A 115343-nucleotide genomic window follows, 5' to 3' on the forward strand; every position below is an offset into this window, starting at 1 on the left:
TTCCTTTCGCCAACTTTTCTAATTTCGGTACAATGAATTTAGCTAATGTTGGTGCTGTTCAGGCTACATTCAACGTCTACAATGACGGTACCGGTGACCAAATAAGTTCGGTAGATCTTGGTATTGGTAGAGCAGTTGCTGTGCCCGAGCCCGTCAGCATAGCCCTGTTTGGTATGGGCTTATTAATGCTTGGTGGTGTAGCAAACCGTCGTCGCAAGCAGCAACAGTAAAAACCGTATAAATTTATTTTTACTACCATTAGCCCCCTTAATATAAGGGGGCTAATTTTATGTCCTCTCAAAAACATCCAAAAACAACAGTACATTCCCCTAACCATACCCTATAGCGATTTAGTCATGTAGCGATTTAGTCATGGCTTGTTGTGGTTAGCTCTAGCTTTAAATAACATGAAAATCTTTATGAAAGCCTTTCCAGCTAAGAAAAATGACACAAAATATAATATACACTACCTAATAGACGCAGTGAGCAACTGTTCAGTGAGTTAACCAGTCTTATTGCCACTAAAACTTATGTTTAAGCACTTTGACTAAATACAACGACTAATACTTTGACTACTACGTAGTGAGATTACATTTGCAAAGATGATTACCACTAGCTAAACCCAAAGGTATGAACGTATAAGGAATTAAATGAAATTAAAACGCAGCTAAAAAACTAAGAAAACGCGACTAAGAATCAAACGACTTTACCCATCGCCCCACCAACCTGAGAATCACTACCGACCTAGCAATCGCTAACAACAGTAGTGGAATTAGTAGAGCGCAGAGTCATAAAGTAAACACGGTCAACTAAAACTTAGCACCAACCCAAAGCCAAAGTTTATCTGTGTCAACTTTACCAGCAAGCGTATCACCGGCATTATACTTTGCATACTTAATACCGGCGCTGTAATGCGTGGCAAAATTTTGCGAATACGATAGGTTGATTTCATCACCAAGATCGTCAATATCATTTAAAGACTCATCGGCTTGATAATCATGGTAAATAAAGGCCATATTGCCGTGCCATACCGGTGCCGATACCGACAGATAAATATCTTCTAGGCCGTTGCTGGGGGTTGTCAGAAACTGATCGCTCCAACCATTAAATTTATGTAGTGTCGCAAGTGGGGTTGCAAACCCGTACATACCGTCATCGCTGCCAAGGAGTTCATAACCAAGCTTCACAGTGGCCATAGCCAGCTTAGCGCCGAGTTCAAGGTTGACGTACTCAGCGTCATAATCACTGGTTGGATTTTCCGAAGATTGCGTCGCATACTCAGCTCGATAGCTAACAGGGATATCGTTAACGTTTGCCTTACCATCGAAGCTCAAACCGAAGGTATCCAAATCGTTACTGATGCCATTATCCACCTCCAGTAAATAGCCGTAGGCAACAAACTTGCCATAACGGGCTTGATAGCCAACATTAATTAGGTGATCTCGTGAGTCGACATCTCGCTCGTCAGCAAAGATTCGATTGCGCTGGGTGATATAAGCGTAGGTTGCCGAAATGCCACTGTTTACATAGTTGACACTAAACGCATCAAACGTTTGTCTATCTTGTCGCCAACCTACATGACCAACAAAACGCTGGCCATCTAAAGCAATCACTTGTCGCCCCAATTTGGCGGTTAAACCTTTGCCTTTATATTGTAAAAAGCCTTGGTCAAGCTCGGTGGTATTAGGGTCGGCAACCACCGAGTAAGCAGGGTTACTGCCCAGCGCATCGTTATAATTATCAACGGATAAAACATCGCGAGAGTCTTCAAATTCAATCACCGCATTAAAGCCGTGGTACGTTGCTGTTTGAAAATTTAATTGCGTACGTAACGTCAAGGCATCCGCATCTTTAAGCGCGTTATCTTGTTCAACGCGCTCATAGCGCAGTCTAAAATCGACAAACGCCTTGTGTTCATTGTCGCTGGCAATCACAGGCTGACTTAAGAAAATCGGCAGTAAACCAATACTAGAAACATATAAGGTGAGGTTTTTACATGTTAAATGACGTGATGGTTGGGTCGTATATTTCGAATTAGAAGTATTCATCGGTGACGTTCTCCTGGACTTCGCACAAATGCGTAGAATTACTCACACAGCCTGTCAGAACGATCAAATGAAGCTTTTACGATAAACGTATTTTCGCCCATTGAACAAGGCTTTGTCGCAATTTATAAGGAAAACTTAGTACAAGAATTGGAAAACAACCACATTAAGCAGCTATAACTCTCGACGCACATCATTACCTGAGGATAATAAAAATGCCGGTTAGCAATAACGTGAAGCTAATGACCGCATGATTTAGCAAATTATCGGATCTGCACAGTTACGTATTGCTCTCCTGATCAACCTGCTCTACTGACTTGGCTTGTTCGCTTTCAGCGGCCATTTTTGCCCGCTCCGCTTTAGAAATATATTTGGGCTTATTGCTTTTATGCAGTTTGGCATTGGCCTTTTTCTGTTTCGCTAATAACGTCGACTTTATCTTTTTCTTTCGGTTCATAATGAATCCCTCAACATGGTGCATTGTGAAGATTTGCCACCATGCAAATAATAAAAAACGCGCTACTGTTACCAGAAGCGCGTTTGATTATACACTTTATACGTAGCTAATGCGTAAGCAATTAGATATCAAGCAATAAGCGAGCTGGATCTTCTAGAAGTTCTTTAATCGTTACTAGGAAGCCTACCGACTCTTTACCATCGATTAGACGGTGATCATAAGACAGCGCTAGGTACATCATAGGACGAATTTCAACTTTACCATCGATTGCAACTGGGCGGTCTTGGATTTTGTGCATACCAAGAATAGCCGTTTGCGGTAGATTGATAATTGGCGTTGAAATCAATGAGCCAAACACACCACCGTTCGTGATAGTGAAGTTACCACCTTGCATGTCGTCCATGGTTAGCTTGCCATCACGACCTTTAATCGCTAGGTCTTTAATGCCCTTCTCAATACCGGCCATGCTAAGTGTGTCAGCATCACGAAGTACTGGTGTTACCAAACCGCGTGGTGTAGAAACAGCAATAGAGATATCAAAGAAGTTGTGGTAAACGATGTCATCACCATCGATTGACGCGTTTACTGAAGGGAAGCGTTTTAATGCTTCTGTTACCGCTTTAACGTAGAACGACATAAAGCCTAAACGAGTATCGTGAGTCTTCTCGAATAAGTCTTTGTATTGCTTACGAAGTTCCATAATAGGCTTCATATCAACTTCGTTAAACGTGGTTAACATGGCCGTTGAGTTCTTCGCTTCTAGTAAGCGGTTAGCAATGGTCTTACGTAAACGTGTCATCGGTACACGTTTTTGGCTACGCTCGCCTGATGCAACAACTGGCGCTGTTGCAGGTGCTTTAGGTGCTGCCGCTGGTGCTTTCGCTGCAGCAAGGTGTGCTTCAACGTCTTCCTTGCTGATGCGACCGCCTTTGCCCGTGCCTTTTACTTGGCTCGCTGATAAACCATTCTCGGTTAATAGACGACGTACTGACGGTGACGCGATCTCATCGCCTGACTCTTCTTGCGCTGACTCTGCTGCTGCCGCAGGAGCCGACACTGCACCGGCGTTCATTTGACCGATTACTTGCTCACCTAGTACGGTTTCGCCTTCAGCGAATAAGATCTTACCAATAACGCCGTCTTCTTGTGCTGGTACTTCTAACACAACCTTGTCCGTTTCAATATCAACAAGATTTTGATCGCGAGTAACCACTTCACCTTCCGCTACGTGCCAGGTAGAAATCGTTGCATCAGCAACTGACTCTGGCAATACCGGTACGATGATATCAATCACTTTCGCGGATGCGGTATTCGCAGGTGCTGCAGCTGGCTTTTCAGTTGCTGGCGCTGCTGCCGCATCACCTTCAGATAGCATACCAATTACTTGCTCACCTAATACGGTTGCACCTTCGTCTTCATTGATTGCCGTGATAACACCGGCAGTTGGTGCAGGTACTTCTAAAACCACTTTATCGGTTTCGATATCAACCAAGATTTGGTCACGTTCAACTTTATCACCGACTTTTACGTGCCATGTTGCAACACTGGCGTCTGCTACCGACTCAGGTAAAACAGGAACTTTAATTTCAGTTGTCATTTTTATTCCTTAACTAAAACTTTTTATAACGTTAACGCATCATGAACTAATGCTTGTTGTTCTTTCACATGCAAAGACGCATAACCACATGCCGGAGCTGCGGATGGCTTACGACCAGCGTAGATCAGAGGCGCACTATCGCCAATGGCATTACGGAAATTGTGTTGTGAACAATACCATGCGCCTTGGTTTTGTGGCTCTTCCTGGCACCAAACGTAATCTTTGGCGTTTGGATACTGAGCGATAACGTCTTTTAATTCTGCTTCAGGGAATGGGTAAAGCTGTTCGATACGAACAATCGCCACATTCGTCTGTTCATTTTTACGACGTTGATCAAGTAATTCGTAGTAAACTTTACCCGAACACATCACAACGCGTTCAACATTTTCAGGCTTGATATCATCAATCTCGCCGATAACATTGTGGTAAGTGCCTTCCGCTAGCTCTTCTAATGAAGAAACCGCTAACGGGTGACGCAATAATGATTTAGGTGACATGACGATCAGTGGACGACGCATTGGGCGCACCACTTGACGACGCAACATGTTAAATACCTGTGCTGGCGTAGAAGGAACACAAACTTGCATATTGTGATCTGCACAAAGTTGCAAGAATCGCTCTAGACGAGCCGATGAATGCTCCGGACCTTGACCTTCGTAACCGTGTGGCAACAATACCGTTAAGCCACATAAACGGCCCCACTTTTGCTCACCTGATGATAAGAACTGATCAAACACCACTTGTGCACCGTTGGCAAAATCACCGAACTGCGCTTCCCAAATGGTTAAACCACGAGGCTCTGCTGTTGCGTAACCGTATTCAAACGCTAATACCGCAACTTCCGACAGTACCGAGTCATAAACCTCAAATGGGCCTTGTTGCTCGTTTAAGTTTTGCAGTGGCAAATACGTCGATGCGTCATTTTGATTATGCAATACCGCATGACGGTGGAAGAAGGTACCACGACCAGCATCTTGACCGGTAATACGCACACGCTCACCACCATCAACAATCGTCGCGTACGCTAGGTTTTCGGCAAACCCCCAATCAAGCAGCTTTTCACCGGTAGCCATCTTTAAGCGATCGTCATAAATCTTCTTAACACGAGAATGAACTTTATGATCTTCTGGGTACTCAGTGATGGCCTTAGCAAGTGATTTTAACTTATCTAGGTTGATTTCTTTGTCGTAAGCATCATCCCAGTTGTGACCTAAATATGGAGTCCAATCTACCGAATGCTCGGTCATTGGGCGCCACTGCTCTACCGTACACTGACCTTCGTCAAGTAACTTACGGTAGTAGTTCACAAAGTCTTTATTTTCAGCTTCAGAAACCACGTTTTCTGCTACTAACTTGTCAGCATACAGTTGACGAGGCGTCGGGTGCTTCTTAATTTTTTGATACATCAACGGCTGAGTTGCATTCGGCTCATCCGCTTCGTTATGGCCGTGACGACGGTAACAAACCAAATCAATGACTACGTCGCGCTTAAACTTATTGCGATAATCAACCGCAATTTGTGACGCTAAGATAACGGCTTCTGGATCATCGGCATTCACGTGCAGGATTGGCGCCTGAACCATTTTGGCGATATCAGTACAGTATTCCGTTGAACGCGTGTCTTCTTGTTTCGATGTGGTAAAACCAACTTGGTTATTCACCACGATACGAATCGTACCGCCTACCTTATAAGCACGTGCTTGTGACATGTTAAAGGTTTCTTGTACCACACCTTGACCCGCAATGGCTGAGTCACCGTGAATGGTGATCGGTAAGACTAAATCGCCTTTATCACAGTCACGGCGATCAAGACGCGCACGTACCGAACCAATAACGACCGGATTAACGATTTCTAAGTGTGACGGGTTAAACGCTAGCGCTAAATGGACATTACCACCTGGGGTAACAAAATCAGACGAGTAACCTTGGTGGTACTTAACATCACCAGAGCCAATTTGATCGACTTTACCAGCGAACTCATCAAACAACTTGCTTGGGTTTTTACCCATCACATTGATCAATACGTTCAAACGACCACGGTGTGCCATACCTAGCACGACCTCTTTGGTGCCGTGCTCACCTGCGCGAGTAACGATTTGCTTAAGCATTGGAATTAAGCTGTCACCGCCTTCTAGTGAGAAACGTTTTGCACCAGGGAATTTTGCACCTAAGTATTTTTCTAGGCCATCGGCTGCAATCAAGTCTTTTAAGATGTCTTTTTTCAACTCAGTTGAAAAGCTTGCGGTTGAACGCACACTTTCAAGACGTTGCTGTAACCAACGCTTTTCGGTCGTTGAGGTGATGTGCATGTACTCTGCGCCAATTGAACCACAGTAGGTTTGTTTTAGCGTGTTGTAGATATCACCTAACTTCATCGACTCTTGGCCTACTGCCAAAGAACCAACATTAAACTCTTTATCAAACTCTGACTTTGATAAGTCGTGATGTGATAATTCCAAATCACGTACGCGTTCTCGCTGCCATAAACCCAACGGGTCTAAGTTAGCGTTTTGGTGACCGCGGTAACGATAAGAGTTAATCAACTGCAATACACGTACTTGCTTAGCATCAGCTTCAGAGCTTACTGCTACTTGCTTAACGTTTTGTTTTGCCAATTGACGAAACTCATCACGGATAACCGAGTGATTGGTTTCTACATCAACACCATCTACTTTGGGAAGCTCGTCAAAAATCTTGCGCCACTCATCAGAGACTGAGTGAGCGTTTTCAAGATACGCTTCGTATAGCTCTTCAATATAAGCAGCGTTATTACCACTTAAATGGGAAGACTCTAACCAAGCCTTCATTGCACCTTCTGGCATTGCCTAATCCTATGTATTGGTAGACTAAATTGTTTCAAGCATGATCTCTATCATGCTCACATGAATTGACTGAAGATAACACAGTGTTAGCCAAAAGCTAACGGGATGTTATTCGCCAACTCAGAAAAACGAAAATGCCAGGCCCACTTACGCGGGCCCGGCGATATACCTTTTCACCACAAGCTTAGCTTGCAGGCTGAGTGGTGTCGTTATACCGCTCTTTGTAGCAACATCGATTTAATTGAACCGATGGCTTTTGTTGGGTTTAAACCCTTAGGACATACATCAACACAGTTCATGATACCGTGACAACGGAACACACTGTATGCGTCTTGTAAGTCATCTAAACGCTCATCCGTTGCGGTATCACGGCTATCGATTAAGAAACGATACGCATGTAATAAACCCGCTGGACCGATGAACTTGTCTGGGTTCCACCAGAATGATGGACAAGACGTTGAGCAACACGCACATAAGATACATTCATATAAGCCGTCTAACTTATCGCGATCTTCTAGCGATTGCAGATGCTCACGTGCTGGTTGCTCTTTACCGTCATTAATTAAGTACGGCTTGATCTTTTCATATTGATTGTAGAACTGAGTCATATCAATGATCAGATCGCGCACTACTGGTAAGCCTGGTAATGGACGCAACACAATCTTATTGGCTTTCAGTTCAGATAACGGTGTGATACATGCCAAACCGTTCTTACCGTTCATATTCAAACCGTCTGAGCCACATACACCTTCACGACATGAACGACGGAAAGATAATGTTGGGTCTTGCTCTTTTAATAGCATAAGAGCGTCTAGCACCATCATATCTGAGCCTTCTTGAATTTCTAGCTCATAGTCTTTCATGTAAGGCGCATTATCTACGTCTGGGTTGTAGCGATAAATCGAAAAAACTTGTTTCATCGTCAATGCTCCTTATTAGTATGTACGTACTTTCGGTGGGAAAGCGTCACGGTGGACTGGCTTCATGTTCACGTCACGTTTTGACATTTCTTCATTGCTTGGCGTGTAGATGGTGTGGCATAACCAGTTTTCATCATCACGGTCAAGGAAGTCTTCACGAGAGTGAGCACCACGAGATTCGGTACGGAAGTTCGCAGCTTTTGCCGTACAGTACGCAGTTTCCATTAAGTTATCTAGCTCTAAACACTCGATACGCTGGGTGTTGAACTCAGATGACTTATCAGCAAGGTGAGCATTTTGTAGACGCTCACGGATTTCCGTTAGCTCTTTCATGCCTTGTGCCATTGCTTCACCTTCACGGAATACCGAGAAGTTCAGCTGCATACATTGCTGTAGGTCTTTACGAATTTGTACTGGATCTTCACCACCGGTTGAGTTTTCCCAACGGTTGTAACGTGCAAGCGCTTCATCTAGGTTGCTTGCATTCGCTTCACGTGATGTGTCCGTTTCAGCAAGGTATTTACCAAGGAAGTTACCAGCAGCACGGCCAAATACAACAAGGTCAAGTAGTGAGTTACCACCAAGACGGTTAGCACCGTGAACCGATACGTTAGCAATTTCACCAACAGCAAATAGGCCTTCAATGATTTTGTCTTCGCCAGTCTCTGGGTTAAATTCAATCGCCTGACCGTTAACGTTACAAGGTACACCACCCATTTGGTAGTGACAGGTAGGAATAACTGGAATTGGCTCTTCCGCAGGATCGACGTGTGCGAATGTTTTCGACAAGTCACAAACACCTGGTAGACGCAAGTTCAACGTCTCACGACCTAAGTGGTCAAGTTTCAATTTAATGTGTTTACCAAATTGTGGGTGATCACAACCACGACCTTCACGAATTTCGGTCATCATTGAACGAGCAACAACATCACGACCAGCAAGATCTTTGGCATTTGGCGCGTAACGCTCCATGAAGCGCTCGCCGTCTTTATTCAGAAGGTAACCACCTTCACCACGACAGCCTTCAGTCACAAGAACACCTGCACCTGCGATACCGGTCGGGTGGAACTGCCACATTTCCATGTCTTGCATTTGCACGCCAGCGCGCAATGACATACCAACACCGTCACCGGTATTGATGTGGGCATTGGTTGTTGATGCGTAGATACGACCCGCACCACCGGTTGCTAGAACCGTAGCACGCGCTTTAAAGTAAACAACTTCACCTGTTTCGATACAGATTGCGGTACAACCAACAACATGACCTTCATCATTTTTAACTAAGTCTAATGCGTACCATTCAGAATAAACGTTGGTTTTGTTTTTAACGTTTTGCTGATATAAACAGTGCAAGAGAGCATGACCTGTACGGTCCGCAGCTGCTGCTGTACGCGCCGCTTGCTCACCGCCGAAATTTTTCGACTGACCACCGAAAGGACGCTGATACACTTTACCGTTTTCAAAACGAGAAAAAGGTAGGCCCATGTTTTCTAGTTCGATGATCGCTTCAGGACCGGTTTTACACATGTATTCGATCGCGTCTTGGTCACCGATAAAGTCAGACCCTTTAACGGTATCGTACATGTGGTATTCCCAGTTATCTTCGTGGGCGTTACCTAGTGCAACGGTAATACCACCTTGGGCCGATACCGTGTGCGAACGCGTTGGAAATACTTTTGAAATCAAAGCACAGCTTTGACCTGATTCAGAGATTGCTAAGGCAGCGCGCATACCTGCGCCACCAGCGCCAATTACAATGGCATCAAATTCACGAACTGGAACGCTCACTTATACACCCCACACAGACAACAATACCGCTGCTACGTACGCGAACAGGGTAATGGTAAATAAAAATTGTAAAACGCCACGCAAAAACGCTGGCTTAACATAATCGGTAAGAACTTGCCAAATACCAATCCATGCATGAAATAGCACGGCAAGAACGGCTAGGATAGTGAAGATTTTCATACCCATGTTGGCAAAAAGGCCGGTCCACGCCTGATACGTCACTTCAGACGTCGTTAGGAACCAACCCATCATAAATAGACTGTATAGTGCTAAGATAACCGCACTCGCGCGTAAAAGAATAAAATCATGTACGCCGCTACGGCCTAGAGTTGCTGCATTGTTTACCATACCCAAACTCCTGCTAATACTGCTAATACAACCCAAAGAGCAATAGTGATACGAGCGCTTGTTTGGCCCGAGCCTTTCTCTTCAAGATGACCTAAATCCATAATTAAGTGGCGAATACCACCAACAAAATGGTATGCCAGTGCGGTCATAATACCCCACACAATGAATTTACCCAGAGGACCAGTGACACACTCTTTTACTGAGTCGAAACCTTCTGGTGATGAAAGTGACACTGAAAGTGCCCAGATTAGGATACCAACACCGAAAAACATCACCACACCGCTTACACGATGCAAAATCGACGCTTTTGCCGCTGCCGGTAACTTGATTGTTGTCAAATCAAGATTTACAGGTCTTTGTTTTTTCACAGTTATCTTGCCTAATACGTTATTTTTCTAACTTGACTACTACAAGGTCAATATACGCCACCATATCGCGGTGAACAGACATTAAACCGAGTTCTCTGCTCTATATTAGAGCAACTAAACTACCCAAACGCGATAAATTTGGCGTAGTTAGTAAACATGATAAATTGGTCGTTACCCACAATTGGATCGTTGGGATTATAAAGGCGCATACTTTAAATTACAATTTAATCGACTGTTTTCTTATTCTTTGTTAGAGTATTTGCGCAATTATTATCCAACAGTATAATTTTCTATCATTTTGTAAACTTTTAAATTGACTTTTCACCCCACATTTGGAGTAGAATAGCCAACAATTTTAGTCGCCGATCGTCGACGCGAAATGCATAACTTTTGCATAACAATTGATACACATCATATCAAAGACGGCTAATTGCTGGTGTCGAGCTGCATATTTATGAGCGTAATTATTGATTAAATATAATCAGTTTCTGCCGGATCGGAATATAGACAAAATAATGAAAACTAAAGAATATAGAGGAACAATTATGGCTGACAACAAAGCCACTCTGAGCGTTAATGGTAAAGAGGTTGCTGAACTACCGATTTTATCAGGTTCAGCTGGTAACGACGTAATCGATATTCGTACACTTGGTGGCGCAGGCTACTTCACTTACGACCCTGGCTTTCTAGCTACAGCTTCTTGTGAATCAGAAATAACCTTCATCGACGGCGGTAAAGGTATTTTGCAACATCGTGGTTATGCCATTGATGATTTAGCGAAAAATGCAGATTACCTAGAAACCTGTTACATCTTGCTTCACGGTAAAGCACCGTCGCAAGAAGAGTACGATGACTTTGTTAATATCATCACTAACCATACTATGGTTAATGAAAAAATCGCCAACTTTTTCCAAGGTTTCATGCACGATGCGCACCCGATGGCAATGCTTTGTGGTGTTGTTGGTGCCCTATCGTCGTTCTACCACGATGATTTAGATATCACGGATCCGGCGCAGCGCAAACGTTGTGCACATCGCTTAGTGGCAAAAATTCCAACCATCGCAGCGATGGCGTATAAATACAGCATTGGTCAACCATTTGTATACCCACGCAATGACCTATCATACGCCGAAAACTTCTTACACATGATGTTCTCTGTACCTGCTGAAGAATACAAAGTGAACCCAGTGCTAGCAAAAGCCATGGATCGCATTTTCATTCTTCATGCAGATCATGAACAAAACGCGTCAACGTCAACCGTGCGTTTAGCGGGCTCTTCAGGTGCTAACCCATACGCATGTATTGCTGCCGGTGTTGCATCATTATGGGGTCCAGCTCACGGTGGTGCTAACGAAGCTTGTTTGCGTATGCTAGAAGAGATCGGTGATGTAAGCCGTGTTGACGAGTTTGTTGCACGTGCAAAAGACAAGAACGATCCGTTCCGTCTAATGGGCTTTGGCCACCGTGTCTATAAGAACTTCGATCCACGTGCCACGGTTATGCGTGAAACGTGTCACGAAGTACTTAGCGAGCTAGGTATTAAAGATCCACTATTAGATGTGGCTATGGCATTAGAAAAAGTAGCTCTTGAAGATCCGTACTTCATCGAGAAGAAACTTTACCCTAATGTTGATTTCTACTCTGGTATTATCTTGAAGGCGATCGGTATCCCAACCAGCATGTTCACTGTGATTTTTGCATTAAGCCGCACCGTTGGCTGGTGTTCACACTGGGATGAAATGTTGAGCCAACCGGGTCAAAAGATTGGTCGTCCTCGTCAAAACTACACGGGTGAATTAAACAAAGAGTTTACACCGTTACAACGTCATAAGTAACGCTAATCACCGTAGTTCAACGAATTAAGGCCAGCATTAAGCTGGCCTTTTTATGTTCAGTAAACACTGATGAATAGCCTATTCATACCAATCACATTAAGTTATTGCTCACTCAGAGTTGGCCACAAACTTAATGTAATTGGTATAACTTCAGCGATTTATCATACTGGGCAAGTCATTGTCTGATCGAGACGATTTGCGCCATCCGGCAGATAACACTTACCCCAAGCAGCTTACGCAACCAACTATCACAAACACTTACGGATAATCGCCTATACTTGGCTATTATATTAAGCTAAACAGCGAGTAAGCTATCGGTGGGTTCTGGTACCCCTAATTGATATGGTGAGCACTAACGAAGACAAGCCTCATACTATTCTCGTCGTTGATGACGAACCAAGTAATCTTGACTTGGCGGTTGGCTTATTAAAAGACCAATTTAAAGTAAAAGCCGCAACCAGTGGCCAAGTTGCTCTTAAAATAGCCGACAGCGGAGACAGCATTAGCCTTATTCTGCTTGATGTGATGATGCCTGATCTCGATGGTTTTGACGTATGCGCGGCATTAAAAAACAACCCCGAGACGCAACATATTCCTATTATCTTTCTTACAGCAAAATCAGAAGTCGCCGATGTCACTAAAGGCTTTTCTCTTGGCGCCGTGGACTATATTACCAAGCCATTGCAACCGGATATATTAAAGGCTCGTGTCAACACTCACATTAGTTTGCGAGAAAGTCAACGTGCTTTAGAGCAACAAGTTGCCACGTTAAATGAAAATATTCGACTACGTGAAGATATAGAAAACTTAACCCATCACGACTTAAAAGGACCGCTAGGCGTTATTTTGTTCGAAACGGCCAAACTTGCCGACAAAGACGCGGCGGCTTCCATTGAGGAATCAGCAAATAATATCCTGAACATGGTCAATAACACCTTGGATGTATTCAAAATTGAACGGGGAACCTACCCTCTCAAGCCTGATATGGTCGACTTAAACAGGTTGATACGCAAGGCCATTAAAGCCAGCAGTCGTCTAGCGGAAAAGAAACAGCTCAGCTTTAATGTCAGCTATCATCGCGATGCCAACTATATCGATGCAGAAGAGCTACTGTGCTTATCCATTTTTAACAACTTAGTCAAAAATGCGGTTGAAGCATCACCCGATAATGAGCGCATTGACATCAGCGTCGTCGATGATGGTGAGTTCATCGAATTTCGGCAAAAAAATCGTGGCGCGATCCCTAAACGCCTGCGCGATAATTTATTTGAAAAATACGCGTCATCCAATCACAGTCGAGGCTCAGGGCTTGGTGCCTACTCGGCTAAATTGATGACCGAAGCACAAAATGGCCAAATTTCGTTTCGAGTGATTGACGAGACGTTCACTGAGTTTATGGTGCGCCTACCTGCGTATGGCTAGGTCAATCGATATAACAAAAATCAAGATACAAAAAAGGCGCTATAACGCGCCTTATTTCATCTGGGTATGAGCGGTTCATTAATTACGAAACGACAAGGCAGACTCAAGCAATGGCAGGTTTTCATCAAACTTTGCCTGCTCAATAGGCTGATTTTTTGCATCCATTATACGTAACACACTTTTATCGCCTTGGCTTTCAACTTTAAAGCGATACACGCCATTGGCCAAAGAAAGTACGCTGATTTCATCCGCCCACATTTTGCTCCAAATAGATGGCTCAACGTAGGTGTACTCGACCTCGTAAACGCGATTATCTTCATTTAAATCAACAATGGTAAAGTTATTGTCTTCAAAAAATCCTGGTAAATATGACCACACGTCATCGGCTGGATATTCAATCAACAAAGCGGGTTCACCTGATTCGGTCAAGGTCTTTTTAACCAATTGCATATTCGCACGACCTAACCGATCATCGCGATTATTTACGCGGTAGAGGTAATCCATTTGCGCGCTGATTTCATTAACCATAGCAATTTCTACACGCTCCTTCTCCAGAGGCGATATTTGCTTTGTCGTTGAGTTTTGGTCCGTTAGCATATAATCAATTAACTCAACATTTAAACCAACACTGCGACCATGTGGCTTGGTGACTAATGAATAACGAAAACGCCAGCTTTCTGATGATTCAATCGTTTGCCAAAATAACGCACCACTTTCCTCATTACGCTGGAACCAATCAGATTCCCAGACATTGTTTTCTTCGTCGCCACGTTTTAAACCAACATTTTTTTCTTCAAGGTAACCGGTAATCGCGCGCACCACGTACTGGCGTAGATCGCGTGAATCATCGACTTTATCAAACCAAATCGCGGCACTGTTATCAAATTCATCAACACGGCTGCCTGCTGCCAAAGGTAACACTTGCGACGGTGCTCGCACGTCAATTTTTTCACCCACAGCGCCGTCTGTACGAGTCAATTGTGGAATCGCATACAATTGGTTATTTTGGGGCGCTTCTAACCCTGTAGGTACCTGCAGCTGTTGGCTACTATTAATTTTCACGTAGTCAAAGCCACCTTTGGCTTGATGACGAGTTTCCGAGCTCGAGCACGCAGCTAAAGACAAGGCAATAAAGGGTAAGCAAATAAGTCGGCGATCCATGAAAACTCCTGAGGAATAAAGCCTTTTGTGTTGGCTTGTGGTATTTCGCAAAAAGAAATGCAACAAGCACTGTCATTATCATTTGCTATTCGATTGATATTGTTATCAATAGTTCCCGTGTTAGGTCGCTTATTATGCCGCCTTAACACCCACTTAATAGCAAATATTTATAGCGTTTAATGGTACTTGCCCTATGCATTAAACACAAGGCTTGTTGTTGAGAATGTTATTAAAAAATATTTACGCTTTATTATCATTTTTATCGGCTTCTCATGTGGTTATAGGGATCATCACATCAGTGCAAATCAATACCGCAATATTGACAATGACCGCTCCAGCATTGAAGACTCCATCGGTTGCAACGATAAGTCACCTTGATCGATTTCGCGCTAGCGCTCGTTTGTTAAGCCAAGTCGTTGTATAGTTACAGCGTGATACGTTATTGTTGCTGGTCATGACCTAATGCAATTACTGAATACAACATCAAAGTAACACGATAAGGAGTTATATGAATACGTTACAAGTAGGTGATAAAGCGCCGATTTTCTCTCTTGCTAATCAACATGGCGATGTTATCAACTTGGCTGATTATATCGGCAAGCATAAAGTATTGGTTTACTTTTACCCAAAAGCGATGACCCCAGGATGTACGGTACAAGCACAAGGGTTACGAGACAGTAAGAATGACTTAGATGAGCTAAACACCGTCGTGTTTGGCATTAGCCCAGACGAAGTAAAACGTCTTGATAAATTCTGCGTCCGCGATGAACTTAATTTCACTTTACTGTCTGATGTTGACCATAAAGTTGCCGATGATTTTGGGGTTTGGGGACTGAAAAAATTCATGGGCCGCGAATATGACGGCATTCATCGCTTAAGTTTTTTAATTGGCCTTGATGGCAACATCGAGCATGTTTTTACTAAGTTTAAAACCAAAGATCACCATGATGTGGTACTTGCTTATCTTGCTCAGGCGAGCAACTAAGCCCGTCACGAAAGGCGATGTCACCTGCATCGCCTTAACTAATACACGTTAACTTTACCTTACCCCCCCGAATGTTGCCTTGTCAGTATTGCCGTCCTAGTATTGCTTTCTGTTAGCAAGTTACCTAGCAAAGCCAAGCACATCTCAATACCGCTGAGGGCTCGTTGCTTGGGATAAGCAGTTTTGGTTCGACTCGCCTAATTATTTGTTCTGCTGTGCTTGCTCTGTCTCATTCTCGGTTACCGAGGTAGGCCAAGCATTAATCACCGCTTTTACCAACGTCGCTAATGGGATAGCGAAAAACACTCCCCAAAAGCCCCAAAGCCCACCAAAAATAATCACTGCGATAATGATAGATACTGGATGTAGATTCACGGCTTCTGAAAAGAGCAATGGCACAAGTATGTTGCCATCGATGATCTGAATAATAAAATACGCCAGCATCACATAACCAAACTCTGGACTTATGCCCCACTGAAATAGCGCAACAAGGGCCACAGGTATGGTGACCACCGTTGCGCCGACATAAGGTACGAGTACCGATAAGCCAACCGCCGCGCCTAATAAAAACGCATAGCGTAAATCAAGAAACCAAAATGCAATTATCGACGCGATACCGATGATCATGATTTCAACCACCTTACCGCGAATATAATTATGAATTTGTTGATGCATCTCCTTACCCACTTGCGATGTTAAGCGGCTTTCTCTTGGCAAAAATTTCGTCGCTGACGATAACATCATGGCTTTATCTTTTAAAAAGAAAAACACCATAATGGGTACCAAAATCAAATACACCAACAAGGCAACAATATCGGTAATCGAGTTTAGTGATGCTTCCAGTATTTTTTGACCGATAATAACCAATTCGCCACGCAGGGTATCAATGACACTTTCGATTTGCTCAGCTTTGATCAGCTCTGGATATCTTCCTGGCAAAGTAAGTAAGTACTCATCACCACGTTGCAGCATATCGGGAACTTCGGCAACTAAGTTGGTGGTTTGCTGCCATAACAAAGGCACCGCCCCCAATAACATTGCCAATGCCAAGCCACTGAACACCAGCATAACGATCATCACCGACTGACTGCGCCCCAAACCAAACCGCCCTAGCCCCCGCACGGATGGCTCAAGCAAAAATGCCAAAACAATAGAGACGATAACCGGCATTAATAAATTGCCAAAAAAGGTCAGTAACAAAAAGCTAAGAAGAATGATCAAAATAAGACTAACCACATGCGGATCTTCGAACTTTTCTTTGTACCAGCGAATAATGTAATTAATCATTAAGGCTTACTCTTTCGTTATTGTTATGGTTATTGATTGATCATGATTGGCGTGAACCACGTAATTAAGGTTTTGCCTAGACAACCAAGCGGGTATATCAGATTTCGAGCCAGAATCAGCAAGGTGTATGTGAGCCTGCTGACCATGCAGCAACTGTTTGATCAACAATTTTGTTTTAATGAGGGGTAGCGGGCACTTATCTGCTCTACCATCGTATGTCTGTGCTATCAAACTGAATCATTTAACCGCTGTAATATAGCAAAATAATAGCAAGCTGTGGGCTTGAATGAAATAGCGTTATACGCCATTTATTCGCAACCAACGGCAGCCTTTAACGCGCTCTAGCCTTGTCAAAGCGGTGCATTTACTTCAATATAGCCAGACAATGACTGAAATCTGACGTTAACGTATGACTCGGAGGCCCCTTCATTATTTTTGTCGGAAACTTTCCGTGAAAAACACCCTCTAAGCGAGAAAACACCGGCGAAAACCGAGTTACAAGGAATACATGAACAAATTTTTTAGCCTCAAACCGCTTACTTTAGCGTGTTTATGTGTGGCAACAACGGCCAGCGCAATAGGCCTTGATGATGATAAAAACGCCTTACCTGAAATAGGTACTGCAGCGGTAAGCACACTCTCATTAGACAAAGAGCGTCTTTACGGTGATGCCATGATGCGTTCAATTCGCGCCTCGCAACCGGTGATTTATGATCCTGTTTTAGACGAATACATCAATGACTTAGGTAACCGCTTAGTACAGCAAGCTGATGATGCATATTATCAATTCAACTTTTTTATGCTCAATCAAAAAGACATCAATGCGTTTGCGTTTTTTGGCGGCAACGTAGGCATTCATTCTAGTTTGATGCTGTTAGCCGATGATGAAAGTGAACTTGCTGCGGTTATTGCCCATGAAATAGCTCACGTCACCCAACGCCACTTAGCTCGTCGTATTGAAGCACAAAGCCGTAATTCACCGATGACCATTGCCGGGGTTGTCTCCGGTGTCTTACTCGCTTTAATTAATCCGCAAATGGGGATGGCTGCGCTATCAACGACATTGGCAGCCACCCAACAAATGGGCATCAATTATACCCGTTCCAATGAGAAAGAAGCAGATCGGGTTGGTATGGATATCCTCGTTGCAAGTGATTTTGATCCCAATGGTGCGCCTAATTTTTTCCGAAAGATGGCAGGAAAGTCTCGCTATTCGTCAAAACCACCAGCGTTTTTGCTCACCCATCCACTACCTGAATCTCGAATAGCCGATTCCCGTACCCGCGCAAACCGATATCCAGATAGAGCCGTGCCCGCAAGCCTTAAGTTTGAGCTTGCCAAAGCGCGGCTAAAAGTTCGTTATAGTGGCACCAATGCCCGTGATAACATTACGTCGTTTCAGGACATACTCTATAGAGAGAAATATCAAGTAAAACAAGCCGCTGAATATGGTCTGGCATTGAGCTATTTTGAAAATAAAGACTACCAAAAAGCTTATGAAATTGTTGCAACGCTGATGAAGCAGCAGCCACATAACTTATTCTATGTCGATACCATGAGTGACATATTGCTCGCTCAAGAGAAATATTCGCAAGCATTAGCGATGCTACAAGATTTGGCGCTTATTATGCCGTATAATCAGGTCGTTACTCTGAATTACGCCAATATCGCGTACAAAGCGAAACAATATAAATTAGCTGAAAACCTACTACAGGACTTCCTTATGCTAAATAAGGAACACTTTTTAGCGCACGACTTGCTTAGTAGCGTCTACCAAGAACAGCAAAAGTCTGCGCAAATGCATATGCAAAAAGCCGAATTGATGGCGTTAATGGCGCAGTATCCTAGAGCCGTTGATGAATTGCATACAGCCTATAATTTCGCAAGTGACGATTCGTTAACGCAAAAGCGAATAAAAGCACGTATTTTACAATTTCAAGAAAAAGAAAATGAGCTAAAACGCTTCTAATATCAACCCAGAGAGTGTTATGTCTAAACTAACTATTTTTCACAACCCACGTTGTTCAAAGAGCCGTCAAACCCTGCAATTGATCCAAGATGCGGGCAAAGAAGTCGACATCGTCGAATATTTAAAAACGCCACCGACGGCAACGACACTCACCAACATTTTAGCGCTACTAAACGTTGATGTACGCCAAATGATGCGAGTGAAGGAGAGCGAATATAAAGAACAAGGCCTATCGGCTCCTGAGTTGACAACCGAGCAACTTATCGAGGCGATGGTCGCGACACCTAAACTGATTGAGCGCCCTATTGTTTTATCCGCCAATAAAGATAAAGCCATTATCGGTCGCCCACCAGAAAACGTCGAGCAGTTATTCTAACCATTATGAGTACTCAACGCTTTAGCACCGAAACCTTACGCAAAATAGCAACATATAGCTACGTCGCTTTATTGGCTTACATGCTGGCTTGGTTATATTGGCTAGCACCAAGTCAAAGCATGTCGCCAACATTGACCTTTGTCATGTTTATTTTGCCATTATTATTGCCATTAAAAGGCATCATCCAAGGTAAACCATACACATTTGCCTGGGCTAATTTCATCATTATTTTTTATATGATGTACGGCTTGACGACACTTTGGGTTGCCGCGGACGAGCGATGGATAGCGGTTGGGCAATTACTGCTAACCACAATTACCTTCTTTGCCAGCGCCTATTATTCAAAATATCGAGGCCAAGAGTTAGGGTTAAAAATTCCCAAACTCAAAGATGACTTGCAGCAAGAAGCTGAACGGCATCGCGATGATAAGTAACACACAAAAAAGCGCTTGGAGTAAATAACCAAGCGCTTTTTTTTCATTCTCATTTGATAGCAACTGATAAACCTGTAATATAAACCCTGCTGACGTTAACAACGTATTCACAATAGCAACATAAAAGGCTGACGACAGACGACTTATATTGGATACGTCATCGCTTTGGGGTTATGTTTGCATCGTGACATGTAACAAAGGAATAGAATAATAATGAACAAACACACGTTCGCCCTGGCATTACTTGCCACTGTACTCGGTGGCTGCGGCGGCTCGAATAACACCAGCAGTTTAGGAAGTGGTGGCGTCGTTAGCTCAGGTGACATCATCGCCGACGGTGGCTTTTTGCAAAATCAAAACGTCGATTTAGTGCTACTCAGTGAGCAATCCAGCATTAGCGATATTCAATGGCAACAGACCTTAGGGCCTAGCGTTAATCTGCTCGCGGATAAGAGCAAAGCGATTTCATTTAAAGCGACTAATACCGGCAATTACGCATTTACTGTAACGTACAGTATCGCTGGTGAACAAAAGAGCGATGACATTGAATTTACTGTCGAACAAGCCTCTCCGAAGCTTAGATTATCGCGAGGCCATAGTGTGGTTGAAGGGGGGAATGTCTCGTTAAGAGTCTTTGCCAGTGATGGTATCGATCAAAACAGCATTCGCTTTGAGCAAGTTTCCGGCCCGAGCATTCAATTTGACGACGAAAATGTTGACTCACAACTCGCCATATTTACCGCCCCGTCAGTATCGCGTGATGCGGTTATTGAAATTGAGGTAAGCGCAGAGGCTGATAATGGCGAGGTACACAGAGATAATGTCATCATTTTAGTTGAAAACACGCCAACATTCGCCAATGACCCGTATTTTGATGAACCTCTAGCCAATGTTTATGTGTATAACCCGACATCGCCTTACCGTAATGCCTTAATCGATTGTGTTTATTCAAATGCCCTTAATGAATCATGTCCATTAGGCAACTTACCCATTTTAGCCAGTGACAGTAACGGCGCGACTCCGACCATTGAACAAATAATGGATCGGCTAGTTGTTTCTCACGACTGGATGGCCGAAAATTTCCGCCTGTTTCTCGAAACATATGATGACCACGACGATTTTAAGAATCTGCTGCGCGCCACGACAGCCATTGTCTTGTCCTATGACATTCGACCATCATTTTATTGGGCGGCCACTGGCGCGATTTATCTCGATCCTGAAAATCTGTGGTTAACCTCAGCACAACGTGAAACCATTAATGAGGCGCCAGATTATCGAGCAAACTTCGGCAGTGATTTACAATTTGTCATACCTTGGCGCTACGTCATCAATAATGAGTATGCAACGCTTTACTATCCACCTGAATATGAGCTTTCGCGTAACCTCAATGATTTACATTTTGAGCTCTCAGATCTTTTGTATCACGAACTTGCTCATGCCAATGACTACTTACCGCCAAATGAATGGAATACCTATTCGGACAATACATCATTCTTGGCTGCCGCGCTCGACAAGCGTGAAATTTCGGAAAACTTAACCGCCGTTTACCCAACCACAAGTAACGAGATGAAACAACTTGCGGCGGTGCGATTTCGTGGTGAAACGGCAACCTCAACGCAGCGCAACTACCGACCCGAAGACGTCGCTAGCTTTTATGAGCCCGACAACTCAAATGGTTTTTATAACTACACCAGTGAGCGTGAAGATTTAGCGATTTTATTTGAAGAGCTGATGATGGCACTTCGATTTGGCGTACAACGAGATACCGCAGTTACCAGTCCCGCTGTTTACGACAGCGAAGGTAATTTACTTCGCGAGCAAAGCTATATTGTTGCATGGGGACAACGTGGCCGTATCAGCGAGCGAAAAGTGAGCGTACGAGCAAATTACGTCACCGAACGATTATTACCGGAGGTCGATTTGTCATTAGTCGACGATTTACCTTCTCCTGTACCTATGGCCGCCGGAAAAAACTGGTGGGATAATTTGCAAATCAGCAATGCGATACCAGCGCCATTGCAATCATTGCGTGGTCAACCAAACTCACACCTACGTCCACTCGAAGGTAAAGTGCGCTATCATCGTCCACACTTACCAGCGTTACCGTCACAATAAGTGACCAAGCTGTATTGGCGCTCGACACAATCGCACTCATAGGAGAAAAACGTAAAAACCCGGCAATGCCGGGTTTTATTTGGATAGATGCTTGAGCTGATATTAAAACAACACGTCCTTGATAAACGGAATCGTTATTTTTCGCTGTGCTTTAATTGAGGCTTTATCTAAGATGTCTAAGCTTTGCAGCAATGATTGCATATCCCGTGACAAGCGGTTTAATAAAAACTTAACGGTTTCATCTTGCATCTCAATACCGCGCAGTCGCGCACGTTGCTGAAACGCTTGAATTTTGTGCTCATCATCGAGAGGTTTCACTTGCTCAGTGAAGCCCCAACTAATACGGGACACTAAATCGGGTAATGTTATCGCTAACTTATTGGCTGCATCGTTACCGGCCAATATGATTTTTTTGTTATTTTCAATCACACGATTGTATAAGTCGAAGACACCTTGTTGCCAAGCCTCATTACCTGCAATCAAGTGCAAATCATCGAGGCAGATAACGTCAACACGCTCAAGATCGGTAAGTACATCAACAGATAAATGCTGTAATTCACTAAAACTCAAACATAAGCTGGTTTTATTGAGACTGGCAGCATGAGCGCAGCTCGCATGTAATAAATGCGACTTACCAACGCCTTGCTGGCCAAACAGGTAAAAACCGTTAATGTTGACATGGTCATTGGCGATAAATTCGCGTAATTGACCCACAATGCTCTGCCCGGCAAGTGTGTAATAACTTGCAAAGGTTTCATCGTCAGGCAGGTGCACTGCCAAAGGTAATTGTCCTGTTAACGCCATTAGCCTTTCCAAAAGAAACTTACCGGTTGTTGCTTATCCAACTCGGCAAGGGGGTCGTGATTTAGTAGCAGATTCGATTCAAGGCTTAACGCTTGCATAATGGCTTTATTATCTGCCATGGTTTGGAGGCGAAACAACATAGTGTCGCCCTCGGCTCTAATTAATGTCACATCACTGACCAAATTTAAGCTTGCAAATAATTGGCGAACCGCAACAAAGGTTTTCATTGAGCTCACATTAACAATTTCAATATCCACATAAAAACGATTTTGGCTATTTACGATAACACCGAATTTTTGATGTAATGCCTCAGCGACATCATCAACAACTTGGTCTAGCAACGCCAGCTTATCATTACCCGCTCGCTTGTTTTGCAATAATAGCTCATCGCCCCACAGTAACCAATCTGAAGCGACACTTTGTTGGGCGCATAGTTGACCACACACAGCGATATCTGGTTCTTCAACCAAGGTGCTATCGGAAACACGTAACACCATAACCGCTTCGGCCATATAACGCGCTGAAGCGCGTTGAATATTATCAGCAAAACGTCCCCAAACATCATCGACACTGACATCCATCGCATCGGTTAAATCCATCAGCGGAAAGTTGACTTTGATACCGCGTTGCGCGAATGCCTGTTTGATCTGCTGGCTAAATAGCGGGTGGGAATCAGCAATCATTTGTCGATCATTGCCTTGTTCATCGATCATCCAAATGGTGATAAGCGGTCGATACTTTCCCCAAATAGAGGCTTGGCTTTGCTGCAATAGGGTATCGACTTTTGCTGATTCAAACGTTGCAAAGAGGTAATTTTGTCCATCAACACTGCTAAATCGATAGCCACTTAAATAATTTTGGGCATCACTAACGGCTCGCTTAAGGCTATTGTTCGATTCAACCGACTCTCGTCCAGCCAATTTAATCAACACTTGCCTCAAGGCTTGTTGGTAAGCAATATTTTGATCTGCCGCATCAACGTCTAAGGCTACTTTTCCCTCATATAAGTCTGCTATTTCAATCGCATGCAACGGCTGCAATACAGCGCAGAGCGCAAAAACATAGCCAATAATCAACGGACGCAGTGTTTTTTTCAGTTTCATAAGCGAATATTATCATAAAGATTAGCCCTTTAGGCGAGAAAAAAAATATTTTCTCACAAACATTTTATATCGGCGTAAGCACTGGTAGAATACGCGCCATTAAAATACCGTGACACACCTGAATTTGTTGGGTTAGTGTCAGATCTAAAAAATCATTTAAGGGTTCATCGTGAGCGAGCAAAAACAATCATTAAGCTATAAAGACGCTGGTGTCGATATTGATGCGGGTAATGCATTGGTTGAAAACATTAAGGGTGCTGTGAAAAAAACCAATCGTCCTGAAGTTATGGGCGGTTTAGGCGGTTTTGGTGCCGTATGTCAGATACCTGCAGGTTATAAAGAACCTGTACTTATTTCTGGCACTGACGGTGTGGGTACCAAGTTGCGTTTGGCGATTGATCTGAAAAAACATGACACTGTTGGTATCGACTTGGTCGCGATGTGTGTAAATGATTTGCTTGTACTGGGCGCTGAACCGCTTTATTTCCTAGATTACTATGCTACTGGCAAACTTGATGTTGATGTAGCATCAGACGTAGTGAAGGGCATCGCAGAAGGTTGTATCCAATCAGGTTGTGCCCTAGTTGGTGGTGAGACTGCTGAAATGCCAGGCATGTACCATGCGGGTGATTATGACATCGCCGGTTTCTGTACAGGCGTTGCAGAAAAGTCAGAATTGATCACTGGTGATAACGTACAAGCTGGCGATCAACTCATCGCACTGGCGTCATCAGGTCCACACTCGAACGGTTTTTCGTTGATCCGTAAAGTGTTAGAGGTAAACAACACTGATTGTAACGAGATGCTAGGTGATAAAACCATCGGTGAGCACTTACTAGAGCCTACCCGCATTTATGTTAAGTCTGTATTAGCTATGCTAAAAGACGTGAAAGCAACAGCGTTATCACACATCACGGGTGGCGGCTTCTGGGAAAACATTCCACGTGTATTACCTGAAGGTGCTAAGGCCGTTATCGATGGTAACAGCTGGCAGTGGCCTGAAATTTTCAACTGGTTACAAGAAAACGGCAACATCACCACTCATGAGATGTATCGTACCTTTAACTGTGGTGTCGGCATGATCATTGCCGTACCTGCAGATCAGGTTGACAGCGCATTAGCGACATTAAAAGCTCACGGTGAGAATGCATGGCATATTGGTCAAATCGAAACGGCTAATGCTGGCGATGAGCAAGTGGAAATCAAATAATCATGCCACAAAATAAACGCATTGTTGTTTTAATCTCTGGCAGTGGCAGTAATTTGCAGGCTCTTATCGATGCCTGCAATAGCCGTCAAATTGCTGGCGATATCGTCGGTGTGTTATCCAACAAGGCCGACGTGTTCGGCCTTGAACGAGCACAACAAGCCGGCATTGAAAATTGCGTATTAAAACACACTCAGTTCGAATCTCGTGAACAGTACGATGCTGCGCTTGTTGAACAAATCGATGCGTGGCAACCAGATTTGGTGGTATTAGCCGGTTTTATGCGTATCCTTACGGCTGACTTTGTTCAGCACTATAAAGGACGTTTGCTTAATATTCACCCGTCATTATTGCCGAAGTACCAAGGTTTAAATACTCATCAACGCGCTTTAGACGCGGGTGATAAAGAACATGGTGTGAGCGTCCACTTTGTGACTGAAGAGCTAGATGGTGGCCCGGTTATCTTGCAAGCAAAAGTGCCAATTTTTGCCGGCGATCAAGCCGCTGATCTGCAAGCGAGAGTGCATGAGCAAGAGCATCGCATTTACCCGCTAGTCGTCAACTGGTTTTGTACCGACCGCTTAACAATGGGTGAAAACTGTGCCACACTGGACGGAGCTATACTTCCAGCCAGTGGTTACGCAAGCGACGAGTAGTGTCTTCAGCCTGACATGGCGACAGAAATTGAACTTCCTTGCTGCCTGCAGACTCCAACTGGCAATACTATGTCAGACAGGGATCATTATGGGCAGCAATTACCTTCTCAAAGGCATCTTATTGATGCTTACCTTTCCTCTCGTAGCGCTTGCGCAGCAAGAAACCGTTTCATCTCTCGCCAATTTTGAAGCCAAATACAATATAGTCCACGAAGGTGATGTGTTAGGAAAAGCCAAACGCAGCCTTATAAACCACGACGATGGAAGCGTGGAGTTTAACTATCAAACCAATATCAAACGGTTAATTTTTTCCGATCACCGACAAGAGCAAACACAAAATATTATCCGTGATGGTGAAGTGATTCCACTACTCTATCAGTCGAGTCGTGAAGGAACGGGTAAGGATAAGTTTTATAAATGGGCGTTCGATAAAGACAATCAACAAGTCACTAACTTAGTCACTAACCAGAGCAAACAAATTGACTGGCCAGATGGTTTGCAAAGCAAGCTGAGTTTTCATTTACAAACGCGGTTAAACCTCATCAACGGTAAGAAAGAGTTTAACTTTAAAACGTTAACCACCTCCGGTGGCATCAAAGATTACAATTACCAACTTGTTGGCAACGAGCAAATCGACCTACCATATGGTACATTAGATACCGTAAAGCTGATGCGACAAAAACCAGGTAGCGATCGTGTTACCTACGTTTGGTTTGCCCCCGAACTGGATTATTTGATGGTAAAGCTTCATCAAAAGGAAAACAGCTTTAACGACTTTGAAGCACAATTGGTGAGTGTCGACCTCGCTAAAAAATAACCGGTTTTACGGTGTTCAAGTTGCGGAAGCAAATTTTGCAGGATACGTTGTGTTGTTCGATGTAAATCATTCATAGGCGATATGCAGTGCTTGCCCTACGAGCATTGAGCAAATCATTGACATCGCCGCCCGTGTATCAGCAGCATCGTCACCCAAATAACCGACGAATAGTAAAGCTATTGGCTTTGGGCATGTGAGATCACTTTCGGTGGCTTGTGTTGTCCTTGGGCGACTACCTCACCACCAATAAATGCAAGCCATTGCCCTGCATTCATCTTATGCCATTTTTCATCTGAGGTCAGAGGCTGGGTCGCAATCACCGTGACCACATCGTGATCGGTCGTTTCTTTGGTAAAATCGATTGTTACGTCGGCATCGATAAGCCTAGCCGGACCAAATGGGGCTCTGCGCGTGATCCAATGCAAGTTGTTGTAACAATAAGCAAATACAAACTCGCCATCGGATAATATCAAATTAAATACACCGTAGTGGTTTATTTGTAAACACAGCTCACTCATAAAAGCGAATAATGTTGCATTATCTGGGCGAGTATCTGCAAACTGTTGATGCAACCGCTCTAACAACCAAACAAACGCCTGCTCTGAGTCGGTACTGCCAACAGCCTTGCGTTGTTGTGTCGCCAACTCGTGTCGATAGTCCGCTAGCTGGCCATTATGAGCATAGGTAAAATAGCGCCCCCACAACTCAGCAGTAAAAGGATGTGTATTTTCTAAACTGACTTGGCCAACATTGGCTTGACGTACATGACCTATCACCGCTTCACTTTTTATGGGTAACTGGCTTACTAAAGCCGCAATTTCCGATTCATAGCTAGGCTTTGGATCTTTAAAGGTGCGGCAGCCCTTACCGTCGTAAAAGGTAATACCCCAGCCATCTTTGTGTGGACCGGTATTACCACCACGCTGCATTAAACCAGAAAAACTGAAGCAAATGTCTGTTGGCACATTTGCACTCATCGCCAATAATTCGCACATAGCTCACCTTAAAACCGCAATACATATAACAAAAACAACTAACCGGATACAAAGCTAAACCGATTAACTATAACGATAGCAAAAATATCAACCAAATATCGGCTTTATTCGTAATACCTTATGAATAAATTATACTTTGGTTAGGACATGTTGATCTTTGTTTGAACTTTATCCAATCAGCTAATTTTTGTGATAGCAAAGCAGAATGAACGACGCTTGGTTATTCCAAATGAGCGACGTCTGATGCCGCTAGCGCGAAAATTAGCCACAGCCCTGAGGGCTGAGGCTAAAATCGTTTTACTCGGCGTTAAAACTGATGAGTTGAGATGACTAAACAACATAACTTTTGCCTTGATTAATACGATTTTATCTCTCTGTAGGATTATTAAACAAAGGACAGCACACCCTGGCCCCTTGATATTTTATGAATAAAACAATTGAATTTGTTTTGTTTTAATTTTATCCTAACTTAACTGGTACGACCTCCAACCATTAACAACATTTAAAAACAAGGTAAATGGTCCAAGCCATATTGGATCAGATTAAAAATCAACAGGAGTTAACGTGGAATTTTTATTTGGATTAATCGTGTTTATAGCCGTGACTTCGTACTTGGCTTACGCACGTGCGTCGTTGACGTTATTTACCGCTTCGTATGCGGTACTCATGGTTATCGCGAGTGCGTTTTCACTCGTTGGTGTCATCGGCTGGCTAGTCTTTATTGCCGTTGCCGCCATCTTTAATATCACCAGCTTACGTCGAGCCGTTATTAGCAACACCTTACTGGGTGCCTTTAAAAAGGTTATGCCGGAAATGTCTTCTACAGAGCGAGAAGCATTAAATGCGGGTACCACATGGTTCGAAGCCGAATTATTTAAAGGTGATCCTAGCTGGGATAAATTACACAGTTTTCCACAACCTCGACTGACTCAAGAAGAGCAAGCGTTCCTTGACGGCCCGGTAGAAGAAGTGTGTCGTATGGTTGATGATTGGGAAGTCACTCATGAGCTAGCCGATTTACCACCGGAGATTTGGCAATACCTTAAAGACCACAAATTCTTTGCGATGATCATCAAAAAGCAATACGGCGGTCTAGAATTTAGCGCCTACGCTCAATCTCGCGTATTACAAAAGCTCAGCGGTGCGTCTATTGTTTTGGCATCAACGGTTGGTGTGCCAAACTCCCTTGGCCCTGGCGAACTGTTGCAGCACTATGGTACCAAAGAGCAACAAGATCACTACTTACCTCGACTGGCAACGGGTGAAGAAATTCCATGTTTCGCCTTAACAAGTCCTGAAGCGGGTTCTGATGCCGGTGCAATTCCTGATTTTGGTATCGTATGTAAGGGTACCTTTGAGGGCAAAGACGTACTTGGTATGCGCCTAACCTGGAACAAGCGTTACATTACACTTGCGCCTGTATCCACCATCTTAGGCTTAGCATTCAAACTTTACGATCCAGACAAGTTACTAGGTGAACAAACCGATCTCGGTATCACTTGTGCGTTGATCCCAACCGATATTGAAGGCGTTATTACCGGTCGTCGCCATTTTCCATTAAACGTGCCATTCCAAAATGGCCCAACGCAAGGTACCGATGTATTTGTACCGCTAGACTTTATCATTGGTGGTGCAACCATGGCTGGCCAAGGTTGGCGTATGTTGGTTGAATGCCTATCGGTTGGCCGTGCTATCACCTTGCCATCAAACTCTGCAGGTGGGGTAAAACAAGCTGCCATGGCATCGGGTGCGTATAGCCGTATTCGTCGCCAATTCAAATTACCGATTGGTAAAATGGAAGGTATTGAAGAAGCACTTGCACGCATCGGTGGTAACGCTTATTTAATGGACGCCGTCACAACGATGTCGACCGGTGCTGTTGATTTAGGTGAAAAGCCATCGGTTATTTCCGCTATTTGTAAGTACCACCTTACTGAAAAAATGCGTGATTGTGTTATTGATGCCATGGATATCCACGGTGGTAAAGGCATCTGTATGGGGCCAGGTAACTACCTAGCACGTGGTTACCAAGGTGCGCCTATCGCCATTACCGTCGAAGGGGCAAACATCCTTACCCGCAATATGATCATTTACGGTCAAGGTGCGATTCGTTGTCATCCATACGTGTTAGCTGAAATGGAAGCGGCGGCCAATACGGATGTTATCCAAGGTCAAGTAGACTTTGATCAGGCATTGTTCGGCCACATGGGCTTCACCATTTCCAACTTAGTCCGCTCAAAACTGTTTGCCTGGTTCGGTACTCGTTTTGTTTCTTCGCCATTTAAAGACGAAACCAAGCGCTATTACCGTCAAATGACCAAATTCAGTGCCAATTTAGCCTTGCTATCAGACTTGTCGATGGCGGTATTAGGGGGCGACTTAAAACGTCGTGAACGTATGTCGGCTCGCCTTGGTGATGTATTGAGTTACCTATACCTTGCATCGGCAACCTTAAAACGTTTTGATGACGAAGGTCGTCAACAAGAAGATAAAGCGTTAATGATGTGGGCGGTTGAAGACTGTCTATACAAATGTGAGCAAGCACTTAAAGAGATTTGCGAGAACTTCCCGAACAAGGCTGTTGGTAAAATGTTCAAGCTGATGGTGATGCCATTTGGCCCGTCACTGCGCAAGCCATCAGATAAACTTGATCACAAAATCGCCCGCATTATGCAAACGCCAAGTGCCGCGCGTGATCGTATAGGTCAAGGCCAGTACTTGAACAAGGCCGATGGCAACGTATTTGGTCAGCTTGAAATAGCTCTTGAGAACATGATTGCCTGTGAAGCCATTGTCGATAAGATCAATGCAGCAACCGGTAAGCGCAACCCTATGGTTAAACTTGATGAGCTAGCAGCATCAGCGCTTGAGCAAGCCATCATCACCGATGCTGAAGCAGAAATCATGACGACCACAGAAACGCAACGTAAAGCTGTCATCAATGTTGATGATTTCGATCCATACGAGTTAATCGCTAATAAAGAAAAGCATTTGGCCAATCTAAAAGCCAATAGCGATGAACAGGCTGCTTAAGCAAGCCTTATAGCGAACTCTGATAAGACAAAGCCGAGTCACATGACTCGGCTTTTTTATGCGTGTGATGATCTGTTTATTGATGGTTTGCGGTCTTAATTAGCAAATTTGAGAAGCAAGTGTGCAATATCAATGCCGTTACTCAACGATCTCTTGTTAACCGGGTTAATCGTGCCCTATAAGATAGCTATATGGCTCTCGCGTAGATAAACATATCTGTGGTTGGTTTTGCTGATGTGCATGGAAATGCCTTTCGTAAAACGCGTAGTATTTCAAAACCGTTTAACTCCAAATGCTTTTTAATATGCTCAAATTGATGGTAGTAAATATAGACTTGGTCGCCAGCACTCGATGTTTCTAACCCTGAACGAGTATCTGCGTCTTCCATCGCGCTAAGGTGAAAAATACCACCGGCATGCAGCAGTTTTCGGGCATTGCTAATCAATATTTCCACATCCCGTTTCGATAAGTAAGGTGCGCAAAAACCACAAAGGATGGCATCATATTTACGATTAACTTGCCCTACCTCTCTGCAGTCCATAACAGCAAAGGTCGCCGTTGGGTTATTCGCTTTTGCTAAGTCGACCATATTCGGTGCAATATCAATACCAAACCATTGATAATCGGCACGTTTGTTCAGCATGTAACGCGATATATTGCCTGGACCACAGCCTAGTTCAAATATCTTCGCATGTGGTGTGTCAACTAAATCACAAAAGGCATCATAAGTATCTAAGTAGAAATCAAAATCCATATACTTAGCCTGATATCTATTAGCTAACTTATTAAAGGTACTTGCGGTGATTTGGTAACTGTCCATTTATTATTGCTTCCATAACGATAGCGTGCGTATTCAATCTTGCTGATATACTCGCATGGTTATTTAGCGGAGGTAAATATAATTTGGGGGTGCATATCAGCACTAAAGAAAATGACTGGTTAAGATAGTGAAGAAAAGCTGACCTAGCCGAAGTGAGCCAACCGCATATTGTAGCGAACCTGAAATTAGTGACTCTTCGCTGCGCTTAGTTCAACTAATGCAGCTCAGCTTATTTTGATTGCGACTCAACAAACGCTTTAAATTGTTGCTGATTGCGCTCAGATTGCTTTTTAAATATCGATGGCATTAACATCGCCATCAGACGAACAAAGCCACTGCATTTAAATTCGTTTTTACAAATCCAACGGGTTTTATCGTCTCCCAAATCAATAAATTGATTTTCCATCAAGTTCCACACATTGTCTGTTTCATATACCGCACAATATTTATCTGGCAATTGATTAACCGTTATCACTTCGGTCATCACTACCTCTTTATTTCCCATGTTATAGAGCAAGCGTGATTCGGTACCAACCTTGCCCGGTTCACCATTGATCACCTCAACACCAAGCAAGTTATGTTGCCATGACAACAAATTATCGCTGTCAATAAACAACGTGATGACCTCGTTGATAGGACGATTGATGTCGATTTCTACGCTGTAATTCATTTATGAGCCTAATAAAGAGTTAGCTAGGACGCGTTAAGCTTTGTTTGTTTTTTTACAATCAGCCATTTTTTGTGATCGCAAAGTAGAATGAGCGAAGTTTGATTATTCCAAATGAGAGAATTCTTATGCTGATAGCGCGAAAAATAGCGATTTCCCTAGGGCTCGCTGAAATCGCCTTACTCTGCGTTCAAATTGATGACGTTAGCAGACTAGTTTACATGCCTAAACACCATAATTTTCGCCTTAATTCACTCGATTTAAGCTCTCAATAAAATAATGAAACAAAGGTCAACACGCCCTAGACTATAATCGCTAGTTTTGCCTTTAGCCAATTATCTCACTGAATACAGCAAGCAAATTGCGATTGAGTAATCGTTAATCCCTGCTAATCACGTCATAACGCACCAACAAAATCAGAATCGACAATCGCTAAAATTGATCGTTAACACCACCACACTGGCGTAATTATTTCAAATATAACCAAATGATTAGGGGTAAATAGTTGAATCGTGATGCAGCCGCGATTGAACGGCAAAGGACTTTAACTTTAGTAAGAGCAAAGGTTTCTGCTACGGCAAACGCCAAAAACAAAAAAACAGCCTTGAGGCTGTTGATGCTAGCTTGCTTGATATCGCAAGAGAATGTTGGCGGAGTGGACGGGACTCGAACCCGCGACCCCCGGCGTGACAGGCCGGTATTCTAACCAACTGAACTACCACTCCGCACAGGAATCTGCATTTTACGTTGTTATCACATAGATGTATTGGCGGAGTGGACGGGACTCGAACCCGCGACCCCCGGCGTGACAGGCCGGTATTCTAACCAACTGAACTACCACTCCACACTGGAATCTACATAACAATCAATTTATTGCTTATCAAAATATTGGCGGAGTGGACGGGACTCGAACCCGCGACCCCCGGCGTGACAGGCCGGTATTCTAACCAACTGAACTACCACTCCGCAGCAATCTGCATTTTGATATGTGTTTGTATTTTGCCTCAAATCGTTGGCGGAGTGGACGGGACTCGAACCCGCGACCCCCGGCGTGACAGGCCGGTATTCTAACCAACTGAACTACCACTCCGCATAGGATTTGATGTTTATATCGTTGGCGGAGTGGACGGGACTCGAACCCGCGACCCCCGGCGTGACAGGCCGGTATTCTAACCAACTGAACTACCACTCCGCATCGATATAAATGCAAGCAACACAAACATGAAGAAAAGTAATTGGCGGAGTGGACGGGACTCGAACCCGCGACCCCCGGCGTGACAGGCCGGTATTCTAACCAACTGAACTACCACTCCGCAGCACTTTCTTCAACAACGTGTCGTTGAATGCGGAGCGAATAATACGGGTATGCCAGTAATGAGTCAACAATTTTTTTAATAAAAATATTCAAGTGAACAAATGTCATACAAAGCGCTAAATTTATCGACAATCTGTCGGCATTTTACCCGTTTAATCCGCTTGCTTTACGCTCTCTGAGCGCCAAACACTTTGCCCTGACTTCTCTTCTATAATTGCCAAACGCGTATCATGAGCATCGAGTTCGGCTTGGGTTGCGCGAATTATCGTCAATGGCGGACGATTCGGATCTAATCGACGGATACCTGATGCATCACTATCGCCATGTTCGTCTTGGTTTAATGATAACGTGTTTTGGTAACGCGTCATTTCAATGTAGACATACGCTAACAACTGAGCATCAATTAATGCGCCATGGTAGGTACGGTCAACCAGTTTCTCTACACCATAATGGCGAGCCAAGAAATCAAGGGTTTTAGGTGAACCAAATTCATCTCGCGAGGTTTTCAAGGTATCGGTAACACCGCAGATATCATGGGTCCTTGGTAAACCGCGACGGGTCATGGCAAATTCGTGATCCATAAAGCCGACATCGAATCGGGCATTGTGAATAACTAACTCTGAACCTTTGATGAAATCAATAAACTCATCTGCTACCTGATTGAATAACGGTTTATCCGCTAAAAACTCATTGGTTAAGCCATGGACGTTGATAACCTCTTGCTCCATGTGCATCTGTGGATTAACGTACGCATGAAAAGTACGACCGGTGAACTTTCGATTAACCAGCTCAACACAACCGATTTCAACAATTCGGTGCCCCTGCTTAGGGTCGATACCCGTGGTTTCGGTATCGAGCACGACTAAGCGCTCTGATTCAGTATGCATAACAATAAATCCTGCTGTGCCATTGCAAACAACGTTTACTCTGGTCTTTAAAAACTAACGCTACCTTGTGCCTATGTTAACTGATAAACTGCCGATTAAAAACAACGGCAGTGTAATGATATGAGCAAACACGTAGAAATTTATACCGATGGTTCTTGTTTGGGGAACCCTGGACCTGGCGGATACGGTGCCATACTGATCTATAAAGGTAGTGACAAGGTGCATCGAAAAGAAATCAGCCAAGGTTACCAAAGAACCACCAATAATCGGATGGAGATGTTAGCTTGCGTCAAAGCCCTATCGGCATTAACTGAACCTTGCCACATTGCTTTGACCACCGATAGTCAATACGTGCGCCAAGGCATCACGAGCTGGATCCACAACTGGGTAAAAAATAACTGGCGGACAGCAAGCAAACAGCCCGTTAAAAATGTCGACCTTTGGCAAGCATTGCACGCGCAAACACAAAAACATAAAGTCGACTGGCATTGGGTTAAAGGTCACAGTGGTCACCCAGAAAATGAACGTTGTGATGAATTGGCACGAACGGCTGCCGAAGGCAATGACTTACAGGTTGATGTAGGTTACAAAGAATAACGTACTGCCATATTACTTTGACCACACACAAACAGCTAAGTGGGTTAATTAAGAGAGTTAATAAAATCTTACTGACGTCAACTTAATTTTACTAAAAGGCATGCTTACCAGCATGCCTTTTGTTTTACCGTGCCATTCGCTCTTGCTCTTACCGGCACAATCAGACAAAATCTTTGGTATATATTATTCCATTACGTAATAACAAAAAGTAACGCACAAAATAAGAGCATCGTTATGGCCATTCAAATACAACACTTTTTTCATCAGCCTACTTTCACCTTAAGTTACATCGTTTTTGATGATGTAAGCGGCGACGCTGCGATTATCGATCCTGCTCTCGACTTCGACCCTGTCGCGAGTGCCGTCGATGTTAGTTTTAGTCAAACGCTCATTCACTTTATCGAAAGTAGACAATTAACGTTACGATACATCTTAGAAACTCACGCCCATGCCGATCACATTTCGAGTGCATTTTATATAAAACAGCATCTTGGCGGTAAAATAGCGATTGGTCGTCACATTACCGATATTCAAAAGACCTTTAAAACAGTATTCAACTTAATCAAAGACTTCAATACCGATGGTGTTCAGTTTGATTTACTGTTAGACGAAGGCGATTGTTTGCCGCTTGGTCAGCACACAGTCAAGGTATTAGAAACCCCAGGTCACACACCAGACAGTCTAACGTATGTGATAAATGATAACGCCTTTGTGGGTGATACATTGTTTATGCCTGATTCTGGTTCTGCACGTTGCGACTTCCCAGGGGGTGATGCCCGTTTACTTTATCAGTCAATTCATAAAATCTATGCGTTGGGCGATGAGACTAAGTTATATATGTGCCATGATTACCAGCCTGGTGGGCGCGAATTGCGTTTTGTTACAACGGTTGCCGAGCAAAAAGCCGATAATATTCAAATCAATGATGGTGTGAGTGAAGCGCAATATGTCCAAGTACGCGAAGCCCGCGATGCCACATTGGCAAATCCCAAGCTAATATACCCATCTCTGCAATGTAATATTCAAGCGGGTAATCTACCAGCTCCTGAAGAAGATAATCAACGTTACTTTAAAACCCCTATTCAAGGTGTTGAGAAACTGGCTCCGTAACGCTGTTAAGAGAGCATTCCTAAACGGGAAAGATCAGGCAATCAATACTTCATGGTCTTTCACAACGTCATAAAAGGAATGCTCGCCCCCTTCATGTTGTTGGATGCTATCTCGTAACGTTAAAAAGAGGCTCTGAACTGCCAAGTTGTGCCATTTTGAGTCATTCAGCGACATATTCACACAACGAATAGACCCACAATAACAGACGTTTAACTAATTCGCTTTGGAACAGGAATACGTTACCAGAGCAGTGGTAATTAAACCACAATTGCAGGCGTTTTTAACCAAAGTAAAGATATTTCCGTGCCTTGTTGATCAGATGAAATATCAATCTTCATATTGGTTTTTTCACACAGTCGTTTTACCAATGACAAGCCAATACCAAAACCTGTGCTGCTTTCCCCTTTACTGCCTGATTGATAGACATTCGATAATAACTCTGGGGCAATCCCTTCACCGGAATCTTTAATCGTGAGTTTACCTGATTGATATTGAATGCGAATAATCCCTTGCTCGGTATGTTGAAAGGCATTAGAAATTAAATTTCCAATAACAATTTGCATCGCTAATTTGCTGCCGAAAACGTTCTCATTAGGCTCGACATCAAGGTCTAGCTCAATATCTTTATCTTCTATTGCCTTATGATGCTCTAATATAGATTGTTCGATGATCGGTAAAATCGCAACATCGTCATATTGAAAACTCTCTTCTCTAGCTAGCGCTAATAGGCCTTCAATACATTGCTGCATTTGTATTTGGGCATCTGTTAATCGCTTAGCTAATATGCGTTGCTCTTTCGTTAACTCAGTTGCCTGTAATAACGTTAACGCACCTTGGTTTATCGCAATAGGGGTGCGTAACTCGTGAGAGACGTCACGAGTAAAATGCTGCTCTCTCTCAATAAACTGACTAATTCTCACCATGGCTTGATCTAATTCTTTAGCAAACAAACCTATTTCATCATTGGCAAAATCTTTAGAAAACCCTTTTGGTAACTCTTGCTCTTGAATTTTCGATAAGATGCTAACCAATTTGCCCATAGGTCTAACAATTCGCTTAGCTAACGACCATGACATTAACCCGACAACAACACCAATGATTAATAGCAGCACCAGTTGGGTTTTCACCATACTTCCTTTGATGCTGCGCACAACTAAATAGTCACTGACTTCTGCGAGTAAAAATCCGTCTGGTAATTTCTTCAAATGATAGTGTTTCTGGTTTTGTCCAGGAAACTCAATTCGTTCCGGCTCTTCATTCAGTAATGTTTGAACAGAGATAGGTAACTGTTCAATCGATTGATAATATTTTACAAAAGATAAGCTAGGGCTTGGTGACAAGCCTTTATTCAACTGCTGTTGCACATGGCTCATTTCATTATTTAATAATTTGTAAAACAACGAATCTTCAACATGGTAGCTAAAAAGCAATGATAAACCGGAGAAAAGTAAACTAATAAAGGTCGCGCTGGTAATAAAATAGACCAGAATACGAGTACGAATTTGGTTAGAGAACATAATAGCCTTCATGTCACATTAAGACTCTAAAGATAAACTAAAACCTATGCCATGCATGGTTTTAATAATCGCGTGAGCATAAGGCTTATCAAGCGCTTTTCTGAGCTGATATAAATGCGAACGTAAAGCATCCGATGACGTTTGTTCATCTCCCCAAATTCGTTCACACAGCTCGCTACGGGTGATCGCTCTTGGATAGGCCTCCATCAAGATTTGTAAAATCATCAAAGGAATAGGCTGCAAATGCACATGTTGATGATTTCTTGTCACCGTTTTTCTCGATATATCGAGGGATAAAAGCTGCTCTCCTTGACCTAGGGTTATCACTTTCGGCTGATTTAATGTATGACGTTGAGCAAGCGCAAGACATCGAACATAAAGCTCTTCAAGTGCAAAAGGTTTGGTTAAGTAATCATCCGCACCTTGAGCAAAACCCGTTAGCTTATCATCTAAAGTATCTCTAGCCGTTAACATGATGATAGGGATATGACGATCTGACTTTTCACGTAAAATTTTACAGACCGTTAAACCATCCATTTTCGGCATTGCAATATCTAAAACGACGACATGATAATATTGACTTAATGCCAATTGACAAGCTTGTTCACCGTCATAGGCAAAGTCTAATAAAATATGTTTAGCTTCGAAGAACGTTGCAATGTTTTGACTAATTGCAACATTATCTTCGACCACCAGAACTTTTAATTCTGTCGGCTTCACTGATACCACCCTGAAAGTTGTTGATAATAGCCTTTTGGTAAAAGATGACCACCATCAAAGGTAATGTGCTTTTTATCTTCCGTTAAAAATACAGAGAATAAATCGCTATTTTGTTCACTCGATGCATATTCATCATCATTGGCTGTCACTAACCATACTTTATCAATATCTAAACCATTTGCGATATTTTTTGGCGCGACAATCGCAACTTTATCATCAAGGTATGGTGGCACAATCGATAAAACGTGTTCGATTCGCTCATCAATGCCGGCAAGAAGTAGCGCAACATGACCTCCCATGCTGTAACCGGCAACACGAGTTTGTCTTTGATCGAATTGAGGTTGCTGATCTAGCCAATCTAATAACACGCGATGATCTTTAACGGTATCAATGATCATTTGCTCATAAGGCTCTCGCTCTCCCCAAATATGCATATTATCTATAATATCGATAACGCTGTTGTCTAACTCTTTACGTTTACCATGGTTGCGACTATCAATAGCAATCACAGCAAAGCCATTAGCTAGTGCCTGCTCGGTAATTTTATGCGTTTGCTCTAATGTCGGACGCTCTTTGAAGCTATCCATCCACCAGCGATTCTCACTTCGCCCCATCGCATGTACGCCCAACAAAACAGGTATTTTTTTGGCGCTTAAGTCTTTTGGATAAGCAATTCGACCATTAACTTTAGCGCCATCAAAACTGGTGTAGGTAAACTCAAACTGATCATCATCAATTTTGACCATATCCATATCAATCGACCTGTGTTGATAGCTATATCTTTTTTCAATCATTTCAGGTGTTACTTGATAATCTTTTAGCCCCCAAATGCCATACCAAATTCCACCTAATACAATAAATATGCCTGCTAATGTTGTCATAATTTTCTTCCAATTATTTTTGAACCCATTCATGAGTTAATAACCTTATTAAGCAGCTCTGAAACTTGTTCGTTATCAGGAAAGTTTTTGCGTGCTTGCTTTAATAATTGCGTTGCGGTGGATAAATCACTTTTATCAAGGTAGGTTTGCGCAATTGCAAGGGCTAACATCGGATGATTAATCTCAGGCTGAGTTAATTCCATTAGCATCAAAGCAACATTGCGCTGCATTTCTGTACTGGCATATTGACTTTGATAAAAACCAAACATGGCAAGTAACATCGGGTTATAGTTTTGTTTGTTGGTGATAAACTCCTGTTTAGCTCCCACTCTATCTAAATAAAACCGTTCAACCAGTTTAATGGTGTTGTCATCTTTAAACGTTGGCAAACCTTGCGTTGGTAAGCCGAGTTTTTCAACGACGGCGATAGCACTATCTGCTGTTGAAAATGGATTTTGGCCAGTGATCAAGCGACCATCAACACTCACTTGATTAAGCATTAAACCATCTTTAATCACCTTTGCGCCTTGAGCGATAAGATCATCTTCTAACGAAAAAGGTAATTGCCATTTCTTAGTAAACGCCCCTTCTTCTAAATTGGTAAAGGCAGAAATTCGTTTATCCGCCACTAAATAACTGCCATCGTTTAATTTGATGTCAAGTAACGCCGCAGGGCCATGACAAACAGCGGCGACCACACCTTGTTGCTGATATATTTCCTTGATGATACTTTTAACCTCTTGGTTAACCGCTAAATCATACATAGGGCCTTTACCCCCAACAACGTAAACAGCATCATAGTTAGCAGGCTTAATTTTGCTAAGCTCAATGGAATTGTCGAGTTTTTTAACCGCAGCTTTATCTTCTAAAAAGGTTTTGTTGTAAGGCTTTTCTTTATCAAAGTTGTCGGTAATTAACGCGCCGCCATTAGGGGAAGTAAAGGTGACATTGATACCAGCCGCTTTAAACACAAGGTAAGATTTACTCATTTCATCAAACTCGTAGCCCGGTTTGATCAATTCACCTTGTTCGTCTTTCTCGCCATAGCTACTTAGCACCATCAATACGTTTTTATCATCAGCAATAGCGGCTAAGCTAGCAAAGGTAGTTAAAACACTAAAACATACAGGTAGTAATTTTTTCATTATTTCTCTCCAACAAATTGACTGTTCGCTAAATTAGCAAAGCCATCGTGAATAAAATGTGAAGAAAAATATAAAAATGCTTACCGAGAAAAATTAAAGAATGCGGTTGATACCTAACCGCAGAGTCGAGCTTGCAACGTACGCTATATCGCCGACCGACGCAAACGTGCCCGTGCCCGTGCCATGAACAGCCTTGTAGTAATTACTCATATATGTGCATTTTGAAGCCCAAGCTAAGCCGCGTTAGGCTTATTCATCAAACGATTACGCGTTAACAATCTATTCCGTTACTGTGGCTCGGATGTGAATCCAAACCGTGGTTACGTTTTAACTGCAAAGTAACACTGAAGTGGTCTAATATTTAATTCACTTAGTATTGGTTATCGACAACGGTCAGGTGTACAGTGGATCTTCAACAAAAAGATAAAGGCGTTATTGCCGTGATATTAAAGCGCTTTGAAACAGAGCGCTTACCAAAAGTGAAAAAGCTGCAAGCGAAAGTCGATGCTGGTGGCGTGTTAGATGAATACGATATCGCCTTTTTGCAGCAAGTTTTTGACGATGCGCATCAAGTGATGGATGTGGTTAAGCGCCATCCAGAATACGGTAAATTAGCCAAAGGTGTATTACATATGTACAACGACATCATGTCTAAATCGCAGGTCAATAGCAAATAACATCACTGATCTTCAATCACCAACCGTCACTCTCACGACATTTATTCATCAGTAACTGACGCTATTTGTTCAGTAGGCGAAAATGTCGGTGACTTAGAAGTGCCGATTGTTTTATGGCGATTATTGTGCTGAAAGTAATGCGAGCATTTTTTGGATGTACGGTTTATTAATCTCTGCTAACAGTAATGGGTTAGCCAGAGCATAAAGGTAATCTTCAACGTCACTGCCATCAATGTCATCACGACTCTCAATAAACTCAGCCCACATTTCCAGTTCATCTGCGCTGAATTTGTCATCAAGATACATCGTTAGCACATCCACTAATACCGTTACCGTAACCTCCAAGTAAACCGTGTCGCTATGGTGAGGATATGTTAGTAAGTCTCTATAGGCTTGCTCTTTATTATCACCAACGGTGACAATTTGTTTTAGAGCTTCAGCTCTGCTCATGCTCATAGTTGTTCGCTACCCCTGACTATTCGGCTTTGGCTCGTTTTACCGACGACTTTTCAGTGTCGATAGCAACGGGAAACTCAGTTAGGTTATAGCGTGCACGGTGATCAAAACGGCACGCTACCAACAATATAGATGCAACAATGAACTGAGCTACTAATACATTTAAAGTGATCATTTGCCACCAAAAACACAATGCCGCTTGGACAAAAAAGTCTCCACATACCGCCACCACGAGCACCCCATAATAGCGCGGCCAAAGCTTTTTAAGCCATTCGCCGGCACTCGGTCGACGGGCCATTAATAAAATAAACAATATGAGTCCGGGAATACCCGTTACCAGTGCCATATAGAGAGCCTGCGGATCGGGGTAAACATACTTAATCAATGCCAACTTATCGCGCATATTGCTGAAACTGAGCAATGCCACAGCATAGCCTTTGATAAGGTAAAGTAAGATAGCATAGTAAAACCACGATAACTTCAAGCAATCAAAGTTATCAAAGTCTTTTACAGAATAGCGAGCTAATGGGTGTTGCATAAAAGTATCAGGGAATTATTTATCAAGGTGCGCTAACTTTTCAGCGTGTTGCGACCAATTCTGTCCATCAAAATGATCGACTGGCCATGTTTGCCAATTGGTATCATCGAGACAACGCGCGTTAACACTGTAGCCATTAGGGTTAGAGCGAGGAACGTAAAACGATTTTATGCCGCAGTGTTTGCAAAAATAATGCTTCGCTACTTGGCTATTGAATTGATAAAGACTCAGCGCTTGCTCACCTTGGATCAAACGGAAATTATCGCGACTTACAATAAGATGGACAAACCCCGTTTTTGCACAAATAGAGCAATTACAATCCGTTAAATAGGGAACCTGTTCAACCTGAATTTCAAATCGTACGGCTTGGCAATGGCAACCGCCAGTTAAGGTTTTCATCTTGTGTGTTTATCCAAATCAATGATACCACGCTGTATCGCCCGCAGTGATTTTGAGCGAAATTCACGATAGTACAAGGTATAAACGACGGCAATACTGGCAACGATAAATAATATCGGATGAAAAAACCACCCCAAAGCCGCCAGTGAAAAATAATACGAGCGCAAGCCATAATTATATGAGTGACCAGCTTGATCTTGCACCGTGCCCATTTGTTTGGCGTAATCAAGCAAATGCGGCTTGGTGGTATTGGCGTCGACTGGCGCCGCACCAATCATAATATTGACAAAGCCATATTGGCGCATTGACCAAGTAAACTGGAAAAACGCCAACACGAAAATCATCACCAACAAACTGAGTTTAATTTGGATGGTGACCGATGATTGCACCGGTGTTAATGGTACCGTTTCTAATACCGTGATAACTTTTTCGACTTGGGTAAATAAAGTCAATACACCGGCAATAACCAGCAAGGTGCTGGAGGCGAAAAAGGCCACATGCCGCTCTAGGTTAGCTAATAGGGCCGCATGGGAAACGCGAGCGTCATTATCAAAAATATTTCGCATCCAATGAATACGGGTATGCTGCAAAACTCGTGCTAAACATGCCGTATTTTTTGCTTTATACCGAGAAAATTGCGTGTAACCTGTCCAACATACAAAAAACACCACCACCGCAACGATATCTATAAAACTTAAAACCACCCTTTTCTCCAGCTGACTGTCTCGTCCGCGTATACCGATATTTTATACCGTAATAACCAATTACTAAACAACAATTTACATTGAAGTTTTGAGCACACTGCGTTATAAAAACCAACCGTGTTCTCTTGATAGTGACAGTTCACGGCAACAAACAGTCGAGCGATTCAACAATAATAACAATAAAAAGCAATCATAGGGTGTAGTCATGACTTTGCTATTTCGTCGCCATTTGATGCCTAAACTTTTGGCATCAAGTCTTTTATCGCGTGCTCATAGCACAGCAACAGCGTTAGTACTTTGCGCTTCTACCTTGGTGCCAACATCCGCGATTGCTGAGCAAAGCGATAGCAAACAAAAGCAGCAATTTAGTATTCCTTACATTCAACAAGCACCCGTGCTCGATGGCGATGTAAGCGACAAGCTATGGCAACAAGCCGCTCACATTCCAGTAAACATTGTCAATTACCCTTATGATAATACCCCCAGTCCTGTACAAACGGATGCTTATATTTATGAAGATGGTGAAAATCTTTACTTAGCATTCATCGCGAAAGATCCCGAGCCGGAAAAAATTCAAGGCTTTATCAAAGCGCGTGACGCAGCATTTGCCGATGATATTGTGGGTATCAAGCTCGACCCGTTTAATGATCATCGTCTTGCCTATAAGTTTTTTGTTAACCCTAATGGCGTACAAAACGACGGCATCAGCAATGAAATGACGGGTGATGAGAATAATTTATGGGATGGCCTTTGGGACGCCTATGCCAAAGTCAGTGAAGATGGCTACCGAGTTGAAATGGCGATCCCCTATCGAGAGCTCAATTTTGATGAAAGCGTCGACATAAAAACGTGGGGGTTTGAGCTGATTCGTATCTACCCGCGAGATACCATTTTGCGTATTTCCAACATGCCAATCGATAAGAACAACAATTGTTGGGCGTGTCAAATGCAAGAAATGGTTGGCTTTGAACAAGCCAAGTTAGGGGACAATGTACTTCTTACCCCAAGCTTAGTTTATGGCCATGAATCAACGCGTGATATTTACCAAGAGCAAGATTGGCAAACCAATAAAGACGTTGATCTTGGTCTTAATCTGCGCTGGGGCATTACCCCAGACATTCTGCTTAACGCTACCATTAATCCCGACTTTTCAACGGTAGAAGCCGATGCGGGACAATTAACCGTAAATAAAACCAGTGCGTTATTTTTTTCCGAAAAGAGGCCGTTCTTTTTAGATAACGCTGAGTACTTCGCCACACCGTTCGACTTAGTACATACCCGCAACATCGTTGACCCAGACTGGGGCGCAAAACTCACCGGCCGAAACGGTCAACATGCCTTTGCCGCATTTGTAAGTAATGACCATAGCACCAGCTTTATTTTGCCGGGCAATTTATTTTCGACGGTCGGTAATGTCAACGAGCAAAGCTTTGCTGGCGCAGTACGTTATCGTTATGACGTCAATGATGATTTATCGTTTGGTGCCTTATCGACAGTGCGCGACTCCGACAGCTACCATAACAGCGTCATGTCATTTGATAGCAAGTACAAGTTATCACCAAGTAACACCATTAAAGCGCAATTTAGCGGCTCGCAAACCAAGTACCCAGAGGAGATACTCGCTGATTATTGCCCAAATGGTCAATGTTACCTAGCGTCATTGGTGGACGTAACTAACGAAACATTTACCGATAAAGCCTATTTGTTAGAGTTTGATCATCAAAGCGAGTTTTGGCGATTTAGTAGCGTATACCAGCACATAGGCCAGAAATTTAGAGCCGATTTAGGCTTTCAGCCTTACTCTGACTTCAATCGCTTTTCGACCAAAGTCAATCGCATGTTCTTTAGTGAGAATGCCTGGTGGTCACAAGCCATACTCGGTGCAAAATATGACATTAATCATAACGATAACGGCGAACTGATCAGCAAAGCCTCTGCCGTCAGCGGCACCATATGGGGTCCATGGCAATCGTTGTTTGATATTGTAATCACTCAAGAAGATAAAGTCGGTCTGCGCTTTGACAGCAATGTTCAAGCCATAGACGGCAATACCAACTTATACCATTTATATTACGCCGACGTTTACGGTGAACTACAGCCTTTACCTAACTTGTATGCTGGTGTATCACTGCGTATTGGCGATGGCGTTGATAATTTTAACGACCGCCAAGGGGATATTGTTGAGCTGGCACCAAACATCCGCTGGAATATATCTACTCACCTTGAAGCTAATGTCACCTATGTCTATGCCGACCTAAGCGTCGATGGTGATTACGTTTACAAGCAAAATATCGCCGATTTACGCATGACTTATGCCTTTGATGTAAACAACCTACTGCGTTTGACCTTGGTATACGATAGTGTGCAATTAAATCCGGATAACAACCCCAATCTTTACGGCTCGCTCGATAAAGAGCATAACCTGTCTACTGAGTTGGTTTATTCATATAAGCTCAACCCACAAACGGTCTTTTTCTTAGGTTATGCGGATAACGCCCGCAAAGATGGCGAGATATCTTCGCTAACAAGAAATCAGCGCAACGTGTTTATGAAACTCAGCTACGCTTGGCTGTAAGCGCCGTTGATATCAAGGAGGTGAGCTCTAACAACACTCTCACCTCCCTAATCATTATCATTTCCTCATCATTAACAATGAGCTACCAAGCAGTCCCCCTGATGGCTCATAACAAGGTCAAACGGCGCTTGCCTTTTAGCCCGTCATTAACACGCTTGTTATTAATCTACTGCGAAGGTAGTGGCGTTTGAGCGTCAGCTTGCTTTGCTTGTTGCTGTTTTTGCCGCGCGATTTCAATAATTTGTGGGTCGACTTTTTTGCGTTCATCAATCACCACCGTGGCAGAAATTTTATCTTGAATGGCTTGTCGATTTGCGTCCCAGTAGATTTGTAAAAAGCCTAACAATCCAGTCGCTAAGCCCGCGCCGTAACCACCGTAGCGACCAAAGCTTTCCCACAAGGTTAACGGCGACGCATCAAGTTGCAATACGCGAATGCCCATCAACCGTTTACCCGGTGTCTGCCCCTGCCACCAGGCCGTAAACACGGTAAAATAAAACGCAGCCCAACCAAAACCAAGCCCCAAATCATCAATGATTGCTTTAATGTACTCAACAAAGGAGTATATCGGTTTAGATGATTGCGGTTGATTTTCTCCTTGAGACGACGGTTGCCCCTGCTCTGCCCGCTGTTGACGAAGTTTACCGAGCTCGGTGTTATCGATGTGTTTTTGCACCTTGCCTTCAATAACCGTACCAATCGCTGCGTTAGGTTTTGCCTCGTTTAACGCTGCAGCTTGCTGCTCGCTAGCTTGAACACTAGGCGTATTAACCATATCAACCTTAGGACGTTCTTGGCTTAAGTCGTGATTGGACGCCTGATTCAGCGCCTTAAAGTCCTTGATATAAGCCTCAATTAAGTCGCTCTCCCAAGACTTTTCAACATCCAAACTGTCGATGATGGTTGTCATAAAGTTTCGTGCCTGCTCTTCGTTTAATTTCAAGTTCGACGCTTGCAGGGGAAGATCTTCAAGTCGTTTATACCAACACTCGTAGTTGCTACAGGGGGAGTCTTTTACTTGTTTACCAATCTTTATCATGTAGCCCGCGAGCGAGATACTGTCACCAATACCTAGCTCCTCAAAGCCCATATTGTCTTTACCTATATTGCTTGGCTTGTCATAAAACGGCTCTGTATCGGTGAAATGATAGGGTTGATCGTCAGATAAATACGTATTTATTAGGGGGGCAACTGTATCAAGCATGATCAGCAATAAAATCAAACAACCAATAAAGCGCAGTACCGCGCGTCGCTTTCGTCCTTTGACTTTACCAAGTTTTGCTGCTCGTTTTTTACTGCCTAATCGAAATACGAATATTGCGAGGCCAATAGCCAAGAACTCACCACCGGCGCTACTTAACATGGCAATTAATAACAGATCAAAAAGAATGGCAATTAACCGCTTATAAGGACTGGCAATCGCGGTGCCAAATAACTCCTCATTAACCGTAAAAGCAAACGGGGTGATCACTTCTTGCGTTTCATCGAACGATAATGTTTTCTTATTTTTTATAAACAATGCTTTCATCAGCGCTTGCCTTTGTCTATCACCCGAGCTGTTAACACTAGGGTTCAGGTTTTCATTCTATTGTCTTTATACATTGAGGTTTCATTATTTTGCATACAAAATCAACAAATTATTATCTCGTTCAAAAATAAATGACCTTCAACGAACGACTCAAAGAGTTGTTGTCATGTTAATCAATTCATCAATTCGCCAATAAAGGTAGCCATAGGCGTCGCCATTAAATATGGGAATATCAGTCATTATGGCGCTCCTACCATATATTCCAAAAAAAACTATATTACTAAAATAATTTAAGTTATTAGTTATAACTGACAATTACTTCTCGAAACACAAAAAGCTCAGTAATCTTATCTATAATTTAATGAGTATTTAGGCTCTCGTTAGCATTTGATAGGAATACAACATGTCAAACATCTATGAAGATAACTCGCTATCCATTGGTAATACGCCGTTGGTCAAAATTAATCGCATCACTAATGGCAATGTATACGCCAAAATTGAAGCGAGAAATCCAAGCTTCAGTGTGAAATGTCGTATTGGCGCCAATATGATTTGGGATGCTGAAAAATCAGGTAAACTCACCAAAGACATCACCATTGTTGAGCCGACCAGTGGTAACACGGGAATCGCCTTAGCGTTTGTGGCGGCTGCGAAAGGGTATAAACTCATTTTAACCATGCCAAACACCATGAGTTTAGAACGTCGTAAGCTATTGATTGCTTTAGGTGCCAAACTTGAATTAACGGATGGTGCCAAAGGGATGAAGGGCGCGATTGAAAAAGCAGAAGAAATCAAAGCACGAGATCCAGAAAAGCATCTTATTTTAGGTCAATTTGAAAACCCTGCGAACCCTGAAATTCATGAGAAAACCACTGGCCCAGAAATTTGGCAGGCGACCGATGGTAACATTGATATTTTTGTCGCGGGCGTGGGTACTGGTGGCACACTTACTGGTGTATCTCGTTACATCAAAAACACCCAAGGCAAAGCGATTCAGTCAATTGCGGTAGAGCCAGAAGACTCACCGATTATTGGTCAAGCGCTTGCTGGCGAAGAGCTCACCCCAGGACCTCACAAAATCCAAGGTATCGGCGCAGGCTTTATTCCTGGCAATCTGGATTTATCGTTAGTTGATGCCGCCGAGCGCGTATCAAATAGCGATGCGATGGCCATGGCACATCGATTAATGAAAGAAGAAGGCATTTTAGCGGGTATTTCATCAGGTGCGGCGATGGTTGCCGCCAAACGTTTAGCCGAGAAGCCAGAAAACGAAGGTAAAAATATCGTGGTTATTTTGGCAAGTGCTGCCGAGCGTTATTTATCAAGCCCACTGTTTGCTGATACCTTCACTGACAAAGAGCTAATCCAATAATTCATTGTTAACTCGATTTTAAAAGCAATACGCCTCATCAAAACCGCGCTATTTAAAGCGCGGTTTTTTATTACTTATTGCCTGACTTTAAATAACACACTGCCCACTTGCAGATCATGCCACTTAGGTTTTACAACCGCGATATCACCATTTGTAACCACACCTTTAAGGTAGCGTATCTGCTCTGGATTTGAGGTATTCATGTAAAACGGCTGCCACGCATCATTGTCTAATCGCCAGAGGTTGGCCGAAGTAACATCATTCACCTCATCGATAACCACGTACTCGGGCGCATCATCACCATTCAAATCTTGGGCAATAAAATAATAATTGTGGCCTCGATAAGTCGACCAACTGTGCGTGATTGTTTTGTCATACACCGTGCTTATCAGAGCTTCAGGAAAGGCCGTTTTATTAGGCCAAAATGTTACATGTTGCAAAAACTCTTGCTGAGAAAATGCCTCTTGCTGGCGTTGATTCACGTACATTCGCTCAATTATCACAACTTTATCGGGCGCTTTATCGACCAGGGTCGTTTTAAGCGCTTGCATCGCCACATAGCCTTGTCGCCCTAATGAACGGCCAACATATTGGTAATCAAAATCTTGGTAGCTTACTTTACCCTGCTCAAGACGATTTAGCTGACTAGCAACAGACCAACTTTGAAAGTTCATCAATGGCGTGTTAACCAACAACATAACCAGCAATACCACCAAGCCCATAACAACATTCACTTTGCTCGACATCCCAAGCCAAGCATCTCGTTTTTTCACAATGCCAATTAAATATGCAAACGAAAACATCGCTAATAACGCCCATATTAACCATGCCCAACAGCGATCGACGGTCAAGCCATATTGGCTTACTCGTAACCAAAGTCCATAGGCTGCAACAATGCTGTAAATTGGCAATACCGCAACACTAACAAACACGAGTCGATGCAAAAAAATCGGGTATGGTTGATGCTCATCGTTACCTTGGTAAACCGCATTTACAAAAAACAAAGTGAGTGCCTGTAGCCACATAATCAACAAGCTACCCGAACCGGTATTCCAAAGCGGTGCTAACCCCGTAAATGGCAAAGTAAACAAAAACGCTAACGAGATAAACGCCAAAGCGGGTAATAAAAATTTCAGTAACGTCTCGACAATCGCGGCTATGGTATCGGCACTGGTGACGATGCTTCTAAAAATAATGTTCGCAAAAGCAAAAGCTAAGGTAAGCGTCGGAATAACAAACCAGTCCTTTGTCAGTAACGACTTGAAGATATCAATACCAACAATGGCAAACAGTCCTGCGCCTAACAGTAAAATCCCCCAAAACACGGCCACAAACAGCACGCTTTCCGTAAAGATAATAAAATTACGCCACGACAACGTAAATAATTGTCCATAAGAAATTTGTTGCTGACTCATATATTGCTGCAAATACATTAACGCTTTAAACGAAGCGATAAGGCTGGTTAAAACAAACACAGCAATCACATTGCCATTATGAACCAAGGCAACCGGCTCTTGTTGCCAGCCAATATAGGCACCAATCAAAGATAGCAACACACTAAACGGCAAAACATAGCGCAAAGTTTGTTTTACATTATCTTTGTCTATGCAAAAAAACACCAATAACGGCAAACTAATAACCAAGGTGACCAAGGCAACAAGCCAAGCTGGCTCAGTACTAGGCCACACCTTTAATTCAACAGCACGGTACAACAAGGTAAGTAATACCCCTTGTACTGTTGCCAATATCAGCACCACACCTTTTGGAAACTGCCCCACCTTGTTACTCCATTGATTTGTATCATGATTTACATCCAATTTAAGGCAAGTAGAAAATATCGCAAGCGAATTTTTATACAGCGCATACGCGATTTTGGTTTCATCTTATACACTGTAAGTAAGCAGTCATTAACCGCTGTTTTTGGTAATAGACTCAGGACACGCACGTTGCATACACCGCAAGTGACGAAAAATAACAGAGGCCATGTTTGATGAGTAATGCAGCAAATAATAATGACCAAGGTGATTTTGCCTTTGCATCATTGCAGAGCATTCGCAATCGATTGCTTGATTTAACCGGTCGTAATCGCTTGCTTAATTTTCGTCACGGCCGAGGTGGCTATGTCCGTTTGATTGATGCCAGTCCTGATCAATTAGCCACACAGTTACTCGATGGTGACGCCTTTACCTTTACAGCCATCGCAGAGCCAAGCAGAGAGGAATTAATAAGAGACGACTACATCGACATTGATAGTGATGGTCAAGAGTTGATATTAAAGCCCTCGCCTAGCGCCAAAGAGTGGGCCGACATCAACGGCATCAATAGCAATTTCGATTTGCTCGATACGTCGCTAAACCAAGCAACCTTAGCGGGTCAGAAACCGCCCTCCAAGCACGGTGATACAACCATACAATCACTACTGTTTGCTAATGCGTTAGAGGGGCAATTACGACGTATTCGTAGCAAAGCGAATGCCGCCATAGAAGAAACCGGTGCCAACATTTTGTACTTGGCCTTTGGTTTTTTGCAATGGTTTGAAGACGACACTCACAGCAAGGCTAAACTGGCACCACTATATTTAATCCCGGTAAAAATAACCAAAGCGTCACTTAACAAAACGCTTGGTGTATACAACTATACGATTGAATACACCGGTGAAGAGCTGATGACCAACCTGTCACTAAGGGAAAAATTAAAGATAGATTTTCACTTACAATTGCCAGAGCTCAATGATGATATGTTGCCAGAGCAATATTGGCAGATCATTGAACAAAAACTATTACCACATAAATCAACGTGGCAATTAAAGGGGTATTGCACCCTAGGTATGTTCGATTTTAGCAAGTTATTGATGTACTTAGATCTTGCCCCTGAGCGCTGGCCACAAGGCGATTCGGGTATCCAAAACCATCCCATCATACAATCGTTTTTTGGCAAACAACACGCGTCTCATGAGCAGTCTTCTCAGGCGAGCACTCACGGTTTTTCAAGTGAGCACTTGCTTGATGAAATTGACAACATTCACCAGCAATATCCGTTGATTTACGATGCAGACAGCTCACAACACAGTGCGCTCATTGATGCTCTGCAAGGGAAGAACTTAGTCATAGAAGGCCCCCCTGGTACCGGTAAATCACAATCTATTACCAATTTAATTGCCGCTGCCATGGCGCGCGGAAAAAAAGTCTTGTTTGTTGCCGAAAAAATGGCGGCGTTGCAAGTGGTAAAAAAACGTCTTAGCAAAGCCGGACTTGGAGATTTTTGCTTAGAGCTACACAGCCACAAAACCCATAAAAAGCAAGTTTATGAAAATATTGCGCAGCGCTTGCAGCAACAAAGCAACTACCAATATCCCGATACCATCGATTTACATATAACTCTCTACGAACAGCAAAAGCGGCAGCTTAACCGCTACGCATCGCTTATTAATAGTCCTTGGCAACAAACAGGGAAAACCATTCAGCAAATATTAATGGCGGCGACCAAGTATCGCCTGCAATTTCCTGATATTGACATTGCTACACTCAAAGCGAATAACATCATCAGTACGAATATTACCGCTATCAGCATGCAGCAAGCCAGTGACGCCCTGCGCCGTTATATCGATGTTCATAAAGAAATATCCCAGCAACTAGGTAAACAAGCGTCATTAACCGAACACCCATGGTATGGTGTGACCAATAGCCAGTTACAGCTGTTAGACAGCGATGGTGTTTGCAGCTTATTAGCCGACTGGACCTCAGCGACACATCAGCTCCTCACCACTGTTCAACGCTTGCATCAGCATATCAACGCACAAAGCGAAAAAGGTGACACGGCTCTGACCATCTCTTTGTCAAGCATCGACATATTAATTGCCGATGCCGATCTGCTGACAAGCATACGACAAGGTCTAACAGATAAAGTCGACACCAGCGCTTTAACACGGTTAACCACGCAACATGCCGACACCTTGCACGCTCACATTGACACCTATCAACAACATCAAACCGAATGTAATGCATTACTACGGGTCTTTAACGCCGGTGTGTTTGCAGATGACAGCACGCGACAACAATTAAAACATGCTGTTGATGAGTTAGCCCAGCACCTTAATTCATCGCTGACGCTCAGTGATTGTGCAAGCAGTATCGAGAATTTAGCTGCCCTACCGACATTGACTCAGCAGCTGATTAACGACTTTAGCACCTTGGCACAACATGCACCTGAGCTTAGTACCTACCAAGCGAGCAACATCGGCGATTTACACACCCTGCATCACTATATCAGGTTAATTTCTGAGTTAGATAATACCTTATTAAGTCGTCGCCACTCGTTATTTGATAACGACCAATTAGATAACGATTTACCAATACTTAAACAGCATCTTGAAAACCTTGTGCAATTACGACAACAGCTAGCCCCTCTGTTCAAACTCGACGCATTGCCACCGGCCACAGAGCTTGACCAACTTAACCGTACCATCAGTGATGCGGGCTTTTTCCGCTGGTTCAGCAGCAAATGGCGTCAAGCAAAAGCAACATTATTGTCGTTAGCGACAAACGACAAGCCTTATAAAGAATTAGCATCTGCGCTGGCGTCATTACAGCGTTATCAAACAGAGCTTGAAGCTCTAAACAATACCCATCGTTACAGCGAACTTTTGCAACATGAATATCAAGGCATCAACACCCGCATCGACGACATTATTACCATAAGGGCTTGGTATAAGAGGGTGCGCTCGGCCTTTGGCATTGGCTTTGGCCATGATGTCGCTCTTGCCAGCTCGCTGTTTGGTTTAGATACTGACATTGCCAAGGGCATTAAGTATTTGGCTGAGCAAAGTACAATGTCGACCATGAACAAGTTAATTAGCACCTGGCAAGAGGTAATGACAAGCTTTGATCGCACCATAACAAGCCAGATAGAAAACGATTTAACGGATAACCATGTGACGCTTACATGCCAAACGTTAAGCAATCATTTATCGTTAGTTCTATCATTACTAAACACCTCATCGTCACATATCGATCAAACAAGCCTAGACCATTCCCTAAGCGAGATCAGCTCGCTAAGCAAACGCGTTGCCAATTTACATACCACACAGCAATCGTTTATCGCGCAAAACATTGTCGCACAGATGTTTAATGAGTCACTTAAACTGACACTAAGGGACGATTGCAGCGAGCAACTAACCATAATAACCAGCACGCTATCGTTATATCGGCAAATAACAACTCTGCAAAACCAAGCGCTTCGCCACTATGTATTGCATCACATCAGTGAACCTACGTTGCAAACACTGATAGATGTAAACAAAGACATTGAGCAAGCGTATCGACAATACCGGCAGCAACAACAAAGCTTTGTCGATGAGGTTAAGCTCGATATTCAGGCATGGCAGCAGCATCACGTTGATTTACCATCACTATTACAACGCAACCAACGCGCCTTACTGCAACCTCGTTGGCTAGGTCCGTGGCTCGATTTTTTGCGCCTAAAAGAAAGCCTGCACGCGCACGGCCTTGACCGACTGCTAAAAGCGTGTGATCAAGGTGACATCACCTTAGCGCACTTAGTCCCGTTATATCTGTACAGTATTTACGATACTCTCGCTCATGACATTATGCTCAACACGCCTGAGCTTGCGCAATTTTCAGGAGCCGAGCATAACGCGATCATCAAGCAATTTTGCGACATTGATGACCGCCTAAAACCGTTACAACAACAAAAAGTCGCCTATCAAATCGCCGAAAATGGTATCCGTGCAACACACACAGGGATTGCCACTGGTAAGGTCGCTAACTACAGCGAAATGGGGCTAATAAACCATGAAATAAATAAAAAAACACGGCATGTCCCGATAAGACAATTACTCAAACGTGCTGGTAAATCGCTACTCGCCTTAAAGCCATGCTTTATGATGGGCCCACATTCCGTTGCCAAATATCTGCGTCCAGGCGATATCGAGTTTGATATTATCGTCATGGATGAGGCGTCACAAATAAAGCCAGAAGATGCATTAGGCACCATCGCCAGAGGTAAACAAGTCGTGGTCGTTGGCGATCCCAAGCAACTGCCTCCTACCAGTTTTTTTGACCGAGCCATAGATAATGACGATGACGAGCTGACCGCCATCGAATTGTCTGAAAGTATTCTCGATGTGTCGTTACCCATGTTTTATGCCCGTCGTCTGCGCTGGCATTATCGCTCGCGTCACGAGAGCCTCATCGCATTTTCTAATCAACAGTTTTACGACGACAATTTAGTGGTATTTCCATCGCCTGCAAGCAACAGCGATGAATTTGGTGTGAAATTTACCTATATAAAAAATGGTCGTTTTGTTAAACAAAAAAATATTGAAGAAGCCAAAGTTATCGCCCACGCCGTGCGTAATCATTTATTACATCATGCCAATGAATCTTTAGGTGTGGTCGCAATGAGTGTTAAACAGCAAGAGCAAATCGATAACGCCATTGAAGCGTTAGCCAAAAGCGATGAGCAATTCGCCAATGCCTTAGTGACGAACGAGCAAAGCGAAGAGCCGTTGTTTGTTAAAAATCTTGAAAACGTCCAAGGTGATGAGCGTGACGTGATTTATATTTCATTTACCTACGGGCCTGCCGAGGTTGGTGCTAGTACCATGGCACAACGCTTTGGTCCGATAAACTCCAGTACGGGGGGACGACGCTTAAACGTATTGTTTACCCGCTCCAAAAAACGCATGCATGCCTTTAGCTCGATGACAGCCAACCATGTTGTTGTAAAAGACTCATCAAGTCAGGGCGTGCGTGCACTGCAGCAATTTTTGCAATTTGCACAAAGTGGGCAACTTGCGACAAAAGCCATCAACACCAGTGATAGCACCAGTGACTTTACCAGCGCGCTTAGTACGACCTTAAAAGGTAACGGATTTAACTGCACCGCCAATGTTGGTGTTGCCGGTTACTTTATCAATGTTGCCGTACAAGCAAGTAACCAACCTGGACATTACTTAATGGGGGTTGAAACCGATGGAAAAGCGTATTACGACGCTAAATCAGCACGAGATAGAGACAGGCTACTACCCGCCGCACCACGTCGGTTAGGTTGGCATTTAACCCGAATATGGTCCCCCGACTGGTATAAAAACCCACAAGCGCAAATTAACCCCATAGTGGAAACTCTAACCGCTCTCGACAACGAACTAAAAAAACAAACCGAAGTAACAGGCAACATCGAGGAAACAACAGAAATAGAGCAGGCGTTGCAACGAGAGCAACAACAAGCTGAAGAAATAAAAGATATCAGCGATTCCAAACAGACACTTAATGAAAAGCTTATTGCTTTTGAGCAGTATTTAATTACCACTCACAGCGATCCCGTCCCTAAAGCCAACCGCCTATTACGCCCTGCGATGATCGCTGCCTTATGTCAGTTTAAACCGACCTCAGAAAGTGATTACGTTGAGCTCATCCCCGACTTTTTACGCAGTGCAACGGCAAAAGCACACCAGCAGTATCTGCCCCAAGTGCTCGCCATTATTGCTGAAGATGAGCATGATAGCAGCTAAACACTTTAAATTTCTATCAAGCTTCTCTCGAATAGCATATAGCCTGAATTAGGTTTACCATCGGCTTACTAGTTAATCTAATAAGTCGGCGAATATCATAAAACTATTGCTCAAAACCCAAGAGCTTTGACATTTCATCAGCTGTAGCTTTTATGTTTACTTTTGCGGATTCTGCGTCAATTATCTGGGAGTCACCTAAAGACCCTATAAATGGCACAACTAATGCTGCTGCGATTTGTCCGGTGTCGTCATAAATTGGATAACCCACATCTGTGACCCCTAAGGTTTGAGCACTCACTATACTTTCAAAGCCTTGCTCTTGTACTCGCTCTAATATCGTTTTTAGTTCTTTTTTATTAGGCTTAGGGTGATTTTTAGGAACCCTATTTAGCATTACTTCCCTTTTCTCGTCATCTGAAAAAGCGAGTAGCAAGTGACCAGAACAGGTGTTTACTAATGGAGCTTCGGCACCTAATCTAACGCTAAAAATTCGTGCTGAAGGGGAGTCTTGCTGTACCACAACATGGCCTTTCCCTTCATAATATATAACAAGATGACAAGATTGCTCTATTGCATATGATAGTTTTCGCATCAATGGATTTGCGAGAGATGTTAACCTTTTGATTGGTGGAAATCGGTTGGCTAAATTGAACATTCTAAGTGTCAGGCGATACTTATCACTATCTTTAGACGTTTCAATATAACCGCGTTGCTCAAGTACAGCTAACATTCTAAATAATTCACCTACCGACTTATTTAGTCGAGATGTAATTTCGGCAATATTAAGGCCGTCAACCTCACTAGATAGCAACTCTAATAGGTCTAATCCTTTTTCTAATGCTGGGGCTGAGTATTGCTTCTTTTTAACTCCAGCTTCCTTGCCTTTTGTATCTTCAGTCATTTAAACGGCCTTTTCAACGTAAGTTATATCATTAATGTTCAATGCTCTGGAAGCATTATATAAGATGTCATTAAACCAAGTAATACATTTTATATATGAATTAAAAATTTCACCTACAAACCGAACATTAATGTATGTAAAACAGAGTTTAATGTTCATCCAATGAAAAAATCTTTACTATAGGCTTCCACTTTTCAGCACTATTTTCAATACTTTCTATTAGTTGAAAGTTTTCCATTAACCTTTCCCATTCCTGTACTTTTGGATTGTTGATATCTTGACTCGATTTTTTTTCAAAGCAAAAAGATTCGTCTACATCTAACACCATTATCAATTGAGTATTCGTACGATGTATTGTCATATTAACAATGCCTGAGCTTTTGATGCTATTTATAACCTCTGGCCATACATTTCCAGGCTTATGGTACTCTTCATATAAATCAATTAATTTAGGATTATCTTTTAACTCCATAGTTAAGCAGTGCAACATATTACCTCCATTCACTTAGAACGATGAACATAGTTGACCCTATAACCAAACACAGCAATCACAAAAAAGCTGAATAAAGGAATTAAGAAGGATGTTTGAACTGAAGGTATAGAGTTGATAAATGGCGAAGAATCAATCAAGTACGCTTGGAGTGGTGGCATCAATGCCCCACCGACAATAGCCATCACTAAACCAGCCGATGCCAAACTAGCATCTGCCTTCATACCTTGTAAGGAAATACCATAAATTGTCGGAAACATTAAGGACATACAACCTGATACAGCAATCAAACAATACAAGCCAAACTCACCTCCTACAAATATAACGCCTAGCAATAAAAGTCCAGCTAAAGCTGCTAACAACATTAATAGGTGTCCTGCTTTAATGAAACCGAGAAGGAAGGTACAAACAAACCTGCTAATCAAAAATATACTCATAGCAATTATGTTATAGTTTTGAGCCTCTGCTGATGTTAAACCGACAATTGTCATACCGTAATGAATGATAAACGTCCAGCACATGATTTGTGCACCAACATAAAATGCTTGAGCCATAACTCCTTCGATATAAGTTTTGTTTTTAAGCAACCTTGTAAATGTATCTTTTAATTCGTGTCGAGTAAAAGGATGGTCATGGTTTATCGTTTTTGGTAGCTTGATAAATAAAAATATACAAAATAAAACAGCAACAACAATTGATATGATTAAATAAGGAGTTCTAATAGTGATAAGGTCTGCTAATTGCATCGCTTGATGTTTAGTCGGTTCATCCAATGCAAACTTAGCCAAAGCTTCAGAAAGTTTACCATCAACAACTGAAGGTAATAAATTCTCATACTCGGGGTTTGAAGCCTTTTCTGTGGCTCTAAATTCTTCGACTTTTAACTTATTAAGAATTAATGTCGACGCGATTAACATCCCGGTTAAAGAGCCTATCGGATTAAATGCTTGCGCGAGATTTAGCCGCTTCGTTGCTGTCTCTGTTGGCCCCATAGATAAAATATATGGGTTTGCGGTTGTTTCTAACATTGCTAATCCGCATGTTAGAATGCATAAAGCGACTAAAAAATAATTAAACTCCATATATATACTGGCGGGTACAAATAGAAACGCGCCTGTTGAGTACAATGCTAATCCTAATAATACCCCCGATTTATATGAGTAATTACGAATAAATATCGCAGCAGGAATGGCCATCACACCATACCCCAAGTAAAACGCAAATTGCACTAAACTACTTTGAGCATTTGATATTAAAAAAACGTCTTTAAATGCCTTAACTAGTGGGTTAGTGATATCATTAGCCAACCCCCATAATGGAAATAACGATGCAACCAAAATAAATGGAATTATCATATCTCGTTGTAACACAGGTATTGTTTTTGAGGCAATAATCCGTGGTAATACTTTCTCTGACATAAAGTACTCGGCAAGTTTATATTAGTTTATGAATTATTATCAACCTTACTTAAGCTTAATAATTGTTTGGTTTGAACTACCATATAGGAAAGTCATCGGTATTGAAATAAACACCACCTAAAACAAAACTACAATGGCATTTATTTCAACTATTTATACACTAAAACCTAGCGGTAAAACCCAACGTCAGTGTACGTTCACGGTTGAAGGAACCATTGAAAGTTTCCTTTTGATAGTAAAAGTCTCTTCGCCCTTCTTCCGTTAGGTTATTAACATCAAAAAATACTGAAAAATGCTCCGATATATCATAACTAGCATTAAAGTTAACCCGTTCATCAGCCTCAGTAAATACCGCACTGCTATTTTCAGCCTGGGCACCTTGCCCTGGTAAATTGCGAAAGTAATCATCGCGATAGATATAACTTAGACGAACGCCTAAATCGCCCTTCTCAAAATATAAAATAGAGTTAAAGTTGTGCTTTGACGAACCAGGAAAACCATAACCATTATCACCTACATCTTCATCAAATTCGCTATCAGAATACGTATAATTTGCCTGTAAACCGAACCCTGACCATAATCCGTCTAAAAATATGAACGGTTGATTAAACCCAAGCTCAACACCTTGAACATTACCGTCCGAATAGTTTAGAGGTGTTCGCACATCGTATATTGTGTCACCTTGTCCTCGAAGCCTCTCCCGAGTAGTAACAGGGAAAACAAAGTCATTCACATCTTTATAAAATACACTGGCAACATAAGCTCCCTCACTTTCATTGTAATACTCTAACGTTGCATCAAAAATGTATGAAATCGTCGGCTCTAGCTTTGCATTACCGCGTTGTCCTGTAGGAATGTCACCAACGTTATATATTGGATTCGCGGCTTCTCTAGGCACTAAATCTGAAGGGTTTGGGCGAGACATAACTTTCGCGGCAGCGAGACGTAACGTCGTATCATAGCTAATGTCTAAACTTAGATTTGCGCTTGGCAAAAACTCCCAATAATCATTGCTCGTGTTTGTTGGCTCAGTAGTTTGATCAGGATTAATTCTGATCCCTTGCCCACTAAATTTTACATTTACAGCTCGCAACCCCACATTAGTCGAATAATCATAACCAAACATCTGCCCATACATGTTGGCTTCACCATATAGCGCAAGCACTTCTTCTTGATAAGAAAAAGAAGACGCAGGGTCCATGCCTAACTCATTTGTTTGGCCTAGAGCAGGAATCGCATCATAAAATACGTCTAAATCACCATCAGGAAAGTCATTAAACACATTTGAACCAGAATAAAAATTATAATCTGTATTCGTACTACCAATTCCAGCTTGACCAATAGCATAAAGCTCATCATCGGTTAAATCACCGCTGACACTTAAAATATTGGTACGAGTAGAATCCAGCTCTTCCTTTGTATATCTAGCGCCAAACTCTATTGATTCAATAAAATTACCAGATAATATATATTCAAAATCAGCTCTTGCGCCGTATTGCTCCCCTTCTAAGAAGACATCTCGCACAAGAGCTGCCCAAGAAGGAAATTGATAAGAAGCATTATCAATTTCACCCAAGTCTGCGTGGAATAGTCCGTTATTAGTATCAAAGCTTACTTGTTGAGCGTCAATGTCTTGCAATAGAATTGGCAGGTCTAAATCCTGAACATAATCGACATCTGAATAATGAAGATCAATGTTCATTTTAAAACGGCTTGAAATTTGGTAATCCATATTTATGCCACTTACAGACGACTCGGTTTTGTTACCAAATAGAAAAGGGATAAACTGAACGGTGACATTTTGCCCATCAGAAAAGCCTCCTTGCGAAACAGATTGAAGGGTTTTGTGACCATCAATATCAGTTATAACAACATCATCAGGTGAAAAAACTGAACCTGTTATAGCCGGCCCAAAAACTGGAGCAATTCGGTTTCGAATCGAAGCGTTGTCAAATGAAGTAAATACCGTATCTGCGGTTACCATCAGTTGATCATTTACCTTCCATTGCATCCCTGCTGCGAATGATTCACGTAACTGTGTTTCACGAATCGGTTCAAAATCAATAGCGTTGATTATATGTACATCCTCAATTATTTCGTCGGGAATACCGTCCCCAGTATTGTCAATTTGAATATCCTCCTGTAGTACCGTTGGAAACAACTGATCTCGACCGGGTTTAGATTCAGAGTCTAAATAAGACACATAAAACCCCAGAGAATCATCATCTGTTTTAGCCCCAAACAGCACACTACCCCGGTGGCCCAGCTCATCACCAATAGATCCTTTATCGCCTTGCAGAGTTAGTGAACCAAAATAATTTTTTCCATCTTTATACTGAAAAGCATCCAGAGCTTCTCTTGTTTTTAATTCAACTGAACCGGCTAGCCCAGACTCAGGATCACTCGCTGTCGGGGTTTTCTTTATAACAATCGTTGAAACTACATCCGTTGGAACCACTTCGAGATTGAATGAACGAAGATTAGACAACCCTTCCGTACCCGAGGACATAGCGGTACGACCATTAACTAAAGTTGTGACATAAGTCGGACCGAGGCCTCGAATAGACACTCGGTCACCTTCTTGACCGCCGTCATTACGTTCAATTTGTACACCTGGAATACGCTGAATCGCATCGGATATTGCAGCATCGGAAAACTTACCTAGGTCATCAGCTGAAATAGCATCAATAACCGAGTCTGCGCCTCTTTTCATATGCTGTGCTTTAAGAATACTACTACGGATGCCTTTTACTTCAATGACTTCAACATCTTTATCTTTTATTTGTGGAACTTCTTCTGCGTTTGCTGTAAAGGTCATAGGTAACGACATCGCTGTGACTGCCATCCCCTTGATTGCCATACTTACAAAATTCGCGGTTTTGTGTTGTACAAAACGAATTGCGCGTGCTTCAGGTTTCATAGATCTTCCCCAATTATCATTAAGTTAACCATCTCTTTTTGGAAGGCTTATTTCTAGATATTTTAAAGATTGTTTTGTATATAAAACAATCTTAGCCTCGCACAATATTTTCATATATGCAATTCAATTTCATATTTATATTTGAAAGACATGCAAATAACAAACATTATCAACAACTTAATTATCCAGGTTTGTTTTTTTTTACTTATTTACCTCATATTTTTCAATTTAATTACCAATAAAATCGTTGACATATTTTATCTCAAGAACTAATTTCGTATATGAAAATGTTTTTTATATATAACCAACGTGTTGTGTGTTATGAATATTTAATTCAAGAGGGGTTAGACCTCTGTGCTAGTAAACATCATTACAGAGAGGCTAAAGTGAAAAATAAAAAATTCGTATTACTTCATGAGGCTGATAACGTCCTCATTTGTTGTCAATCGGCTATGAAAGGTGACGTTGTCAAGCTACCTACTTGTGAATTCACTCTTCAAAGTGATATTGATGTAGGCCACAAAATAGCTTCAAAAAACATTGAAAATTCGCAAAAGATATTTAGGTATGGTGTACCTATCGGGTCTGCTACGGCAGATATAAAACAGGGGTGTCATGTTCATTTGCATAATATGAAAAGTGACTACATCCCCAGCCATACAAGGCAAGCAGTTAATGGAGACAATAATGGAAGGCTTTTTAAGAAGTGATGGTCGTAAAGGGATTCGAAATAAAGTTGTCGTTACCTACTTAGTTGAATGTGCTCATCACGTTGCTAGATCTATGGTTTCTGAAATTAATGATGACGATGTTCAATTAATAGGTTTCCCCGGCTGTTACCCTAACAACTATGCACTCTTTATGATGAAAAAATTATGTACTCATCCTAATGTTGGGGGGGTGTTGATTGTCTCCTTAGGTTGTGAAGGATTTAATAGGGAGGAGCTATATGCAGAGGTAAAGAACAGTGGTCGCCCTGTTGAAACATTAGTTATCCAAAATAATGGAGGTACCAAAAATACAATCAAAAAAGGCATAGAAACTACTAAGAATATCTTGGCCGAGATATCCAATGTTGAAAAAGTAAGTATGCAAATTGATGAATTAGTTGTAGGCACAATTTGTGGTGGCTCTGATGGTACCAGTGGTATTAGCGCAAACCCGGCAGTTGGTGCATGTTTTGATCAGCTAATAGACTTGAATGCGACCTGTATTTTCGAAGAAACCGGTGAACTAGTTGGCTGTGAACATATTATGGCAGGAAGAGCCGAAACGGAAGAGCTAGCAAATGAATTAGTAGCATGTGTAGCCAAAGCAGAACGGTATTATACAAAAATGGGTTATGGTAGCTTTGCTCCTGGAAATGCTGAGGGCGGGCTTACTACTCAAGAAGAAAAGTCGATGGGAGCTTACGCTAAATCAGGATCTTCGATGATTAACGGCATTATCCGTCCGGGTGAACACCCCAGCAAAAAAGGGCTGTTTTTACTAGATGTAGTTCCCGATGGAGATCCAATGTTTGGCTTTCCAAATATATCAGATAATCAGGAAATTATCGAAATGATAGCCTCTGGAGCATTAATGATCTTATTTACAACAGGGAGAGGTTCTGTGGTTGGCTCAGCAATTTCGCCGGTAGTGAAAGTTTGTGCCAACCCTCACACATATGAAAACTTGAAAGATGATATGGACATCAATGCTGGTCAGATTATTGTTGGAAATAAAACTGTTAAAGATGTAGGCCAACAAATTTTCGATTGTATTTTACGAATTGCAAGCGGGGGGAAATCTAAATCAGAAGAAATGGGTCATACCGAATTCCTTTTGACCTATAAAGCATTTGATAAATTAGGGCCATCTTGCTACGCAGGATAATTAAGCTAAGGGAATATGATGCTAAATTACTTTAATAATAAATACCCTGATGTTGCAGATTTAAGAGTCCAGGCTCGCAAACGTATTCCAAAATTCGCTTTTGACTACCTTGAAGGCGGGTGTATGGAAGAAATAGGTATAAAACGAAATCGCGATATTGTTGAATCTGTTTTACTAAGAAGTGAGTTACTCAAACCATTTGACGGCAGTGACTTAAGTGTTGATATCTTTGGGCATCGATACTCTGCTCCCTTTGGTATTGCACCTGTTGGTTTGCAAGGACTAATGTGGCCTAGATCTCCAGAGATATTAGCTAAAGCTGCTGCAGCGAAAAACATACCATACATATTGAGTACTGTATCGTCTAGTAGCTTAGAGAGAATTGCAGAGGTATCCGAAGGCAATGCTTGGTTTCAGTTATATAATCCAACTGATAGTAGTATTCGAAGTGACTTATTGAGACGCTTGAAAGATGCTCAATACCCAGTGTTAGTTATAACAGTTGATGTTCCAACTTTTGGCTTTCGACCTAGAGATATTCGTAATGGCTTAGCTATGCCCCCAAAATTAACTTTAGCCAATATATTACAAATGATATCTCGTCCTAGATGGCTGTTAGAAACCGCTTTATCGGGCAAGCCTGAAATGGAAACATTAAAGCCATATATGCCTAAGAATATGCCCATAGAGCAACTAGCAACTTTCATGAACCAAACAGTAATGGGACCTGTTGATATTGAAGGCCTCCAAACAATAAGGGAAAAGTGGCAAGGCCCATTAGTTATAAAGGGGTTGATGAATGAAGTCGATGTGAAAGCTGCAATCTCATTGGGGGCTGATGGGGTCGTTATTTCGAACCATGGTGCAAGACAACTGGATGCATCAGAATCCCCCATGGAGCCTCTACAGGATCTGGCAGCCAAATATGGCGATAAGATAAAGATATTTATGGATAGTGGATTACGCAGTGGCACAAATATAGCGGCAGCCTTAGCATCTGGAGCGAGTTTTACATTTTTGGGCAGGCCTTTTGTGTATGGTGTGGCAGCATTAGCGGATAAAGGAGGAATTCATACTATTAACTCCTTAACTATACAACTGATGCAAATTATGAATCAGCTAGGATGCAGTAAGGTTTCAGATCTTCCTAAGCACCTTGTTAAATAAATTAAATAACTCATCAAATGAATAAAAAATTAAAAACACGACCTCTCGCGCAGACAAAACTAAATGTAACTACGCTAGGATTTGGAGCTGCAGCGCTAGGAAATCTTTATCATGAGGTATCAGATGAAGATGCTCGACTCACATTATCTGCTGCAATAAATTCTGGGATGAATTTATTTGATACAGCGCCAAGATATGGTGCTGGTCTAAGCGAACGTCGTATTGGAGATGCTTTAAGGAAAATACCGAAAGATGATTACATAATATCAACAAAAGTGGGAAGAATCCTTAAACCCGATGTGAACGCTAATACAAATGCTCTTCGACATGGTTTCTTAACCCCTATGGCTTTTGAAGCTCACTATGATTACAGCTACGATGGAATAATGCGTTCGTATGAAGATAGCTTACAGCGTTTAGGTTTAGCAGAGATTGATATGCTCTTAGTGCATGATATTGGTAGGTATACTCATGGCGAACGAAGTGAATATTATTTTCGTCAACTAGAGCTTGGGGGCTTAAAAGCCTTACAAGAACTTAAAGAAGGACAACACATCAAAGCTATAGGCTTAGGTGTAAATGAAATTGAAATTTGTGAAAGAGTTATGGATGTAGGACAGTTTGACTGCTTTTTATTAGCAGGACGCTACTCATTACTTGAACAGGAGCCTATCTACAACTTCTTTCCAAAATGTGAAGCCTATGGTGCGTCAATTATCCTCGGTGGGCCTTATAACTCTGGTATTTTAGCAACAGGAGTTTCTGGAGATACAACGCCATATTACAACTATCAAGAGGCTCCTCAACATATCATCCTTAAGGTAGCTGAAATTGAAAAAGTATGCCGTATGTATGACGTCACCTTAGCTGCAGCTGCATTACAGTTTCCTTTAGGCCACCCCATCATATCTTCTGTTATTCCTGGTTTAGATAATCCGTCTCGTGTTAAGGAGTCTATAGAATTGTTTTTTGAATACATTCCTGATGAGTTCTGGCAAACATTAAAGGACAAGGAATTAATAGATATAAGAGCCCCTATATTAGATTTAAAAAGGCTGCCGAAATGAAAATAAATCACAATATGATTGCAAGAGTAGACAGTCACCATCATTTTTGGGAGCTATCACGTGGGGATTATGATTGGCTTACGCCTGAGTTAACTAATATCTACAGAGATTTTTTACCCAATGACATTATCGATGACTTGCGCTGTAGTGATGTAACACAAACAATATTAGTACAAGCTGCTGCTTCTGAAGACGAAACTCGCTACCTTCTTCGCATTGCTGAAACTACTGATTTTGTAAAAGGAGTTGTTGGATGGGTAAATATGGAAAGTAACAATGCATTGAAGCAATTAGAAAAGTTTTCCACAAATCCATATTTCAAAGGTATCCGGCCGATGTTGCAAGACATTAAAAACGTAAACTGGATACTTAACGACCAATTCGACTCCATTTTTAAGTTTCTTGGGGCGAACAACTTAACATTTGATGCACTGATAAGTGAAGTGCATTTAGCAAATATAGATCTGATAGCAAAGAAGCACCCTGACATCAAAATGGTTATTAATCATTGTGCTAAGCCAAGCCTATCGACAGCTCCATCTAAATTTTGGCTGGACGCCATTCGAAACATATCAAGCAGAGAAAATGTTCATATCAAGTTTTCGGGCCTATTCACAGAGGCGCCAACAGGCAAGGTTGAACCACATATAATTAAACCTTTTTTTGAGCATGTTTTAGAGTGCTTTGGCGCGGGAAGAATTATGTGGGGTAGTGATTGGCCCGTAATTAAACTCAATGGTGATTATCACTCGTGGTTAGATACTTCCGATTACCTATTACAGGGCCTGCCATTTGAGCTGCAACATAAAGTTTGGGCTCAAAACGCGCGTCAATTTTATAATTTAACTTAATATTAGAGGCTATTGATGATTAAACCAGACACTCAAAAGGTTGCATTAGTGACAGGTGGAGGAAGCGGCATCGGCCGCAGTATTAGCCTAAGACTCGCCAAGGCTGGTAATTTAACGTTAGTTGGCGACTTAGATATTGAATCTGCGCAAGAAACGGTTGAATTAATCGAAGAAGCCGGCGGCCAAGCAACTGCGTATTTTATTGATGTATCTAATCACAAAACTGTTAAAGAGGTGTTCGATAGTATCCTGCTTAAAACTAACATTGATATATTAATTAATAATGCTGGTATTGCTCATATTGGAAACATAGAACAAACCGGCGAAGCAGACATGGACCGCCTCTACAGCGTAAATATCAAAGGAGTCTACAACTGCATTTCAGCTGTTATCGAAAACATGAAAAAACAAAAATCTGGGATAATTATTAATATGGCTTCAGTAGCTTCATCGGTAGGTATTGCCGATAGATTTGCCTATTCAATGTCTAAAGGAGCTGTGTTAACGATGACATATTCTGTTGCCAAAGATTATTTATATGATGGTATTCGCTGCAATTGTATCTCCCCTGGTCGAGTACATACACCTTTTGTAGACAATTTTCTGGAAAAAAACTATCCAAACAACAAAGAACAAATGTTTGAAGAATTATCAAAGAGTCAACCAATAGGCCGAATGGGTACTCCAGAAGAAGTTGCAGCCCTTGTTGATTATTTATGTTCAAAGAACGCAGCTTTCATCACCGGAAGTAATTTCCCGGTTGATGGTGGCTTTGTAACACTTAATAATTAGAATAAGAGGAATAGTATGAAATTACTTCGTTATGGCCCTAAAGGGCAAGAGAAACCAGGGGTTTTGGATGAGCAGGGTAACATTCGCTGTCTAAGCCATATTATTAATGATATAGATAGTGATGCTCTATCTGAGTCAGGCATAAATAAACTAAAAGAGCTTGCTCTCAATGAGCTACCTATAGTTGAATCTCCTGAACGGATAGGTGCTTGTGTTGCCAATGTAGGTAAGTTTATTTGTATAGGCTTGAATTATGCCGATCACGCAGCAGAGTCTGGTAAGCCAATCCCTGCAGAACCAGAGGTTTTCACAAAAGCAACTAGTGCAATTTCAGGTCCTTATGATGCAATTATCAAACCTAAAAATAGTGATAAGCTTGATTGGGAAGTGGAATTAGCAATCGTTATAGGTAAAAACGCTTCTTATATTGATGAAAAAGACGCGCATAAATATATTGCTGGGTATTGCGTATGTAATGATGTTTCTGAGCGAACTTTTCAATTGGAAAAAGGATGTCAGTGGGATAAAGGTAAGGGTTGTGATACTTTTGGGCCCATTGGCCCTTGGTTAGTAACTAGTGACGAGGTTTCAGATCCAAATAATTTATCTATGTGGTTAGAGGTAAATGGTAAAACATTCCAAAAAGGTAATACAAACACCATGATCTTTAAACCATCTTTTATAGTCAGCTATTTAAGTCAATTCATGAGCTTACAACCTGGTGATATTATTTCAACTGGAACCCCACCTGGGGTAGGCTTAGGACAAGACCCGGCTACATACCTAGAACATGGAGATAGAGTAAGTTTAGGCATAGAAGGTCTAGGAGCCCAAGAACAAACTGTCATTCCATGCTCTTATTAAGTAATTCACCTCAAGGGCATGAACTGAAGTATTGTACTTGAAACGATTACCTTAGCCATTTTTTCATAATAAAATTTTGACTAAAGAAGCCATCTACTATTGAGGCGCTTCTTTAGTCTACTTCCTCTATATACGAGCATACTAAAGTGGGAAGTACATATTATTGCTCTAACACACCTAATACTATAAGAAGCAGCAAGCAAAGCTGTGATAGGTTTACTTATTCAGTAAGCGTACTCGAAAGTTACGTCCTTTCATTTTGCCATCGCTGATGGTTTTCAGTGCCACTTTGCTGATCTTGGCATCTACCGCAACGAACGAGGCCATTGCCTGTACTTTGATTTTGCCAATTTGTTCGCCCTTAATCGCAGGGTTCGCTGTTAAAGCACCGAGAATATCTCCCGGTCTAAGCTTACTTTTTTTACCACCATCAATTTGCAGAGTGACCATTTTCGCTTTAACGGGCTTATTATTAAAAACGCTATCATCGGGTAAGTTTGTAGCTTCAAACTCTTGCCCTAGGTATTCTTGCAAGCGTATCACTTTGTGCGCTTCTTTATGGCTCATCAATGAACAGGCAACGCCGTTTTTACCTGCTCGACCAGTGCGCCCAATGCGGTGTACGTGAACTTCTGGGTCATGAGCTATGTGATAGTTAATGACTAAGTCGAGATCGTCAACATCAAGGCCACGGGCAGCGACATCGGTAGCAACCAACACAGACAAGCTTTTGTTGGCAAAACGGATCATGGTTCTGTCACGGTCACGTTGATCTAAATCGCCATGTAATGCCGCACTGTCAAATCCAAAAGTCGACAGCGTATCCGATATCTGCTGACACTGAGCTTTGGTATTGCAAAATACCACCGCTGATTCACCTTGGAAATGCAACAATAAGCGCTTCACCGCATCGATACGTTGTGCTTCATCTTCGACTTCGTAAAAGTACTGGCTTATGCTACTACTATCGTGGGTAGATTCTACGGTAACTTTTTGCGGCGCCTTCATCAAGTGCGCAGCAAGGCGCTCAATTTTAGCGGGAAATGTTGCGCTAAATAATAAGGTTTGACGTTGCTCAGGACAAAAGCTAACGATGGTATCAAGCGCTTCTTCAAAACCCATTTCTAACATTCTATCAGCTTCATCAAGCACTAATGTGTTCACTTCAGCAAGCGATAAACGCCCTTTTCTAACGTGCTCTTCCACTCGTCCAGGCGTACCAACAATAATATGCGCACCGTGCTCTAATGAACCAATTTGTGGGCCCATTGGTTGCCCACCACATAACGTCAGTACTTTGATATTGTGAATATTGCGCGCCAATTTGCGAATTTCAACAGCAACTTGATCAGCAAGCTCGCGCGTTGGACACAACACTAAGCTTTGCACGCGAAAACGTTTTACATTCAAATTACTAAGCAGCCCCAAACCAAAAGCACAGGTTTTCCCTGAGCCGGTTTTCGCTTGACCGATAACATCTTCACCCGCCAACATAAGCGGAATGGTCATGGCTTGAATCTCGGTCATGGTTTGATAACCAAGCGATGTTAAATTTTCAATGAGGTCGGTGGATAATGAGGTAGAGCTAAAGGTTAGATCAGACACGATACGCTAATATTTTGACTATAAAGCCTGAATTATACCAGATAGTGCAGCATAGCAGTATAAAGTCTTGCATTATGGTGACGCGACTTTAGCATGCTTAAAACAGCCGCGTCTAAGTATACCCAATAATTAAAGCAACTCTTTGATGCCTTCAGATAGCCCTTCCAGTGTCATCGGGTACATTTTTTTTGAGATAAGCTGCTTAATTAAATCAATCGACTGATAGTAACTCCACAAGTTTTCAGGTTGTGGGTTTAACCAAATACAATCATCAAAGTGATCAGCAATGCGCTTTAGCCACACACTACCCGGCTCTTCATTCCAGTGTTCAACGCTCCCTCCTGGATAGGCGATTTCATAAGGCCCCATGGTCGCATCGCCAACGAAGATGATTTTATAATCGCGCGGAAATCGGTGCAAAATATCCCATACATCAATGGTTTCTTTATAACGGCGACTGTTATCTTGCCAAACATGCTCATACACACAGTTATGAAAATAAAAGTATTCAAGATGCTTAAATTCAGTGTGTACCGCTGAAAACAGCTCTTCACATACCCGAATATAGGAGTCCATCGAACCGCCCACATCAAAAAACATCAGCACTTTAACCGCGTTATGCCGCTCTTTTTGCATTTTAATGTCAAGATAGCCAGCGTTTTCAGCTGTCGCTTTAATAGTGTTATCTAAATCCAGCTCTTCGGCTGCCCCAGTACGAGCAAATTGACGTAGTTTGCGAAGTGCCACTTTAATGTTACGCGTACCAAGCTCGACATTGCTATCAAGGTTTTTAAATTCGCGCTTATCCCACACTTTCGATGCGGAAAAGTTTCGATTTCCCTCTTGGCCTATGCGAAAGCCGCCCGGGTGATAGCCGTGTGCGCCAAATGGCGAGGTTCCACCGGTGCCTACCCATTTATTACCGCCTTGGTGACGCTCTTTTTGCTCTTTGAGACGCTCTTTTAATGTTTTGAGCAGCTCTTCTAGGCCGCCCATTTGTTTTATTTGCGCCTTTTCTTCGTCACTTAAATGTCGTTCAAAGCGCTTTTCGAGCCAGTCTTTAGGGATCGATGATAAATCTAAATCAATACTGGCTACGCCCTCAAAGTAATCGGCAAAGGCTCGATCAAATTTATCAAAGTGACTTTCATCCTTTACCAGAATCACTCGAGACAGCGCATAAAAGTCATCGACAGAGCAAAAAATGACATTTTGCTCCATTGCCTTTAATAAATCCAATAGCTCACGCAAGGTACAAGGTACTTTGTATTCTCGCAGCTTAAAGAAAAAATCGATCAGCATAGCAATAAACCGTTAGCGCTCGCGGCGGTGCATAAAGGCCAGCTTTTCAAACAAATGTACGTCTTGTTCATTCTTTAATAATGCACCATGCAGTGGTGGAATCGATTTCGCAGCATTGCTGTCTTGTAACACGTCTTTAGGGATATCTTCGGCAACCAACAGCTTAAGCCAATCGATAAGTTCTGATGTGGATGGCTTTTTCTTTAAGCCCGGCAGGTCTCGTAAATCAAAAAATACCGCTAGCGCCTCTTCTAATAAATCGGCTTTTAGGTTTTCAAAATGTACATCGACAATTTGCTGCATCTCTTGTTTATCAGGGAATTTGATGTAGTGGAAAAAGCAACGACGAAGAAACGCATCGGGTAGCTCTTTTTCATTGTTTGAGGTGATGATCACAATCGGACGTTGTTTGGCAACCACACGTTGCTGAGTCTCGTATACGTGGAACTCCATTTTATCGAGCTCTAATAACAGGTCATTTGGAAACTCGATATCGGCTTTATCGATTTCATCAATCAGCAATACCGGACGTTTACCAGCCACAAACGCCTGCCAAAGCTTACCTTTTACAATGTAGTTACTGATGTCTTGAACGCCATCTTTACCCAGTTGCGAGTCACGCAAACGTGATACCGCATCGTATTCATACAAACCTTGCTGCGCACGTGTCGTCGATTTGATATGCCACTGAATCAGCTCAGTATCTAACGCTCTCGCCAACTCTTCAGCCAGCATGGTTTTACCCGTACCAGGCTCGCCTTTAATCAGTAGAGGCTTCTCCAAAGCAATAGCAGCATTAACCGCTAGTTGTAACTCATTGCTTGCGATGTAATTTTCAGTACCTTTAAATGCAGACATAATGTTTCCGTTAACCCAATATTTTCTCCCAAAAGAAAAACGAGCAATAAACATGATAGAGATTGCCCGACCAATAGAAAAAGGGAGGTTGATATTATTAATTATGAATCAGATGTTAACGCTTTTGCGCCACCTTTCATAGGGATAAGCAATTTTGAAAAATTTAAAGAGTTTTTTATGATAAGTAGGGATAATAAAATGGCGGTGACGGAGAGATTCGAACTCTCGATACGTTGCCGTATACACACTTTCCAGGCGTGCTCCTTCAGCCACTCGGACACGTCACCTAATTTGATTAGTGATTTGGCTGAGCACGCCAGGCGTGGTATCTCCACTTCCAGCCACTCAAACAACTCACCCAATTTGAATTGTATTGTAATTTTATTTACGTGTTGTCTTCACAGATAGCCAACTATACAAAATGTATTTCGTTAGCTCGGCGTATGTTAGGGAATAATTAACAAGGGTGCAAGTACAAACGGCATATTGCTTTGCCGTTTGTACTGTTTTTAAACAATTAGCGGATTCGCTTAATTTGAGATTGCAATGTTTAGGTATTGTTTGCTTGCGACAGTTTTAGTTTCGCTGAAAAGTCTAACATGCGGTTTAATGACTTTAACGCGCCATCACGCAGGTCCATATCAACGAATACTTCACGACCGGTTGGATCAATCAATGCGTCATGAATCGCTTGCAATCCGTTCATTGCCATCCACGGACAATGTGCGCAACTGCGACACGTGGCCCCTTCGCCAGCCGTTGGGGCTTCAAAGAACTCTTTCTCAGGGCAAAGTTGCTGCATTTTGTAGAAAATACCACGGTCGGTTGCAACGATAAACTTTTGGTTCGGCAACTCTTGCGCCGCTTTTATCAATTGGCTGGTTGAACCAACAACATCAGCTAAATCCACGACTGCCGCCGGTGATTCTGGGTGTACGAGCACCGCCGCATCTGGGTGCAGTGCCTTCATGTCTTTAAGCGCTTTGGTTTTAAATTCATCATGAACAATACACGCACCATCCCACATTATCATGTCGGCGCCCGTTTGTTTTTCAATGTATGAGCCTAAGTGCTTATCTGGACCCCATAAAATGGTCTCGCCCTGCTCGTCTAAGTGCTCAACAATTTCCAGTGCACAGCTTGAGGTCACAATCCAATCAGCACGAGCCTTTACTTCGGTTGACGTATTAGCATAAACAACCACGGTGCGCTCTGGGTGCTGATCGCAAAACTCGTTAAATTTATCAATTGGACAACCTAAGTCTAATGAACAAGTCGCCTCTAACGTTGGCATAAGTACCGTTTTTTCAGGGGTTAACACCTTAGCGGTTTCCCCCATAAACTTAACTCCTGCAACAATCAAGGTTTCTGCGGGGTGTTGATTACCAAAGCGAGCCATCTCCAATGAGTCAGCAACACAACCGCCGGTTTCTTCGGCTAATGCTTGAATTTCTGGATCAGTGTAGTAATGGGCAACCAACACCGCATTCTTTTCTTTGAGTAGCTGCTTAATTTTTTCTTTGTATTCTTGTTTCTCAGCATCACTTAACGGCTTTGGTTTGGCCGGGAAGGTGTAATCGAAATCAACAGCTAAAGTCGTCTCTAACATGGAAATGCTCTATTTACGTTATCAAAAAGGTAAGTGCCCATAGTATAAAATATCTATGGCCAAAGTTAAACAAAAGGCGCCACAAGCCAACTGGCTAGGGGCGCCTTATTCATCACTGTCTGATTAGGAAGTGGTTGTTTTTAAATTATAAGTGGGTTTCAAACAACTTATAAATACGACGGTATTCGTCTAACCAACTGCTTGGTTGTACAAAACCGTGCGGTTCTACTGGGTAAATAGCCGTTTCCCAATCTTGTTTTTCAAGCTCAATTAAACGCTGTACCAAGCGCACACTGTCTTGGAAGAAAACGTTATCGTCCACCATAGGTGCGTTTATTAACAATGGCTTGGTTAAGCCTTCTGCAAAGTAAATTGGTGAGCTACGCTCAAACGCAATTGGGTCATCGCCTGGGGTGTTCAAAATGTTTGACGTATAACCGTGGTTGTATGACGTCCAGTCAGATACCAAGCGCAAAGCAGAACCCGCAGCAAACGTATCAGGCTCTTTAAACAGCGCCATTAGGGTTAGGAAACCGCCGTAAGAGCCACCGTACACACCAACTTTGTCTTTGTCGATATTGGCGTTGTCGACCAACCAATTCACGCCATCTAGCATGTCTTCCACTTCTGGTTTACCCATATGACGATAAATCGCAGTACGCCAATCGCGACCGTAACCTTTCGAGGCACGGTAATCCATATCAATTACGGTGTAACCTTGTTGAACCAGCATTGAATGGAACATAAACTCACGGAAGTAACCAGACCAACCTAAGTGAGAGTTTTGTAAATAACCCGCACCATGGACGAACATTACCGCTTTGCCCGCATTTGGGTTATCCGTTCGCTCTTGTGGTTGATAGATACGAGAGAAAATACCTTGTTTGGTATGGCTCGATGGAACTTCAACAACCGTTGGCGCCGTCCAAGGCATCGATAAGAACTCGTCACTTACCGTATGAGTAATGCGTACTGCTTCAGCATTTAAATTAACGTCTTTTACGTAAAGCTCTGGCGGCATGGTCGTTGTTGAATGCTCAATCAACAGTTTTGATTCATCTGGTGATAATGCATAACTATTATTACCGCCAAGGCTAGTTACTGGCGTAATGCGCGCGCTGTCCACATCCACTTTGTAAATTTCAAAAATACCTGGGTGAGTTTTGTTCGCTTGGAAGTAGAACGTATCTTCATCGTCTGTTTTGGTTAACTGACGCACTTCAAAGTTACCCGAGGTTAATTGGCGTGCTTTACCATCAACCGATTTTACGTATAAGTGGCCGTAACCGGACTCTTCCGATTGATAATAAAGCGTTTCCGACTCGTCAAACCAACCAAAATCGTTAAAGTCCCAGTTGATCCATGCATCATCGTGTAAACGGTGCTGATTAACAAAGGCTTTGTCATCAAAGTCGATGGTGGCAATCCAACGGTCTTTGTTATCCCACGCTTCCATCATCACGGCGACTTGGTTTGAGTCTTTATGCCATTTAACCGCTTGGCGATATTGCATTAAGTGAATGTTACGAGGCTTTTTCTCTGATGTGTACTTTTTGCCATCGCGCGCGTAGTTTTCTTTGCGCACGTCTGCTAAGACGTCTTCATCAAAACCCGGTAAGCTGTCAAAGCTCAGTAAGTACTGAGCATCATGCTCTAAATCCAGTAAATATACTTGCTCGGTGTATTCACGATTATCTGACACACGATAACGCACACGCTGCGGGTCGATCATGGCATTACTGGTGATGTAGTTTGGCATGATGTCTTCAGCCTTGCTCCATGGCATATCTTTTGCCACGCTCACGACCATCATTTTACCGTTTGGTGACAATTCAGCCTGAACAACACGCTTGCCTTCACCAAAGTAGAAGGTCGAGGTTGCGATAGTGTCATTTTGTTGACGAATATCACTGTCTTTATCGGCTTGAATACCAGCATTGCGCTCTTGCAGCGCAACAAACTTAATTAACTTATGCTGCTCTTTAGCAATATACGTTTTTTCTTTAGTTTTACCTGGCGTGTTGGCCATTTGCAAATTAGCTAATTCACGTAATTGATTGTTACGTAAATCCAGTGCATAAAACACATTGCCAGTGCGATATGCCACACGACCATCACTTAAAAAGCGAGGCTGTGATTCAACCGCCGACGTAAAGGTTAATTGCTTAACCGTTTTTGCCACTAAATCTTTTAAAAAGACGTTGCCTTTAAATACATACAACTCTTTTGTGCCGTCAACGCTTTCTACGGCGTTACGATCGGCAACTTGGTGTAAATTCGCGTAATTTACTTTGTCGCCATTACCTTGGCTGGTTAACGACTTTTGCATTAAATCACGAACCGGGTTACCTAAACGTTTTTGTTGGTAAAACACCGTGTTGCTGTCATCACCCCAATACCAACTCTCTGGTGCACGTCCCATCCAATCCGGATCAGACATCACTTTTTCTAGGGTAATTTGTTTATTTGCATCTGCCGCAACGACTTTGGCCCCTTGTACAGGTTGCTGGGTCGGCGCTTGAGCGCTTGTTTGCTTATCAATAACTGGGGCTTGCTCTGGTAGCGATTGTGTTGTGGCACAAGCGCTAAGTAACATGCTGACCGATGCGGCCAATAACGTATATTTCATAACTTTCCGATTGTTGTTTTTACAAGCCAACTGACGCCCACAATGGCGAATAATGGTGCGCAACATAACAAGGCTTGATGGATTTGTGCGCCTATTAAAGCAAAAACCGCCAATACAAGGCAATTGTCGTTGCCATAAAAATGTCATTTCGCGCATTTTTCGTACAAACTTTAACCTCTACGGACAACACTTGACGACAAGTTTCTGTTATAATCCGCCGCCAAACATGTATGTGCAGAATCGCTGAACAAGTTGCTGCCATATCGTTACCTTTTTTTATCGATAAGTGAGTTAGCTGTCACCATGATCCCATTGCCAAAAACCACCTTGTTTGATTACCCAAGATATTGGGCTGAATGCTATGGTAGCGCGCCATTTTTGCCGATGTCGCGCAAAGAAATGGATGAATTAGGGTGGGACAGTTGCGACATCATCTTAGTCACTGGTGATGCCTATGTTGACCATCCATCGTTTGGTATGGCGATCATCGGTCGTATGCTTGAATCACAAGGTTTTCGTGTTGGTATCATTGCCCAACCCGATTGGCATTCAAAAGATGCCTTTATGGGCTTAGGTAAGCCAAATTTATTCTTTGGCGTCACCGCCGGCAACATGGACTCGATGATCAACCGCTATACCGCTGAGCGCCGTTTACGTCACGATGATGCATACACACCAAATAACGAAGGTGGAAAGCGTCCAGATAGAGCAACCTTGGTGTACTCACAGCGTTGTAAAGAAGCCTACAAAGATGTACCGGTGATCCTAGGTGGTATTGAAGCAAGCTTACGTCGTATCGCCCATTACGATTATTGGTCAGATAAAGTGCGTCGCAGTGTGTTGTTTGATGCCAAAGCCGATTTGCTTATCTATGGTAATGCCGAGCGTCCCTTGGTTGAAGTGGCCCATCGCATTGCGCAAGGTGAAGACATCAATGATATTCGCGATGTACGTGGTACCGCCTTTATCAGCAAAACCGCCCTACCTGGTTGGCGCGGTGTCGACTCTCGCGCTATTGATAAGCCAGGTAAAATCGATCCTATCCCAAGTCCTTATCAAGACATGGTAGCGACAAACTGTGATAAGAAAGATGAGATCACTGACTCTGGTGTCACCATTGTCAATGCGGCTAAAAATGATAGCGAAAATCGCGTCGATATCAGCAAAGAAGCGGTGCCGATTCAGATCAGCGATTATCAAAATAAAAGCTGGGATAAAAAACACAAACCATGGGAATTTACTTACGTGAAGTTGCCGTCGTTCGAGCAAGTAAGTAACAATCACGTGTTGTATGCGCATGCGTCGCGTATTTTCCATCAAGAAGTCAACCCAGCCAGTGCCCGCGCGCTGGTGCAAACCCATGGCGACCGTTTGATTTGGTTAAACCCACCGGCGATCCCGCTTAGCGAAGCGGAAATGGATGGGGTGTTTGGTTTACCGTATGCCCGTGTGCCCCACCCTTGTTATGGGGATGCGAAAATTCCAGCCTATGACATGATCAAAACCTCCATCAACATCATGCGTGGCTGTTTTGGTGGTTGTTCATTCTGCTCTATAACCGAGCATGAAGGTCGCATCATTCAATCTCGTTCGCATGAGTCGATTCTTGATGAAATTGAAGACATTAAGCAAAAAGTGCCTGGCTTTACTGGAGTCATTTCCGATTTAGGTGGCCCGACAGCGAACATGTATCAGCTGCGCTGTAAATCACCAAAAGCCGAAGCAACCTGTCGTCGTCCAAGCTGTGTTTGGCCTGATATTTGTGGCCACATGGATACTGACCATACACCAACCATTGAACTTTACCGTAAAGCCCGAGCGGTAAAAGGCATTAAGAAAATCTTAATCGCCTCCGGTGTGCGCTACGACTTAGCGATTAAAGATCCTGAGTATGTAAGAGAATTGGCGAGCCATCATGTCGGTGGCTATTTAAAAATCGCCCCAGAGCATACGGAAGAAGGCCCATTGGCGAAAATGATGAAGCCAGGTATGGGTTCGTACCACAAGTTTAAAGAGATGTTCGATCATTACTCGAAGCTTGCCGGTAAAAAGCAATATTTGATCCCGTATTTTATCTCGGCGCATCCAGGCACCACCGATAAAGATATGGTCAACTTAGCGCTATGGTTAAAGCAAAATAACTTTAAGCTCGACCAAGTACAAAATTTTTATCCATCTCCGTTGGCAAATGCAACCACCATTTACCATACCGAGATAGACTCGTTAAACAAAATACGTAAAGACAGTGCCTCGATACCGGTACCTAAGGGCACCATTCAGCGACGCTTGCATAAAGCCATTTTACGCTACCACGATCCAAACAACTGGGGCTTAATTCGTGAAGCATTAACGAAGATGGGCTTAGCTCGCAAACTTATTGGTAGTGGTCCTGAGTGTTTGGTGCCACACGAAACGCGCGGTGAGAAACAACAACACTACCGCCAAGGCAAAAACAATGCTAAAGGCTACAAAACATCCTACGGACAAAAGCGAACGACCAAGCAAGCTGACGGCAACCTAGGTAATGGCAAGCCTGCACAAAGTAAGCACAGCAAGGGTAACAAAAGCCAAGGTAGCCACAAACCAGCGAAGCCGGGATTAACACGCTTTAGCGATAACCAATTTAAAAAGCCTGCGAAAAAACGCAAATAAACTTTTATTAAAGGCGCAGCCGTTAACGCCGCGCCATAAACCATTTTTGAGGATTTCTTTTTGATCACAACAGCAAATATCACCATGCAATTTGGTGCCAAGCCACTGTTTGAAAACATTTCAGTTAAGTTCGGTGGCGGTAACCGTTACGGTTTGATCGGCGCCAACGGCTGTGGTAAGTCGACGTTCATGAAAATTCTTGGCGGTGAGCTTGAGCCGAGCGGCGGTCACGTAAAGGTTGATGTCAATGAGCGCGTAGGTAAACTTCGCCAAGATCAATTCGCCTTTGAAGACTACAGCGTGGTTGACACGGTGATCATGGGTCACAATGAGCTATGGGCTGTTAAAGAAGAACGCGACCGCATCTACGCGCAAGCGGAAATGAGTGAAGAAGATGGCATGCGAGTGGCCGATCTAGAAACGCAATACGCCGAGATGGATGGCTATACCGCAGAAAGCCGTGCAGGTGAATTACTGATGGGTGTTGGTATTCCGATCGAACAACACTACGGTAGAATGAGCGAAGTCGCACCGGGTTGGAAGCTGCGTGTACTACTGGCGCAAGCACTATTCTCAGATCCAGATATTCTGCTATTAGACGAACCAACCAACAACTTGGACATTCACACCATTTCATGGCTTGAAAACGTATTAAACGAGCGTAACTCAACCATGATCATCATCTCGCATGACCGTCATTTCTTAAACAGCGTATGTACTCACATGGCCGACTTGGATTATGGTGAGTTGCGTATTTATCCAGGTAACTATGACGAATACATGCTGGCAGCAACGCAAGCTCGTGCGCGTCTAATGGCCGATAACGCCAAGAAAAAAGCACAAATTACCGAGCTGCAAGACTTTGTACGTCGTTTCTCGGCTAATGCCTCAAAAGCCAAACAAGCGACATCACGTGCGAAACAAATTGATAAAATTCAACTTGATGAAGTTAAAGCGTCTAGTCGCGTTAACCCGTTTATTCGCTTTGAACAAGAAAAACCATTATTTAGAAACGTACTAGAAATCAACGAGCTAAACAAAGGCTTCGACGGCAAGCAGGTATTAAAGAATATCAGCTTAATGGCAGAAGTTGGCGAAAAAATTGCGATTATTGGTGAAAACGGTGTCGGTAAAACCACCTTCCTTCGCACCCTAATGGGTGAGTTAACCGCAGACAGCGGTGAATACAAGTGGTCCGAAAACCATAACATCGCCTATTATGCACAAGATCACGCCAAAGATTTTGAACAAGATATGACCTTGTTTGACTGGATGAGCCAATGGCGTCAAGAAGGTGATGACGAGCAAGTGGTGCGCGGTTATTTAGGTCGCTTATTGTTTAGCCAAGATGACATCAAGAAATCCGTTAAGGTGTTATCGGGCGGTGAGCAAGGTCGCATGTTATTCGGCAAGATGATGATGCAAAAGCCAAATATCTTGATCCTTGATGAACCAACCAACCACATGGATATGGAATCGATTGAGTCATTGAATATGGCACTTGAAAAGTTTGAGGGCTCTATTGTGTTTGTATCACATGACCGTGAATTTGTATCATCAATTGCCACCCGTGTTATTGAATTAACGCCACAAGGCTACACCGATTTTGCCGGTACGTACGAAGAATACTTAAAGAGTCAAGAAGCCTAGTAAACCGAGCAATCTGATCAATCAAAGCTCGCCTTTATTAACGGGCGCTCTTTTGTTATCCGCAAAACACCGTGCTATGTAGCACGGTGTTTTTGTTTACCCCAAAAATAATGTCAGCAAGCCATTTCGCCAGCAGTTCGCGCAAATTTTGGTTTACTCACAAAAATACTAGCCAGCTAAAGTACAAGCGATTGGCTGATTTGACAAAGCTTACCTAAAATTAATCATAACGTTGACTCAACGCTGAACCATTCCATATAGCGAGAAGGGTAAAAGCAAAGCAATAAGGTAACATTATGGAAATTAATAATCTGTTAGGTATGCAAAGCCCTATTGTCTTAGGGATCGTCAATGAACGCTTACGCCTAGAGTGTGATACCTTAGATCAACTCATTTCACGCTATGATCTCGATGCGAATCAACTGTTTCATAAAATGGACGAATTAGGCTATCACTACGATGCGCTAAGCAATCAATTTAAGCCTGACTAGCCACGATCCAAGTCAAGTCAAGTATTGTCGCTTGCTTCTCTATTCGTCATGCCCATAACTTGTAATCGCAGGACGAATAACTCCACGAGCTGACAGTGCTTAGCCACTGATCATTTAATATTCACCGTCCCGTACATCAGTATTTTATTCACACAACCGTCTGTGTCTTTTGGGTCCGTTATTTATTCAACATCAAGGACTTATTTAGCTATCCCGAGGAACTTAACGTTCCATAACGAGTCAACAGCTTTAGCGGGTTGTCTATTTTTAGCGCACTTGGTGATTGTGTCACTTACTTGCCACCAAAATTTAGGTGAGCAATATTTCAGCTTAATGGAGTTCCCCCTCTGGGTTTGTTAATAGACTGATAATAAAAGGGAATATTTGCGGTACATCAAGTTTTGAACATTTTGTTAAATTTTTCTCTTGTATCTTGTAACGATTAACCCCATTCTAAAAACAAGAGCAAAATACTTTGCTTGAGATAACAATTAGGAGACATGTATGAGAATTACAATTTCAGGTCATCACGTAGAAGTAACTGAAGCCATCACAGATGTCATCAATAGCAGGTTTGAAAAAATTGCTAATCATTTTCCGAGTTTAATGTCTCTCGAGGTCATTCTGAAGGTCGATAAGAATAGCCAAAAAATCGAAGCGGTCACCAATTACGAAAACCAAAAAATGGCGGTGTCTGCCCAAGACGATGATTTATATGTCGCTATCGGCAGTTGTGTGAAAAAGCTTGATGCAGCGCTGCAGCATCGCAAAGGGGTGTTAAAAGCCAACCTGCATAATAAAATCCAAGCCGCTTAATACTTTTCCAACTGACACAAAAAAGAGCTCTAATGAGCTCTTTTTTATTTTTACAAGGCGTTTTAGTCGCTGCCAGCTTTATGACTCATCATCTTCACTATCGACAAACTTGCCTGGTTTTTTCTTCATTAACGGCATATCGCCAAAGCCCTCGTCAGTAAAGACTATTTTCTTCTTCACTTTTGGTGCTTTTTTCTTAACAGCTTGCTTTTTCTCTGTCGCTTTTGTTTTTGTTTTAGCGGTAACGGCTTTTTTCGGTTTTAAGCCCGTAAACTTAGCCCGTAAGCCTTCTACGCCAACAAAAGGCATATCTTGCTGTAAAAACGCTTTTACATTTAAGTAGCTTTGCCAATCCTTCGGGCCGACAAATGAAATAGCATCACCTTTTGCACCAGCACGTCCGGTACGACCAATTCGATGCACGTACTCTTCGGCATGTTTTGGCATATCGAAATTAAATACGTGCGATACATTGACTAAATCAAGGCCGCGTGAGGCCAAATCGGTGGTCACCAAAATGTTGTATTGGCCTTTGGCAAAGCTTTCCATAATACGGTTACGTTCAGCTTGTTTAAGTTCGCCACTTAGACCAATCGCATCGAACTGCTGCTTGTTTAATAATTCAGCTAAACGCTCGGTATCGGCGCGCGTGGCGGTAAAGATGATCACCTGCTGATACTTTTCGGTCTGCAAAAAATGCTCAAGCAAGGCTTGCTTATGATCAAGGTGATCGGCCAACAATAAGCGCTGGGTAATGTCTTTATGTTCGCTGGTAATGGCGCCAATAGCGATACGCTTAGGGTTATTCAGTAAATCTTGCGCAAAAATATTCACTTGCTCATGATCTAAGGTTGCCGAAAACATTAAGGTTTGGCGTTTTCGATGATCAGCCGCTAAGTTAATTTGTTTTAATTGCTCAGCAAATCCCATATCAAGCATACGATCAGCTTCATCAAGGATAAGCATTTCCAAACCGTTTAAATAAAACAGGCCTTTAGCTAAGTGATCTGCTAAACGTCCAGGTGTCGCCACCACAATGTCTGGATTTTTATCGAGCACTTTAACTTGGTCGTTAAAGTTTTCGCCACCTAAAATAAGCGCATTTTTAAAACGAGTACCAGCAGTTACCGCGCGTAGCTGAGCAAAAACTTGTTTAGCCAGCTCTCGCGTTGGTGTCAGAATCAACACTCGAGGGTCTTTTTTTGATAAAGCTTTGTTACGGATCATGCGTTGAATCGCTGGTAATAGATAAGCCAAAGTTTTACCTGAGCCGGTTTTTGATGATGCGATTAAATCATGCCCATGCATGGCCGCAGGAATGGCTTGCAATTGAATGTCGGTAGGCTTGTCAAAGCCCATGTGTTCAACAGCCGTCAATAAACGACGGTCTAAATTAAAATCAGCAAATGCCAACGAAAGTTCTCCATAAAATATAACTGTGTAAACAAATAAGCTACACCGTCAAGTGTAGCTTATTCATTAATTTATCGACGTATTTAAACGCGCTGTTTAGTCAACGTATTCAAACAACCCGTTTTAATGACTACGCGTTTGCTTCACGTTCAGCAATGAATGCTAACGCTTTGTTGATGCGAGCAATCACTTGCTCTTGTGTTAATAACTCAAGCGTTACATCCAATGATGGGGAGTTACCTGCACCTGTTGCGGCAACACGAAGTGGCATACCCACTTTACCCATACCTACTTCTAACTCTTCAGCCGTCGCATTGATCGCTGTATGAATGTGCTCCGCAGTCCATTCGGTTAAAGCTGCAAGCTTGCTTTGTACCAGAGCTAAAGGCTCTTTGGCGACACCACGTAAGTGTTTTTTCGCAGCATTGGCGTCAAACTCTGAATACTCTTCATAGAAGTAGCGAGAAATTTGCGCCATTTCCTTTAATGTCTTAACACGATCAGCTTGTACTTTAACTACATCAGCAAGCTCAGGACCATTATCGGTATTAATGCCTTGATCTGCCATATGCCACGCTAAATGCTCAGCAACATACTCTGGCGCCAAGGTTTTCATGTAGTGTTGGTTTACCCAAATAAGCTTGTCGGTATTAAACGCACTTGGTGCACGGTTACAGCCCGTTAAGTCGAATAACTTGATCATTTCCTCACGCGAGAAAATCTCTTGATCGCCGTGAGACCAACCTAAACGTACTAGGTAGTTTAATAGAGCTTCTGGTAAGTAACCTTCATCACGATATTGCATCACGCTTACTGCGCCATGACGCTTAGACAAACGTTTACCGTCATCACCCAAAATCATTGGAATGTGTGCATACTGTGGCAACGGTGCGCCCAACGCTTTCAAAATATTAATTTGGCGTGGCGTGTTGTTTACGTGATCATCACCGCGGATCACGTGGGTAATACCCATATCCCAGTCATCAACAACAACTGTTAAGTTGTACGTTGGTGAACCATCTGAGCGAGCAATGATTAAGTCATCCAATTCGCTGTTACCAATTTCGATGCGACCTTTAACGATATCATCAATAACCACGCTACCCGCTAACGGATTTTTAAAACGAATAACGTACGGCTTATCAGCTGGGTAATCTGTGCGATCACGCCACATACCGTTATAGCGCGGGTTTTCACCTTTAGCCATCGCTTCTTCGCGCATTGCTTCAACTTCTTCAGGTGTACAGTAACAACGATACGCATGGCCGTTTTCTACTAACTGAGCGATGACTTCTTTGTAACGGTCAAAACGATGCGTTTGGAAAAACGGACCTTGATCCCATTCTAAGTTCAACCAGTTCATGCCATCCATAATCGCATCGACTGATTCTTGCGTAGAACGCTCTAAGTCAGTGTCTTCGATACGTAAAACAAAGTCACCGCCAGTTTTTTTAGCGTATAACCAACTATAAAGTGCAGTACGGGCACCACCAACGTGTAGATAGCCTGTAGGACTCGGGGCGAAACGGGTCGTTGTCATAAGATTCTCGCTCTATTACTCGATTTAATCAGTTGCAAATCAAGAAAATGCTGTAGATAAAAATTTGTCGCGTATTCTATCAAGAAGCTTGCGACAATTCACCTCATTTAAACGGGGTAATTACTGATAATAACGCACATTATTTTGCTTTTAAGACGAAGTTCTCGGTGTATACAGCGTCTGCCTGTATTCGACATGTGCGAACGCATTAGCAACTTAGTGACCAAAGACCAGAGCTTGAATAAACCAACGGCACAAAAAACCACACGAAAAATGAAACGTGTTTAGATTTTGAGGTTAAAAAAGGGAAAATAAAGAAATGGTGGACGGTACTGGGCTCGAACCAGTGACCCCCGCCTTGTAAGGGCGGTGCTCTCCCAACTGAGCTAACCGTCCAGGGAGATGCGTTGAGTAAACATATCATTTAACACTTGATGGTGGACGGTACTGGGCTCGAACCAGTGACCCCCGCCTTGTAAGGGCGGTGCTCTCCCAACTGAGCTAACCGTCCATCAAGTAACGCAAGTATTAGTTGTTTTGAATGGTGGACGGTACTGGGCTCGAACCAGTGACCCCCGCCTTGTAAGGGCGGTGCTCTCCCAACTGAGCTAACCGTCCATTCAAAATGGTGACTAAAACCATGTTTACTTAACACTTGATGGTGGACGGTACTGGGCTCGAACCAGTGACCCCCGCCTTGTAAGGGCGGTGCTCTCCCAACTGAGCTAACCGTCCATCAAGTAACGTAAGTATAATTTGTTTTGAATGGTGGACGGTACTGGGCTCGAACCAGTGACCCCCGCCTTGTAAGGGCGGTGCTCTCCCAACTGAGCTAACCGTCCATTCAAAACTCAACGACGACATCGAAACGATGGTGGACGGTACTGGGCTCGAACCAGTGACCCCCGCCTTGTAAGGGCGGTGCTCTCCCAACTGAGCTAACCGTCCGTCGTTGTGGATGCGTATTATAGGCAAGTCGGATTAAGAGTCAACACCAAGTTTCATTTATTTTGAGATTATTTGTCTGTTCGAATATTTTTACAGCAAAGCTGATAAAAGATCGACTTTTTTGATGTTTTTTTATCCACCTCATGCAGCGAAAAACATCAAAAAACCTTGGCGGATGTAAAAAAATATGTCTCCCATACTACGCCAAATTGCAGCCCCTCCGGCATCTGCGCCAGATATTGCAACCAAGATAGCAAGATTCATCTCAATTTCGCCAGTATTAACGAAACACATTTTGTTACAAGCCGGCTTGCTTAACCTACAACTTTTTAATGCGGTTATTGCGTCTAGTTAAGTAATTCAAATACGTGATTGGCTGTGCGCATACTCGATAGCTAATCAATAAAACATCACATGAATACAGATAGGATAGCAACATGAAAACGTTAACAACCCTTTGTGCATTAACCTTGGCTTCACTAATAAACACGGCAACAGCAGCACCAATGGACTCACATTTACACACCGCATTAGTTGATACGTGTAAATCGGCCATCAGTAATAATACCTTACACTTTAAGCGCACGTTAAAGTCGTACCGTTTAAATGAGGCAACCATTGCCCATAACCTAGTGTGTAATGGTGAAAGTGTTATCGATTTTGCCTCACGTCACAATGCTCATGAAATTGCGCTACGTCTAAGTGCTATTGTCGGCACGACCAGTATCACGGATCTTGCCCAAATAGAGACAGTGACATATGAGGTTAGCTTTAATATTTCAGCCGAATAAACAGCATTTCCTGGGTTTAATTACTTGGGTTTAATTAGCTGGGTGTAAAATGTATCTTAATGGTAGATTTGGATTTTAATTCGTTACACCGCTTACAAAAGTAATTCAAAGCACCACAGGCTTGCAGTTTTTCAAGTGGTGCTTGGCATTTATCACAGTAGGCTTGTTGTCGATAATGTCGCTCGCAAGATTGACAAAAATAACCATCGCCATCCCATTCAAGATTTGCGTTACATTTTGGACAATTATTTTCCATCATCACACCTATCAGCCGTCAGAGTTACTATGTGATAAATATATCAGCAGGTTTTGCAAAAGAATAAATATCTTATTGTCTATCAGCGTCCAGAGTTTATTCCTTCCCTAAATGCCTGCCGCCCTGCTCCCCTTCATGATACACTGTAGTTATTGCCAATTGATGCGTACTAAAAATTTGGTACCAAATAACCTGGACTGTGTATGGAAATAGAAGTACTGGCCATAGAAATCGATCAAGAGCCTATTGAACTGTATAAATTGTTAAAAATTGCCAATCTGGTCGGCGGTGGTGGTGAAGCCAAGATGATGATCAGTGAAGGTTACGTTTTTTTAAACGGCGAAGTAGAATTTCAAAAGCGCAAAAAAGTATACGCTGACGATATTGTCCAGTTTAACGGGGAAGCGATAATGCCAATCCTAGCGGAGTACAGAGCATCCGGTATCGCCGGCCAAGAAAATACCATGCCGGCAGATCCGCGGCAAAATACCGAGCCGACAGCGTCACAGCAGACGGTGTTCGATGAAAATCCAACGGCTAAAAGCCAAGCCAAGCAACCTCAAGCGAATGCCTCGGCTCGTCGAAAAAATGATAAACGCCAGCAAAACAAATCGACGAACAACAAGAACGCCTCATCTTCAGGCAAAGGCAGCAGTAAAGACAAACGCACAGGTCGCAAATCAATTACTTTTTAAACAGGCTGACATGTAGGGGGAAACATGAGCAATATTGTTTTCATTGCCACGTCACTCGATGGTTATATCGCCGATAAAAACAATGACATTCAGTGGTTGAATAATATCGACAACCCCAACGGCGATGACATGGGTTTTGCTGCTCATATGGAAAAAGTCGATGCGATAGTGATGGGCCGCAATACGTTTGAGTTGGTCGCGAGCTTTGCAGGCCAGTGGCCCTACACAAAAAAAGTCTTTGTTTTGTCGAATTCACTCACCGAGCTTGCCCCACGTTTTAACGATAAAGCCGAGTTAATCCATGGCTCAGTTAAGAACATTGTCAGCACCCTACATAAGCGCGGTTATAAGAATCTATATATTGATGGCGGCAACACCATTCAACAATTTTTAGCCGATGATTTAATTGATGAGATGATCATTACCACCATCCCAATATTATTAGGTGGTGGTATTGCTCTGTTTGCCGATTTAGCAACACCTCTGACATTCAAACATATCAAAGCAGACCGCTACCTTGATGCGATCATTCAAAATCATTATCGTCGGGTGCGCTAAGTGATTTTGCGCAACGCTTATAACGCTTTTTCCCAGAACTCCGCTTTGCCTAGCTTAGGATCTAACTCATAGCCATTAAAGCCAAATTTAATATAGCTTGCTTTGGCAACAGAATTTCCTTCTAAAACTTCTAGGGTAAGTTTGCAGCAGCCCTTATCTTTGGCGACTTGTTCTGCAAATGCCAACATCTGATGGCTCAACTTCATACCGCGATACTCTGGCAACACCGCTAAATCATGAATGTTTAATAACGGTTTGGCTTTAAACGTTGAAAACCCCTGCACGCAATTACAAATGCCGGCAGGCTTATTATCAACGTAACATAAAATACTCAATACACTTGGGTTATGTTGCATCGCCGCAATTAAATGGTCTTTGGTATATTGTGATAATGGCGCATCGCCGCCCATCGGGTCATTTGCGTATGACTCAAGTAACATTAATAAATCTTGCTGATGTTGTTCATCGTTTAAATCAGCGATGAGTAAGGTAACAGACATAACACCTCTTTAACACTGTCGGTAAAATTAGGCAGACTACCCAAGCCAGATAAATTATTCAATGAATATCGGCTATTACCCTCAGGTAACCAATAATTATGCTTAAGCAGACACTTGTGATCACTAAGACAACACCGAGCCCTATTTACATTCACTTAACATTGTGAATATAATTTACTCTCCCTGCTCACATTTCACACAACAAAAAGGTTTGGCGAATATGGAAAGATTGAAGGAAGCACAACAACGTGTATTAGAGCTGTACTCAGAATATGCTGAGCAATTAAATATCCGAGATAAAGTGTTAGACATTGATGATGTCAACGCAATCGAAAAAGCATTCAATGCTGTCTATCAAAAAGATGCTTTTGCGACGCGCACCAAAACCCGCTTCCCTCGCACGCTAACCCAAAACCTGCGCACCGCTTTTGCCGATTTATTGTTACTGATGGATGGTAAAGACATCAAACAGATGAAACATAATAAAAACAAAAGTCAGGAAGAGGAAGAAGAGTAAATTACCAGTCAATATCACCGTGGTGTTAACTTTCATAGCACCACGATTCAGACAACCGAATTCATTTAATACGGGCGAGAGCCTTTAACCGCTGCATCGCACATTCATTCAGTAGATGATAGGCACTATCTATTTAATCTATATAAAAGCCTAGTGATCGCGATTAAAGCATGAACAATGCGATACCAATGGCGATAAATACCGCAAAAAACAGCGACTGAGTCGTTAACAAGATAACCGGTTTCCACCCGACCGAAGCTATTTGTTTTAATGAAGTCTTAGCGCCAATTGCGGCTATGGACACCACCAAACACCATGACGAAACTTGCTTGCACAGCTCAACAATGGCCGCGGGAATGACGCCAAGATTATTGAGTAGCGCCAATACAAAAAAACCGATCAAAAAAGCGGGGACATAACTGGCAATGCTCCCTTGCATTTGCGAATCGCGCTCTTTAAACACTACATAAATGATCATAACGATAGGCAACAATAACGTTACCCGTAGCAATTTAATATAGGTTGCTATATCGCCTGTTTCAGGTGAAATGGAATAGCCCGCAGCTACAACCTGAGCAACATCATGTATCGAACCGCCAATAAACACCCCGGCTAAATCGTTTGGTAAACCAATAAAGGTAACAAGGACAGGGTACAACACCATTGCTACCGTACCAACCGTTGTTACCGTAACCACTACCAAGGCAAACATGTTTTCTTCAACGGCTTTTTTTGGTAACACGGTGGCTATCGCCGCTGCTGCAGATACACCGCACACAGCCACGCTACCACTCGATAGCACACCACTAGCCCTTGATAAACCGAGGCCTCGAGCGAGCATCACGCCAAATATCATGGTAAACACCATGCCACTGATAATGATCAGTGGTGCCGTAACACCGAGCGACACAACATCTGCAAATGCAATGCGTACCCCTAATAACGCCACGGCAAATCGCAGTAAAGTACGCGAGCAAAAATCAATTCCGCGTTGATGCGTTGGTGACTCATAAAGAAAGTGCAACCCCAATCCCATGAGTAACGCAAATAACATCACAGGTGCATCATAGTGCGAAGCGAGTGCTCCTGCGGCAATCGCGATAACCACGCTGATGGCAATACCTGAGTAGTAGTTTTTGCAAAGCTCAATAACGGGTGTTAACTGCATTATGGTGAGTCCAAAGTTTTTATAACAAGATTAGGAAATATTATGCCTAAAAAAGCCGGCATATAAACCGGTTTTGGTGACATTAGGGGATGTTGATCTTTGCTGTATGTTTTTGCAGCTGTTTGGTGAGTATTTTTCCAAGGCAGCGCTTATGAAGTGTGGTTATTCCACATGAATAAGTTATAACCCACTAAAAATATTCAATAAACGTTGCCCTACGGATTCGTTTAAAAGGTATTTTCTCATTGTTGCACCTCATTCGTATGGAATAACCATACTTTTCTCACTGCGCATCGATTAAATCCCTTTTAAATTCGAACAAAATCTATACCTCAAAGAGCAACAGCCCCTAGTGTATATTACCTTAATATATCTCTGGCGATAATGACTTTTTGAATTTCACTGGTACCTTCGTAAATTGAAGTTATTCGCACATCTCGGGCCATGCGCTCTAGTGGGTATTCTCGAATGTAACCGGCACCCCCCAGCAGTTGCTGCGCGTCGTAGACTGCCTTATTAGCTTTTTCTGCTGAATATAGCTTAGCCATCGATGCCGAGGTACCAAACGCTTTGCCTTGTTCTTTTAAACACGCCGCTTGCATAATCAGTAAGCGAGCCGCTTCCATCTCCGTGTAGCGTTCCGCTAACATCCATTGAACACCTTGAAATTGGCTAATTGAAGTACCAAACTGTTGACGCTCTTTGACGTAATCCGTGGCGTAATCGAGCGCAGCTAAGCCAATACCTAGCGCCAGTGAACCAATACCAATACGACCACCAGCTAATTCGCCAACAGCAATGGCAAAACCACGATTCTCTTCCCCTAACAATGCCGATGCTGGTACACGGCAATTATCAAAATGAACTTCATTGGTTGGCGAGGCGTGCTGGCCCATTTTATCTTCACTTTTACCAATCGTTACGCCTTTGGTATCGGCATCAAGTAAAAAGCATGAAATGCCTTTGCCTTTTTTTGCTTGCGGATCTGTGACTGCCCATACCACAAAACAGCCGGCAAACTCGCCACTGGTAATATAAATTTTTGAGCCGTTTAGAATATAATCATCACCATCTTTAACGGCGGTTGTACGCATACCCGCAGGATCCGAGCCTGCGCCAGATTCAGTTAAACAAAAACCGCCAGCTAAATAATCACCCGAACAAATCTTTGGTAGGTAATATTGCTTTTGTTGTTCACTGCCTACGGCTTGGATAACCTCTGCCACCATATTGGTAACCGACGTGGTAACCGCTGTTGATGCACAGGCTTTGGCAAGCTCAGTGATAGCGAGAGAAAAAGCGACAACACCGGCTTCGACACCACCGTACTCGGCTTTTATATTCAGCCCCATAAAGCCTAATTCTGCGAGTTGACGAATATTATTTTTAAACGTCGCTTGATCTTTTGTACGGTCAAGCTCAGCAGCAACGGGAGCCAGTTCAGACTCGGCAAATTTTTTCGCCATGTCTTGGATCATCATTTGTTCTTCTGTTAGTGCAATATGCATTTTGATATTCCGGTTGTAAAACTTGTCGCAACCATACAAAACTCAACGCCATTTAGCTATTAGGCGCAGTGTTTTTTAACGTTCAATTATGAGGGCCAGTGTATGCGAATTTTGACAGTGACGATGAAAAGGACCAGGCTATGATCGATAACAACGATTAGATTAAGCTAAATAACGAACAAGCAGAACAACGAGTACGGCACTGTTCTGCTCGTAAGGTGGTAAATAAATAAGATGGATTATTCAACAATAGGCGTTGAGCAAGCCACATCGCCATTTTGTGCTCTATGACGCAAGTAATGATCCATTATGGTGATAGCCACCATGGCTTCGGCGATAGGCACGGCACGGATACCCACGCACGGATCGTGTCGCCCACGCGTAATGATATCTGTTGGCTGACCATCGACATTAATGGTTTTACCCGACACACCAATGCTTGAAGTTGGTTTCAAACAAATATTCGCAACCAAATCCTGCCCTGAAGATATACCGCCAAGCACACCGCCGGCTGAATTTGTTAAAAATCCATCAGGGGTTATTTCGTCACGATGCTCCGAGCCTTTTTGATTGATACAAGCAAAGCCATCGCCAATTTCGACGCCCTTGACCGCATTAATACTCATTAAGGCATGAGCAATGTCCGCATCGAATCGGTCAAAAACAGGCTCCCCTAGCCCAACTGGCATATTACGCGCCACAACCTTAACGCCTGCGCCAATCGAGTTCTTCTCGCGCAAAATACCGCGCAACAGTTCATCAAGGGCATCTAATTTGCTGCTATCAGGAAAAAAGAAGGGGTTATTTTCAACTTCAGACCAATCGTACTGCTCTGCAACGATATCGCCAATTTGATATACGCAAGCATTGATTTCGATACCAAGCTTTTGTTTTAAATACTTTTTAGCAATCGCACCAGCAGCAACACGCATCGCTGTTTCTCGAGCAGAGGAACGGCCACCACCACGGTGATCACGAATGCCATACTTTTGCAGATAGGTATAGTCGGCATGACCTGGACGGAAACTTTGCGCTATCTCGCCGTAATCTTTTGAGCGTTGATCGGTATTCTCAATCAGTAAACCAATTGGCGTGCCCGTTGTTTTTCCTTCAAAGGTTCCAGATAATATCTTAACCATATCGGCTTCACGACGAGCAGTGGTATAACGAGATGAGCCAGGTTTGCGACGATCTAAATCAATTTGTAAATCTTGCTCTGATAACTCAATACCCGGTGGACAGCCATCAATAATAGCGCCCAATGCCAGCCCGTGGCTTTCGCCAAACGTGGTGACGCGAAATAAGTTACCAATCGTATTACCTGCCATATTATTTTTCTCGTTTTGATGTACTGTTATGCAATTGCTTGTTGAAACAACGGCTGATGTTGAATTAATTGTGATTTGCTTAGTTTAAACACACCAAGGCCACCATTGGCAAATTCTAACCATTGAAAATCAACATCGGGGAATTGCTCACTTAGCTGCAACATTGAATTACCCACTTCACAAATAAGTACACCGTCATCGGTTAAATGATCTGCAGCTTGCGCCAGTATTTGACGAGTAATATCAAGTCCATCGCTACCACTACCTAGGCCCATTTCAGGCTCATGATGAAATTCTTCCGGCATATCTGCGATATCTTCCGCGTCAACGTACGGTGGGTTAGTGACAATTAAATCATAACGCTGCCCTTTGATGGCCTCGAACAAGTCTGATTGAATAGGTCTAACATATTCAGACAATTCATGGTTATGAATATTAACTTGGGCAACGGCTAAGGCATCTTCGGACAAATCAACGGCATCCACTTGAGCCTCATCAAAGGCATAAGCACAGGCAATGGCAATACAGCCGCTACCAGTACACAAGTCCAAAATCGTCTTAGGCTCGGTGTCTAATAATCCACAAAAACGATTTTCGATTAACTCACCAATCGGCGAACGTGGCACCAGTACTCTGTCGTCGACATAAAATGGTAAACCTGTAAAATAAGCCAAGTTAGTTAAGTACGCAGCGGGGATACGCTCATCAATGCGACGTAAAAATAGGTCGATAAGCTGTTGTTTTTCGGTTTTTGTTAACCGAGTTTGCATGATGCCATCGCCAATATTGGCGGGCAGGTGCAAGCTATACAACGTCAATGCAACCGCTTCATCCCATGCATTATCGCTACCATGGCCATAAAACAAATCCGCTTCATTAAATCGGCTTACCCCCCAGCGCAAAAAATCATGAATGGTATGCAAGTCTTCAATGACTTCTTTGACATTAACGTTTAACAAAGGAAACTCCTAAAAGCATGATAAATGGATGATATACGGCGTGATAAAAGGCTCACGAATATAGCCAACACTATATACTAATTACTCAGTGCTGTTGATGACTACTCGTTAATTTTACAATAATTTAGGTGAAGGTATACCGATAGACCGTTTTTTACCGATAAAAATATCTTAACGCCCTAAAACCCGATAAGGCACATCACGATACTCCCCCTTTGAGCCATCGCTTATTGCTATGTTTTTGCCTTAAAAAAAGATACACTTTAATGATGAAGTTCAAAGATCTCCTTAGCGAAAGCGACAAAGCGCTGTTCAAAGAAGCCGTTGGTAAAGTGAAACCTGTTACCACAGATACCGTGCGTCATCGAAAAAACGAGCCTGCCATGGTGCGCAAGCAACAAAAACAGCGCCAAGAGAGTCGACAAACATTTTACTTCTCGGATGAATTTGAACCAAACCTTGAAGCCACCGGGCCAATGAAGTACGTTCGCGATGATGTCGATAGCTTTGAAGCGAAACGGTTACGCCGGGGTGACTATTACCCCGAGATAACCCTGGATTTACATGGTTTAAATCAACAACAGTCAAAACTTGAAATCGCCGCCCTGCTTAGTGAGTGCATCAAGCGCAATATAAACTGTGCTTGTATTATCCATGGCATCGGCAGCCGAGTCCTAAAGCACAAAGTTCCCCATTGGCTTGTGCAACACCCCGATGTAATGGCATTTCATCAAGCGCCGTTAGAATTTGGTGGCGACGGTGCATTATTGGTGCTAATTGAACTAAAAGAAGCGTTTCTCAATAAATAACGTAATAAGCTCGAACTAGCTGCAATCATAACACCACGCCCATCGATTTCCTTTGCCGTTTTTGCGGACAATTTAACAAAAATTGGTTGGGCTAAACTGCTGAGTAATACTGCCACGCATCAAGCGTTGGTCATAGTCAATTTCAGCAATACTCGCCGTAGGGAATAACGGCGTATGTTGATCGGCGGTTAACTGCCCCGACAAATAGCTCACCAATGGCATATGCGATACCAACAAGATATTTTGCCACTTTTCGATTGCTAACATGCCATCAAGATAATCATGAACTTGCTTCGCATCACCATCAGGGGTTAATAAATCTAAGGTGTGAACGGGCAAATCTATGGCGATTTCATGTACCAATACTTGTGCGGTTTGTTGCGCTCTTAGGTAAGGACTTGCAAAAATGGCATCAAACTGACAACGCTTGCCTGCGAGCCACTTGGCCATCACTTTTACTTCAAGTTCGCCCGTTTCAGTTAACGGTCGTTTTTTATCTTCGAAATTACCGATTTGCGCGTCGCCATGACGCATAATGTAAATATTCATTGTTTGCAGGCATTTTGGGGTTCGTCATTGTTATGCGAACTATTCTAAAGAATCTACCATCATAGATAAACAATAGTTCAGAAATGAATAGCTATCGTCTATATTATAAAATATTCATCGTCGTAAGCATTAAAGCTTTAACGGACACGCAATATATTGCACCATAGATGGTATTCAATGTAAGTTATCAAAACGTGCCGCTTAAAATAAGCCTGTGTGGCGGCAATTTTTTCGTGTTTTTTTATCGATAACTCGGAGGCGCTTTTGAAGCAAAGCCCTAACGATAATAAGCAATATAAAGCGATTACCTTAGATAATGGCTTACGTGTGTTATTGGTTGAGCACAACGATTCCAATCGCAGCGCCGCAGCACTGGCGGTAAACGCCGGACATTTTGACGACCCAACCGATCGTCAGGGCCTCGCCCACTTTTTAGAGCATATGCTATTTTTAGGTACCGAAAAGTATCCTCAGCCAGGCGAATATCAGCAATACCTTGCACAACACAATGGCTCTAATAATGCTTGGACAGGCACGGAGCATACCGCTTTTTTCTTTGATATAAACGATGAGTTTTTCGCTGATGCGTTAGACCGATTTAGTCAATTTTTCATATCGCCACTGCTATCACAAGAGTTTATCGACAAAGAGCGCCTTAATGTTGACGCCGAATATAAACTCAAACTAAAAGATGATATGCGTCGTATTTATGATGTCCATAAAGCGACAGTTAATCCTCAGCACCCGTTTAGCAAGTTTTCGGTTGGTAACAACGATACCTTAGCAGATAGACAACAACATAATCTGCGCGAACAAGTCATCGCCTTTTTTAATGAGCACTACCGTGCCGATCGTATGACGTTAGTTTTAGAAGGACCGCAGTCTCTCGAGCATCTGGCGAACCTAGCAGAGCACCACTTTGCTGCTATTAAGCCTGGCGATAGCCTCAAACCTCGTATTGAAACGCCATTATATCGTCGTCAAGACTTAGCATTGAATGTCTACATTAAGCCAGAAAAAGACGACAAAAAATTACTGCTAAGTTTTGCCTTGCCTGGGATTGATAAAGACTATAAATCGAAACCAGCGAGTTATATTGCCTACTTACTTGGACACGAAGGCCCTGGCAGCATTTTATCGGTACTAAAAGACAACCAATGGGCACTCGGTTTAAACGCGGGTAGTGGTATTAATGGCTCTAATTTTAAAGATTTTAATATCAGCATTCGGCTAACCGAACTAGGGCTAAAGCACAAACAAGACATTATTGAACTGATATTTGCCTACATTAAATTAGTCAAACAACGCGGTGTTCAACCCATTTATTTTGATGAAAAAAAAGCAATATCCGAATTTTCTTATCAATATCAGGAAAAGCTCAAGGCGCTCGATTCAGCAAACCAGCTGGTGATCAATATGCACCACTACCCTGCTGAAGATTACATCTATGGCGATTATGCCATGGAGACGTTTTCTGCCGTTCTTATCCATCAATATCTAGACTATTTTCGTCCAGATAACATGCGTATTATTCACATTGACCAACAAGTGGTCACCGACACGGTGAGTCCTTGGTATCAAGTGCCCTATGCAACGAAGCCGATAAGCGAACAGCAACTGCTGCGATTGAGCAATATAGATATCCCCAAATCATTATCATTACCCAGAGCCAACCCTTATATTGTCGCAGAGCCTACGTTGGTTGCTATCGAAAAAGAAATGATAATCCCCAAACAGTTAGTCAATGATCCTGGCTTTAGCGTTTGGTTCAAACAAGACAGTTCATTCTTTGTCCCCAAAGGCCAAATTATCATAGGGATAGACTCTCGAGTCGCGGTAGAAAGCAAAACCCACATAGCGATGACACGGTTGTTTGTCGAATTATTTAGCGATTCGGTACTGGAAAATAACTACGATGCAGAACTCGCTGGCATTCATTACCACTTATATCCTCATCAAGGGGGGATGACATTGCAGCTGTCGGGGATCAATGAAAAGCAACCGTTACTGTTAGCTAACTTGCTGACGGCTATTAAAGATCACTCGCTCTCACCAAGCCGGTTTGAGCTATTTAAAAATCAATTGATCACCAATTGGCGCAACGCCGATAAAAGCAAATCTATTTCGCAATTATTTGCCAAACTCAACGCCTTAATGAAACCCTTTAGTCCACCGAGTAATGATTTAGCCAAGGCATTGGAATGTGTCAGTTACGACGAGTTTACTCAATTTTGCGCATCCTATTTTAGTCAATTGTGTATTGAAGTGTTCATTTATGGTAATTGGCAAGAACAACACGCGTGGCAAATTAGTGAACAAATTCAACACGCACTTGGTCCTCACATTAATGCCGATGCCGCGGTGACTTGCGGTGTGATTGATTTCCACGGCCAGCAAACGGCCATTTTAGCGCAACACATTGCCGAACATGATTACGCTAGCGTCATTTACTTTCCGATGCGAAACTATGATGCTAAAACAATGGCGATGACCATGATCGCAAGCCACCTAATTTCACCACACTTTTTTCATCAAATGCGTACCCAAAAGCAATACGGTTATTTGGTTGGCGTCGGTTATGTACCTATGAACCGTTTTCCTGGCATTGCATTTTATATTCAATCTCCAGATACCGATGCAGATACACTGTTCGCTGCGATGAATGAGTTCATCGATGACTTTGTGACGGATGTTAGTGACGATGAATGGCTTAACCTTAAACATGGTTTGATCGGTCAACTGCAGGAAAGCGAAACAAGTCCACGCATCAAAAGCCAACGATATTGGATGAGTATTTGTAATAAAGATTTTCTATTTGATCAAAAAGAGCGGTTAGTCACCGCAATAAACTCGATTGAGCTTAGCGATGTCATCGCCTTTATTAAAAATACCCTAAACAATAACGCCAATCCCGATAAAATATACTTGGCATCCGTAAAGCACGCCGATGAGTTAGCTTACTTGGCAAAGCAAGCTAACACTATCCATGATATTGATGATTTCCATCGTCGAACACCACATAAATCATAATTTCCTATCGGCAGTTCTTTCATTTGCCAAGCAATTGATTTAGTATCATTTTTAGTTGTAAGTATTATCTAGTCGAGATGTAAGATATCGGCTATTTTCATCTGTTGTGAGCCATCTGTGCTAGTAAAAGAAAATAATAAAAATAAGCGATTCAGCGCTAATCACATCCTCTATTTTATATTCGCAAGCTTGATGCTACTTTTATTGCCTAACAAAGCAATGTCGCAAACGCTCATTAAGTTACAACAATATTCAATCAACGAAGGGCTTAGCGAAAACACTGTATTTTCAATTACCCAAGACCGCCAAGGCTTTATCTGGTTGGCAACTCTTGATGGCCTAAATCGTTTTGATGGTTATGAATTTATCACTTACAAATCGCACGCAACAAACTCAAACAGTTTGCCTTCAGATATTATCAGGGTGCTATTTATTGATTCCAATGACAAATTATGGGTTGGTACACAATCAGGGTTAGTCACTTACGATGTCACTACCGATAGTTTTCATACGGTCGATACACAATTCGAAAACCAGACAATATGGTCAATTTTTGAAGATGCCAACAACAATATACTGGTCTCAACTAATGATGGTGTCTATCGACAACAAAAAGATGACATCAATTTTTCCAAACTGAGCTTTCGACAATATACTAACGATATTGTTGAAGTGAAAAGTATCTACCAAGATCAACAAGGTAACTATTGGTTTGGCACATATGAAAATGGCCTTTTTATTAGCAATGAACAACTAAGCTTTATTTTTTCGGCGCAACAGCCAAACAGGTTTGACTTATCAGTACCCGAAACCACCATTTACGAGATAAATTTAATTGATAGCAACACATGGCTGGCAACCAATAACGGGGTATATGTGATTGATAAGGACTGGCAACTTCAACAACATATCAAACCTCCAACTGCAGATGCTCATAGAGCCAACCATATCCGAACCATTGAAAAGGCTAATGACATAGAGGTTTTCTTAGGAACCGAAGCGGGACTATATGTCTACGATATGGTTACCAAGAGAATTACAGCCAAAAAAACTAAACGGGTTGATAGCTCCCAACTGAACATCGACTTTATTTATGATCTATTTATCGACCAGGCTGGCTCGCTATGGCTGGCAACCTCGACAGCAGGCGCCAATAAATTTTCTGCGAATAGCTCTTTGTTTTCACAAGCGATGACTGATCGAGATATTCAAAAGAATGTTATCGGTTTTAGCCAAGTAAACAAAAATGGGCTTTTTATCGCTACCGAATCGCACGGTATTTATTATCAAGACTTTTACTCCAACACCATTGAGCGCCTGCCAATTGATCTGCCACCAACCATTTTATCAATCACATCAGGTACCCAAAACGACCTCATTTTAATGACAACTGACTATGAAATTTACCGAGTCAATATCAATACCTGGCACGTTGACAACCTCTGGAATATTGATTCAAAAAGCTTGACGGGCTTAAACCGTGTCGACTTTCAATTCTCGCAAGGTTCTATTTTTCATGGTTCCAATGACGGTGTGTTAATCGAATACGATATTTACACAGGACAAAAAACAACATATGAGATCCCCGCTGATTCATCTAGTTTTTACATGCTTTCAAGTAACAACGATACCAGTGTATTTATATCTGGTGAGCAAGGAGAGCTTCTCTCTTTTGACACATTAAATCGTAGCTTTTCTCACTACAATTTAAAAAGCCACCCGGTTTTTCATAAAAAAACATTAGCATCGATAAGTGACACACCAAATTACATGTGGTTCAGTTTCTGGGGCGATGGCGTTTTACTGCTCGATAAACAAACCAGTGAATATACCCAGTTTAATTCACAGAGCGGATTAGCGAACGATTATGTATTGAGTCTTTTAGTCGATATTAACTTTAATGCTTGGGTAGCCACTAACAAAGGAATCTCAAAAATATCAGCCAAGCAACGAAAAGTTGATAATTTTGATCATTTTTTTGGTGTTCAAAAACAGCAGTTTTGGATTATGTCGGCTTTTAAAGCCAGTAACGGGCGTTATTATTTTGGTAGTCTAAATGGCTTTAACAGCTTCTACCCTGAAGACATATTGCCACACAATAATGTTGTTTTAGCGCCAGTAAACACGAAACTGTTAATTGCTAATAAAGAGCAGACCGACCTTGTAGCGCCTTTATTTGAACTTGATTCAATTACACTGGAATATAACCAATCGCCATTTACTATCGAGTTTTCATCCCCTAATGCCAGTATTACCGAGCAGACCTTATATCGCTACAAACTTGTCGGTGTGGATGACAAGTGGATTGAAACGAATAGTGCTCATCGCCGTGCGACCTATACCAACCTAGATGCTGGCGACTATACCTTTATGGTTCAAGCCTATGATCAATCGCAAGTCGATTATCAGCAGAGCCGCGATTTAACCATCTCCATTTTACCGCCTTGGTGGCTGAGCAACAGTGCCCGTTTTGCCTATGCCCTAGTGTTTTTATTGATCTGCTACTACCTCTATCGACAAGCCTTAAACAAACAACAAATTAACGCAATGGTTCGTCAGTCAGAAGAGCGTTTAAAACTGGCACTGTGGGGCTCTGGTGATGAAATGTGGGATTGGAACATTGTCACTAATCGCATGTACCGCTCTAATATTTGGGGCGTTTTAAACTTTCCTATACAAAACACAACCAACAACGAGAGCGAACTCAACGACCAGCAGCGTAATATTCATCCACAAGATAGGGAGCGGGTACAGCAGGTTTTACAACAACACAAAGATGGTATCACCGAACATTACGAGGCGACCTATCGTGTGCGTAATAAATTTAACGAATGGATGTGGGTTCTTGATCGTGGCAAGGTAGTTGAACGCAATGCAGATGACCAACCGATTCGAATGACCGGAACACTGAAGGACATAAGTCAAATAAAAGCAAACGAAGAGAGCTTAAAGCTGTTTGCCAAATGTATTGCTAATATTTCTGATGGCGTTGTGGTGTTTGATGCAGACTTTGTCATTATCGATTGTAATGCGGCATATGAGAAAATCACAGGTCAAGAGAAAGAGTTTGCACTTGGTTCAAGTCTTGAATTTAGCAATTATCCTCAGACATTTACGCAATCGATCAAAACCAGTTTACAACAACATGGCACCTGGCAAGGTGAAGTGCAAAGTACTCGGGTCAATGGCAAACCTTATCTAATCGATATCACCATGGACGTTATACGTGACGAACATCATGCTATATCACACTATGTTGCGATTTTTTCCGATATCACCAGACGTAAAAAAACAGAGCAAGAACTACGCCGACTAGCCAATTCAGATACCTTAACAGGCTTGCCAAACAGATCATTTTTCCAAAGTTATCATGAGCAACTGATCAATCAAGAGCAACATCACACCCTGTTGGTTTTGGACTTAGATAATTTTAAGAAAATTAATGACTCTTTAGGTCACCAAGTTGGCGACTCGTTATTATGTAACAGCGCAGAACGGATCAGCCAAATTAGCGGTATTAAAGACACCTTTTATCGACTCGGTGGCGATGAGTTTGCACTCATTATAAAAACCAATGACATTCATAAAATTACCGCTACGGCCAATAAAATACTAAAAACTATTATTGCCCCTCACGGGATTGATCTGCATGAAATATCGCTGTCTTGTAGTATTGGTATCGCCATGTTCCCTGATGATGGCATCAATACTCATGAACTGCTTAAAAATGCCGATACCGCCATGTATCACGCGAAAGATCATGGTGGGGACAATTACCAGTTTTTTAGTGATGCTATGAACAAACAAGCCGTTAAGCGCCTACAAATCGAAAATCTCATTCGTCATGGGTTAAAAGAAGATATGTTTTCTGTGTTTTATCAACCCAAAATTGACGTTAATACAGGTGGTGTGGTTGGTATGGAAGCCCTTGTGCGCTTTGATGCTGGCGACAAAGGCATCATTCGCCCTGACATCTTTATTCCAATATCTGAAGAAACGGGACAAATCATCGAAATTGGTGAGCTGGTATTGCGTAAAGCCTGCATAGCAACAAAAGCCTGGCTCGATCAGGGCATTTTTAATGGTCGCTTGGCTGTTAATTTGTCGGCCGTTCAATTTAAGCAATCTGACCTAGTCGCAACCATCAATGGAATTTTAGAAGAAACTGGTTTACCGGCAGAGCACTTAGAGCTTGAGATCACGGAAGGTACGGTTATGAATTCCCCCCAACAAGCTATTGCGACAATGCAGCAAATTCGCCACATGGGAATTCATTTATCATTAGACGATTTTGGTACAGGCTACTCGTCACTTGCTCATTTAAAGCAATTCCCGTTAAATACCCTAAAAATAGACAAAGCATTTATTGATGATATAGAAGCTTCCGAACAAGGCCGCAATATGGTCGCAACCATCATCACCATTGCCCATAACTTAGGTATGAGTGTTGTGGCCGAAGGGGTCGAGACGGCAACACAATTAAGTTATTTAAAAACCCTTCAATGTGAACAAATGCAAGGCTATTTGTACTCGAAACCGTTGGCTGAAGAATATTTTGAACGCTATCTCCTGTCACATATTATAACTACCCAATCCGCGCCGTTTATGGATACTTAACAATATAATAAATACTTATACTAACCCCCTATTGTTCAGCGCTGTATTGCAAGCAGTTCATACAGCGCTCCACTCCCCTTCCTCATCGCTGTTCATGTACTCAAACGGTGATAAATAGCACCAACAAAACCATGAAAAATATTTACTATGATATCGACAAACTAAAAGTTGGCACGTTATTCGCTAATACCTAGGTAACTTTAACAATAATAAATCTAAATTAGGTACTACTGACATGCTAAATTCATTAATCTTTTCAGCCTTGATGGCTTTTAACGTAAATACTGACGCCCAGCCACTAGCGCAGTCTACTAATACAGCGAGTAGTGTTAGCCACCAAACTCACATAGTTATTACTCCAACAACGAATCATCGTATTCGCATTAAGCCAACCACGAATCACCGTATTCGCATTAAGCCAACCACGAATCATCGTATTCGTATTAAGCCAGTCACCAATGCTTCATAAGCGAAAAGGAGTTGATTATGTTAGCGATTATTAAAAATATTTTTTCATCAAAGTCAGCAGCTCAAAAAGTTGCTGAAAGCATTGAGTTTAAAGAGATGTCTGCCGACAGCTGGTGGTCTTAATAAGGAAGATATCAAGCGCTAAACGTGACATAGCTCATGCCATAGCGCTTGTACATTTGCATACGTTGTTGCATCGAAAACATGGGCCAAGCAAACGGTCCGAGCAGCAAGCCGGCTGTTGCCCAACGCTTACGACCTAAGCCAGACTTAAAAGCCTGACAATAGAAAAAAACGGCGCAAACTAACGATAACGGAATCAACAGCATGATATCGACCAACAAGTTAATGGAAAGAAAGTATAACAAATAGAATAAATACTCAAAAGAACACGCAGCGTATTTTTTGTACTCTTTTGTTAATAACTTATAACTAAACTTGTTTACGACGAATCATATGCATTATCTTAGACATAAAAAAGAGGCAATTTATTGCCTCTTTTTTTACATTGAGTGGCAAACGTTTTCCGTTTGCCACTTAGCATAACCTGTTAGTAACAGGTCTTGTCTTCACTAGCCATTTTCAACAAAGCCTCACATGGTGCAAAATGGTCACCATATTTATCTTGATAGGCCTGTAGCTTTTCAACCACCACTTTGGCGCCTAAACTATCCAGGTACCTAAATGGACCGCCAACAAATGGTGGGAAGCCAATACCAAAAATAGCGCCGACATCACCATCGCGTGGACATCGTATAATACCTTCGTCCAAGCATCGCACCGCTTCATTCACCATCAACAGTACACTGCGTTGACAGATATCTTCTGCTGACAACAGACTATTAGGTTGCACGCCAAGCAAGGTATAAACGCTGTCATCAACCTGCTTGCCATTAGCCTTTTTACCCGTATAGGAATAGAAACCTTTTTGAGTCTTCTTACCTTTACGATTGTCATCAATCAACTTATTAAACGCATCAGGGGCTTTAAAACGCTCACCTAACTCTGCTTCTAGGATAGGGCTGATTTTGGCACCGATATCGATACCCACTTCATCGAGTAGCTTAATGGGACCCACTGGGAAACCAAACTTAACCAATGCGCGATCGATTTTGTCGATCGGCTCACCTTGTAGCAACATATTGGCAGCCTCGTTAACATACGGCGCCAAAATACGATTCACGTAAAAACCGGCTTTATCTTTTACCACAATGGGCGTTTTTCCTTGACGCTTAGCGTAAGCAACCGTCGTTGAAATGGTTTGCTCAGATGTTTTGTCATGAGCAATAATCTCAGCTAACGGCATTTTATCTACTGGCGAAAAGTAATGTAAGCCAATGATATTTTCCGGTCTTTTTGCATTGGCAGCGATTTGATTGATTGGCAAAGATGACGTGTTGCTGGCAAAAATCACATCCTCTTTACAGCTCGCTTCAATATCTGCAACCATGGTTTGCTTAAGCGATAAATCCTCAAACACCGCCTCTATCACCATATCAACATCAGCAAAGCCAGAATAATCAAGTGTCCCTGTTATTTTATGCATTTGTTGTTGCATAGCGGCTTTTGACATAAAGCGTCGTTTGACTTTCTTATTCAGCAAGTCAAACGAATACTTCAATGCATTAGAGATCCCTGTATGGTTAATATCTTTAATACGGACCGGGGTTTTCGCATTATTAACGCTGACATACGCGATACCGCCGCCCATCAAACCACCACCAAGCACGCCAACTTTATTGATTGGTTTGGCATCAACACCCGCAACGCCTTGCTCTTTTTTCATTTCCGTAGTGGCAAAGAAAATATTACGAAGCTGTGCCGATTCCGGAGTTTGTGTAAGCTCGCCAAACGCTTTGGCTTCAAGCGCTAATCCAGCAACGATACCCTTATCGAACCCGGTGCGAATACACTCAATGATACGCAATGGCGCAGGGTAATTACCTTTGGTTTGCGCCAGTACGGTTTTCGTTGCTTGCTCAAATACAACTTTACGTCCTAGTGCATTAGATTCCAACGCTTTTTCGACAAGTGGCACTTTACGCTGTTTATTGCGCTTACCTGCCAAAGCCATTTGCTCAGCAACGCTAAGCAATACCGACTTTGGTACCACATCATCAACAAGGCCTGCTTTTAACGCCTGTTTAGGACGTAGTTGCTTACCCGTTAACATCATATCTAACGCTTTTTGTAAGCCGACGAGTTTAGGTAGACGCTGCGTACCACCGCTACCAGGCAATAGGCCAAGTTGCACCTCTGGTAGACCCAATGCGGTTTTGTTGTCGTCACTACAAACGCGCATGTGACACGCCATTGCCAGCTCTAAGCCACCGCCCAAACACGGGCCGTGAATTGCCGCAACAACCGGTATTGCCAATTGTTCAAGCTGGTTGAACATCATCTGACCACCCGTCGCGATATCTTGCGCTTGTTCTGCGGTTTCACACTTGTCGAGCATCGAGATATCGGCACCCGCTACAAATGAATTGTCTTTACCACTGTAAACAACTAACCCCTTAATGGCGGCATTGTTTTTTATTTGCTGTAAAATTTGTTCGATTTGTGTCAAAAACTCCGCTTTTAACACATTCATGGTTTCATCAACCACATCGATTTTTAATAAGGCGATACCATTGTCTTGTTCGCTTAAAGTAAACGCTGATTGTGCTGTATTTTGTTCCATTACCTACTCCTCGATTACTCTGCTTCAAGAACCATAGCCGCACCTAAACCACCGGCGGCACACGCTGTTGTCAAACCTAAACCACCACCTCGGCGTTTTAATTCATTCAGCGTTTGAGTGATCAATCGTGTTCCTGTTGCGGCAAATGGGTGACCGTACGCCAAGGAACCACCAAGCACGTTAAACTTATCCATGTCGATATCGCCAATGGCTTTGTCACGGCCAAGTTTTTCTTTAGCAAATTTATCGCTGGCAAACATTTTTACATTTGCTAAGGTCTGTGCGGCAAAGGCTTCGTGCATTTCAATCAAGTCCATGTCCGCTAACGATAAGCCTGCGCGGTCAAGCGCTAATGGCGTCGCATAGGATGGCCCCATTAGCATGTCTTCCCATACATCGATGGCGGTGAATGCGTATGAGCGAATATAACCTAATACATCGAGGCCAAGCTCTTTCGCGCGACCTTCTCGCATTAATAGTACAGCAGAAGCGCCATCGGTTAATGCGGTTGAGTTGGCCGCTGTGACCGTCCCGTGTTTGCGATCAAACACAGGACGTAATCTTGCATAACCAGCAAGATCGGAATCCGCTCTATAACAGTTATCCTGCTCAACGGCATGTTTGTACGGTTCAGGATGTGCGGTCATGACTTCGTTAGCTAAAACGCCGCTCGCCCACGTTTGCGCAGCTAGTGTGTGAGAGCGATGTGCTAGCTCGTCTTGCTGTTGACGGCTAATACCATGTGTTTTCGCCATCTGCTCGGCTGTTTGCCCCATTGACAACCCAGTCGAATACTCGGCAACCGCTGGTGGTACAGGCAAGATGTCTTTAAAGCGCAGTGCCGAGATAAGCTTCAAGCGCTGCCCAAGCGTTTTTGCTTTCGATAAATCAAGTAAGGTACGGGCAAATTTTTGCGATACACCGATTGGAGGTACCGACATCGAGTCTGCACCGCCAGCAATACCAATATCAATATTCCCTAGCAATATCGATTCAGTCACATTGGCCGTTGACTGAAAACTGGTGGCACAGGCGCGAGAAACACTATACGCATCAGTATGGACATTCATTTGCGTCGCTAACACGATTTCGCGAGCAATATTTGGCGCTTTTGGCATCTGCACCACTTGACCGAACACCAATTGTTCGATCAGTTGAGGATCGATATCCGTACGAGTAACCATTTCATTTACAACCATCGCCCCCAGATCCAGCGCTGGTACGCCATGGAAAGACGTTGCTTGCTTTACAAACGGTGTACGTAGACCTGTAACGACTGCAACACGTTCGCCTGTCGCGGTCTTAAGGTTTTGCATCTTCGCCATTCGTTTTCCTTTCTTGTTTCTTAATAGACTTGCGGTACCGCCTAAACCCAAGCTGATATTGCTTACTGAAGTGTAGGTCGTTATCGTTATTTTAGTAATTACCACAACAGGTCAGACCTGATGAATTATTCGATTCTAACCACAAAACAAACTTTTTAAAAGGGTTGATTTCTAATAACATAGCGTCAATATAGATACAAAATATTAATAACTCAGCAGTTACCTGAATAGTGCGTGTTCGCACTGTTGATAATACGCTAATACTTATCAGGAATATATCTCGGATGGCTATCGAACAATTTTCAAATTTACAAGCTCACTTAAGTGAGCAAATTGTTGGACAACATACTCTTGTTGAAAACTTACTCATCGCTCTGTTAGCGGATGGTCACTTAATTGTCGAGGGGCCACCTGGTTTGGCAAAGACTCGTGCTATTAACGCCCTGGCTGAAGGGGTTGATGCCAGTTTTCATCGCATTCAGTTCACGCCAGATTTATTACCCGCAGATTTAACCGGTACCGACATTTACCGTCCGGAAGATGGTAGCTTTGTGTTTCAGCAAGGGCCTCTATTTGAAAACTTGATCTTGGCCGATGAAATTAACCGAGCCCCAGCAAAAGTGCAATCGGCATTACTTGAAGCAATGGCCGAAGGACAAGTAACCGTTGGTAAAAAAACCTATAAGTTACCTGAGTTGTTTTTAGTCATGGCAACGCAAAATCCGCTTGAACAGGAAGGTACCTACCCATTACCGGAAGCACAACTCGACCGCTTTTTGATGCATGTGGAAATTGACTATCCAAATGCCCAATCGGAGTTAGAAATTCTCCGCCTTAATCGTGGTGAAGCTCTACATAAAAAGCCGGTACGATTAGACACATTAACTCAGCAAGATATTTTTACCGCGCGCAGAGAAACACTAGAAATTTATTTAGCGCCTGTGCTTGAGCAGTATATTGTCGATTTGATCATGGCAACTCGTGAAGGCGAGAAATATGACGATAACTTGGCCAAATGGTTGGCGTATGGCGCAAGCCCGCGCGCAACCATTGCGTTGGAACGATGTGCCCGCGCTCGAGCATGGTTACATGGTCGCGACTTTGTCAGTCCGGAAGATATTCAAGCGGTCTTTCATAACACCTTGCGTCATCGCTTGTTGCTAACGTATCAAGCGGAAGCCGAAGGTATTACCACCAATCAAGTATTGGACCGTATCTTGGAATTAGTGGCACTAGCCTAAGAAAATTGCCGTTAACGCAACGAAAAGTGAAGTCATAAGGCGAGTAACACGTATGTGGTGGAAGCGTTCCAATCAAACGGCCTCTTTCGGTGCCGTTGAACAACAACTAGCACAGCTTGTCAGTGATGGCATTAACGTCACTATCGACGAGCTGTTAGCCTATCAAGGCAAAGCATCATTACTGGACTTAACCCCCAAGAATGCTATTCACGGCCATTTTTCAGGTAACTACTTAGCGCGTACCAAAGGCCGTGGTATGGAATTTGACGAAGTCCGCCATTATCAACGTGGCGACGACATACGGGCAATCGATTGGCGAGTAACAGCTCGCACCGGCAAGACCCATACTAAGTTGTTTCGCGAAGAGGTAGAACGACCGGTTATGATTGCCACCGATTTGGGTCAGTCGATGTTCTTTGGCTCACAATTGTTATTTAAATCCGTACAAGCTTGTCACATCGCCGCGTTGCTAGCATGGCACGCGAAAAAGCGTGGCGATCGAGTTGGCGGCTTAGTGTTTAATGAACAATGCCATCATGAACTCAAACCTCGTAGTCGACAAAATGGTGTATTGCATTACCTTCATGCGTTACAAGAAAATCATCAACAAGGGATAGCCAACTGGCAACAAAAACCGGAACAAACGGATAACTATTTTGTTGATAACATCAATCGACTGTCACAGTTAAGTAAACCTGGCGCACTGGTTTACTTAATTACCGATGGCACTCATTTTAACGATGATGTACTACGACCATTAGCGAAAGTCGCCAAGCATTGTGAATTAGTCATCTGCCAAGTCAGTGATCCGCTCGAGCAAGAGTTACCAACGCTCAATCGGAAAGTTTCTGTTGCCATTACCGACGGTCAGGCCAAGCAACAATTATTGCTAGGTGATGTCACCACGCAGCATCGCTATCAACAACAAGCCAACATGACAAACAAGCTAAAACAATCTTTATATCAGCGCGCAGGCGCGCGTTTAATCTATTTCACCGCGGCTTCGCCAATTGAGCAACAATTAAAATCAGGGATTGAAACGTGGATCCGTTAACAAATCTAAAAGACATACATTTACCAGAGCCGATCCACAACTACCCAGTTGCGCCTGGATGGTGGTTATTGCTGTTGGCAGTAGCGTCTTTAGTCACCTGGCTATTAATAAAAGCATACAACAAGCGAAAATTTTACAGGGTAAAACATCAAGCCTTACAGCAATTACAAAACCGCGAAGCATTATCCACCGAGCAATCGATCGCTATCATTAAATTTGTGGTAATGCACTACTTCAACAGACAGAGTGTTGCCGGTAGCCACGGATCGAAATTAGTAAAAACGCTTAGTGAGTATTTACCAAGCGAGCATCAAGCACATTTTAATCAACTGGCTGAACAGGCAGTGCAGCAGCATTACCGAGCAAACGCATCACAGCTTTATGCAGAGCAAATGCAGCAAGCGGCACTTTATTGGTTACACCACTGTTGTTTACCATCATACAAGCGAGGAAAATCATTATGATTGAGTTTGCTTGGCCATTAGCGGCACTGTTATTACCTTTACCTCTTATCGCCTATTGGTTATTGCCGCCGGCGTCGTCAGAACATGCCGCTCTTAAGATGCCGGTACTGCTACCAAATATGCGTGCAAAATCAGTGGCCACAAATGACAAAAAAGCGCCTTTGTGGCTAACCGCGTTGATTTGGGCGCTTTTAGTGCTCGCCACCATGCGTCCGCAGTGGTTAGGCGACCCTGTTGCCCTGCCAACCGAAAGTCGAGAGATGATCATTGCTGTTGATTTATCAGGCAGTATGCAAATTGAAGATATGCAATATCAAGGGCAAACCATTAATCGTCTTAATATGGTTAAAGCCTTATTAAGCGACTTTATCGAACGTCGAAAAGGCGATCGATTAGGGTTACTGCTGTTTGCTGATGATGCCTACATGCAAGCACCAATGACGTTCGATACACAAACCATTAAACAAATGCTTAATGAAAGCGTCATTGGCTTGGTGGGGCAAAAAACCGCCATAGGTGATGCGATTGCCTTATCGGTAAAACGTTTTATTAACAAAGATGACTCAAACCGCGTGTTGGTATTATTAACCGATGGCCAAAATACCTCAGGTAAATTAACCCCAGATCAAGCCCTTGAGCTCGCGGTTGCTAAAGATGTTACAGTGTATAGCATCGGTATTGGCGCTGATGTGATGTTTGAGCGCTCATTATTTGGGACACGTAAAGTCAATCCATCTCGCGATCTTGATGAAGACACATTGAGCAAAATTGCCAACCAGACGGGGGGGCGTTACTTTCGCGCCAAAGATGGAGAATCGATGGCACAAATTTATCAATTACTCGACCAATTAGAACCGGTGGCACAAGACGCTGAACAATTACGACCATTAACGGCGTTGTTTTTCTGGCCCCTCGGCTTCGCGTTATTGCTAATTACCGCTCGCATTGTTTGGCTGCACTACCTCGCTTATGGTGTACCGTTTGTGGCTAAGGAGCGTAAATAATGGCCGACTTTCACTTTATCCGCCCAGTCTTCCTAGCCGGCTTTATTGTGTTGGTTTGGTTATTATGGCAAATACGTCGCTTACGAGTATCAGCCAGTGCCTGGCATCAGCTTATCCCCAAGCATTTAACGCAAAAGTTGTTAAACAACAGCGGTGAGAACAAGCCGGCATCTTTATTTCCGATAGCATTCATTGGCAGCCTTTTTATTATTGCCCTTGCGGGCCCTACTTGGCACAAGTTGCCACAGCCAGTATTTGAAGTAAAACGAGGTTCGGTACTGGTTATGGATATGTCCTTTTCCATGCTAGCCACCGATATCCAACCGAACAGATTAACCATGGCGCGTTTTAAGGCCATCGATTTGGTGGAAAAAATAGACGAAGGTGACATTGGCTTAATCGCCTATGCCGGCGATGCGTTTACCATAAGCCCGCTGACCCCTGATATCAATAACATAAAATTATTATTGCCATCACTGTCACCACAGATCATGCCTGAACTTGGATCGAACCCTTACCCTGCATTATTGCTCGCTGAAGAAATGTTATCGAATGCCGGTCATAGTCAAGGCGATATTTATTGGTTTACCGATGGTATAACCCGTGATGAAGTCGAGGATATTCAAGGTTTCGTCAATGATAGCAATCATCGCATCAACATCTTAGCCGTTGGCACTGAACAAGGTGCGCCAATCACGTTAGCTAATGGTGAACTGATGAAAGACCGTCGCGGTAACATCGTTATTCCTAAATTAACCACCAACAGCTTGTCAGCTCTGAGTCGCAATTCAGGCGGGATTTTTACGCCAATCACCGCTGATGATAGCGATGTTAAAAAACTAAGTGCATTAAGCAAACTTGATAGCGAGCGCTCCCTAGAAAGTCAGCAACAAAACCAAGGAGACCAATGGCAAGAGTTTGGCCCTTATTTATTACTGATTGCGTTGCCATTGGCACTGGGATATTTCCGCAAAGGAGTGTTACTAACACCATTATTGACCGGCTTGCTAGTAACTAGCATATGGCTTCCCGGTGCAGCTCATGCCTCGCTATGGGACGATTTGTGGCAAACAGACGACCAGCAAGGGCACAAGCAGTTTTTACAACAAGACTTTACCAAGGCCGCAAAGCAATTTAATCAGCCAGACTGGCAAGGTGCTAGTTATTACCGCGCGGGTGATTACGAAAACGCCATAAAAGCCTTTGCGCAATCTGACAGTGAACAAGCAATGTATAACAGCGCTAATGCGTATGCGCAGTTAGGCCAGCTACAACAAGCCCTTGATGGATACAAAAAAGTGTTGCAGCAAAATCCGCAACATGCAGATGCTAAGGCCAATAAAACGCTCGTTGAAAAATTGCTTGAACAGCAGCAACTGCAACAAAATAATCCGTCGCAAAGCACTGAAGATCAAAAACAATCAGACGATCAACAAAGTCAAGACAACCAGCAAAGCCAAAGCGAGCAACCGCGCCAAGATGGTCAACAAGCTAACGACCAACAAGGAGCAGGCGAGCAACAATCACAATCCTCGACGCAACAAAATGACCAAGGCGCTAGCAAAGATGACCAATCGCAGCAACAACAGGGAAATGCAGGAGATAGTAGCGATCCGCAAGATCCCTCATCTCCACCTGCACAGCCTGATGATAAAATGGGTCGCGATCAACAAACCAATAAGCCGACATCCAATGACAATGCAAATAACGCAGATAAGGCACAGAACCCCCAACAACATGCTGGTGAGTTAAACGATACAGAGCAACAACAACAGGCTAAAGCTAAGCAGCAAAAAGTAGAGCAAACCGAAGCTGCGGATCAACAAAGCTCGGTTGCTGTAGAGTCTGACTCCTCGGCAGAAAGTGAGCAACAACAACGTTATGAACAAATGTTAAGACGCGTCACGGATGACCCGCAATTATTATTGCAAAACAAAATGCGCCTTGAATACCAAAAGCGCCGACAAAATCGAAGCAGTATTGGAGTAAAAGAAAAATGGTAATCGCTTATCGTTTCATCATTGGTTTCATCGCCTTGCTATGGAGTGCTCAAACACTAGCGCTCGAGGTCAGCGCCAGCATTGATAAAAACCCCGCTGTTGTCGATGAGTCATTGGTATTAACCGTCATAGCCCAAGACTCGGTAGCAGCCGATGCCTTTGATCCGTCGTCATTACAAACCGATTTTGTCGTTGGTCGTACGTCAATCAGTAGCCAAACCAGTATGGTGAATTGGCAAACCACCCGCACGACACGCTGGACTACGTTATTAATCCCAAAGCAAGCCGGGACTTTAACCATTCCTGCATTACAAGTCGCTGATGCGCGCACCCAACCAATAGAACTAAGTGTGTTACCAGCTGCTGATAAGAGTAAGCAAACACAAAAAGATGTTTATATCACCTCGCAAGTATCGAAGCAGAGCGTCTATGTCCAACAACAGTTTACGTTGACGGTGCGCTTGCATTTTGCCGCAGAATTAAAGCGCGGTAGCATCGCTGATCCGAAGATGACTGGCGCTGAAATTCGTCAAATTGGTGAAAACAATGAATACAGTGACATTATCGACGGTCGTCGCTTTCGTATCATTGAACGTGTCTATTCAGTAAAACCACAAACATCGGGAAATCTGGTACTGCACAGCGTCGTTTTTGAGGGCGAGATTGTTAAACAAGGCAATCAACGTCGCTCTCTATTTGGCGGGTTAAACAGCGGTACGCCGATTAATGTTAAAGGTGAATCTATAGATATCACAGTAAAACCAGCTGAAAGCAACTTTAATGGTGAATGGTTACCAAGTGAATTGATCGTGGTTGAGGATGCCTGGCCTACTCAGCAAGAGCCGTTTCAACTGGGTGAACCCATCACTCGAACCGTGACCATAACGGCTGCGGCACTAAGCGCAGAACAGCTGCCCGAGCTTAGTTTTAGTGCACCTGATGGTCTAAAGATTTATCCTGATCAAGCGGAAAGCCAAATTGGCGTGAAAAACAACGTATTGATCAGCCAAAAAGTACAAGAATTTGCCATTGTTCCGACGCAATCTGGGACTTTTGTTATCCCTGAGCTACGCATTCCTTGGTGGAACACGGAACTTAACCTCCAAGAGCAAGCTATTATCCCAAGTAAAACCATCACCGTCGAAGGTGCCGCGATTGTGCAACCGCAAAATACAGTGCCCTCGCCAACGGTTAGCACTGAACCGCAACAAGCTTCTTATTTGCAATGGTTGTTTTTAACCGGCTGGATTGCCACGGCTTTAGCATGGCTGTATGTCGCCAAATTCAGGGGCAAAGTCCAACCTAAAAAGCGATTCAACCCCCGTGATAAGCCATACTACTTGCAACTGATGGCCGCATGTAAGCAAAATAACGGAGAACAGGTTTTGACCTTACTGCCGCTGTGGGGCGGTGAGTTATTAGCGAATGCACATATCGCAAATTTACAACAGTTACTCGACGCCGTTGAAGATAAGGACCTTCATGATGCTGTCAACCAGCTACAACAATGTTATTACGGCAAGCAACAAGCCCCGTGGCAAGGCTCTCAATTGTTAAAAGTGATATCAAGAATACAAACGCATACGACACAAAAACAACAGGTTGAATTTGCGCTAAACCCATAACAACCTAACACGAAATAACATGCCGAGAATGCCCACTTGTTGTGGGCATTGTTATACCGACTTACGCAGAAATACAATAAAAAATTTTATTTGGGAAGAAAAGTCACCACGGACAGGTCTCAACTTATAACTCCTTTAACATAATATGGACTATGGCAACTAAACAACAACGCTTTGAGGCTCTCGTTAACGCCCTGCACGCCGATTTGTATCGCTATGCATATTGGCTAGTCCACGATAAACAGGTGGCCGAAGACCTAGTGCAAGAAACCTTTTTGCGTGCTTGGAGAGCGTTAGATAGTCTCAACGACAATAATGCCGCTAAATCTTGGTTAATTACCATATTAAGGCGT

At 42.8% G+C, this 115343-nt stretch carries 92 protein-coding genes and 13 tRNA genes (2 of these 105 running past the window's edge); 44 read left to right on the top strand and 61 right to left on the bottom strand.

Features of this window, described 5'->3' with window-relative positions; translation table 11 throughout:
• Positions 1–230, top strand: the 3' portion of a protein-coding gene (locus tag ACAX20_RS10250) for a PEP-CTERM sorting domain-containing protein (protein WP_371185946.1). 571 nt of this gene lie to the left of the window's left edge; 230 of the gene's 801 nt are visible here — the last part of the coding sequence; its start codon lies off the left edge, out of view; its stop codon occupies positions 228–230.
• A 579-nt stretch (positions 231–809) separates the two neighbouring features.
• On the opposite strand, the gene ACAX20_RS10255 is transcribed toward ACAX20_RS10250, so the two are convergent.
• From ACAX20_RS10255 to sdhC, 8 genes are all read right to left on the bottom strand, one after another.
• Positions 810–2048: an alginate export family protein gene (locus tag ACAX20_RS10255; protein ID WP_371185947.1), complete on the bottom strand. Its 1239-nt coding sequence runs from the start codon at positions 2046–2048 to the stop codon at positions 810–812.
• 277 nt (positions 2049–2325) lie between these two features.
• Positions 2326–2502, bottom strand: coding sequence for a DUF2986 domain-containing protein (locus tag ACAX20_RS10260; protein WP_371185948.1), 177 nt, complete (start codon positions 2500–2502; stop codon positions 2326–2328).
• Between the two features lie 121 nt (positions 2503–2623).
• Positions 2624–4099: a 2-oxoglutarate dehydrogenase complex dihydrolipoyllysine-residue succinyltransferase gene (gene odhB, locus ACAX20_RS10265; RefSeq protein WP_371185950.1), complete on the bottom strand. Its 1476-nt coding sequence runs from the start codon at positions 4097–4099 to the stop codon at positions 2624–2626.
• 23 nt (positions 4100–4122) lie between these two features.
• On the bottom strand, positions 4123–6921 hold the full coding sequence (locus tag ACAX20_RS10270; protein ID WP_371185952.1) for a 2-oxoglutarate dehydrogenase E1 component: 2799 nt from the start codon (positions 6919–6921) through the stop codon (positions 4123–4125).
• Between the two features lie 209 nt (positions 6922–7130).
• On the bottom strand, positions 7131–7841 hold the full coding sequence (locus tag ACAX20_RS10275; RefSeq protein ID WP_371185953.1) for a succinate dehydrogenase iron-sulfur subunit: 711 nt from the start codon (positions 7839–7841) through the stop codon (positions 7131–7133).
• Between the two features lie 15 nt (positions 7842–7856).
• Positions 7857–9629: a succinate dehydrogenase flavoprotein subunit gene (sdhA, locus tag ACAX20_RS10280; RefSeq protein ID WP_371185955.1), complete on the bottom strand. Its 1773-nt coding sequence runs from the start codon at positions 9627–9629 to the stop codon at positions 7857–7859.
• Complete coding sequence (sdhD, locus tag ACAX20_RS10285) at positions 9630–9977, bottom strand: succinate dehydrogenase, hydrophobic membrane anchor protein (protein ID WP_371185957.1); 348 nt, start codon at positions 9975–9977, stop codon at positions 9630–9632.
• Entirely contained in the window at positions 9971–10345 is a 375-nt protein-coding gene (gene sdhC, locus ACAX20_RS10290) for a succinate dehydrogenase, cytochrome b556 subunit (protein ID WP_371185959.1), read from the bottom strand. The genes sdhD and sdhC overlap by 7 nt, the downstream gene beginning before the upstream one ends.
• Positions 10346–10890: 545 nt before the next feature.
• Between sdhC and ACAX20_RS10295 the strand changes: the two genes are divergently transcribed.
• Positions 10891–12180 carry a citrate synthase gene (locus ACAX20_RS10295; protein ID WP_371185961.1) on the top strand — a complete coding sequence of 430 codons (1290 nt, stop codon included), beginning with the start codon at positions 10891–10893 and terminating at the stop codon, positions 12178–12180.
• Between the two features lie 342 nt (positions 12181–12522).
• The gene (locus tag ACAX20_RS10300; RefSeq protein WP_371185963.1) at positions 12523–13602 is read left to right on the top strand and encodes a response regulator; all 1080 of its coding nucleotides are present in this window, start codon (positions 12523–12525) and stop codon (positions 13600–13602) included.
• Between the two features lie 78 nt (positions 13603–13680).
• Here the strand turns inward: ACAX20_RS10300 and bamC are convergent, their stop codons facing one another.
• On the bottom strand, positions 13681–14763 hold the full coding sequence (gene bamC, locus ACAX20_RS10305) for an outer membrane protein assembly factor BamC (protein ID WP_371185965.1): 1083 nt from the start codon (positions 14761–14763) through the stop codon (positions 13681–13683).
• Positions 14764–15271: 508 nt separating this feature from the next.
• Here bamC and bcp point away from each other — a divergent pair.
• Positions 15272–15748, top strand: a complete 477-nt coding sequence (bcp, locus tag ACAX20_RS10310) for a thioredoxin-dependent thiol peroxidase (RefSeq protein ID WP_371185967.1) — start codon at positions 15272–15274, stop codon at positions 15746–15748.
• 201 nt (positions 15749–15949) lie between these two features.
• Here bcp and ACAX20_RS10315 read toward each other — a convergent pair whose 3' ends face one another.
• Both ACAX20_RS10315 and ACAX20_RS10320 read right to left on the bottom strand, forming a co-directional pair.
• A complete protein-coding gene (locus ACAX20_RS10315; protein WP_371185969.1) occupies positions 15950–17035 on the bottom strand; it encodes an AI-2E family transporter in 1086 nt (361 codons plus the stop codon).
• Positions 17036–17041: 6 nt separating this feature from the next.
• On the bottom strand, positions 17042–17266 hold the full coding sequence (locus ACAX20_RS10320; RefSeq protein WP_371185970.1) for a sulfurtransferase TusA family protein: 225 nt from the start codon (positions 17264–17266) through the stop codon (positions 17042–17044).
• 277 nt (positions 17267–17543) lie between these two features.
• Between ACAX20_RS10320 and ACAX20_RS10325 the strand changes: the two genes are divergently transcribed.
• The 4 genes from ACAX20_RS10325 (at position 17544) to ACAX20_RS10340 (ending at position 21929) form a co-directional block, all read left to right on the top strand.
• Complete coding sequence (locus tag ACAX20_RS10325) at positions 17544–19004, top strand: M48 family metalloprotease (RefSeq protein WP_371185972.1); 1461 nt, start codon at positions 17544–17546, stop codon at positions 19002–19004.
• A gap of 19 nt (positions 19005–19023) precedes the next feature.
• Positions 19024–19380 (top strand): arsenate reductase (glutaredoxin), encoded by a 357-nt coding sequence (gene arsC, locus ACAX20_RS10330; protein WP_371185974.1) that lies wholly within the window; start codon positions 19024–19026, stop codon positions 19378–19380.
• A 5-nt stretch (positions 19381–19385) separates the two neighbouring features.
• Entirely contained in the window at positions 19386–19814 is a 429-nt protein-coding gene (locus tag ACAX20_RS10335) for a DUF2069 domain-containing protein (RefSeq protein ID WP_371185975.1), read from the top strand.
• A 213-nt stretch (positions 19815–20027) separates the two neighbouring features.
• Entirely contained in the window at positions 20028–21929 is a 1902-nt protein-coding gene (locus ACAX20_RS10340; RefSeq protein WP_371185977.1) for a hypothetical protein, read from the top strand.
• A gap of 102 nt (positions 21930–22031) precedes the next feature.
• Here ACAX20_RS10340 and hda read toward each other — a convergent pair whose 3' ends face one another.
• Both hda and ACAX20_RS10350 read right to left on the bottom strand, forming a co-directional pair.
• On the bottom strand, positions 22032–22733 hold the full coding sequence (hda, locus tag ACAX20_RS10345; protein WP_371185979.1) for a DnaA regulatory inactivator Hda: 702 nt from the start codon (positions 22731–22733) through the stop codon (positions 22032–22034).
• Positions 22733–23836: a DUF2066 domain-containing protein gene (locus ACAX20_RS10350; RefSeq protein ID WP_371185981.1), complete on the bottom strand. Its 1104-nt coding sequence runs from the start codon at positions 23834–23836 to the stop codon at positions 22733–22735. The genes hda and ACAX20_RS10350 overlap by 1 nt, the downstream gene beginning before the upstream one ends.
• Positions 23837–24005: 169 nt before the next feature.
• On the opposite strand from ACAX20_RS10350, the gene purM reads away from it, so the two are divergent.
• The 3 genes from purM to ACAX20_RS10365 all read left to right on the top strand — a co-directional run bounded on the left by purM (position 24006) and on the right by ACAX20_RS10365 (position 26516).
• The gene (purM, locus tag ACAX20_RS10355; protein WP_371185983.1) at positions 24006–25046 is read left to right on the top strand and encodes a phosphoribosylformylglycinamidine cyclo-ligase; all 1041 of its coding nucleotides are present in this window, start codon (positions 24006–24008) and stop codon (positions 25044–25046) included.
• Positions 25047–25048: 2 nt separating this feature from the next.
• Entirely contained in the window at positions 25049–25699 is a 651-nt protein-coding gene (purN, locus tag ACAX20_RS10360; RefSeq protein ID WP_371185985.1) for a phosphoribosylglycinamide formyltransferase, read from the top strand.
• Positions 25700–25787: 88 nt separating this feature from the next.
• Positions 25788–26516 (top strand): DUF3108 domain-containing protein, encoded by a 729-nt coding sequence (locus ACAX20_RS10365; protein ID WP_371185987.1) that lies wholly within the window; start codon positions 25788–25790, stop codon positions 26514–26516.
• A 176-nt stretch (positions 26517–26692) separates the two neighbouring features.
• On the opposite strand, the gene ACAX20_RS10370 is transcribed toward ACAX20_RS10365, so the two are convergent.
• On the bottom strand, positions 26693–27511 hold the full coding sequence (locus tag ACAX20_RS10370; protein ID WP_371185989.1) for a class II glutamine amidotransferase: 819 nt from the start codon (positions 27509–27511) through the stop codon (positions 26693–26695).
• A gap of 564 nt (positions 27512–28075) precedes the next feature.
• Between ACAX20_RS10370 and fadE the strand changes: the two genes are divergently transcribed.
• The gene (gene fadE, locus ACAX20_RS10375) at positions 28076–30544 is read left to right on the top strand and encodes an acyl-CoA dehydrogenase FadE (protein ID WP_371185991.1); all 2469 of its coding nucleotides are present in this window, start codon (positions 28076–28078) and stop codon (positions 30542–30544) included.
• Between the two features lie 187 nt (positions 30545–30731).
• On the opposite strand, the gene ACAX20_RS10380 is transcribed toward fadE, so the two are convergent.
• The 9 genes from ACAX20_RS10380 to dnaQ form a co-directional block, all read right to left on the bottom strand.
• Positions 30732–31364 carry a trans-aconitate 2-methyltransferase gene (locus tag ACAX20_RS10380; protein ID WP_371185993.1) on the bottom strand — a complete coding sequence of 211 codons (633 nt, stop codon included), beginning with the start codon at positions 31362–31364 and terminating at the stop codon, positions 30732–30734.
• Positions 31365–31593: 229 nt separating this feature from the next.
• A complete protein-coding gene (locus tag ACAX20_RS10385; protein ID WP_371185995.1) occupies positions 31594–32034 on the bottom strand; it encodes an SRPBCC family protein in 441 nt (146 codons plus the stop codon).
• A 645-nt stretch (positions 32035–32679) separates the two neighbouring features.
• Positions 32680–32756, bottom strand: a tRNA-Asp gene (locus ACAX20_RS10390).
• Between the two features lie 42 nt (positions 32757–32798).
• Positions 32799–32875, bottom strand: a tRNA-Asp gene (locus ACAX20_RS10395).
• A gap of 45 nt (positions 32876–32920) precedes the next feature.
• Positions 32921–32997, bottom strand: a tRNA-Asp gene (locus tag ACAX20_RS10400).
• A 47-nt stretch (positions 32998–33044) separates the two neighbouring features.
• A tRNA-Asp gene (locus tag ACAX20_RS10405) sits at positions 33045–33121 on the bottom strand.
• Positions 33122–33146: 25 nt separating this feature from the next.
• Positions 33147–33223: transfer RNA gene (locus ACAX20_RS10410), tRNA-Asp, on the bottom strand.
• A gap of 44 nt (positions 33224–33267) precedes the next feature.
• Positions 33268–33344 (bottom strand) — tRNA-Asp (locus tag ACAX20_RS10415).
• Positions 33345–33498: 154 nt separating this feature from the next.
• Positions 33499–34233, bottom strand: a complete 735-nt coding sequence (dnaQ, locus tag ACAX20_RS10420) for a DNA polymerase III subunit epsilon (RefSeq protein WP_371185997.1) — start codon at positions 34231–34233, stop codon at positions 33499–33501.
• Positions 34234–34353: 120 nt separating this feature from the next.
• Here dnaQ and rnhA point away from each other — a divergent pair, with 120 nt between their 5' ends.
• On the top strand, positions 34354–34830 hold the full coding sequence (gene rnhA / locus ACAX20_RS10425; protein WP_371185999.1) for a ribonuclease HI: 477 nt from the start codon (positions 34354–34356) through the stop codon (positions 34828–34830).
• A 234-nt stretch (positions 34831–35064) separates the two neighbouring features.
• Positions 35065–35940, top strand: a complete 876-nt coding sequence (locus ACAX20_RS10430) for an MBL fold metallo-hydrolase (RefSeq protein ID WP_371186001.1) — start codon at positions 35065–35067, stop codon at positions 35938–35940.
• A 257-nt stretch (positions 35941–36197) separates the two neighbouring features.
• On the opposite strand, the gene ACAX20_RS10435 is transcribed toward ACAX20_RS10430, so the two are convergent.
• The 4 genes from ACAX20_RS10435 to ACAX20_RS10450 are packed head-to-tail and all read right to left on the bottom strand — an operon-like array spanning position 36198 to position 40203.
• Positions 36198–37457, bottom strand: a complete 1260-nt coding sequence (locus ACAX20_RS10435; RefSeq protein WP_371186003.1) for a sensor histidine kinase — start codon at positions 37455–37457, stop codon at positions 36198–36200.
• 18 nt (positions 37458–37475) lie between these two features.
• Positions 37476–38177, bottom strand: coding sequence for a response regulator transcription factor (locus ACAX20_RS10440; RefSeq protein ID WP_371186005.1), 702 nt, complete (start codon positions 38175–38177; stop codon positions 37476–37478).
• On the bottom strand, positions 38174–39058 hold the full coding sequence (locus ACAX20_RS10445; RefSeq protein ID WP_371186007.1) for an alpha/beta fold hydrolase: 885 nt from the start codon (positions 39056–39058) through the stop codon (positions 38174–38176). The genes ACAX20_RS10440 and ACAX20_RS10445 overlap by 4 nt, the downstream gene beginning before the upstream one ends.
• A gap of 29 nt (positions 39059–39087) precedes the next feature.
• Complete coding sequence (locus ACAX20_RS10450) at positions 39088–40203, bottom strand: type 1 glutamine amidotransferase domain-containing protein (protein ID WP_371186009.1); 1116 nt, start codon at positions 40201–40203, stop codon at positions 39088–39090.
• Positions 40204–40607: 404 nt separating this feature from the next.
• Here ACAX20_RS10450 and ACAX20_RS10455 point away from each other — a divergent pair, with 404 nt between their 5' ends.
• Entirely contained in the window at positions 40608–40880 is a 273-nt protein-coding gene (locus tag ACAX20_RS10455) for a hypothetical protein (protein WP_371186011.1), read from the top strand.
• Between the two features lie 120 nt (positions 40881–41000).
• Here ACAX20_RS10455 and ACAX20_RS10460 read toward each other — a convergent pair whose 3' ends face one another.
• From ACAX20_RS10460 to ACAX20_RS10475, 4 genes are read right to left on the bottom strand one after another with little or no spacing between them, the layout of a single operon-like run.
• Positions 41001–41336 carry a hypothetical protein gene (locus ACAX20_RS10460; protein WP_371186013.1) on the bottom strand — a complete coding sequence of 112 codons (336 nt, stop codon included), beginning with the start codon at positions 41334–41336 and terminating at the stop codon, positions 41001–41003.
• Between the two features lie 19 nt (positions 41337–41355).
• Positions 41356–41874 (bottom strand): DUF2919 family protein, encoded by a 519-nt coding sequence (locus ACAX20_RS10465; RefSeq protein ID WP_371186015.1) that lies wholly within the window; start codon positions 41872–41874, stop codon positions 41356–41358.
• 15 nt (positions 41875–41889) lie between these two features.
• Entirely contained in the window at positions 41890–42273 is a 384-nt protein-coding gene (locus ACAX20_RS10470; RefSeq protein ID WP_371186017.1) for a GFA family protein, read from the bottom strand.
• On the bottom strand, positions 42270–42977 hold the full coding sequence (locus tag ACAX20_RS10475; protein ID WP_371186018.1) for a DUF599 domain-containing protein: 708 nt from the start codon (positions 42975–42977) through the stop codon (positions 42270–42272). Before ACAX20_RS10475 ends, ACAX20_RS10470 begins: the two co-directional genes overlap by 4 nt.
• A 205-nt stretch (positions 42978–43182) precedes the next feature.
• On the opposite strand from ACAX20_RS10475, the gene ACAX20_RS10480 reads away from it, so the two are divergent.
• Positions 43183–45552, top strand: coding sequence for a carbohydrate binding family 9 domain-containing protein (locus ACAX20_RS10480; RefSeq protein ID WP_371186020.1), 2370 nt, complete (start codon positions 43183–43185; stop codon positions 45550–45552).
• A gap of 166 nt (positions 45553–45718) precedes the next feature.
• On the opposite strand, the gene ACAX20_RS10485 is transcribed toward ACAX20_RS10480, so the two are convergent.
• On the bottom strand, positions 45719–47080 hold the full coding sequence (locus tag ACAX20_RS10485) for an RDD family protein (protein ID WP_371186022.1): 1362 nt from the start codon (positions 47078–47080) through the stop codon (positions 45719–45721).
• Between the two features lie 403 nt (positions 47081–47483).
• On the opposite strand from ACAX20_RS10485, the gene cysK reads away from it, so the two are divergent.
• Positions 47484–48452, top strand: a complete 969-nt coding sequence (gene cysK / locus ACAX20_RS10490) for a cysteine synthase A (RefSeq protein WP_371186024.1) — start codon at positions 47484–47486, stop codon at positions 48450–48452.
• Positions 48453–48526: 74 nt separating this feature from the next.
• Here cysK and ACAX20_RS10495 read toward each other — a convergent pair whose 3' ends face one another.
• A complete protein-coding gene (locus ACAX20_RS10495) occupies positions 48527–50230 on the bottom strand; it encodes a DUF4153 domain-containing protein (RefSeq protein WP_371186026.1) in 1704 nt (567 codons plus the stop codon).
• A 212-nt stretch (positions 50231–50442) separates the two neighbouring features.
• Between ACAX20_RS10495 and hhe the strand changes: the two genes are divergently transcribed.
• Positions 50443–55983 (top strand): DUF4011 domain-containing anti-phage protein Hhe, encoded by a 5541-nt coding sequence (hhe, locus tag ACAX20_RS10500; RefSeq protein WP_371186027.1) that lies wholly within the window; start codon positions 50443–50445, stop codon positions 55981–55983.
• A 103-nt stretch (positions 55984–56086) separates the two neighbouring features.
• On the opposite strand, the gene ACAX20_RS10505 is transcribed toward hhe, so the two are convergent.
• The 4 genes from ACAX20_RS10505 to ACAX20_RS10520 all read right to left on the bottom strand — a co-directional run bounded on the left by ACAX20_RS10505 (position 56087) and on the right by ACAX20_RS10520 (position 61712).
• Complete coding sequence (locus ACAX20_RS10505; protein ID WP_371186029.1) at positions 56087–56884, bottom strand: IclR family transcriptional regulator; 798 nt, start codon at positions 56882–56884, stop codon at positions 56087–56089.
• A gap of 148 nt (positions 56885–57032) precedes the next feature.
• A complete protein-coding gene (locus ACAX20_RS10510) occupies positions 57033–57356 on the bottom strand; it encodes an L-rhamnose mutarotase (protein WP_371186030.1) in 324 nt (107 codons plus the stop codon).
• A 29-nt stretch (positions 57357–57385) separates the two neighbouring features.
• Positions 57386–58792 (bottom strand): L-fucose:H+ symporter permease, encoded by a 1407-nt coding sequence (fucP, locus tag ACAX20_RS10515; protein WP_371186032.1) that lies wholly within the window; start codon positions 58790–58792, stop codon positions 57386–57388.
• A 160-nt stretch (positions 58793–58952) separates the two neighbouring features.
• On the bottom strand, positions 58953–61712 hold the full coding sequence (locus tag ACAX20_RS10520; RefSeq protein ID WP_371186034.1) for a TonB-dependent receptor: 2760 nt from the start codon (positions 61710–61712) through the stop codon (positions 58953–58955).
• Between the two features lie 281 nt (positions 61713–61993).
• Here ACAX20_RS10520 and ACAX20_RS10525 point away from each other — a divergent pair, with 281 nt between their 5' ends.
• From ACAX20_RS10525 to ACAX20_RS10555, 7 genes are read left to right on the top strand one after another with little or no spacing between them, the layout of a single operon-like run.
• Positions 61994–62422, top strand: coding sequence for a UxaA family hydrolase (locus ACAX20_RS10525; protein ID WP_371186035.1), 429 nt, complete (start codon positions 61994–61996; stop codon positions 62420–62422).
• Positions 62400–63587: a UxaA family hydrolase gene (locus ACAX20_RS10530; RefSeq protein ID WP_371186037.1), complete on the top strand. Its 1188-nt coding sequence runs from the start codon at positions 62400–62402 to the stop codon at positions 63585–63587. Before ACAX20_RS10525 ends, ACAX20_RS10530 begins: the two co-directional genes overlap by 23 nt.
• 15 nt (positions 63588–63602) lie before the next feature.
• Positions 63603–64754, top strand: a complete 1152-nt coding sequence (locus ACAX20_RS10535; protein ID WP_371186039.1) for an alpha-hydroxy-acid oxidizing protein — start codon at positions 63603–63605, stop codon at positions 64752–64754.
• Positions 64755–64771: 17 nt separating this feature from the next.
• Complete coding sequence (locus ACAX20_RS10540; RefSeq protein ID WP_371186041.1) at positions 64772–65821, top strand: aldo/keto reductase; 1050 nt, start codon at positions 64772–64774, stop codon at positions 65819–65821.
• Entirely contained in the window at positions 65818–66672 is an 855-nt protein-coding gene (locus tag ACAX20_RS10545) for an amidohydrolase (protein WP_371186042.1), read from the top strand. Before ACAX20_RS10540 ends, ACAX20_RS10545 begins: the two co-directional genes overlap by 4 nt.
• 15 nt (positions 66673–66687) lie before the next feature.
• Positions 66688–67464, top strand: a complete 777-nt coding sequence (locus ACAX20_RS10550) for an SDR family NAD(P)-dependent oxidoreductase (protein ID WP_371186043.1) — start codon at positions 66688–66690, stop codon at positions 67462–67464.
• A gap of 15 nt (positions 67465–67479) precedes the next feature.
• Complete coding sequence (locus tag ACAX20_RS10555; protein ID WP_371186044.1) at positions 67480–68328, top strand: fumarylacetoacetate hydrolase family protein; 849 nt, start codon at positions 67480–67482, stop codon at positions 68326–68328.
• 216 nt (positions 68329–68544) lie between these two features.
• Here the strand turns inward: ACAX20_RS10555 and dbpA are convergent, their stop codons facing one another.
• From dbpA to ACAX20_RS10585, 6 genes are all read right to left on the bottom strand, one after another.
• Positions 68545–69933 (bottom strand): ATP-dependent RNA helicase DbpA, encoded by a 1389-nt coding sequence (gene dbpA / locus ACAX20_RS10560; protein ID WP_371186046.1) that lies wholly within the window; start codon positions 69931–69933, stop codon positions 68545–68547.
• 129 nt (positions 69934–70062) lie between these two features.
• Positions 70063–71235 carry a VWA domain-containing protein gene (locus ACAX20_RS10565; RefSeq protein WP_371186048.1) on the bottom strand — a complete coding sequence of 391 codons (1173 nt, stop codon included), beginning with the start codon at positions 71233–71235 and terminating at the stop codon, positions 70063–70065.
• Between the two features lie 12 nt (positions 71236–71247).
• A complete protein-coding gene (locus ACAX20_RS10570) occupies positions 71248–72093 on the bottom strand; it encodes an AAA family ATPase (RefSeq protein WP_371186049.1) in 846 nt (281 codons plus the stop codon).
• 199 nt (positions 72094–72292) lie between these two features.
• Positions 72293–72380 (bottom strand) — tRNA-Ser (locus tag ACAX20_RS10575).
• A 263-nt stretch (positions 72381–72643) separates the two neighbouring features.
• Entirely contained in the window at positions 72644–73702 is a 1059-nt protein-coding gene (gene nadA / locus ACAX20_RS10580; RefSeq protein ID WP_371186051.1) for a quinolinate synthase NadA, read from the bottom strand.
• Between the two features lie 145 nt (positions 73703–73847).
• On the bottom strand, positions 73848–76331 hold the full coding sequence (locus ACAX20_RS10585) for a prolyl oligopeptidase family serine peptidase (protein WP_371186053.1): 2484 nt from the start codon (positions 76329–76331) through the stop codon (positions 73848–73850).
• Positions 76332–76634: 303 nt separating this feature from the next.
• Between ACAX20_RS10585 and ACAX20_RS10590 the strand changes: the two genes are divergently transcribed.
• From ACAX20_RS10590 to hpf, 4 genes are all read left to right on the top strand, one after another.
• Complete coding sequence (locus ACAX20_RS10590; protein ID WP_371186054.1) at positions 76635–78983, top strand: YgiQ family radical SAM protein; 2349 nt, start codon at positions 76635–76637, stop codon at positions 78981–78983.
• Between the two features lie 60 nt (positions 78984–79043).
• Entirely contained in the window at positions 79044–80633 is a 1590-nt protein-coding gene (locus ACAX20_RS10595; protein WP_371186056.1) for an ABC-F family ATPase, read from the top strand.
• Positions 80634–80929: 296 nt separating this feature from the next.
• Positions 80930–81124 carry a DUF4250 domain-containing protein gene (locus tag ACAX20_RS10600; RefSeq protein ID WP_371186058.1) on the top strand — a complete coding sequence of 65 codons (195 nt, stop codon included), beginning with the start codon at positions 80930–80932 and terminating at the stop codon, positions 81122–81124.
• Positions 81125–81628: 504 nt separating this feature from the next.
• Positions 81629–81940 (top strand): ribosome hibernation-promoting factor, HPF/YfiA family, encoded by a 312-nt coding sequence (gene hpf, locus ACAX20_RS10605; protein ID WP_371186060.1) that lies wholly within the window; start codon positions 81629–81631, stop codon positions 81938–81940.
• A gap of 78 nt (positions 81941–82018) precedes the next feature.
• On the opposite strand, the gene ACAX20_RS10610 is transcribed toward hpf, so the two are convergent.
• From ACAX20_RS10610 to ACAX20_RS10645, 8 genes are all read right to left on the bottom strand, one after another.
• Positions 82019–83353 (bottom strand): DEAD/DEAH box helicase, encoded by a 1335-nt coding sequence (locus ACAX20_RS10610; protein ID WP_371186061.1) that lies wholly within the window; start codon positions 83351–83353, stop codon positions 82019–82021.
• A 130-nt stretch (positions 83354–83483) separates the two neighbouring features.
• Positions 83484–84893: a glutamate--tRNA ligase gene (gltX, locus tag ACAX20_RS10615; protein WP_371186063.1), complete on the bottom strand. Its 1410-nt coding sequence runs from the start codon at positions 84891–84893 to the stop codon at positions 83484–83486.
• Between the two features lie 320 nt (positions 84894–85213).
• A tRNA-Val gene (locus ACAX20_RS10620) sits at positions 85214–85289 on the bottom strand.
• A gap of 39 nt (positions 85290–85328) precedes the next feature.
• Positions 85329–85404 (bottom strand) — tRNA-Val (locus ACAX20_RS10625).
• A gap of 31 nt (positions 85405–85435) precedes the next feature.
• A tRNA-Val gene (locus ACAX20_RS10630) sits at positions 85436–85511 on the bottom strand.
• A gap of 41 nt (positions 85512–85552) precedes the next feature.
• Positions 85553–85628: transfer RNA gene (locus ACAX20_RS10635), tRNA-Val, on the bottom strand.
• A 31-nt stretch (positions 85629–85659) separates the two neighbouring features.
• Positions 85660–85735: transfer RNA gene (locus tag ACAX20_RS10640), tRNA-Val, on the bottom strand.
• Positions 85736–85765: 30 nt separating this feature from the next.
• Positions 85766–85841, bottom strand: a tRNA-Val gene (locus ACAX20_RS10645).
• 437 nt (positions 85842–86278) lie between these two features.
• Between ACAX20_RS10645 and ACAX20_RS10650 the strand changes: the two genes are divergently transcribed.
• Positions 86279–86632 (top strand): DUF3718 domain-containing protein, encoded by a 354-nt coding sequence (locus ACAX20_RS10650; RefSeq protein WP_371186065.1) that lies wholly within the window; start codon positions 86279–86281, stop codon positions 86630–86632.
• A gap of 34 nt (positions 86633–86666) precedes the next feature.
• Here the strand turns inward: ACAX20_RS10650 and ACAX20_RS10655 are convergent, their stop codons facing one another.
• A complete protein-coding gene (locus ACAX20_RS10655; protein ID WP_371186067.1) occupies positions 86667–86891 on the bottom strand; it encodes a zinc ribbon domain-containing protein in 225 nt (74 codons plus the stop codon).
• A gap of 200 nt (positions 86892–87091) precedes the next feature.
• Here ACAX20_RS10655 and ACAX20_RS10660 point away from each other — a divergent pair, with 200 nt between their 5' ends.
• Positions 87092–87583: an RNA-binding S4 domain-containing protein gene (locus ACAX20_RS10660; RefSeq protein WP_371186069.1), complete on the top strand. Its 492-nt coding sequence runs from the start codon at positions 87092–87094 to the stop codon at positions 87581–87583.
• A 24-nt stretch (positions 87584–87607) separates the two neighbouring features.
• On the top strand, positions 87608–88141 hold the full coding sequence (locus tag ACAX20_RS10665; protein ID WP_371186071.1) for a dihydrofolate reductase family protein: 534 nt from the start codon (positions 87608–87610) through the stop codon (positions 88139–88141).
• Between the two features lie 17 nt (positions 88142–88158).
• On the opposite strand, the gene ACAX20_RS10670 is transcribed toward ACAX20_RS10665, so the two are convergent.
• Positions 88159–88641 (bottom strand): GNAT family N-acetyltransferase, encoded by a 483-nt coding sequence (locus tag ACAX20_RS10670; RefSeq protein WP_371186073.1) that lies wholly within the window; start codon positions 88639–88641, stop codon positions 88159–88161.
• A 220-nt stretch (positions 88642–88861) separates the two neighbouring features.
• On the opposite strand from ACAX20_RS10670, the gene ACAX20_RS10675 reads away from it, so the two are divergent.
• The gene (locus ACAX20_RS10675) at positions 88862–89158 is read left to right on the top strand and encodes a hypothetical protein (RefSeq protein WP_371186075.1); all 297 of its coding nucleotides are present in this window, start codon (positions 88862–88864) and stop codon (positions 89156–89158) included.
• 163 nt (positions 89159–89321) lie between these two features.
• Here ACAX20_RS10675 and ACAX20_RS10680 read toward each other — a convergent pair whose 3' ends face one another.
• The 4 genes from ACAX20_RS10680 to prmB form a co-directional block, all read right to left on the bottom strand.
• The gene (locus tag ACAX20_RS10680; protein WP_371186077.1) at positions 89322–90326 is read right to left on the bottom strand and encodes a YeiH family protein; all 1005 of its coding nucleotides are present in this window, start codon (positions 90324–90326) and stop codon (positions 89322–89324) included.
• Between the two features lie 359 nt (positions 90327–90685).
• Positions 90686–91834 carry an acyl-CoA dehydrogenase family protein gene (locus ACAX20_RS10685; RefSeq protein ID WP_371186079.1) on the bottom strand — a complete coding sequence of 383 codons (1149 nt, stop codon included), beginning with the start codon at positions 91832–91834 and terminating at the stop codon, positions 90686–90688.
• Between the two features lie 239 nt (positions 91835–92073).
• Complete coding sequence (aroC, locus tag ACAX20_RS10690; protein ID WP_371186081.1) at positions 92074–93162, bottom strand: chorismate synthase; 1089 nt, start codon at positions 93160–93162, stop codon at positions 92074–92076.
• Positions 93163–93188: 26 nt separating this feature from the next.
• Positions 93189–94121, bottom strand: coding sequence for a 50S ribosomal protein L3 N(5)-glutamine methyltransferase (gene prmB, locus ACAX20_RS10695; protein WP_371186083.1), 933 nt, complete (start codon positions 94119–94121; stop codon positions 93189–93191).
• Positions 94122–94387: 266 nt separating this feature from the next.
• Between prmB and smrB the strand changes: the two genes are divergently transcribed.
• A complete protein-coding gene (gene smrB / locus ACAX20_RS10700) occupies positions 94388–94930 on the top strand; it encodes an endonuclease SmrB (protein ID WP_371186085.1) in 543 nt (180 codons plus the stop codon).
• Positions 94931–95002: 72 nt separating this feature from the next.
• On the opposite strand, the gene sixA is transcribed toward smrB, so the two are convergent.
• Entirely contained in the window at positions 95003–95479 is a 477-nt protein-coding gene (gene sixA, locus ACAX20_RS10705) for a phosphohistidine phosphatase SixA (RefSeq protein ID WP_371186087.1), read from the bottom strand.
• Between the two features lie 264 nt (positions 95480–95743).
• On the opposite strand from sixA, the gene ACAX20_RS10710 reads away from it, so the two are divergent.
• The 3 genes from ACAX20_RS10710 (at position 95744) to ACAX20_RS10720 (ending at position 103595) form a co-directional block, all read left to right on the top strand.
• On the top strand, positions 95744–98509 hold the full coding sequence (locus ACAX20_RS10710; protein ID WP_371186089.1) for an insulinase family protein: 2766 nt from the start codon (positions 95744–95746) through the stop codon (positions 98507–98509).
• A 219-nt stretch (positions 98510–98728) separates the two neighbouring features.
• Positions 98729–103126, top strand: coding sequence for an EAL domain-containing protein (locus ACAX20_RS10715; protein WP_371186091.1), 4398 nt, complete (start codon positions 98729–98731; stop codon positions 103124–103126).
• A 235-nt stretch (positions 103127–103361) separates the two neighbouring features.
• Positions 103362–103595, top strand: coding sequence for a hypothetical protein (locus ACAX20_RS10720; protein ID WP_371186093.1), 234 nt, complete (start codon positions 103362–103364; stop codon positions 103593–103595).
• Positions 103596–103728: 133 nt separating this feature from the next.
• On the opposite strand, the gene ACAX20_RS10725 is transcribed toward ACAX20_RS10720, so the two are convergent.
• From ACAX20_RS10725 to fadI, 3 genes are all read right to left on the bottom strand, one after another.
• Positions 103729–103923: a hypothetical protein gene (locus tag ACAX20_RS10725; protein ID WP_371186094.1), complete on the bottom strand. Its 195-nt coding sequence runs from the start codon at positions 103921–103923 to the stop codon at positions 103729–103731.
• A 221-nt stretch (positions 103924–104144) separates the two neighbouring features.
• The gene (gene fadJ / locus ACAX20_RS10730) at positions 104145–106277 is read right to left on the bottom strand and encodes a fatty acid oxidation complex subunit alpha FadJ (RefSeq protein WP_371186096.1); all 2133 of its coding nucleotides are present in this window, start codon (positions 106275–106277) and stop codon (positions 104145–104147) included.
• Positions 106278–106291: 14 nt separating this feature from the next.
• Positions 106292–107602, bottom strand: coding sequence for an acetyl-CoA C-acyltransferase FadI (gene fadI / locus ACAX20_RS10735; RefSeq protein ID WP_371186098.1), 1311 nt, complete (start codon positions 107600–107602; stop codon positions 106292–106294).
• Between the two features lie 284 nt (positions 107603–107886).
• On the opposite strand from fadI, the gene ACAX20_RS10740 reads away from it, so the two are divergent.
• The 7 genes from ACAX20_RS10740 to ACAX20_RS10770 all read left to right on the top strand — a co-directional run.
• Complete coding sequence (locus ACAX20_RS10740; RefSeq protein ID WP_371186100.1) at positions 107887–108843, top strand: AAA family ATPase; 957 nt, start codon at positions 107887–107889, stop codon at positions 108841–108843.
• A 52-nt stretch (positions 108844–108895) separates the two neighbouring features.
• Positions 108896–109897 (top strand): DUF58 domain-containing protein, encoded by a 1002-nt coding sequence (locus ACAX20_RS10745; RefSeq protein WP_371186101.1) that lies wholly within the window; start codon positions 108896–108898, stop codon positions 109895–109897.
• Positions 109885–110361, top strand: a complete 477-nt coding sequence (locus ACAX20_RS10750) for a DUF4381 domain-containing protein (RefSeq protein ID WP_371186103.1) — start codon at positions 109885–109887, stop codon at positions 110359–110361. Before ACAX20_RS10745 ends, ACAX20_RS10750 begins: the two co-directional genes overlap by 13 nt.
• Positions 110358–111365 (top strand): VWA domain-containing protein, encoded by a 1008-nt coding sequence (locus tag ACAX20_RS10755; protein ID WP_371186104.1) that lies wholly within the window; start codon positions 110358–110360, stop codon positions 111363–111365. Before ACAX20_RS10750 ends, ACAX20_RS10755 begins: the two co-directional genes overlap by 4 nt.
• A complete protein-coding gene (locus ACAX20_RS10760; protein WP_371186106.1) occupies positions 111365–113368 on the top strand; it encodes a VWA domain-containing protein in 2004 nt (667 codons plus the stop codon). Before ACAX20_RS10755 ends, ACAX20_RS10760 begins: the two co-directional genes overlap by 1 nt.
• Positions 113362–114990 (top strand): BatD family protein, encoded by a 1629-nt coding sequence (locus ACAX20_RS10765; RefSeq protein WP_371186108.1) that lies wholly within the window; start codon positions 113362–113364, stop codon positions 114988–114990. Before ACAX20_RS10760 ends, ACAX20_RS10765 begins: the two co-directional genes overlap by 7 nt.
• 152 nt (positions 114991–115142) lie before the next feature.
• A protein-coding gene (locus tag ACAX20_RS10770; protein ID WP_371186110.1) for a sigma-70 family RNA polymerase sigma factor crosses the window boundary here: on the top strand, positions 115143–115343 show its beginning. The gene runs 315 nt beyond the window's last position; only the first 201 of its 516 coding nucleotides appear in the window; the start codon lies at positions 115143–115145; its stop codon lies beyond the right edge, outside the window.

This window comes from Thalassotalea sp. Sam97 (assembly GCF_041379765.1).
Lineage (GTDB): Bacteria > Pseudomonadota > Gammaproteobacteria > Enterobacterales > Alteromonadaceae > Thalassotalea_A > Thalassotalea_A maritima.

What these genes read in the sequence shown, in the direction of transcription:
- ACAX20_RS10255 (WP_371185947.1), bottom strand. Translation starts at nt 2,048, where the DNA reads ATGAATACTTCTAATTCGAAATATACGACCCAACCATCACGTCATTTA.
- ACAX20_RS10260 (WP_371185948.1), bottom strand. Translation starts at nt 2,502, where the DNA reads ATGAACCGAAAGAAAAAGATAAAGTCGACGTTATTAGCGAAACAGAAA.
- odhB (WP_371185950.1), bottom strand. Translation starts at nt 4,099, where the DNA reads ATGACAACTGAAATTAAAGTTCCTGTTTTACCTGAGTCGGTAGCAGAC.
- ACAX20_RS10270 (WP_371185952.1), bottom strand. Translation starts at nt 6,921, where the DNA reads ATGCCAGAAGGTGCAATGAAGGCTTGGTTAGAGTCTTCCCATTTAAGT.
- ACAX20_RS10275 (WP_371185953.1), bottom strand. Translation starts at nt 7,841, where the DNA reads ATGAAACAAGTTTTTTCGATTTATCGCTACAACCCAGACGTAGATAAT.
- sdhD (WP_371185957.1), bottom strand. Translation starts at nt 9,977, where the DNA reads ATGGTAAACAATGCAGCAACTCTAGGCCGTAGCGGCGTACATGATTTT.
- ACAX20_RS10295 (WP_371185961.1), top strand. Translation starts at nt 10,891, where the DNA reads ATGGCTGACAACAAAGCCACTCTGAGCGTTAATGGTAAAGAGGTTGCT.
- ACAX20_RS10300 (WP_371185963.1), top strand. Translation starts at nt 12,523, where the DNA reads ATGGTGAGCACTAACGAAGACAAGCCTCATACTATTCTCGTCGTTGAT.
- bamC (WP_371185965.1), bottom strand. Translation starts at nt 14,763, where the DNA reads ATGGATCGCCGACTTATTTGCTTACCCTTTATTGCCTTGTCTTTAGCT.
- bcp (WP_371185967.1), top strand. Translation starts at nt 15,272, where the DNA reads ATGAATACGTTACAAGTAGGTGATAAAGCGCCGATTTTCTCTCTTGCT.
- ACAX20_RS10315 (WP_371185969.1), bottom strand. Translation starts at nt 17,035, where the DNA reads ATGATTAATTACATTATTCGCTGGTACAAAGAAAAGTTCGAAGATCCG.
- ACAX20_RS10325 (WP_371185972.1), top strand. Translation starts at nt 17,544, where the DNA reads ATGAACAAATTTTTTAGCCTCAAACCGCTTACTTTAGCGTGTTTATGT.
- arsC (WP_371185974.1), top strand. Translation starts at nt 19,024, where the DNA reads ATGTCTAAACTAACTATTTTTCACAACCCACGTTGTTCAAAGAGCCGT.
- ACAX20_RS10335 (WP_371185975.1), top strand. Translation starts at nt 19,386, where the DNA reads ATGAGTACTCAACGCTTTAGCACCGAAACCTTACGCAAAATAGCAACA.
- ACAX20_RS10340 (WP_371185977.1), top strand. Translation starts at nt 20,028, where the DNA reads ATGAACAAACACACGTTCGCCCTGGCATTACTTGCCACTGTACTCGGT.
- hda (WP_371185979.1), bottom strand. Translation starts at nt 22,733, where the DNA reads ATGGCGTTAACAGGACAATTACCTTTGGCAGTGCACCTGCCTGACGAT.
- ACAX20_RS10350 (WP_371185981.1), bottom strand. Translation starts at nt 23,836, where the DNA reads ATGAAACTGAAAAAAACACTGCGTCCGTTGATTATTGGCTATGTTTTT.
- purN (WP_371185985.1), top strand. Translation starts at nt 25,049, where the DNA reads ATGCCACAAAATAAACGCATTGTTGTTTTAATCTCTGGCAGTGGCAGT.
- ACAX20_RS10365 (WP_371185987.1), top strand. Translation starts at nt 25,788, where the DNA reads ATGGGCAGCAATTACCTTCTCAAAGGCATCTTATTGATGCTTACCTTT.
- ACAX20_RS10370 (WP_371185989.1), bottom strand. Translation starts at nt 27,511, where the DNA reads ATGTGCGAATTATTGGCGATGAGTGCAAATGTGCCAACAGACATTTGC.
- ACAX20_RS10380 (WP_371185993.1), bottom strand. Translation starts at nt 31,364, where the DNA reads ATGGACAGTTACCAAATCACCGCAAGTACCTTTAATAAGTTAGCTAAT.
- ACAX20_RS10385 (WP_371185995.1), bottom strand. Translation starts at nt 32,034, where the DNA reads ATGAATTACAGCGTAGAAATCGACATCAATCGTCCTATCAACGAGGTC.
- dnaQ (WP_371185997.1), bottom strand. Translation starts at nt 34,233, where the DNA reads ATGCATACTGAATCAGAGCGCTTAGTCGTGCTCGATACCGAAACCACG.
- rnhA (WP_371185999.1), top strand. Translation starts at nt 34,354, where the DNA reads ATGAGCAAACACGTAGAAATTTATACCGATGGTTCTTGTTTGGGGAAC.
- ACAX20_RS10430 (WP_371186001.1), top strand. Translation starts at nt 35,065, where the DNA reads ATGGCCATTCAAATACAACACTTTTTTCATCAGCCTACTTTCACCTTA.
- ACAX20_RS10435 (WP_371186003.1), bottom strand. Translation starts at nt 37,457, where the DNA reads ATGTTCTCTAACCAAATTCGTACTCGTATTCTGGTCTATTTTATTACC.
- ACAX20_RS10445 (WP_371186007.1), bottom strand. Translation starts at nt 39,058, where the DNA reads ATGACAACATTAGCAGGCATATTTATTGTATTAGGTGGAATTTGGTAT.
- ACAX20_RS10450 (WP_371186009.1), bottom strand. Translation starts at nt 40,203, where the DNA reads ATGAAAAAATTACTACCTGTATGTTTTAGTGTTTTAACTACCTTTGCT.
- ACAX20_RS10460 (WP_371186013.1), bottom strand. Translation starts at nt 41,336, where the DNA reads ATGAGCATGAGCAGAGCTGAAGCTCTAAAACAAATTGTCACCGTTGGT.
- ACAX20_RS10465 (WP_371186015.1), bottom strand. Translation starts at nt 41,874, where the DNA reads ATGCAACACCCATTAGCTCGCTATTCTGTAAAAGACTTTGATAACTTT.
- ACAX20_RS10470 (WP_371186017.1), bottom strand. Translation starts at nt 42,273, where the DNA reads ATGAAAACCTTAACTGGCGGTTGCCATTGCCAAGCCGTACGATTTGAA.
- ACAX20_RS10480 (WP_371186020.1), top strand. Translation starts at nt 43,183, where the DNA reads ATGACTTTGCTATTTCGTCGCCATTTGATGCCTAAACTTTTGGCATCA.
- ACAX20_RS10485 (WP_371186022.1), bottom strand. Translation starts at nt 47,080, where the DNA reads ATGAAAGCATTGTTTATAAAAAATAAGAAAACATTATCGTTCGATGAA.
- cysK (WP_371186024.1), top strand. Translation starts at nt 47,484, where the DNA reads ATGTCAAACATCTATGAAGATAACTCGCTATCCATTGGTAATACGCCG.
- hhe (WP_371186027.1), top strand. Translation starts at nt 50,443, where the DNA reads ATGAGTAATGCAGCAAATAATAATGACCAAGGTGATTTTGCCTTTGCA.
- ACAX20_RS10505 (WP_371186029.1), bottom strand. Translation starts at nt 56,884, where the DNA reads ATGACTGAAGATACAAAAGGCAAGGAAGCTGGAGTTAAAAAGAAGCAA.
- ACAX20_RS10510 (WP_371186030.1), bottom strand. Translation starts at nt 57,356, where the DNA reads ATGGAGTTAAAAGATAATCCTAAATTAATTGATTTATATGAAGAGTAC.
- fucP (WP_371186032.1), bottom strand. Translation starts at nt 58,792, where the DNA reads ATGTCAGAGAAAGTATTACCACGGATTATTGCCTCAAAAACAATACCT.
- ACAX20_RS10520 (WP_371186034.1), bottom strand. Translation starts at nt 61,712, where the DNA reads ATGAAACCTGAAGCACGCGCAATTCGTTTTGTACAACACAAAACCGCG.
- ACAX20_RS10525 (WP_371186035.1), top strand. Translation starts at nt 61,994, where the DNA reads ATGAAAATGTTTTTTATATATAACCAACGTGTTGTGTGTTATGAATAT.
- ACAX20_RS10530 (WP_371186037.1), top strand. Translation starts at nt 62,400, where the DNA reads ATGGAAGGCTTTTTAAGAAGTGATGGTCGTAAAGGGATTCGAAATAAA.
- ACAX20_RS10535 (WP_371186039.1), top strand. Translation starts at nt 63,603, where the DNA reads ATGATGCTAAATTACTTTAATAATAAATACCCTGATGTTGCAGATTTA.
- ACAX20_RS10540 (WP_371186041.1), top strand. Translation starts at nt 64,772, where the DNA reads ATGAATAAAAAATTAAAAACACGACCTCTCGCGCAGACAAAACTAAAT.
- ACAX20_RS10545 (WP_371186042.1), top strand. Translation starts at nt 65,818, where the DNA reads ATGAAAATAAATCACAATATGATTGCAAGAGTAGACAGTCACCATCAT.
- ACAX20_RS10550 (WP_371186043.1), top strand. Translation starts at nt 66,688, where the DNA reads ATGATTAAACCAGACACTCAAAAGGTTGCATTAGTGACAGGTGGAGGA.
- ACAX20_RS10555 (WP_371186044.1), top strand. Translation starts at nt 67,480, where the DNA reads ATGAAATTACTTCGTTATGGCCCTAAAGGGCAAGAGAAACCAGGGGTT.
- ACAX20_RS10565 (WP_371186048.1), bottom strand. Translation starts at nt 71,235, where the DNA reads ATGCTGATCGATTTTTTCTTTAAGCTGCGAGAATACAAAGTACCTTGT.
- ACAX20_RS10570 (WP_371186049.1), bottom strand. Translation starts at nt 72,093, where the DNA reads ATGTCTGCATTTAAAGGTACTGAAAATTACATCGCAAGCAATGAGTTA.
- nadA (WP_371186051.1), bottom strand. Translation starts at nt 73,702, where the DNA reads ATGTTAGAGACGACTTTAGCTGTTGATTTCGATTACACCTTCCCGGCC.
- ACAX20_RS10585 (WP_371186053.1), bottom strand. Translation starts at nt 76,331, where the DNA reads ATGAAATATACGTTATTGGCCGCATCGGTCAGCATGTTACTTAGCGCT.
- ACAX20_RS10590 (WP_371186054.1), top strand. Translation starts at nt 76,635, where the DNA reads ATGATCCCATTGCCAAAAACCACCTTGTTTGATTACCCAAGATATTGG.
- ACAX20_RS10600 (WP_371186058.1), top strand. Translation starts at nt 80,930, where the DNA reads ATGGAAATTAATAATCTGTTAGGTATGCAAAGCCCTATTGTCTTAGGG.
- hpf (WP_371186060.1), top strand. Translation starts at nt 81,629, where the DNA reads ATGAGAATTACAATTTCAGGTCATCACGTAGAAGTAACTGAAGCCATC.
- gltX (WP_371186063.1), bottom strand. Translation starts at nt 84,893, where the DNA reads ATGACAACGACCCGTTTCGCCCCGAGTCCTACAGGCTATCTACACGTT.
- ACAX20_RS10650 (WP_371186065.1), top strand. Translation starts at nt 86,279, where the DNA reads ATGAAAACGTTAACAACCCTTTGTGCATTAACCTTGGCTTCACTAATA.
- ACAX20_RS10655 (WP_371186067.1), bottom strand. Translation starts at nt 86,891, where the DNA reads ATGATGGAAAATAATTGTCCAAAATGTAACGCAAATCTTGAATGGGAT.
- ACAX20_RS10660 (WP_371186069.1), top strand. Translation starts at nt 87,092, where the DNA reads ATGGAAATAGAAGTACTGGCCATAGAAATCGATCAAGAGCCTATTGAA.
- ACAX20_RS10665 (WP_371186071.1), top strand. Translation starts at nt 87,608, where the DNA reads ATGAGCAATATTGTTTTCATTGCCACGTCACTCGATGGTTATATCGCC.
- ACAX20_RS10670 (WP_371186073.1), bottom strand. Translation starts at nt 88,641, where the DNA reads ATGTCTGTTACCTTACTCATCGCTGATTTAAACGATGAACAACATCAG.
- ACAX20_RS10675 (WP_371186075.1), top strand. Translation starts at nt 88,862, where the DNA reads ATGGAAAGATTGAAGGAAGCACAACAACGTGTATTAGAGCTGTACTCA.
- ACAX20_RS10680 (WP_371186077.1), bottom strand. Translation starts at nt 90,326, where the DNA reads ATGCAGTTAACACCCGTTATTGAGCTTTGCAAAAACTACTACTCAGGT.
- ACAX20_RS10685 (WP_371186079.1), bottom strand. Translation starts at nt 91,834, where the DNA reads ATGCATATTGCACTAACAGAAGAACAAATGATGATCCAAGACATGGCG.
- aroC (WP_371186081.1), bottom strand. Translation starts at nt 93,162, where the DNA reads ATGGCAGGTAATACGATTGGTAACTTATTTCGCGTCACCACGTTTGGC.
- smrB (WP_371186085.1), top strand. Translation starts at nt 94,388, where the DNA reads ATGATGAAGTTCAAAGATCTCCTTAGCGAAAGCGACAAAGCGCTGTTC.
- sixA (WP_371186087.1), bottom strand. Translation starts at nt 95,479, where the DNA reads ATGAATATTTACATTATGCGTCATGGCGACGCGCAAATCGGTAATTTC.
- ACAX20_RS10715 (WP_371186091.1), top strand. Translation starts at nt 98,729, where the DNA reads ATGTCGCAAACGCTCATTAAGTTACAACAATATTCAATCAACGAAGGG.
- ACAX20_RS10720 (WP_371186093.1), top strand. Translation starts at nt 103,362, where the DNA reads ATGCTAAATTCATTAATCTTTTCAGCCTTGATGGCTTTTAACGTAAAT.
- ACAX20_RS10725 (WP_371186094.1), bottom strand. Translation starts at nt 103,923, where the DNA reads ATGCTGTTGATTCCGTTATCGTTAGTTTGCGCCGTTTTTTTCTATTGT.
- fadJ (WP_371186096.1), bottom strand. Translation starts at nt 106,277, where the DNA reads ATGGAACAAAATACAGCACAATCAGCGTTTACTTTAAGCGAACAAGAC.
- fadI (WP_371186098.1), bottom strand. Translation starts at nt 107,602, where the DNA reads ATGGCGAAGATGCAAAACCTTAAGACCGCGACAGGCGAACGTGTTGCA.
- ACAX20_RS10740 (WP_371186100.1), top strand. Translation starts at nt 107,887, where the DNA reads ATGGCTATCGAACAATTTTCAAATTTACAAGCTCACTTAAGTGAGCAA.
- ACAX20_RS10745 (WP_371186101.1), top strand. Translation starts at nt 108,896, where the DNA reads ATGTGGTGGAAGCGTTCCAATCAAACGGCCTCTTTCGGTGCCGTTGAA.
- ACAX20_RS10755 (WP_371186104.1), top strand. Translation starts at nt 110,358, where the DNA reads ATGATTGAGTTTGCTTGGCCATTAGCGGCACTGTTATTACCTTTACCT.
- ACAX20_RS10760 (WP_371186106.1), top strand. Translation starts at nt 111,365, where the DNA reads ATGGCCGACTTTCACTTTATCCGCCCAGTCTTCCTAGCCGGCTTTATT.
- ACAX20_RS10765 (WP_371186108.1), top strand. Translation starts at nt 113,362, where the DNA reads ATGGTAATCGCTTATCGTTTCATCATTGGTTTCATCGCCTTGCTATGG.